The 87,335-nt window shown below is 66.4% G+C and carries 74 protein-coding genes (1 of these 74 running past the window's edge); 38 read left to right on the forward strand and 36 right to left on the reverse strand.

The genetic code is table 11. The annotated features are described in order from the left end of the window. The 5 genes from U1703_RS10985 to U1703_RS11005 all read left to right on the forward strand — a co-directional run. Positions 1-200 carry the final stretch of a tetratricopeptide repeat protein gene (locus U1703_RS10985; RefSeq protein ID WP_332785708.1) on the forward strand. The gene continues 586 nt to the left of window position 1, outside the view, so the window shows 200 of its 786 coding nt (coding positions 587-786); the start codon falls outside the window, past its left edge; its stop codon occupies positions 198-200. A 76-nt stretch (positions 201-276) separates the two neighbouring features. Continuing rightward, complete coding sequence (locus U1703_RS10990; protein WP_320451649.1) at positions 277-693, forward strand: VOC family protein; 417 nt, start codon at positions 277-279, stop codon at positions 691-693. Positions 694-703: 10 nt separating this feature from the next. Beyond that, positions 704-1,420: a hydroxyacylglutathione hydrolase gene (gloB, locus tag U1703_RS10995; protein WP_332785709.1), complete on the forward strand. Its 717-nt coding sequence runs from the start codon at positions 704-706 to the stop codon at positions 1,418-1,420. Between the two features lie 34 nt (positions 1,421-1,454). Next, a complete protein-coding gene (locus U1703_RS11000; RefSeq protein WP_332785710.1) occupies positions 1,455-1,883 on the forward strand; it encodes a hypothetical protein in 429 nt (142 codons plus the stop codon). Then, the gene (locus U1703_RS11005; RefSeq protein WP_332785711.1) at positions 1,883-2,251 is read left to right on the forward strand and encodes a hypothetical protein; all 369 of its coding nucleotides are present in this window, start codon (positions 1,883-1,885) and stop codon (positions 2,249-2,251) included. The genes U1703_RS11000 and U1703_RS11005 overlap by 1 nt, the downstream gene beginning before the upstream one ends. A 166-nt stretch (positions 2,252-2,417) precedes the next feature. On the opposite strand, the gene hslU is transcribed toward U1703_RS11005, so the two are convergent. From hslU to phaR, 3 genes are all read right to left on the reverse strand, one after another. Beyond that, positions 2,418-3,716, reverse strand: coding sequence for an ATP-dependent protease ATPase subunit HslU (hslU, locus tag U1703_RS11010; RefSeq protein WP_332785712.1), 1,299 nt, complete (start codon positions 3,714-3,716; stop codon positions 2,418-2,420). Between the two features lie 12 nt (positions 3,717-3,728). Continuing rightward, positions 3,729-4,271 (reverse strand): ATP-dependent protease subunit HslV, encoded by a 543-nt coding sequence (hslV, locus tag U1703_RS11015; protein WP_261268874.1) that lies wholly within the window; start codon positions 4,269-4,271, stop codon positions 3,729-3,731. A 405-nt stretch (positions 4,272-4,676) separates the two neighbouring features. Beyond that, positions 4,677-5,240, reverse strand: coding sequence for a polyhydroxyalkanoate synthesis repressor PhaR (gene phaR, locus U1703_RS11020; protein ID WP_320451859.1), 564 nt, complete (start codon positions 5,238-5,240; stop codon positions 4,677-4,679). 40 nt (positions 5,241-5,280) lie between these two features. On the opposite strand from phaR, the gene U1703_RS11025 reads away from it, so the two are divergent. The 3 genes from U1703_RS11025 (at position 5,281) to U1703_RS11035 (ending at position 10,902) form a co-directional block, all read left to right on the forward strand. Then, positions 5,281-6,339: an alpha/beta fold hydrolase gene (locus U1703_RS11025; RefSeq protein ID WP_332785713.1), complete on the forward strand. Its 1,059-nt coding sequence runs from the start codon at positions 5,281-5,283 to the stop codon at positions 6,337-6,339. A gap of 24 nt (positions 6,340-6,363) precedes the next feature. Next, entirely contained in the window at positions 6,364-7,536 is a 1,173-nt protein-coding gene (locus tag U1703_RS11030) for an acetyl-CoA C-acetyltransferase (protein ID WP_332785714.1), read from the forward strand. Between the two features lie 186 nt (positions 7,537-7,722). Next, positions 7,723-10,902 (forward strand): TonB-dependent receptor domain-containing protein, encoded by a 3,180-nt coding sequence (locus tag U1703_RS11035; RefSeq protein WP_332785715.1) that lies wholly within the window; start codon positions 7,723-7,725, stop codon positions 10,900-10,902. Positions 10,903-10,953: 51 nt separating this feature from the next. Here U1703_RS11035 and alr read toward each other — a convergent pair whose 3' ends face one another. The 7 genes from alr to U1703_RS11070 form a co-directional block, all read right to left on the reverse strand. Further along, on the reverse strand, positions 10,954-11,982 hold the full coding sequence (gene alr, locus U1703_RS11040; protein WP_332785766.1) for an alanine racemase: 1,029 nt from the start codon (positions 11,980-11,982) through the stop codon (positions 10,954-10,956). A 189-nt stretch (positions 11,983-12,171) separates the two neighbouring features. Continuing rightward, positions 12,172-13,164, reverse strand: a complete 993-nt coding sequence (mmsB, locus tag U1703_RS11045; RefSeq protein WP_332785716.1) for a 3-hydroxyisobutyrate dehydrogenase — start codon at positions 13,162-13,164, stop codon at positions 12,172-12,174. 32 nt (positions 13,165-13,196) lie between these two features. Beyond that, positions 13,197-13,973 (reverse strand): enoyl-CoA hydratase, encoded by a 777-nt coding sequence (locus U1703_RS11050; protein ID WP_332785717.1) that lies wholly within the window; start codon positions 13,971-13,973, stop codon positions 13,197-13,199. A gap of 13 nt (positions 13,974-13,986) precedes the next feature. Then, the gene (locus tag U1703_RS11055) at positions 13,987-15,036 is read right to left on the reverse strand and encodes an enoyl-CoA hydratase/isomerase family protein (RefSeq protein ID WP_332785718.1); all 1,050 of its coding nucleotides are present in this window, start codon (positions 15,034-15,036) and stop codon (positions 13,987-13,989) included. A gap of 134 nt (positions 15,037-15,170) precedes the next feature. Then, entirely contained in the window at positions 15,171-16,313 is a 1,143-nt protein-coding gene (locus tag U1703_RS11060; RefSeq protein ID WP_320451638.1) for an acyl-CoA dehydrogenase family protein, read from the reverse strand. Positions 16,314-16,444: 131 nt separating this feature from the next. After that, positions 16,445-17,950 (reverse strand): CoA-acylating methylmalonate-semialdehyde dehydrogenase, encoded by a 1,506-nt coding sequence (locus U1703_RS11065; protein WP_332785719.1) that lies wholly within the window; start codon positions 17,948-17,950, stop codon positions 16,445-16,447. A gap of 114 nt (positions 17,951-18,064) precedes the next feature. Continuing rightward, on the reverse strand, positions 18,065-18,703 hold the full coding sequence (locus U1703_RS11070; RefSeq protein WP_332785720.1) for a YoaK family protein: 639 nt from the start codon (positions 18,701-18,703) through the stop codon (positions 18,065-18,067). 142 nt (positions 18,704-18,845) lie between these two features. Between U1703_RS11070 and U1703_RS11075 the strand changes: the two genes are divergently transcribed. Next, positions 18,846-19,022 (forward strand): hypothetical protein, encoded by a 177-nt coding sequence (locus U1703_RS11075; RefSeq protein WP_332785721.1) that lies wholly within the window; start codon positions 18,846-18,848, stop codon positions 19,020-19,022. 25 nt (positions 19,023-19,047) lie between these two features. Here U1703_RS11075 and U1703_RS11080 read toward each other — a convergent pair whose 3' ends face one another. Continuing rightward, on the reverse strand, positions 19,048-19,203 hold the full coding sequence (locus U1703_RS11080) for a hypothetical protein (RefSeq protein WP_332785722.1): 156 nt from the start codon (positions 19,201-19,203) through the stop codon (positions 19,048-19,050). Between the two features lie 232 nt (positions 19,204-19,435). On the opposite strand from U1703_RS11080, the gene U1703_RS11085 reads away from it, so the two are divergent. Genes U1703_RS11085 through U1703_RS11095 form a run of 3 tightly spaced genes read left to right on the forward strand, consistent with a single transcriptional unit; the run spans position 19,436 to position 25,322 of the window. Further along, positions 19,436-20,698, forward strand: a complete 1,263-nt coding sequence (locus U1703_RS11085) for an efflux RND transporter periplasmic adaptor subunit (protein WP_320451633.1) — start codon at positions 19,436-19,438, stop codon at positions 20,696-20,698. Further along, the gene (locus U1703_RS11090) at positions 20,698-23,892 is read left to right on the forward strand and encodes an efflux RND transporter permease subunit (protein ID WP_332785723.1); all 3,195 of its coding nucleotides are present in this window, start codon (positions 20,698-20,700) and stop codon (positions 23,890-23,892) included. Before U1703_RS11085 ends, U1703_RS11090 begins: the two co-directional genes overlap by 1 nt. Further along, the gene (locus tag U1703_RS11095) at positions 23,889-25,322 is read left to right on the forward strand and encodes an efflux transporter outer membrane subunit (RefSeq protein WP_332785724.1); all 1,434 of its coding nucleotides are present in this window, start codon (positions 23,889-23,891) and stop codon (positions 25,320-25,322) included. The genes U1703_RS11090 and U1703_RS11095 overlap by 4 nt, the downstream gene beginning before the upstream one ends. Before the next feature lie 409 nt (positions 25,323-25,731). On the opposite strand, the gene U1703_RS11100 is transcribed toward U1703_RS11095, so the two are convergent. The 3 genes from U1703_RS11100 to U1703_RS11110 form a co-directional block, all read right to left on the reverse strand. Continuing rightward, positions 25,732-26,745: an inorganic phosphate transporter gene (locus U1703_RS11100; protein WP_320451630.1), complete on the reverse strand. Its 1,014-nt coding sequence runs from the start codon at positions 26,743-26,745 to the stop codon at positions 25,732-25,734. A 10-nt stretch (positions 26,746-26,755) separates the two neighbouring features. Then, positions 26,756-27,400: a DUF47 domain-containing protein gene (locus U1703_RS11105; protein ID WP_320451629.1), complete on the reverse strand. Its 645-nt coding sequence runs from the start codon at positions 27,398-27,400 to the stop codon at positions 26,756-26,758. 195 nt (positions 27,401-27,595) lie between these two features. Next, the gene (locus U1703_RS11110; RefSeq protein WP_332785725.1) at positions 27,596-29,029 is read right to left on the reverse strand and encodes a short-chain fatty acid transporter; all 1,434 of its coding nucleotides are present in this window, start codon (positions 29,027-29,029) and stop codon (positions 27,596-27,598) included. 222 nt (positions 29,030-29,251) lie between these two features. Here U1703_RS11110 and U1703_RS11115 point away from each other — a divergent pair, with 222 nt between their 5' ends. Beyond that, the gene (locus tag U1703_RS11115; RefSeq protein ID WP_332785726.1) at positions 29,252-31,576 is read left to right on the forward strand and encodes a TonB-dependent receptor; all 2,325 of its coding nucleotides are present in this window, start codon (positions 29,252-29,254) and stop codon (positions 31,574-31,576) included. A 108-nt stretch (positions 31,577-31,684) separates the two neighbouring features. Here U1703_RS11115 and U1703_RS11120 read toward each other — a convergent pair whose 3' ends face one another. From U1703_RS11120 to U1703_RS11130, 3 genes are all read right to left on the reverse strand, one after another. Further along, the gene (locus tag U1703_RS11120) at positions 31,685-32,365 is read right to left on the reverse strand and encodes an HPP family protein (protein WP_332785727.1); all 681 of its coding nucleotides are present in this window, start codon (positions 32,363-32,365) and stop codon (positions 31,685-31,687) included. Between the two features lie 164 nt (positions 32,366-32,529). Then, on the reverse strand, positions 32,530-33,618 hold the full coding sequence (locus tag U1703_RS11125) for a lactonase family protein (protein WP_332785728.1): 1,089 nt from the start codon (positions 33,616-33,618) through the stop codon (positions 32,530-32,532). Positions 33,619-33,710: 92 nt separating this feature from the next. Next, positions 33,711-36,191: a PhoX family protein gene (locus U1703_RS11130; RefSeq protein WP_332785729.1), complete on the reverse strand. Its 2,481-nt coding sequence runs from the start codon at positions 36,189-36,191 to the stop codon at positions 33,711-33,713. A 440-nt stretch (positions 36,192-36,631) separates the two neighbouring features. On the opposite strand from U1703_RS11130, the gene rplJ reads away from it, so the two are divergent. From rplJ to U1703_RS11145, 3 genes are all read left to right on the forward strand, one after another. Then, positions 36,632-37,153, forward strand: coding sequence for a 50S ribosomal protein L10 (gene rplJ, locus U1703_RS11135; RefSeq protein ID WP_175313710.1), 522 nt, complete (start codon positions 36,632-36,634; stop codon positions 37,151-37,153). A gap of 69 nt (positions 37,154-37,222) precedes the next feature. Then, on the forward strand, positions 37,223-37,597 hold the full coding sequence (rplL, locus tag U1703_RS11140; protein ID WP_007403895.1) for a 50S ribosomal protein L7/L12: 375 nt from the start codon (positions 37,223-37,225) through the stop codon (positions 37,595-37,597). Between the two features lie 194 nt (positions 37,598-37,791). Then, the gene (locus U1703_RS11145) at positions 37,792-38,868 is read left to right on the forward strand and encodes a DUF5694 domain-containing protein (protein WP_332785730.1); all 1,077 of its coding nucleotides are present in this window, start codon (positions 37,792-37,794) and stop codon (positions 38,866-38,868) included. Here U1703_RS11145 and U1703_RS11150 read toward each other — a convergent pair whose 3' ends face one another. The 4 genes from U1703_RS11150 to rpoB form a co-directional block, all read right to left on the reverse strand. Further along, positions 38,869-40,605: a hypothetical protein gene (locus U1703_RS11150; protein ID WP_332785731.1), complete on the reverse strand. Its 1,737-nt coding sequence runs from the start codon at positions 40,603-40,605 to the stop codon at positions 38,869-38,871. It lies immediately after the preceding gene. A 599-nt stretch (positions 40,606-41,204) separates the two neighbouring features. Then, complete coding sequence (locus U1703_RS11155; protein ID WP_320451622.1) at positions 41,205-41,384, reverse strand: hypothetical protein; 180 nt, start codon at positions 41,382-41,384, stop codon at positions 41,205-41,207. Positions 41,385-41,656: 272 nt separating this feature from the next. Further along, positions 41,657-45,943 (reverse strand): DNA-directed RNA polymerase subunit beta', encoded by a 4,287-nt coding sequence (gene rpoC / locus U1703_RS11160; RefSeq protein WP_320451621.1) that lies wholly within the window; start codon positions 45,941-45,943, stop codon positions 41,657-41,659. Positions 45,944-46,027: 84 nt separating this feature from the next. Continuing rightward, entirely contained in the window at positions 46,028-50,206 is a 4,179-nt protein-coding gene (gene rpoB, locus U1703_RS11165) for a DNA-directed RNA polymerase subunit beta (RefSeq protein ID WP_332785732.1), read from the reverse strand. A 397-nt stretch (positions 50,207-50,603) separates the two neighbouring features. On the opposite strand from rpoB, the gene U1703_RS11170 reads away from it, so the two are divergent. Then, complete coding sequence (locus U1703_RS11170; RefSeq protein ID WP_332785733.1) at positions 50,604-51,851, forward strand: hypothetical protein; 1,248 nt, start codon at positions 50,604-50,606, stop codon at positions 51,849-51,851. A gap of 197 nt (positions 51,852-52,048) precedes the next feature. Here U1703_RS11170 and U1703_RS11175 read toward each other — a convergent pair whose 3' ends face one another. Further along, positions 52,049-52,822: a metallophosphoesterase family protein gene (locus tag U1703_RS11175; protein ID WP_332785734.1), complete on the reverse strand. Its 774-nt coding sequence runs from the start codon at positions 52,820-52,822 to the stop codon at positions 52,049-52,051. A gap of 28 nt (positions 52,823-52,850) precedes the next feature. Then, positions 52,851-53,939, reverse strand: a complete 1,089-nt coding sequence (locus U1703_RS11180; RefSeq protein WP_332785735.1) for a catalase family protein — start codon at positions 53,937-53,939, stop codon at positions 52,851-52,853. 269 nt (positions 53,940-54,208) lie between these two features. Between U1703_RS11180 and U1703_RS11185 the strand changes: the two genes are divergently transcribed. The 8 genes from U1703_RS11185 to U1703_RS11220 all read left to right on the forward strand — a co-directional run bounded on the left by U1703_RS11185 (position 54,209) and on the right by U1703_RS11220 (position 61,344). Continuing rightward, on the forward strand, positions 54,209-55,237 hold the full coding sequence (locus tag U1703_RS11185) for a quinone-dependent dihydroorotate dehydrogenase (protein ID WP_332785736.1): 1,029 nt from the start codon (positions 54,209-54,211) through the stop codon (positions 55,235-55,237). 46 nt (positions 55,238-55,283) lie between these two features. After that, complete coding sequence (gene ggt / locus U1703_RS11190) at positions 55,284-57,038, forward strand: gamma-glutamyltransferase (protein ID WP_332785737.1); 1,755 nt, start codon at positions 55,284-55,286, stop codon at positions 57,036-57,038. 63 nt (positions 57,039-57,101) lie between these two features. Then, positions 57,102-58,889 (forward strand): AMP-dependent synthetase/ligase, encoded by a 1,788-nt coding sequence (locus tag U1703_RS11195; RefSeq protein ID WP_332785738.1) that lies wholly within the window; start codon positions 57,102-57,104, stop codon positions 58,887-58,889. Between the two features lie 173 nt (positions 58,890-59,062). Continuing rightward, positions 59,063-59,299, forward strand: a complete 237-nt coding sequence (locus U1703_RS11200; RefSeq protein WP_312488450.1) for a helix-turn-helix transcriptional regulator — start codon at positions 59,063-59,065, stop codon at positions 59,297-59,299. Then, positions 59,299-59,811, forward strand: coding sequence for a hypothetical protein (locus U1703_RS11205; RefSeq protein ID WP_332785739.1), 513 nt, complete (start codon positions 59,299-59,301; stop codon positions 59,809-59,811). Before U1703_RS11200 ends, U1703_RS11205 begins: the two co-directional genes overlap by 1 nt. Positions 59,812-59,844: 33 nt before the next feature. Continuing rightward, positions 59,845-60,234: a hypothetical protein gene (locus tag U1703_RS11210; RefSeq protein WP_332785740.1), complete on the forward strand. Its 390-nt coding sequence runs from the start codon at positions 59,845-59,847 to the stop codon at positions 60,232-60,234. 91 nt (positions 60,235-60,325) lie between these two features. After that, a complete protein-coding gene (locus U1703_RS11215) occupies positions 60,326-60,838 on the forward strand; it encodes a hypothetical protein (RefSeq protein WP_332785741.1) in 513 nt (170 codons plus the stop codon). Continuing rightward, on the forward strand, positions 60,835-61,344 hold the full coding sequence (locus U1703_RS11220) for a DUF2178 domain-containing protein (protein WP_332785742.1): 510 nt from the start codon (positions 60,835-60,837) through the stop codon (positions 61,342-61,344). Before U1703_RS11215 ends, U1703_RS11220 begins: the two co-directional genes overlap by 4 nt. A 98-nt stretch (positions 61,345-61,442) precedes the next feature. Here U1703_RS11220 and U1703_RS11225 read toward each other — a convergent pair whose 3' ends face one another. Further along, entirely contained in the window at positions 61,443-62,966 is a 1,524-nt protein-coding gene (locus U1703_RS11225) for a fumarate hydratase (RefSeq protein WP_332785743.1), read from the reverse strand. Between the two features lie 146 nt (positions 62,967-63,112). Here U1703_RS11225 and U1703_RS11230 point away from each other — a divergent pair, with 146 nt between their 5' ends. The 4 genes from U1703_RS11230 (at position 63,113) to U1703_RS11245 (ending at position 69,097) form a co-directional block, all read left to right on the forward strand. Then, positions 63,113-65,767 carry a putative bifunctional diguanylate cyclase/phosphodiesterase gene (locus tag U1703_RS11230; protein ID WP_332785744.1) on the forward strand — a complete coding sequence of 885 codons (2,655 nt, stop codon included), beginning with the start codon at positions 63,113-63,115 and terminating at the stop codon, positions 65,765-65,767. Positions 65,768-65,851: 84 nt separating this feature from the next. Further along, the gene (locus tag U1703_RS11235; RefSeq protein WP_332785745.1) at positions 65,852-66,322 is read left to right on the forward strand and encodes a DUF3429 family protein; all 471 of its coding nucleotides are present in this window, start codon (positions 65,852-65,854) and stop codon (positions 66,320-66,322) included. 337 nt (positions 66,323-66,659) lie between these two features. Next, positions 66,660-68,594: a ribonucleoside-diphosphate reductase subunit alpha gene (locus U1703_RS11240; RefSeq protein WP_332785767.1), complete on the forward strand. Its 1,935-nt coding sequence runs from the start codon at positions 66,660-66,662 to the stop codon at positions 68,592-68,594. Between the two features lie 110 nt (positions 68,595-68,704). Then, positions 68,705-69,097, forward strand: a complete 393-nt coding sequence (locus U1703_RS11245; RefSeq protein ID WP_320451610.1) for an endonuclease domain-containing protein — start codon at positions 68,705-68,707, stop codon at positions 69,095-69,097. Positions 69,098-69,174: 77 nt separating this feature from the next. Here U1703_RS11245 and U1703_RS11250 read toward each other — a convergent pair whose 3' ends face one another. Next, positions 69,175-69,426: a DUF2171 domain-containing protein gene (locus tag U1703_RS11250; RefSeq protein ID WP_320451609.1), complete on the reverse strand. Its 252-nt coding sequence runs from the start codon at positions 69,424-69,426 to the stop codon at positions 69,175-69,177. Positions 69,427-69,482: 56 nt separating this feature from the next. Here U1703_RS11250 and U1703_RS11255 point away from each other — a divergent pair, with 56 nt between their 5' ends. Both U1703_RS11255 and U1703_RS11260 read left to right on the forward strand, forming a co-directional pair. Continuing rightward, a complete protein-coding gene (locus tag U1703_RS11255) occupies positions 69,483-69,680 on the forward strand; it encodes a hypothetical protein (protein ID WP_332785746.1) in 198 nt (65 codons plus the stop codon). A 50-nt stretch (positions 69,681-69,730) separates the two neighbouring features. After that, positions 69,731-70,786 carry a ribonucleotide-diphosphate reductase subunit beta gene (locus U1703_RS11260; protein WP_320451607.1) on the forward strand — a complete coding sequence of 352 codons (1,056 nt, stop codon included), beginning with the start codon at positions 69,731-69,733 and terminating at the stop codon, positions 70,784-70,786. 419 nt (positions 70,787-71,205) lie between these two features. Here the strand turns inward: U1703_RS11260 and U1703_RS11265 are convergent, their stop codons facing one another. From U1703_RS11265 to U1703_RS11285, 5 genes are all read right to left on the reverse strand, one after another. After that, the gene (locus U1703_RS11265) at positions 71,206-71,505 is read right to left on the reverse strand and encodes an HNH endonuclease (protein WP_332785768.1); all 300 of its coding nucleotides are present in this window, start codon (positions 71,503-71,505) and stop codon (positions 71,206-71,208) included. Between the two features lie 127 nt (positions 71,506-71,632). Further along, positions 71,633-72,259, reverse strand: a complete 627-nt coding sequence (locus U1703_RS11270; protein ID WP_332785747.1) for an outer membrane protein — start codon at positions 72,257-72,259, stop codon at positions 71,633-71,635. A gap of 214 nt (positions 72,260-72,473) precedes the next feature. Then, a complete protein-coding gene (locus U1703_RS11275; RefSeq protein WP_332785748.1) occupies positions 72,474-72,821 on the reverse strand; it encodes an MliC family protein in 348 nt (115 codons plus the stop codon). Next, a complete protein-coding gene (locus U1703_RS11280) occupies positions 72,818-73,159 on the reverse strand; it encodes a DNA primase (protein WP_332785749.1) in 342 nt (113 codons plus the stop codon). Before U1703_RS11280 ends, U1703_RS11275 begins: the two co-directional genes overlap by 4 nt. A gap of 78 nt (positions 73,160-73,237) precedes the next feature. Beyond that, the gene (locus U1703_RS11285; protein WP_332785750.1) at positions 73,238-74,485 is read right to left on the reverse strand and encodes a multidrug effflux MFS transporter; all 1,248 of its coding nucleotides are present in this window, start codon (positions 74,483-74,485) and stop codon (positions 73,238-73,240) included. A gap of 166 nt (positions 74,486-74,651) precedes the next feature. Here U1703_RS11285 and U1703_RS11290 point away from each other — a divergent pair, with 166 nt between their 5' ends. Beyond that, entirely contained in the window at positions 74,652-75,149 is a 498-nt protein-coding gene (locus tag U1703_RS11290; RefSeq protein ID WP_332785751.1) for a hypothetical protein, read from the forward strand. Positions 75,150-75,219: 70 nt separating this feature from the next. Further along, positions 75,220-76,176 (forward strand): isopenicillin N synthase family dioxygenase, encoded by a 957-nt coding sequence (locus U1703_RS11295; protein WP_332785752.1) that lies wholly within the window; start codon positions 75,220-75,222, stop codon positions 76,174-76,176. A gap of 102 nt (positions 76,177-76,278) precedes the next feature. On the opposite strand, the gene U1703_RS11300 is transcribed toward U1703_RS11295, so the two are convergent. Continuing rightward, entirely contained in the window at positions 76,279-77,568 is a 1,290-nt protein-coding gene (locus tag U1703_RS11300) for a homoserine dehydrogenase (RefSeq protein WP_332785753.1), read from the reverse strand. 123 nt (positions 77,569-77,691) lie between these two features. Here U1703_RS11300 and U1703_RS11305 point away from each other — a divergent pair, with 123 nt between their 5' ends. Continuing rightward, the gene (locus U1703_RS11305; protein WP_332785754.1) at positions 77,692-78,264 is read left to right on the forward strand and encodes a 3'-5' exonuclease; all 573 of its coding nucleotides are present in this window, start codon (positions 77,692-77,694) and stop codon (positions 78,262-78,264) included. Positions 78,265-78,492: 228 nt separating this feature from the next. On the opposite strand, the gene U1703_RS11310 is transcribed toward U1703_RS11305, so the two are convergent. The 5 genes from U1703_RS11310 to U1703_RS11330 form a co-directional block, all read right to left on the reverse strand. Then, positions 78,493-78,936, reverse strand: coding sequence for a hypothetical protein (locus U1703_RS11310; protein ID WP_332785755.1), 444 nt, complete (start codon positions 78,934-78,936; stop codon positions 78,493-78,495). 16 nt (positions 78,937-78,952) lie between these two features. Next, a complete protein-coding gene (locus U1703_RS11315; RefSeq protein ID WP_332785756.1) occupies positions 78,953-79,480 on the reverse strand; it encodes a hypothetical protein in 528 nt (175 codons plus the stop codon). A gap of 100 nt (positions 79,481-79,580) precedes the next feature. Then, positions 79,581-79,847 (reverse strand): hypothetical protein, encoded by a 267-nt coding sequence (locus U1703_RS11320; protein ID WP_332785757.1) that lies wholly within the window; start codon positions 79,845-79,847, stop codon positions 79,581-79,583. A gap of 41 nt (positions 79,848-79,888) precedes the next feature. Further along, the gene (locus tag U1703_RS11325; protein WP_332785758.1) at positions 79,889-80,323 is read right to left on the reverse strand and encodes a CoA-binding protein; all 435 of its coding nucleotides are present in this window, start codon (positions 80,321-80,323) and stop codon (positions 79,889-79,891) included. A 90-nt stretch (positions 80,324-80,413) separates the two neighbouring features. Continuing rightward, positions 80,414-81,367, reverse strand: a complete 954-nt coding sequence (locus U1703_RS11330; RefSeq protein WP_332785759.1) for an Mrp/NBP35 family ATP-binding protein — start codon at positions 81,365-81,367, stop codon at positions 80,414-80,416. A 71-nt stretch (positions 81,368-81,438) separates the two neighbouring features. On the opposite strand from U1703_RS11330, the gene hflK reads away from it, so the two are divergent. The 4 genes from hflK (at position 81,439) to U1703_RS11350 (ending at position 86,818) form a co-directional block, all read left to right on the forward strand. Next, entirely contained in the window at positions 81,439-82,581 is a 1,143-nt protein-coding gene (hflK, locus tag U1703_RS11335) for a protease modulator HflK (protein WP_332785769.1), read from the forward strand. Continuing rightward, positions 82,578-83,444, forward strand: coding sequence for a protease modulator HflC (gene hflC, locus U1703_RS11340; RefSeq protein ID WP_320451592.1), 867 nt, complete (start codon positions 82,578-82,580; stop codon positions 83,442-83,444). The genes hflK and hflC overlap by 4 nt, the downstream gene beginning before the upstream one ends. Before the next feature lie 106 nt (positions 83,445-83,550). Next, positions 83,551-85,077, forward strand: a complete 1,527-nt coding sequence (locus U1703_RS11345; RefSeq protein WP_332785760.1) for a Do family serine endopeptidase — start codon at positions 83,551-83,553, stop codon at positions 85,075-85,077. A gap of 121 nt (positions 85,078-85,198) precedes the next feature. After that, positions 85,199-86,818 carry a helicase HerA-like domain-containing protein gene (locus tag U1703_RS11350; protein ID WP_332785761.1) on the forward strand — a complete coding sequence of 540 codons (1,620 nt, stop codon included), beginning with the start codon at positions 85,199-85,201 and terminating at the stop codon, positions 86,816-86,818. Positions 86,819-87,335 lie beyond the last annotated feature (517 nt).

The raw sequence follows: 87,335 nt of genomic DNA on the forward strand, positions 1-87,335 counted from the left end.
CGCAGAAGGACATCGCCCAGGCCCTGGCCCGCTCCGCCGACGATGCCAATGTCCAGCTTGAGGCCGGCAACATCGCCGCCGTGGCGGGCGACGAGGCGGCGGCGCGCAAGGCCTGGAGCGAGGCCGCGCGCCTCGCCCCGCCCGACAGTCCGATCCGCGCCGAAACCGCCAAGGCGCTGGCACAATTTCCCTCGCGCTGAGGCTTATCGTACGTAAAGGTCGCGCCACGCGATCGGGGGTACATCACCGGCCCTCATGGCAAAGTCAGGATACAGGATGCGTTATCTCCACACCATGATCCGCGTCAGCGACCTCGACGCCAGCATCCGCTTCTTCGCATTGCTGGGACTGGAGGAGGTGCGCCGCATCGACAATGAGCGCGGCCGTTTCTCGCTGATCTTCCTGGCGGCGCCCGGCGACGAGGGGCGGGCCGAGGTGGAACTGACCCATAATTGGGACCCCGAAATCTATACCGGCGGCCGCAATTTCGGCCATCTCGCCTACCGCGTCGACGATATCTACGAGACGTGCCAGCGGCTGATGGACGCCGGGATCACGATCAACCGGCCGCCGCGCGACGGGCACATGGCCTTCGTCAAGACGCCCGACGGCATCTCGATCGAGCTGCTGCAGGACGGGGCACTCCCCCCGGCCGAGCCCTGGGCCTCGATGCCCAATATCGGCACCTGGTAAGGGCGGGTCGATGGAAATCGTTCGGGTCCCCGTTCTTTCGGACAATTATGCCTGGCTGATCCATGACTCAGGGAAGACGGTCGCCCTCGATCCCGGTGAGGCGGCGCCCGTCGCCGCCGCCGCTGCGGCGCGCGGCTGGACGATCGACCAGGTCTGGCTGACCCATTGGCATCCCGATCATGTCGGCGGGGCCGCCGCACTGAAGGCGGACGGGGCGTCGGTGGCAGGCCCGGCGGCGGAGGCCGACCGGATCGACGGGCTCGACACGCTGCTGGCCGAAGGCGACACAATCGCGGTCGGCGATGCGGCCGCGACCATCTGGGCGGTGCCGGGCCATACGGCGGGGCACATCGCCTTCCACCTGGCCGACCGGGCGACCATCTTCACCGGCGATACGCTGTTCGCGATGGGATGCGGCCGGCTGTTCGAGGGGACGGCGGCGCAGATGCACGCCAATATGCGTCGCCTGGCCGCGCTGCCCGGCGATACCCGCGTCTATTGCGGGCATGAATACACCCTCTCCAACGCGCGCTATGCCGCCGTCGCCGAGCCCGACAATGTCGCGATCGCCGAGCGGCTGGCCGATGTCACTGCGATGCGCGAACAGGGGGAGCCGACCATCCCGACGACGATCGCACTGGAACGCGCAACCAACCCCTTCCTGCGCTCGGTCGATGCCGACGAACTGGCGGAGCGACGTGCAGCCAAGGACGCGTTCAAGGGTTAAGCAACTGCTACAGGGGCCTTCTGACGGAGACGAAATGATGCGTATCATAACGTTGGCTTCTGGTCTGATCCCCCTGGCCCTGCTGGGCGCGTGCACCCTGACCCCGGCGGAAAAGGCCAGGGTCGAACAGCGCGCCCGGACCGAGCAGGCCGATCTGGCCAAGGCGTTGAGCGGGCTGACCCCGCAGGCCCCGACCCAGTGCATCAGCCAGTATCGGACTCAGCAGGTCCGCTCCTATGGCCCCGCCATCGTCTATACCGTGTCGCCGCGCCTGAAATATGTCAGCCGGACCGCGGGCGGGTGCGACAATGTCGGCGGTTCGGGCAACAACATCTTCGTGACGCGGACCACCACCGGCCAGCTCTGTTCGGGCGACATCGCCCAGACGGTCGACCGCGCATCGGGCTTCTTCACCGGCAGTTGCAGCTTCGGCGAATTCGTCCCCTATCGGCGGGACCGGTGATGCGTCGCATCGTGACCATCGCCGCCGTCGCGGCGCTCACCCTGACGCTGTCGGCCGCCAAGTCGGACCCCTTTGCCGGGCGCGTCGAGGGGCCGCCAGTGCAGTGCGTCGATACCAGCACCACCATGTCGGGGCCGGTCATTGCCGACAAGGACGTGATCATCATCAATGCCGGCCGCCGCCTGTGGCGGGCCAAGGTGCGGGGGCAGTGTTTCGGCATTCAGCCGTTCAACACGCTGCTGATCGACCGCTGGGGCTCGCAGGTCTGTCGCAACGACCGGTTCCGGGTGTTGCAACAGGGGCTGTCGATCCCGTCGCAATGGTGTTTCTTCGACGGGTTCGTGCCGTATGATCGGGTGAAAAAATAGACGCTTTGGCCTGTGGCCTACCCTCCCCCACCCCCTCCCGCCTGCGGGAGGGGCGTGCCAAGAGCCTGGCTTACGAATGAGTCGAAACGTCTGATCTTGTCGCTCCCCTCCCGCAAGCGGGAGGGGATGGGGGAGGGCCCGGTGTCTCACCGAGCCCCCGCCCCCGTTACAAGACGAACCGGCTCAGATCCGTATTCCGCGCCACCGCCGACAGTTGCTTGTCGACATAGGCCCCATCCACGGTCAGCGTCGTTCCCTGACGGTCCTCCGCCTCGAAGCTGATATCCTCCAGCAGCTTCTCCATCACCGTCTGAAGCCGCCGCGCGCCGATATTCTCGACCTGGCCGTTCACCTCGGCGGCGATCCGCGCGATCGCGGCGATGCCGTCCTCGGTGAAGGAAATCTCGACGCCCTCGGTGCCGATCAATGCCTTGTACTGAAGCGGCAACGAGGCTTTGGTATCCGACAGGATCGCGACGAAATCGCTCTCGGTCAGCGCCTTCAACTCGACGCGGATCGGCAAGCGGCCCTGAAGCTCCGGCAGCAGGTCGGACGGCTTGGCGACATGGAATGCGCCGGACGCGATGAACAGGATATGGTCCGTCTTCATCGGGCCGTACTTTGTCGCGACCGTCGTCCCCTCGATCAGCGGCAACAGGTCGCGCTGCACGCCCTCGCGGCTGACCGAACCGCCGCGCACGTCGGACACCGCGATCTTGTCGATCTCGTCGAGGAAGACGATCCCGTTCGCCTCGGCATCGGCCAGCGCGGCGCGGCTGACCTCGTCCTGGTCGAGCCGCTTGTCCGCCTCTTCCTCGACCAGCTTGGTCCAGGCCGCGCCGACCGTCAGCTTGCGGCGCTTGAGCGGCTGGCCGCCACCGAACGCCTTGCCCATCATCTCGGACAGGTTGATCATCTGCGGCGCGGCGCCGGGAATCTCGAACGGCGTGGCCTGGGCCTGTTCCAGTTCGATCTCGATCTCGGTCTGGTCGAGATGGCCGTCGCGGAAGCGCTGGCGGAACGCCTCGCGCGTCGCCTGGCTCGAATCCTTGCCGACCAGCGCGTCGAGCAGGCGGTTCATCGCCGCCTCTTCCGCCTTGTCCTTCACCGCGACGCGGCGGCGTTCCTTCTCCAGCCGGATCGCCTCCTCGACTAGGTCGCGCGCGATCTGCTCGACATCGCGGCCGACATAGCCGACCTCGGTGAACTTGGTCGCCTCGACCTTGACGAAGGGCGCGTCGGCCAGCTTGGCCAGACGGCGGCTGATCTCGGTCTTGCCGCAGCCGGTGGGGCCGATCATCAGGATGTTCTTGGGCGTCACCTCGTCGCGCAGATCCGCGCCCAACCGCTGGCGACGCCAGCGGTTGCGCATGGCGACGGCGACGGCGCGCTTGGCGTCGGCCTGGCCGATAATGTGCGCGTCTAGTGCGGCGACGATCGCCTTGGGGGTCAGCTGGTCGTTCATGGTGGCCCTAGATTACTGCGCGCCGTCGATGGCTTCGAGCGTGACGCGGTCATTGGTGTAGACGCAGACTTCGGCGGCGATCGCCATCGCCTTGCGCGCGATCGTCTCGGCATCCTGTTCATAGTCGACGAGCGCACGCGCCGCCGCGAGCGCGTAATTGCCACCCGAGCCGATCGCGCAGATGCCGTTCTCAGGCTCCAGCACGTCGCCATTGCCGGTCAGGATCAGCGTCACGTCCTTGTCGGCGACGATCATCATCGCCTCCAGGTTGCGCAGGAACTTGTCGGTCCGCCAGTCCTTGGCGAGCTCGACCGCAGCGCGCAGCAGCTGGCCGTTGTGCCGTTCCAGCTTGGCCTCCAGCCGCTCGAACAGGGTGAAAGCATCCGCCGTCGCGCCCGCAAAGCCGCCAATGACCGATCCGTCGCCCAGCCGCCGGACTTTGCGCGCATTGGGCTTCATGACCGTCTGGCCCATCGAAACCTGACCGTCCCCGGCCACCACCACCCGGCCGCCACGGCGCACCGAGCAAATCGTCGTGCCATGCCAGGTGGGCATGGCGTGTTCGTTACCGCTCATGCGCGGCGATATGGAGTCGGGGGGCGGCGGGTTCAATGATCGAGATGACGGTCCATCAGTCACCTCCGTTCCGCCTGAGCGCAGTCGAAGGTCACGCCAGAACGGAGCGGCGAGTCGACTCCCATTCCTCCCCTTGCAGGGGAGGTGGCAGGCCGCAGGCCTGACGGAGGGGTGTCACGGGTTGAGGGGAAGGACTGTCCTTACAGGCGGTGACACCCCTCCACCAGCTTCGCTGGTCCCCCTCCCCTTGCAGGGGAGGAATAGAGAAGGCCCCGCGTTTACGGTTACAGCGTGGCCTTCGACTTCGGCGCGATGCGCCGAAGTTTATCCTGAGCGACAGGCTTGCCAGCCAGTCGAAGGGCTCAGGCGGAACGGAAGACGAGATTACTCCCCCAGTTTCTCGATCTTGTCCTTCAACGCCGCCAGTTCCGCCTTGAGTGCGGCCATCTCGGCATCCTTGCTTGCGGCGGGGGCGGCAGGCGCCGGGGGGGCGGCAGGCGTCACCGCGCCGGGGGCGAACCCCTGCGCCGCCGCCTCGAACATCGCCAGGTTCCGCTTGGCCATGTCGGCGAACGGCGTATTGGCGAACGCGCCCTCGACGGCCGATTTGAACTGCTCCTGGTTGCGGCGGAAGCTGTCCATCGACGCCTCCAGATAGCCGGGCACCACCGCCTGCATCGAGTCGCCGTACATCGAGATCAGCTGGCGCAGGAAATTGACCGGCAGCATCGTTTCGCCCCGGCTTTCCTCTTCCATGATGATCTGGGTCAGGACATTATGGGTGATGTCTTCGTCGGTCTTGGCGTCGACCACCTTGAAGTCGCGGCCCGCCCGGATCATCGCCGCCAGATGATCCAGCGTGATGTAGGAGGAGGTTTCAGTATTGTAGAGCCGCCGGTTCGCGTATTTCTTGACGATCACAATGCCGTCCGCCGCCTGCTTCTTCATCGAACCCCCGCCTTTCATGATTTTGGTACAGCCTAACGCCATGGATTTCGCATCGCAACACGGTCCGCGCCCTTTGCCGCTGTTCCTGGCGATGTTGCGCAGCGAGGCTGCGGAAAACCCCGACCTGGTGCAGCGCGCCATGACGGGCCTGAAGCGATTTCAGACGGCAAGCCGCGAACGTCCCATGCGAAGCCTGCCCGTCCGGCGGCGGCGCGGCCGGGTGACATTGCGCGATGCGGGAGGGGGAGCGACGGCCTCCGGGCGTCCCGTGCTGTTCGTCCCCTCGCTGATCAACCCGCCCTCGATCCTCGATCTCTCCCGCGACCGCTCACTGATCCGCTGGCTGCGGACACGGGGATGCCATCCCTGGCTGATCGACTGGGGCACGCCCGGCACGAGGGACCGCGACATCGACGTGGCGGGCCATGTCGAGCGCTTCCTGCTGCCCCTGATCGCGACCTTTCCGACCCCGCCGGTCCTCGTCGGCTATTGCCTGGGCGGGACTCTGGCGCTTGCGGCGGCCGCGCGCAGCAGGGTCGCCGGGCTCGCCGCGATCGCCGCGCCCTGGCATTTTTCGGGCTATGACGACGAAGCCCGCGCCGCGATGGCCGCGCAATGGGCCGCGATCAAGCCGACCTCCGAAGCACTGGGCCTCGTCCCCATGGAGGCGTTGCAGGCGGGCTTCTGGCGGCTCGACCCGGCGCGGACCATCGCCAAATATGCCGCCTTCGCCGATCTCGATCCGCGCAGCGAGGCGGCGCGTCGTTTCATCCGTCTGGAGGACTGGGCGAACCAGGGCGCCCCCCTGCCCCACGCCTTTGGCCGCGAGTTGTTCGAGAAGCTGATCGCCCAGGATCGTCCCGGCCAGGGACAATGGCGCGTTGCCGGGGCGACCGTCACACCCGCGCAATGCGACGCCCCTAGCGTCGAGTTCGTCGCCACCGCCGACCGGATCGTCCCCGCCGCCACCGCCATCGGCCTGTCCGACCGGCGCGCGGGGGGCACGGGCCATGTCGGCATGGTCGTCGGCGGCCGCGCGGAGCAACAGCTCTGGCAGCCGCTCGCCGACTGGATCACCGCCCTCCCAACACCTAGATAGACCGTACAGAAGAGAGGAACCTTCATGACCGAGATCGTCATCACCGCCGCCAAGCGTACCCCCGTGGGCAGCTTCCTGGGCGCCTTTGCCGCCACGCCCGCGCACGAACTCGGCCGGGTGGCGATCACCGCCGCGCTGGAACAGGCGGGCATCAAGGGCGACGACGTGTCCGAGGTGATCCTCGGCCAGGTGCTGACCGCCGCGCAAGGGCAGAATCCGGCCCGCCAGGCATCGATGGCTGCGGGCATTCCGAAGGAAGTGCCGGCCTACGGCGTCAACCAGGTCTGCGGCTCGGGCCTGCGCGCGGTGGCGCTGGGGCTCCAGGCGATCGCCAATGGCGATGCGACTATCGTCGTGGCGGGGGGCCAGGAGTCGATGTCGCTGTCGCCCCACGCCCAGACGATGCGCGGCGGCACCAAGATGGGCCCGCTGACCATGGTCGACACCATGGTGCATGACGGCCTGACCGACGCCTTTGCCGGTTATCACATGGGCATCACCGCCGAGAACCTTGCCGAGCAGTATCAGGTGACCCGCGACGAGCAGGACCGGTTCGCCGTCCGCTCGCAGAACCTGGCCGAAAAGGCGCGCGGCGAGGGCCGCTTCAAGGACGAGATCGCCCCCGTCACCATCAAGGGCCGCAAGGGCGACACCGTGGTCGCCGATGACGAATATATCCGCGCCGGTGCCACGATTGAAAGCGTATCGGGCGTCCGCCCTGCCTTCAAGAAGGACGGCACCGTCACCGCCGCCAACGCCTCCGGCCTGAACGACGGCGCCGCCGCCATCGTCCTGATGAGCCGCGAGGAGGCCGAGAAGCGCGGCGCGCCCGTTCTCGCCACGATCAAGAGCTGGGCATCGGCGGGCGTCGATCCGTCGGTGATGGGCATCGGCCCCGTCCCGGCCACCAAGCGCGCGCTGGAAAAGGCGGGCTGGACCGTCGGCGACCTCGACCTGATCGAGGCGAACGAGGCGTTCGCGGCACAGGCGCTGTCGGTCGGCAAGGAACTGGGCTTCGACCCCGACAAGGTCAACGTCAACGGCGGCGCGATCGCACTCGGCCACCCGATCGGCGCCAGCGGCGCGCGCGTCCTCACGACTCTGATCTACGAAATGCAGAAGCGCGACGCAAAGAAGGGCCTCGCCACGCTGTGCATCGGCGGCGGCATGGGCATCGCCATGTGTGTTGAGCGATAAACACGCCACTTTTCGAAAATTTCGCAATTAACAGTTGGATTGCAGGGATGTGTCAGTCGTGTCACATCCCTGCAACAACGATGACAATAAATTCGTATCTCGTTGCACTGACGCTTGTTTTCCAACCCGAAATTCCTTTCCCTGCGATGAACGGACATGAACGATCCGTCATAACGGGGGTAAAGAATGAACATGCGTACCCTGCTGGGGGCCTCAGCGCTCGCTAGCACCCTGGTCCTGATGCCGGTCGCGGCGCTTGCGCAGACCGCCACTTCGGGAACCACCGCGACGCAACCGCAAGAGGATGCCGCTACCGATCCCAACGTCGCCGAACGCAGCGAACAGGCCGCAGGCGACGTCATCGTCACCGGCTCGCGTCTGGCTCGTCCGAATCTTGACTCGCCGACCCCGGTTACCTCGGTCACAGCCGAGTTGCTGACCTCTACCGGCAACCTGAACCTGGGCGATTCGCTGAACCAGCTGCCAGCCCTGCGTACTACTTATAGCCAGGCGAACTCGACGCGCTTCATCGGCACTTCGGGCCTGAACCTGCTCGACCTTCGTGGTCTGGGCACGCAGCGCACCCTGGTCGTCGTCAACGGCCGCCGCCACGTGACTGCGCAGCCCGGTGGCTTCGTAATCGACACGAACACCATCCCGACCGATCTTTTGGAACGGGTCGACGTCGTGACCGGCGGCAGCTCGGCCGTGTACGGCTCGGACGCCATGGCGGGCGTCGTCAACTTCGTCCTGAAGCGCGACTTTGAAGGTGTCCGAGCGACGGGCCAGAGCGGCATCTCCAGCCACGGCACGCGCGGTTCCTATTTCGGCGCGCTGACGGCCGGTAAGAATTTCGCCGAGGGCCGCGGCAACATCGCAGCGTCGGCAGAATACTCCTTCTCAGACGTGGTGTATTTCACGGATCGTGACGACATCACCGGTGCTTTTTCGGGCCGTCGCCAGTTCAACGCCGTACAGAATACCGGCCCGCAGTTGAACCCGAATGGTGGCGTGATCCGCACCGGCGGTGAGCCTTCAACCGGTGACGGCATCCCCGATACCAACTTTCTGTCCAACATTCGGAACGGCACGATCTCGGAAGGCGGCGTGTTCGCGTCTTCCTGCCCGACAGTCGCGGCCACAGGTGAGTCGGCGGCAGCCTTCGCGGCCCGCCGCGCCTTTACCTGCACAGGTATCGCCAATGTCGGCAGCTCAAATCCGCTAGCGCAATATGGCCGTAACTTCCTGTTCAATCCGAACGGCACGCTGACGGCGAACAATTGCATCACCGATCTTCGTCCCGCCTCGACGAACTGCGTCGGCGGTGGTGGCTCCACGCTGCGCCTGCTCGGCATGTTGCAGCCTCGCATGGAGCGCGTTTCGGGCAACCTCTTGGCACACTTCGACATCTCGGACGCCTTCAAGCCGTTCATCGAAGCCAAGTATGTTCGGATCAAGTCGTTGCAGGAAGGTCAGCCGACCTTCGCTACAAACTCGTTCAGCATCAACAATCCGTACCTGACCGACCAGGCCCGCTCGACGCTGCGTCAGGCACTGGCGCCCGGCGCAACGACCTTCGTGGCGCAGCGCTTCAACGTCGACTTCGGCGGTCGCGGTGAGGATCATACCCGTGAAACCTTCCGTATCGTCGGCGGCATCGAAGGCGATTTCGCCAAGGGTTGGCATTATGAAGTGTCGGCCAATTATGGTCGCCTCGACACCTTCTACCGGACGGCGGGCAACTACGTCACGCAAAAGTACAACAACTCGATCAACGCCGTGCGCAACGCCGCCGGGCAGATCGTCTGTGGTATCAATGCCGACGCCTCGACCGCGAATGACGACGCGGCCTGTGTGCCCGTCAACCTGTTCGGCCAGGGCCAGGTCAGCCAGGCAGCACTGAACTATTTCTCGGTCAACTCGACGCGCAAGCAGAAGGCCGAGCAATTCGACCTGCTGGGCTTCGTCAACGGCAAGCTGTTCCGCCTGCCCGGCGGCGACGTCACCTTCTCGCTGGGCGGCGAATATCGTCGCGAAACGGCCTATTCGAAGTATGACGATCTGACCGCCAGCGGGGCAACGTTCCTGAACGCCATCCCGACTTTCGCCCCGCCCGCCTATGATATCAAGGAAGCGTTCGGCGAACTCAGCGTACCGCTGCTGGCCGATCGTCCGTTCTTCCACGAACTGACCCTGACCGGTGCGGCGCGTGTGTCGCACTATAATGTGGGCAATGCCGGGACGCCGTGGACCTACAATCTGAACGCAATCTGGTCGCCGATCCGCGATATCACGATCCGTGGCGGCTATGCTCGTTCGGTCCGTGCGCCGTCGCTGAGCGAACTGTTCACGGCCAACAACCAGACTTTCGCCCAGCCTTCGGATCCGTGCAGCCAGAACAACATCAACAACAACCCGAACCGCGCTCGCAACTGCGCTGCGGCGGGCGTGCCCACGACCCAGACGTTCAACGGCACCACCGAACCGTTCACCAACGGTACGGCGGCCAGCATAGCGGGCGTCAATCGCGGCAACCCGAACCTTAACGCCGAAAAGAGCAACAGCTTCACGATCGGCGCGGTGTTCCAGCCGCAGGCAATCCGTGGCCTGTCGCTCACCGTCGACTATTATAATATTACGATCAAGGACGCGATCGTCTCGCTGGCGGCCCAGACGCTGATCAACCAGTGCTATGACAATCCCAGCGGCATCAACAATCAGTATTGCGCTGCGGTCATCCGCAACCCGAACGGCACTTTCGCCGGTCAGTCGAGCGTGATCCATGCCGGTACTACTATCCCGCTGACCCCAACGGGTCCGTCGTTCTTCTCGCAGGGTTTCAATTTCGCCAAGCTGGAAACTTCGGGCATCGACTTCGACCTGTCCTATCGCACCAAGATCAGCGACACGGGCACCCTGAGCCTTCGTGTTCTGGCCAGCTATGTGGCGCAGAACAACGGCTATACCGATGTGGGCGATCCGACCTTCCGTGACCGCTACAAGAGCGAGCTTGGCTATTCCGCATGGCGCGGCCAGTTCGTCGGCAACCTGAACTTCGAAACCTTCGACCTTCAGTACCGCCTGCGTTACGAAGGCAAGTCGACCATCGGCGAGTGGGAAACGCAGAACAGCTATGACGGCCGTCCGGCACGCAATCCCGATGCCTTCCCGGTGGTGTATTATCCCGAAGCGTTCTACCACTCGATCCAGGTCGGCTTTAACGCAACCGAGCGCTTCCGCTTCTATGTCGGCGTGGACAACCTGACCGACGTGAAGCCGCCTTACGATCTGATCGGTACGGCGTCGGGCGATCCGTATGACAATATCGGCCGGTTCCTGTACGCCGGGTTCAAGGCCAACTTCTGATCCAACCGGATCGACTTGATCGGGGCTCTTCCTTCTGGAAGGGCCCCTTTTTTATCCCCGCGCGAAGCGCTGGGCGAGGCCGGTCAGCAGTTCGTATTGCGAGACGCCAGACATCTCGGATGCCTGTGCCAGGTCATACTCCATGGCCAGCCAGTCGCCCTCGGCCAGGTCGGGTTGCTTCGAGACGTCGATCGCGGTCAGGTCCATCGACACGCGCCCCAGCACCGGCAGCCGTCGCTCCCCGACGACCGCCGCGCCAAGACCCGACAGGGCGCGACGATAGCCGTCGGCATAGCCCAGATTGATGATCGCGACCTGCGTGTCGGCGGGTGCGGTCCAGGTGGCGTTGTAGCCGACCGTCTCTCCGGCGCGGACCGTGCGGCGTTGCAGGATCTGGGCCTCGGGATGCGCGACCTGGCGCAGATGGGTCGCCATGTCAGCGCGCGGGATGCCACCATAGAGCGCCAGCCCCGGCCGGGTCAGGTCGAAATGATAGGCTCCCCCCAGCCCTATCCCCGCCGAATTGGCCAGGCTCATGCGACGAGCGGCCGTTTGGCCGGCCAGTGCGGCAAAGGCGGCCTGTTGCCGCGCATTCATCGCGACATCCTCATCGGCGCAGGCCAGGTGGCTGAGCAGCGTGTCAATCTCCAGGCCGTCAAGCAGCCCCTCCGCCACCGCCACCACCGACACGCCCAGCCGGTTCATCCCCGTATCCACCATGACGTCGCAGAGACCGCCGCCCGCCTCCTTCCAGCGGACGATCTGCTCGGGCGTGCTGAGCGCGGGGCGGGCGATCCCGGCCTTTGCGGCGGCCATGTCCTCGGCGCGCAGGCCGTGCAGCACCGAGACGGACAGGCCCAGCGGTGCCAGCGCCAGCGCCTCGGCCCAGTTGGCGACGAAGAAGTCGCGGCATCCCGCCTGGGCCAGCGTTTCGGCGACCAGCGTTGCGCCCAAGCCATAGCCATTGGCCTTCACCGCCGCGCCGCACGCCGCCTGTCCGCTCAACCGGTCGAGCGCCTGCCAGTTGGAGACAAGTGCATCGCGATCGACGCGCAGGCGGAGGGGGGCGGCAATATCCATCACCCTCCAGGCTTTAGGCCGCAATGACGGGTGGGAAAAGGCGGCTTGGGTTTTTCCGGGGCCATCTCGCCCCCCCGCCCCGTTCGGCCCGAGCGCAGTCGAAAGCCAAGGGCATCCCCCCGCCAAGCCTATGTCGAGAGGGCAGAACGCGGCCTTCCACGTCGCTCAGGCCGAACGGGGGGTAAGGGATTATCGCAGCGTGCGGATGATCCCGGAGAAGTCCACCGGTGGCTGCCCCTCGCCGACGAACACCGTGTACAGCTCCGCCGCCTTCTCGCCCATCGGCGTGGTCGCGCCTGCGTCGCGCGCGGCCTCCATGGCCAGCTTCAGGTCCTTCAGCATCAGCGCCGCCGCGAAACCGCCCTGATAGTCGTGATCGGCGGGCGTCTCCGGCCCGACGCCGGGAACCGGGCAATATTTGGTCATCGACCAGCTTTGCCCCGACGATACCGAGGCGATGTCGTAGAAGGTCTGCGCGTCCAGCCCCAGTTTCTCGGCCAGCACGAACGCCTCGCAGGTTGCGATCATCGTCGCGCCGAGCAGCATGTTGTTGCAGATCTTGGCCGCCTGGCCCGCACCGGGACCACCGGCATGGATTACCGCCTGGCCCATCACGGACAGGAAGGGCTCGGCGCGTTCGAACGCCTGGTCGGGCCCGCCGACCATGAAGGTCAGCGTCCCCGCCCTGGCCGCGGCGATCCCGCCCGAGACGGGGGCGTCGACCGCCATCATGCCCTTGGCCTGCGCCGCGTCGGCCACCCGACGCGCGGTGGCGACGTCGATGGTCGAACAGTCGATCAGGATGGCGGAGGGCGGCGCGGCGGCAAAGACCGCATCGGCATAGACACGCTCGACATGGGTTCCGGCGGGCAGCATCGTCACGACCGCCTCGACGCCGTCCATCGCGGCAACCGCGCTGTCGACGGGCAGGCACCCCGCCGCCTTTGCCGCGGCCAGCGCATCCACCGACAGGTCGAAGGCGCGGACGTCATGCCCCGCCTTTGCCAGATTGGCGGCCATGCCGCCGCCCATATTGCCCAGGCCGATAAAGGCGATCCGCGCCATATTGCTGTCTCCTAAAGTCTTCTTTTTTCTTCTTGAGCCCCTCCCGTAAACGGGAGGGGTTTGGGGAGGGTAGCGCCACGAGCGATGGTCTCGGTGAGACTCTGTGCCCTCCCCCATCCCCTCCCGCCTGCGGGAGGGGATGGGTCACATCAGCTGTTGGTCCAGACCGGCGGGCGCTTTTCGACGAACGCGGCCATGCCTTCCTTCTGGTCGGCCGAGCCGAACAGGCCGTGGAACAGCCGCCGCTCGAACTGCACGCCCTGTGCCAGCCCCATGTCGAAGGCGGCGTTGACCATTTCCTTGTTCGCGCGGGCTGCGATCGGCGCCATGCCCGCGATCGTCGCGGCGGTCTTCATCGCCTCCTCGACCAGGTCGGCGGCGGGGATGATGCGGGCGACCAGCCCGGCGCGCTCGGCTTCCTCGGCATCCATCATCCGGCCGGTCAGGCACATCTCCATCGCCTTGGCCTTGCCTACCGCATGGGCGAGCCGTTGCGAGCCGCCCATGCCCGGCGTCACGCCGAGCTTGATCTCGGGCTGGCCGAACCTGGCCGTGTCGGCTGCCAGGATGAAGTCGCACATCATCGCCAGCTCGCACCCGCCGCCCAGCGCATAGCCCGCGACCGCCGCGATGATGGGTTTCCGGGTGCGGGTAAAGTCGTCCCAGCCGGTGAAATGGTTGCGGCCGTACATGGCGGCAAAGTCCATCTCCTGCATTTCCTTGATATCCGCGCCCGCCGCGAACGCCTTGGGGCTGCCGGTGATCACGGCGCAGCGCTGTTCCGGATCAGCATCATAGGCGCGCATCACGTCGAGCAGTTCGGCCAGCAGTTCGGCATTCAGCGCGTTCAGCGCCTGCGGCCGGTTGAGCGTGACCAGGGTCACCGCCTCGCGGCGCTCGACGATCAGGGTGTTATAGTCGGTCATGCGGGCGTCCTCTTCAGCGGTCGTCGGGTGTCCAGGCCTGTCCCTCGGGAAGGGCAGCAAAGATATGGTCGATCATCGTATCGGTCACGCCCTCCGGCGTGGCGGGGTCCCAGCGGGGGGCATTGTCCTTGTCGACGATCAGCGCGCGGACGCCTTCGACGAAGTCGGGCCGCTGTACGACATGGGCAGCGACGCCGTATTCACGGCGCATCTCGTCGGCAAATTCGATGGTCCGCCTGCCCTCGCGCAGCAGGCGGAGCGATACCTTGCAGGCCTGGGGTGATTTGGTGCGCAATATGGCCAGTTGCCGGGCGGCCCATTCGCCGCCATCCGCCTCCAGCGTGGCGATGATATCCTCCAGCGTGTCGGCGGCGAACAGCCGGTCGATCTCGGCGGCATGCGCCATGATCCTGGCCTCGGGCGCGGGCGTCGCGAGCCGGTCGAGCGTCGCGGCGATTTCCTGCGGCGCGGCGATGATCGCGGCCTTGGCCTCCTCCAGCGCGGCGCCAGGCAGGTAATGCGTCGCCAGTCCCAGCGCATGCGCCTCCGCCCCGTCGAGCCGGTGGCCGGTCAGCGCGAGGAACTCACCCATGCGGCCGGGCAGGCGCGAGAGATACCAGCCGCCGCCCACATCAGGGAACAGGCCGATCCCCGTCTCGGGCATGGCGAAGCGGGTATTCTCGGTCGCGACGCGGAAGCGGGCGGGGGCCGAAATGCCGACGCCGCCGCCCATGGTGATGCCGTCCATGAAGGCGACGATCGGCTTGGCATAGGTGAACAGCCGGTGGTTCATCCGGTACTCGGCATGGAAGAAACCGCGCGCCGCCTCGCCATCGCCCGCACCGCTTTCCGCCAGCAGGCGGATGTCGCCGCCCGCGCAAAAGCCGCGCCCCTCGGCATGGTCGATGATGACCGCCTCGACATCCAGGTCACCGCGCCAATCCTCCAGCGCGGCCAGAACGCCCTCGCACATCTCGCGGGTCAGCGCGTGGATCGCCTTTGGTCGGTTGAGCCGCAGCCGCCCGACCGGGCCTTCGCGGGTGACGATCAGGTCTTGGGTCATCGCCTCTACCTCTATTGTTCTACGACCCCGGCGAAGGCCGGGGCCCAGGTGCCGCGCATGACGTGGCGCGCCATTGGCCCGATGGCAACTGGACCCCGGCCTTCGCCGGGGTGGTTGCGGTGGCGGGAAACAGCTTAGTCCTTCAGCAAATCCCGCCCGACGATCATCCGCATCACCTGGTTCGTCCCCTCCAAGATCGAATGCACGCGCAGGTCGCGCCAGAAACGCTCGATCGGATAGTCCATCAGATAGCCATATCCGCCATGCAGCTGCAGCGCGCGGTCGACCACCGACGATCCGGTGTCGGTCGCCAGCCTCTTCGCCATGGCGGCGAAGCGGGTCTTGTCGGGGGCATTGTCGGTCACCTTGGCGGCCGCGAGATAAAGCAGCGCGCGCGCCGCCTCCAGCTCGGTCGCCATGTCGGCCAGGGTGAACTGGGTATTCTGGAACTCGGCAATCGCCTTGCCGAACTGGCGGCGGTCCTTCACGTAGGCGACGGATTCGTCCAGGCAGCGCTGCGCCCCGCCCAGCGAGCAGGCGCCGATATTCAGCCGCCCGCCGTCCAGCCCCATCATGGCGATGCGAAAGCCCTCACCCTCCGCGCCCAGCCTGTTGGCCACGGGCACGCGGACATTGTCGAACATCACCTGCCGCGTCGGCTGCGAATGCCAGCCCAGCTTGCGCTCGTTCGCGCCGAAGGAAACGCCCGGCATGTCCTTGTCGATCACCAGGCAGGAAATGCCCTTGGGGCCATCCTCCCCGGTGCGGACCATGGTGACATAGACCTCGTTCTCGCCGCCGCCCGAGATGAACTGCTTCGAGCCCGAGACGACATAATGGTCCCCGTCGCGCACCGCGCGGGTCTTGAGCGCCGCGGCATCGGAGCCCGAACCCGGCTCGGTCAGGCAATAGCTTGCCAAGCGGTCCATGGTCACGAGGTCGGGGAGATAGCGCCCCTTCACATCCGCATCGCCGAAGCGGTCGATCATCCATGACGCCATGTTGTGGATTGAGATGAAGGCGCTGGTCGAGGGACAGCCATAGGCCATCGCCTCCATGATCAGCGCCGCCTCCAGCCGCCCGAGCGCGATGCCGCCCGATTCCTCGGACACATAGATGGCGGCGAAACCGAGGTCGGCCGCGGCCTTGATCGTGTCGCGGGGGAAGATGTGCTTCTCGTCCCATTCGCCTGCGAAGGGGGTGATGCGGTCGGCGGTGAACCGGCGCGCCAGTTCCTGGATTTCGCGCTGTTCGTCGGTGAGGTCGAATTGGGTCATCTTGCCTCCATCTCTTAAGCCCCTCCCGCAGGCGGGAGGGGTCTGGGGAGGGAAAGGAGTCTCACCGAGACCATCGCTCGCGGCCTGCCCTCCCCCATCCCCTCCCGCCTGCGGGAGGGGCGTGCCTAGCTTCAGGCCATCGTCGGGATCACGAAGGCGTTGCCGCCATCGGGCGAGCCGTCCGGCCAGCGCTGCGTCACCGTCTTCACCTTGGTCCAGAAGCGGACGCCCTCCATGCCGTGCTGGTTCACGTCGCCAAAGGCCGACCGTTTCCAGCCGCCGAAGCTGTGATACGCCACCGGCACCGGGATCGGCACGTTGATGCCGACCATGCCGACCTCGACCCGTGCCGCGAATTCCCGCGCGGCGTGACCGTTGCGGGTAAAGATGGCGACGCCGTTGCCGTACTGATGCTCGCTGGGCAGGCGCACCGCCGTCTCGAAATCGGGGGCGCGGACGATCTGGAGCACGGGGCCGAAGATTTCCTCCTTGTAGCTCTGCATGGCGGGCGTCACGCGGTCGAACAGCGACGGCCCGATGAAGAAACCTTCCTCATAGCCCTGCAACTGGAAGCCGCGACCGTCGACGACCAGTTCCGCGCCCTCGTCGACGCCCGTCTGGATCCAGTCCTCCACGCGGCGTTTATGCGCGGCGTTCACCACCGGCCCGTAATGCGCCTGCGCATCGGTCGAGACGCCGACACGCAGCGCGTCCATCGCGGGGATCAGCTTTTCCCGCAGCGCATCGGCCGTCTTGTCGCCGACCGGCACGACGACCGGCAGCGCCATGCAGCGCTCGCCCGCCGAGCCGAAGGCCGCGCCCGACAGGTCGGCGACGACCTGGTCCAGATCGGCGTCGGGCATGACGATGCCGTGGTTCTTGGCCCCGCCCATCGCCTGGACGCGCTTGCCCGCCTCAACCCCGCGCCGATAGACGTAATGGGCGATGTCGGACGAACCGACGAAGCTGACCGCGCTGATCGCCGGATGGTCCAGGATGGCATCGACCATCGCCTTGTCGCCATGCACGACCTGCAGGATGCCCTCGGGCGCGCCCGCCTCGCGCATCAGCTCGGCCAGGCGGACGGGGACCGACGGATCACGCTCGGACGGTTTCAGGATGAAGGCGTTGCCGCAGGCGATGGCGACGCCGAACATCCACATCGGGATCATCGCGGGAAAGTTGAACGGCGTGATCCCCGCCCCGATGCCCAGCGGCATGCGCATCGAATAGACGTCGATGCCGGGCCCGGCTCCTTGCGTATACTCGCCCTTCAATACGTGCGGGATGCCGCAGGCGAACTCGATCACCTCCAGCCCGCGCTGGATGTCGCCACGCGAGTCGGCGATCACCTTGCCATGTTCGGAGGACAGCAGATGCGCCAGCGCATCCATGTTCTGCTCGACCAGTTCCTTGAAGCGGAACATCACGCGCGCCCGGCGCTGTGGATTGGTCGCGGCCCAGCCGGGCTGAGCGGCTTGCGCGGCGGCGACGGCGCGTTCCAGGAGCGCGGCATCGCCCAGCATCACGCGGGCCTGCACCTGGCCGCTATTGGGGTCGAAGACGTCACCCTTACGGGTTCCGGCGGCGTCGGTTGCGGTCTGTCCGCCGGCAACCAGATGGTCGATCACGCGCATATGCTCTCCTGTCCCGGGTCTGATGCCCGACTCTTGCGCTTGTAATTATATTGCTCGTGAGTGAAATCCAAGTCGGGCCGCTTAAAAAGCGCGGGGGCCCGCCCGGTTGGTAGGTCAGACCGTCGGACGGCGGTGCCAGGTGATGCCCGCCGCGACCAACGCCGCCACCGCCGCCGCAAGCAGAGCGTCCGTTCCCCATCGCGGGAAGACCAGCGCACCCAGCGCCGCGCCGACCAGAAAGCCGGTCCAGAGCAACAGATACGGCACCCAGTCCCAGCGCCGTCGCCCCGCGATCATGTGCGCCAGATGCTGCCCCAGCTTGACCAGCGTACCGGTCATGTAGGTGACGCCGATGCTGACCTCGCCATTGCGTTCGAACGTCGCGTTGATCGCTCCCATCGCCACGACCATGGCGGGCGCGGTCCAGTTGCCCCACACCGCAACGCCGCCCAGCAGGAACGCGACGAACAGCAACACCGCCGCCTGACCGACGCGCGCCAGGAACAGCCGGATCAGCGTGCCGAGCAGGACACCCAGCACGAACAGTGCCAGCAATCCGGCCAGGATGCCGACGCCTCCCCACCCCGTCCTACCGTGCGACGATGCCAGCCGGACCGCCAGCATCGTGCCGTTGCCGCTCATGAACGACACAAAATACCCGCCGAGATGCTGGAAGCCGATCGCGTCGACATAGCCCGCCAACAGGGCCAGGCCCGTCGCCAGCGTCCAGGTGCGTCGGTCGGAGCGGATCATCGCCCATCCTTATCAGCCGCACAGGCGTGCTGACCACCCGATCCTGTGGGCCGATGCCGTGTCAGTCTGGTGAGAATAAAGATCGCGCGAAAGGATCACATGGCGGACCGGAGCGTTGGGTCGGCGCGAAATGGGGGAACGGATGGCAGGCGCTCTGGTGGAAATCTGGCTGACCATATCCGCGCTGTCATCGCTGGTCATCATCATGATCGCGCTGGGTAACAGCGACCTGCGGCGCGACAAGCGGTTCCGCATCGGCCGTCGCCGTACAGCGACGTCGCGCACCATGATGCCACGGATACGACGCGCGCGTTCATAAACGCACGCGCCAAAAAGCGTCTATTTCAAAACAGGTTGATCAACCGTTCGACCAAACCGGGGCGGCGCGTGCGCATCGCGATGTAGCGTGCCCGGTCCTCGGCAGCGCGACGATACAGCGCGTCCAGCCGCTGCTCGCGCGGCATGTCCGAAATCCGTGGCGGCGGCATGTGAGTGGCCATGGAACATTCCCCCCGTGATCTGTTGAACCGTGAGGATTCAACGACGAATGGTGGGTTTCGTTCCGGGCATGTGACAGGCCGGTCATCCACTCGTCGCATCGGCAAATGGGCCGTCGCCCTCGCTTCGGGGCGGATCAACATGAACGTCTCGTAAGATTTCCGTAAGCGGTGCGTCAGGGCATACCTCCTATCGCCCGGCGCAATTCCCAGTCCTTCGCGCCGAAAGAAGCCGATGCACGCCAACCCCGCCGACGAAACGCTACCCGAAACCCGTCGTCTGTCATCGGCACAGCAATGGCGCTGGGTCGGGATCGCCGCCGCCGTCCTGATCGGCGTGCTGGTCCTGATCTCCGTCATCGGCAAGCTGACCCACAAGGAAGACGTGCCACCGCCGCCGCCACCGGCGGGCACGCTGCGCCTGTCGAAGGACCAGCTGGCGGCGATGCCCACGGTGCGCGTCGGGTTGGGCGCATCGGGTGACCAGACGATGGCGACCGGCGCGATCACCGCCGACGGATCGCGCTCGACCCCGGTGCTGATGCCCTATGCGGGCCAGGTCGTGCGCGTGCTCGCCGATGCGGGCCAAGTCGTGCGCCAGGGCCAGCCGCTGCTGCTGATCAAGACGACCGACTTCGTCGATGCGCGCTCCGGCCTGTTCGCCGCGCGTGCCGCGTACCAGAATGCGCAGGCACAGCTGGTCGCGGCGCAGCGCAATGCCGATCGCCAGCAGCAGATCTACCAGACCGCGGGCGGCGCGCTGAAGGACTATCAGCAGGCCCGTGCCGATCTGGCCGCCGCGCAGGCGACCGCCCGCACCGCCGCCGCCTCGCTGGGCGCGGCGCGCGACAAGCTGGCGATCCTCGGCAAGTCGCAGGGTGAGATCAACCGGCTGGAGAATGTCGGCGAGGTCGCCGGCATCCACGACATCACCACGCTGCACGCGCCGATCAGCGGCGTCGTCGCCTCGCGCGACGTCGCGCCCGGCCAATATGTCTCGCAGGGCGGCGACAAGCCGGTCATGACCATCACCGACCCCTCGCGCGTCTGGCTGGTCGCGCAGGTGGCCGAGAGCGATGCCGAGAATGTCCGCGTCGGCGACCCCGTCGAGGTGACGACGCCCGCGCTGCCCGGCCGTATCTTCCACGCCACCATCGACCTGGTCGGCGCGGCGCTCGACCCGCAGACCCACCGCCTGCCGGTCCGCGCCTCGATCCCCAACCCCGACAAGGCGCTGAAGCCGCAGATGTTCGCCAGCTTCGCGATCCAGCACCGCAATGCGGGCGAGGCGATCCGCGTCCCCGCCGCCGCCGTCATCCATGAAGGCGACACCGCGCGCGTCTGGATCATGCGCCCCGACGGCCTGCTGGTCGCGCGCGACGTGCAGACCGGCGATTCCGCGAACGGCCTGGTCACCATCACCCAGGGCCTGAAGCCGGGCGAGAAGATCGTCACCTCGGGCGCGCTGTTCGTCAACGAAGCGGGGATCGGCGAATAATGAACCGCATCGTCGACTTTGCGCTGCGTCAGCGACTGCTGATCGTCGGCCTGTTCTTTTCGATGATCGTCGCTGGCGTCATCGGCTTTATCAACCTCAACATCGAAGCCTATCCCGACCCCGTCCCGCCGATGGTCGAGGTCATCACCCAGACCCAAGGCCTGTCGGCCGAGGAGATGGAGCGCAACGTCACCATCCCGATCGAGGTCCAGATGGCGGGCATCCCGCACCTGACCGCGATCCGCGCGATCAGCCTGTTCGGCCTGTCGGACATCAAGATCCAGTTCACCTACGACTATACCAACGAACAGGCGCGCCAGCAGGTCATCAACCGCCTGTCGCAGCTGCCGCCGCTGGCCGGTGGCGCGCAGCCGACGCTGTCGCCGACCTCGCCGGTGGGCGAGATCTATCGCTACCGCATCGTCGCGCCCAAGGGCTATTCGGTGATGGACCTGAAGACGCTGCAGGACTGGGTGCTCCAGCGCCGGTTCAAGCGGATTCCGGGCGTCATCGACGTGACCGGCTGGGGCGGCAAGCTGCGCGCCTATGACGTGGTGATCGACCAGAACCGGCTGAACGCGCATGGCATGACCGTGGCGCAGGTGCTGGCGGCACTGTCGAAGAGCGACGGCAATGTCGGCGGCCAGACGATCAACTTCGGCGAACAGGCCGCGATCGTGCGCGGCATCGGCCTGATCCAGTCGCCCGACGCGATCCAGAACGTGCTGGTCGGCGAGGCGGGCGGCGCGCCCGTGCTGATCAAGGACGTGGCGACCGTGAAGGTCGGCAACGCGCCGCGCATGGGCATCGCCGGTTACAATAACGACGACGACATCGTGCAGGGCATCGTCCTGATGCAGCGCGGCGCCCAGTCGATGCCGACGATCAAGGCCGTCCAGGCCGAGGTCGCCAACATCAACGACAGCGGCGTGCTGCCCCCGGGCGTGCATCTGGAGCGGATCTACGACCGCTCCGACCTGATCAACCTGACCATCCACACCGTCATGGAAAACATGGTGGTCGGCATCCTCCTGATCTTCGCGTTGCAGTGGCTGTTCCTCGGCAATCTTCGCTCGGCGATCATCGTGGCGGCGACCATCCCGTTCGCGCTGGCCTTCGCGATCCTGATCCTGGTATTGCAGGGGGAGAGTGCGAACCTGTTGTCGGTCGGTGCGCTGGACTTCGGCCTGGTGGTCGATGCCTGCGTCATCATGGTGGAGAATATCTTCCGCCACATGGTCGAACGCTCCGCCGCCGTCGAAAGCGGCAAGGGCAACTACACCATGGCCAGCCGCTTCGGCGCGGTGCTGGGCGCCTCGTCCGAGGTCAGCCGCGGCATCTTCTTCGCCGCCGCGATCATCATCGCCAGCTTCCTGCCGCTGTTCACCCTGACCGGGGTGGAAGGCCATATCTTCGGCCCGATGGCCAAGACCTATGCCTATGCGATCAGCGGCGGCCTGCTGGCGACCTTCACCGTCGCGCCGGTGCTCTCGACGCTGCTGCTGCCCGACAAGCTGGCCGAGACCGAGACGTTCATCGTCGGCCGCCTGCGCCGTCTCTACGAGCCCGCCGCATCCTTTGCGCTGCGCAACAAGATCGTGACGATCGGCGGCGCGGTGCTGATGATGGGTCTGGCGGTGGTCGGCGTGCGCTCGCTCGGCATCGAGTTCCTGCCGCACCTCGAAGAAGGAAACATGTACATCCGCGCCACCCTCCCCTCCTCAATCAGCCTGGAGGCGGGCGAGAAGGTGACCAACGAGGTGCGCAAGATCATCGCGTCCTATCCGGAAACCACGGCGGTCCTGTCCGCCCATGGCCGCCCGGACGACGGCACCGATGCGACCGGCTTCTTCAACGTCGAGTTCTTCGTGCCGCTGAAGCCCTTCGACACCTGGCCATCGGGCATGACCAAGGAGAAGCTGATCGACGAGTTGTCGACCCGGCTCCAGAAGAAATATCCCGGCGTCGACTTCTCCTTCTCGCAGATCATCGAGGATAACGTCGAGGAAGCCGCCTCGGGCGTGAAGGGTGCCAATTCGATCAAGCTGTTCGGCCCCGATCTCGTCACGCTGGAAAAGCTGGCCAACCAGATCAAGGCGCAGATGGCCAAGGTGAAGGGCATCGAGGATCTCGGCGTGTTCGAGATTCTGGGCCAGCCGACCGTGCGCATCGACGTCGACCGTGCCAAGGCCGCCCGCTACGGCCTGACGCCCGACGACATCAACCAGACGGTGGCCGCCGCCATCGGTGGCCAGTCGACCGCCGACCTCTACGAGCCCGGCACCGACCGCCACTTCCCGATCATCGTGCGGTTGAAGCCCGCCCAGCGCGACTCGCTGGAATCGGTGCGTAACATCACGATCGGCGCGCCCTCGCCCGACGGCAACGGCACGATCCAGGTGCCGCTGTCCGAGGTGGCGAACGTCAAGCTGACCAGCGGTGCCTCGTTCATCTATCGCGAGCATCAGGAGCGCTACGTCCCGATCAAATTCTCGGTGCGTGGCCGCGACCTGGGCGGCGCGGTCGAGGAGGCGCGGGCGCGGATCAACCAGAATGTCCACCTGCCGCCGGGCTATCACCTGGAATGGGCGGGCGAGCTCGACAATCTGAAGAACGCGATCGCCCGGCTGGAGATCGTGGTGCCGATCAGCCTCGTGCTCATCCTGCTGCTGCTCTACGCCAATTTCGGCTCGATGCGTGACAGCCTGCTCGCCTTCTCCGCGATCCCGATGGCGATCGTGGGCGGCGTGCTGGCCCTTGCCCTGACCGGCACGGCGTTCAGCATCTCGGCGGCGATCGGCTTCGTGGCGCTGTTCGGCATCGCGGTGATGGACGGCATCCTCGTCGTCACCACCTTCAACAACGCCATCGACGAGGGTGCGCCGCGCGAGAATGCGCTGGCCACCACCGTCAAGAACAGCCTGCGCCCCGTGGTCATGACCTGCCTCGTCGCCGCCATCGGCCTGCTGCCCGCCGCCCTGTCGCACGGGATCGGCAGCCAGGTGCAGAAGCCGCTCGCCCTTGTGGTGGTCGGCGGCATGACGCTGGCCCCGGTGCTGATCCTCTTGGTCCTGCCGGTGCTGATCAGCCGCTATTCGACGCGCCTGCCGCTGTCGCAGCGCAAGAAGAAGCATGATCCGATGGTCGACGACCAGGACGATACCACCACTCCTGAATCCGGGGTTCCGGCATGAAGCGTTTCCTGACCCTGCCGCTGCTCGCGTGTGTTTCGGCCAGTATCTCGGGTTGCGCGGTCGGCCCGCATGACCTGGATGCACATGCCAGCCTGCCGCCCATGGCTCCTGCGCCGGTGATCGCCCCGGCGAGCGGCCCGGCCCAGACGGTGTCCGCCACCATCGCACCCGAATGGTGGCACGCGTTCGGCAATGCCCAGCTCGACGCGCTGGTCGCCGAGGCGCTGGCGCACAACAATGACGTGGGCGTGGCCGAGGCCTCGCTTCGGCAGGCGCGGGAACAGGCGCGCGCGACGCGCGGCACGCTGCTGTTCCCGCAAGGCGGGCTGAACTATCAGGCGCAGCGGACCCGCGTGTCCAACGCCCTGTCCCCGGCGGTCGCAGACCAGAACCAACAGCTCTACACGCTGCACACCGCGCAGGTCAGCGTGTCCTATGACGTCGATGCCTTCGGCGGGAACCGGGCGCAGGTCCACTCCGCCGTCGCGCGTGCCAAGGTCGAGCGGCATCAGCTGGACGCGGCACGGATGACGGTGGCGGCGAACCTCGTCACCGCGCTGATCGAGCGGGCGAGCCTCGCCGAACAGGTCGCCGCCGCGCAGACGGCCGTGAGCGTCAATCGCGACATCCTGGCCGCGTTGCAACAGCGGCAGCGGCTGGGTGCGGTCGGCGCGTCCGACGTGGCGCAACAACAGGCGGCGCTCGCCACCGCCGAGGGCGCGCTGCCCCCGCTGATCCGCGCCGAAGCCGCCCAGCGCACCATCATCGCGACGCTGATCGGGCGTCCGGCGGGGTCGGCACTGCCGCCGCTGCCCGAACTGGCGCAGTTGAGCCTGCCGACCGAACTGCCCGCGATCGTGCCGTCCGAGCTGGTCCATCGCCGCCCCGACGTGCTGGCCGCCGAAGCGCAGTTGCAGGGTGCCGGTGCCGATGTCGGTACCGCCATCGCCGCGCGCCTGCCCAGTATCCAGCTATCGGCCAATGCCGGTGGCTCGGCACAGAATTTCGGCGACATGTTCAAGAGCGGCAATCCCTTCTGGGCGCTGTTGGGTGGCATCACCCAGCCGCTGTTCCACGCCAACGCGCTGCGTCACCAGCAAAAGGCGGCGGAAGCGGCGCTGGACGGGGCCAAGGCGCAATATCGCCAGGCGGTGCTTCAGGCGTTCGGCAATGTCGCGGACTCGCTGACCGGGCTGTCGACCGACGCGCAGGCGCTGGATGCCGCACAGCGGGCTAGCAACGCGGCGGGCCAGGCCCTGACCTTTGCCCGGCGACAACTGGCGCTGGGGGATGTCGGGACGCTGCAACTGCTGAATGCGACCGCCACCGACGCGCAGGCGCGGTCGCAGCTGATCCAGGCCAAGGCGGCACGGATGACCGACACGGTCGCCCTGTTCCAGGCGGCCGGAGGGCCGGTTACGGGGTCGTGAGGGTGTGGGGGATGGGCTGACACCGCTCACCCCCTCCCCGTTCCGCCTGCGCGAAGGTTAGGGGTTCGCGCGGAGGCGCAGAGAACGCGGAGATGCCGTTCTTCGCAGCGACGCCTCCTCCAGATATTGCACTCTTCCCCGGCGAAGGCCAGGGCCCAGGTGCCAGGCACCTGAAGGCGCGCCGCGCCGGTGCAAGGGAGGCCAGGGCAACCCGCTATCGACGGCGCACCGCAACTGGGCCCCGGCCTTCGCCGGGGTGCCGAAAATATTGATATCGGGCTACGCCACCTCTGCGTCCTCCGCGCCTCTGCGCGAACCGAATCCCTTGGCCTTCGACTACGCTCAGGCTGAACGGAGAACAGGATTTGCCCCCCAACGAAAAAGGGGAGGCCCTCGCCTCCCCCCTTTTTCAGAACAGCTTGGTCAGCAGGTAGAAGCCTGCCCCCATCGCCGCGGAGGCCGGGATGGTGATGATCCAGGCGATCACCACATTGCCCGCCACGCCCCATCGCACCGCCGAGGCCCGCCGCGCCACGCCCGCGCCGATGATCGAGCCGGTGATGGTGTGCGTGGTCGACACCGGAATCCCCAGCGCCGAGGCGCAGAAGATCACGATCGAACCCGCGGTCGAGGCGCTGAACCCCTGATGCTGCGACAGCTTGGTGATGCGGCTGCCCATCGTCTCGATGATCTTCCAGCCGCCGGTCATCGTGCCCAGCGCCATGGCGACATAGCAGGAGATGGCGACCCAGTGCGGCACCTCGAACGGCCCCGTAAGGCGGCCGGTCGAATAGAGGAGGACCGTGATGATCCCCATCGTCTTCTGCGCATCGTTCAGCCCGTGACTGAGCGAATAGGCTGCCGAGGAGACGAGGTGCAGCGCGCGGAAGCTGCGCTCCGCCTGCCCCGCCGTCGAGCGGCGCAGCGCCCAGCTGCTCAGCAGCATGACCAGCATCGCCAGCATCATGCCCAGCAGCGGCGACAGGACGATGGCGAGCAGCGTCTTGTTGAGGCCCGCCCACTGCACCGCACCCATGCCCGCATGGGCGACACCGGCGCCGATCAGGCCGCCGACCAGCGCATGGCTGGACGAGGACGGAATGCCACGTAGCCAGGTGATGACGTTCCACGCCATCGCCCCGCCCAGTGCGCCGAAGATGACGGCGGGCGTCACCACGTCCTGGGCGATCAGGCCCTTGCCGACCGTCTCCGCCACCTTGTGCAGGCTGGGGAAGGCGACGGTCAGGAAATAGGCCGCGAAGTTGAAGAAGGCGGCAAAACCCACGGCGGCGACCGGCGACAACAGCCGGGTCGCGACCACCGTGGCGATCGAGTTGGCCGCGTCATGCAGGCCGTTGAGATAATCGAACGCCAGCGCGACCAGGATCAGGCCGGCCAGCAACGGAAAGGCGAGTTCGTGCATGTCCCTCGCCTCAGGCGTGGTCGATGACGATGCCGTCGATCTCGTCGGCGACATCCTCGAACGCGTCGAGGATGCGCTCCAGATGCTTGTACACTTCCTTTTCGATGACGAAGCGCAGCGTGTCGCGCTCGCCGCATTCGTCCAGCGTGCGCTTCAGGCCCGCCGCGTGCATCTCGTCGGCGCGGCCCTCCAGGCGGACCAGTTCCTCGGTCAGCGCGTGGAGGCGGTCGCCGTTGCGCGCGACGTCGCGCATCAGCGGCATCGCCTCGACGGTCAGCCGGGCCGCCTCGACCGCGACGGCCGCCATCTCGCGCATTTCGGGCGCGAAGCTGGTCAGGCGGTACAGGCCGATCGCGGTGGCGGCGGCGTGCATCTCGTCGATGGTGTCGTCCATCGAACCGATCAGCGAGGTGATCGAGGCGCGGTCGAACGGCGTCAGAAAGGTCGAACGCACCGAGGTCAGCACTTGGCGCGTGATCTCGTCGGCGTCATGCTCGCGCGCGGCGACGACCGCGATCTCGTCGGCGGTGTGGCCCTTGGCGTCGAAAAGACGGACGGTGGCTTCCGCCCCCGCCAGGATGGTGGCGGCTTGCGCCTCGAACAGCTCGAAGAAATTCCCCGTCTTCGGCAGGAGGCGTTGGAACCAGGCGAACATCAGTCGGTAACCCCGATAGTGATCCGAAACCGTGCGTGGTCTTTACCCATGGCCGATCGGGCCACGGCGAAACGCCGGACCGCGAAATGGTCATGGACCCAGGTTGGCACGAACGTCGCCCCCCTGACCAGTCGCGGCCCCTCCGTCAAGCAAAACGCTGTTACACCAATGTGACACTCGGGTCATCAGCCGCGGTCACGGCAGGACCGGCGGCTGATAAGGCAATGTGAAGGACAGCGCCCAGAGCAGGAACAGCACGACCGGCAGATGGACCAGCAGCTGAAGAAAGCTGAACCCCACGATATCGCGCGCCTTCAGTCCCAATATGCCGAGCAAAGGCAACATCCAGAAGGGGTTGATGAGATTGGGCAGCGCCTCCGCCGCGTTATAGATCTGCACCGCCCAGCCGAGATGGACGTGCAGCTCGTTGGCCGCCTGCATCACATAGGGTGCCTCGAGCAGCCACTTGCCGCCGCCCGACGGCACGAAAAAGCCCAGGATCGCCGAATAGGCACCCATGGTCAGCGGAAAGGTGGCCGCCGTGTTGAGCGCGACGAAGGCGTGGGCGATCTGGTCCGCGACCCCGATACCCGCCCCGTTCTTCGCGCCCGTCAGCATCGCGGCGATGGCGGCGTAGAAGGGATATTGGATCAGGATACCCGCCGTCGCCGGGACCGCACGGGACAGCGCGATCAGGAAGCGCTTGGGCCGCCAATGCAGCACCAGTCCCGCCATCAGGAACAGGAAGTTGTAGGTGTTCAGGTTGGAGATGGCGACCATCCAGTCCGCCCCCGCGAACTCCTGCACCAGCCAGCCCGCCGCCAGCAGGCCGATCAGGACGGTGACGAGCGGCGCATGTTCCAGCCATTCGCCCGGCTGGGTGCGCGGTGGCAGGGCGTCGTCCTCGCGCGCCGGGTCGATGCCCATGTCCTGCGCCGTGACGGCGGCCTCGCGACCGGGGGCGGAGGCCATGGCGATGACGGTCGACAGGACGACCAGCACGCCCGCGATCAGCATCGACTGCCACAGGAAGATCGTCTGGCTGAACGGGATGACGCCGGTGATGGGCAGCAGCGCAGGTGGCAGGCTGGCCGGGTTCGCCTGCAACTGCGCCGCCGACGAGGAGAGCCCCATCGCCCAGGTCGCGCCCAGCCCCAGATACGCCGCCGCCCCCGCCGCGCGGTAATCCATGCGCAGGTCAAGGCGGCGAGCACAGGCACGCGCCAGCAGCCCGCCGAAGATCAGGCTCAATCCCCAGCTGAGCAGCGAGGACAGCATCGTCGCCAGCGCGATCATCCCGATCGCCCCCCGTGCGCTGCGCGGCCGCTTTGCCAGCCAGTCGATCAGCCGCTGCACCGGCGCGGAGGTGGCGACGACGTATCCGCCGATCGTCACGAACGCCATCTGCATGGTGAAGGGAATGAGCGTCCAGAAACCGTCGCCGAAGCTCTTGGCCACCGCCGGGGCGGAGGCTCCGTTCGCCAGCGCCGCGACCGCGACCACGACGACCGCGATGGCGACGAAGATGAAGGCATCGGGGAACCACCGCTCGGCCCAGCCGGTGAAGCGCAGGGCGATCCGCGCCAGCACACCCTCGCCCGCCGCCCCTTGCGTTCGTCCGTCCGCCATGCCGCTCCCCTTTCTGTTGCACCGTCGAAACGGCCGCAGCGCCAGAATGCGGCAAAGGATCGAACGTTGCACGGCCCCGCGCATACGCTTTCGCCCTATACTGTGACATGCCCGCATCACCTCTGTCACGCGAGCGCCATAATGCACCCCTAACCGCCCGGCCTACCGGGAGAATAGCAATTAGTCGGGCGCCATGAACGCCCGCCGGAGCGTGGGGAATATATGAAGTCCGTTATCAAGACCGCGGCGCTGTTGGGCGCCGCGTGGGGTACGCTGGCCGCCGTGCCGGCCATGGCGCAGACCGCCGATCAGGGCGCGACCACCGCCGCCGCCGCAGAGGCGCAGGGCGAGCAGCAGGGCCTGGGCGACGTCGTCGTCACCGCCGAGCGCCGTTCGGAAAGCCTGAACCGCGTGCCGGTGTCGGTCGGCGTGGTCAGCGGATCGAACCTGCGCACCTTCCAGCAGGGCGGCGAGGATATCCTGGCGCTGTCGGGTCGCGTCCCCGGCCTGTATGCCGAGACGACGACCGGACGTATCTTCCCGCGTTTCTACATTCGCGGCCTGGGCAATATCGACTTCTATCTCGGCGCGTCGCAGCCGGTGTCGATCATCCAGGACGATGTGGTCCTGGAGCATGTCGTGCTGAAGTCGAACCCGGTGTTTGACGTCGACCAGGTCGAAGTGCTGCGCGGTCCGCAGGGCTCGCTGTTCGGTCGCAACACGACCGCGGGCATCATCAAGTTCGACACGATCAAGCCGACGCAGACCTTCCAGAGCCGCGCGACCGCCTCGATCGGCAGCTATAACACGATCAGCATGGATGCCGGTGTCGGCGGCCCGCTGATCCGCGACGTGCTGGCCTTCCGCCTGTCGGCCTTGGTGCAGCACCGCGACAACTGGGTCGACAACACCTATTCGGGGCCCAGCGCCGACGGCACGCTGACGCCGAATAAGGACGCGATGGGCGGCTTCACCGAGCGCGACGTGCGCCTCCAGCTGCTCCTCACCCCGACCGACACGCTGTCGTTCAACCTGTCGGGCCATGCCCGGTGGTATGACGGCACCTCGACGCTGTTCCACCGCGGTGCCCTGACGAAGGGTTCGCGCGACGTGTCGGCCGAGCCACGCGACCGCGTCGCCTATGACGAGGGTCGCGGCAACCCGCAGTCCTATGACACGCAGGGTGCCTCGTTGCGTGCCGCCTGGAATTTGGGCGCGGCCGAGCTGACCTCGATCACCGCCTATGAAACGACGGCGGGCTTCAGCAAGGGCGACACCGATGGCGGCGCGGCGGCCAACTTCCCCTTCAACGGCGCGGCCAATGGCTATGGCCTCAGCCAGGGCCAGATCCGTGGCCTCGACCAGTGGACGCAGGAAGTCCGCCTGGCCTCGACCGGCACCGGCGCCTTCAAGTGGCAGGTCGGCGGCATCTATTTCGACAGCCGCGACATCACCGACTTCTATCAGCGCGCCTTCCTGATCGGCGCGAACCCCAACAACTGGGTTCGCCTGCACGACGTGAACACCTCGTGGGGCGTGTTCGGCCAGGTCAGCTATCAGGCGACCGATCGCCTGACCCTGACCGCCGGTGGCCGCATCAGCGAGGACACCAAGCGGACCCAGCTGCTGCGCACCGCCGACAGCGCCGCCGGTGTCTCGACCTATCGCGGTCGTCGCGACGTGCGCCTGTCGGACACCCAGCCGAGCTGGGATCTGTCAGCCCTTTATGAGGTCAATCCGAACCTGAACGTCTATGTCCGCGCCGCGCGCGGCTTCCGTGGGCCGACCATCCAGGGTCGCTCGGCGGTGTTCAACTCGGACTTCACCACGGCGAACTCGGAAACCAACCTGTCGTTCGAGACCGGCTTCAAGTCGAAGCTGTTCGACAACACGCTGCGCCTGAACGCCGCCGCCTTCGCGTACCGCGTGAAGGGCATCCAGCTGAACGGCAACGACTCGGACGGCAATGGCGTGCTGTTCAATGCCGACAAGGCGATCGCCTATGGTCTGGAAGCTGATGCGCAGTGGCTGCCGGTGCGCAATCTGGCGCTGTCGGCGGGTGTCAGCCTGCTGCACTCGGAAATTCGCGACAACCGCGTCTTTGCCCAGACCTGCGGCTTGAACGGGGTGCAGGTGTGCACCGTGCTCGATCCGTTCGTCACCCGTCGGGTTTTCGGCGCCAACGCCTATTTCGCGCAGATCAACGGCAACCCGCTGCCCAACGCGCCGGAATACAACGTCAACCTGGCGGCCAAGTATGACGTGCCGCTGGCCGATGGCGGCAAGGCGTTCATCTCGACCGACTGGAACCTGCAGGGCTATACGAACTTCGTCCTGTACCGGACCAAGGAGTTCACCTCGAATGGCAATTTCGAGGGTGGCCTGAGCGTCGGCTATTCGGCGCCGGGCGACGCCTGGAGCCTGTCGGTCTTCGCGCGCAACATCACGAACGAGAAGAACCTGAAGGGCGTGATCGAAAACTACATGGCGGCCGTGTTCAACGAGCCGCGCATTATCGGTATCTCGTTCAGCGGCAAGTATCGCTGATCGACCTGACCGGTTGATGGAGAAGGCCCGTCCCTCGGATCGAGGGGCGGGCCTTTTTGTTGGTGTGCGACCGCCGTTCCGCCCAAGCGCGGTCGAAGGCCACGCCCCTCACCCGCCGCGAGCGCCCCCGACCCTCGCCCGCGCATGTCGCTCGGCATGGGCGAGCAGCGTGTCCAGGTCCTCGCGCGCGATGTCGAAACTGTCGTGCATGTCCTCCAGCGCGGCATCGACATCCTCCGCCCGGATGCGCGCGGCATCGCCGACCGGCGGGGCGAGCGCGGGTTCGTGCGGATAGCTGCGCCTGGTCGCACGGTGGAAGAACATGCCCAGCGCCACCAGCGCGATCGAATTGATCGCCACCGGCGCGAAGGCAAAGGCGAAGCCCGCCGCGTGGATCCCCTGGCTGCCGATCACGGCGGTCAGCGCCGCCGCCCCGCCCGGCGGATGCAGGCAGCGCGCGAGCGACATGACCAGGATCGCACCCCCGACCGCACAGCCTGCCGCCAGCGGTAGCGATGGGATCGCCTGGAACATCGCCACCCCGACCAGCGTCGACAGGACATTGCCGCCGACCACCGACCAGGGCTGGGCCAGCGGACTGGCAGGCACGGCAAAGACCAGCACCGCCGAGGCGCCCAGCGGCGCGACGATGATCGGCAGGTCCGGGCCCAGCGAGGGCAGGCCGCCGCAGACGATGATGGTCAGTGCGATGCCGATGACCGCGCCGGTACAGGCGATCAGGCGGTCGGACCGCGTGGCTCCGGCGAGCAGGGGTTGGAAGAAGCGCATGACCGCCTTCGAGGTTGGGAACCTGACAAGCCCCTCCTCCCGGCAGGGGGGAGGGGTTGGGGTGGGGCTGAGCCGCAGGCGATGGCCTCGGTGAGACTACGCCCCTCCCCCATCCCCTCCCGTTTACGGAAGGGGCGCGGATAATGGCGATATCCGAGCCTGCCTCAAGCCTCGGCCAAGAACACGACGCCGGGGATCGCTATGCTGCGCCCGGTATCGGTCAGCAGGCCATGTCGACCGATCCGGAAGACATTCACCCTTCCCGAACGCTCATTGGCGACAAGCATCTCACCTCGCTCCTCCCGCAGCAGGAAGAAGCGCGGCCAGTTGCCGCCGCTGGGCAGGGTCTCCAGCCCCCGGACGCCGCCCTTGGCGTCGACGGAAAAGGATGTGATGCTGTTCGCCCCGCGATTGGAGACATAGAGCGTCCGCCCTGCGCGGTCGATCGCAATATGCGCACCATAAGAGGCAGGGCCGCCTTCGGGAACCAGCGCGCGCTCGTCAGCCGTCCGAAAGCTGCCATCGGGCAGCGCATCGAGCACGAACAATCGGGTCTGCAACTCGCAGACCACATAAGCACGCGGCAGGGTCGGGTGGCGGACCATATGGCGCGGCCCGACGCCCGCCGGGGCCTGCCACGCGATCCGCTGGTCTGAGAGCGTCCGCGCGACCGGATCGAAGCGATAGGCGAAGATCGCATCCGCCCCCAGGTCGACCGAATGCAGCCAGCGCCGGTCGGGGCTGAACCCCACCCAATGCGCGTGCGGCCCGGCCTGACGCTCGGCATTGGGGCCCTTGCCCTGATGCTGAAAGACCCTGGCCTCACCCGGTACGCCGGTCTTGCGATCGAGTTGATAAAAAGCGACCGATCCGCTGGAATAATTGGCGACCGCAAGGCAGGCGGAGCTACGGTCCAGCGCGACATGGCACGGGTCCGCGCCGCCGGTCGACGCGCCACCCCGGACCTTCCAGCCGGGGCCATAGCCCGTCACCTGCCCCTCGGTCTGTTCGCGCAGCAGGTAGAAGGCGCCGCCGGGCCCGTTGCCGACCCCGTAGGAGGCGTTGACGATCCCCGTCACCGGCGCCCCCACCTGACCCTCGACGATCGGGTACAACCCCTTGCCGCCTTCATTGGTGTAGGTGCCCGCGATCAGCCGATCACCGCCCGGCAGCCGCGCCATCGCCGGGGAAACCACCGAGCCCAGCCCGATCGCCGCCGCGCCCGCCATCACCTCACGCCGTGTCGTCGTCATGCACCTGCCCTTTCGCATCCGCCTTGAACGCGAAAGGGGGCGGGAAGGCAATCACCTTCCCGCCCCCTCCGGCTCACGATACGCTCAGCCGATCAGATCGCGACCACGCCGCCGTCATTCTTGGTGATGACGATGGTGGCCGAACGCGGGCGGATGGTCGCCGCCGCGCTGCCTCCCTGGCTGTCGGGCCAGTTGCTGGTCGGGGCCGCCGGGCTGCTGGCATCCTCGCCCGGATGCTGGATGTTGACGAAGACCGAGGTGCCGTCCGGCGTCGAGTGGATGCCGGTGATCTCGCACTGCTTCGGGCCGACCAGGAAACGCTTCAGCGTGACGCCGGGCGCCTTGCCGATGCGGGTGGTGACCGTCGCGGACGACCCGCCGGCGCTGCTGGTCACAGACCGCGTGCCGCCATCGCCAACCCGGCCGGGAATCGCGGCCAGCATCATGCAGTTGGTGACGTCGGTGAAGGCACCGTCGTCGGTCTGGATCCACATCACCGGCGTCTGCTGGCCCGCGACGTTGCTCGGCAGGCTGAACCACAGGCCGTCGGGCGACGAGAAGTCGTTGGTCGCGTCCAGCCCCGACAGGTTGATGTTGGTCGGGTCCAAGTCCGCCCCCGCGCCAAAGGCGTACACGTCCCAGGTGAAGCTGGTCGCCTCGGTCGTGTCGTTCGCTTCGCGGATGCGGATGATGTGGCCGTTGCGGTTGCCGACCGAGGTCGAGGGCGGATCGACATAGGCGCGCGGGTTGGCCGCATCGACGGCGGTCAGATTGCCCAAGGCGACCGGACGGCGCGAGGCGTTGTTGGTCAGCGTGCAGTACATCTCGCCGGTCGCCGGGTTCACGGCGGTCCATTCCGGCCGGTCCATCTTGGTCGCGCCCAGCACGTCGGCGGCGAGCCGCGTGTTGATCAGGACGTCGGCCTGGTCGGCGAAGGGATAGACGCTGTTCGAGCTGGTCAGCCCGTTCTGGCCGAACACCAGCGGCATCCACATGCCGGTGCCGTCCGCGTTGAACCTGGCGACATAGAGCGTGCCATTGTCGAGATATTTGTCGCCCACCGCCAGACGGTCGGCCGCGCTGGCGTCCGCGGCGCTCCACGGCGTCGCCGAGACGAACTTGTAGATATATTCGTTCTGCGCATCGTCGCCCATGTAGAAGGCGGGGCGGACGCCCGCGATCATCCGGCCGTTCTGGCAGCCTTCGTGATTCATGCGGCCCAGTGCGGTCCGCTTGCGCGGGGTCGAAGTCGGGTTGAACGGATCGATCTCGACCACCCAGCCGAACTGGAACGGCTCGTGGCGGAAGTCGGCGGTGCCGTCGGCGGCGAGGGCCGCGTTGGCGGTCGCGTTCCAGCGGCGGAAGACCGTGCTCGACGCGTCCGACGGCGTCACCGTCGTCCAGCCATAATTGCCCGAGCGCCCCTCGGTGATGCCATAGCGGGCCAGCGAGACATTCTGCTTCGCGCTGGTCGCGGTGCGCACCGCCGCGTCACCGGCGGTACGGCGAAAATAGCCTGCCCAATTCTCTTCGTTGGTCAGATAGGTGTTCCACGCCATCGTCCCATTGGCGCAGTTGTTGATCGTGCCGCGCCCCATGCTGCCATCGGTCGAATAGACGGTCTTCAGCCAGGCCGCGCCCTTGACCGGGCCGCTGAACGCCATCGGCGTGTTGGGCGTGATGCGACGGTTCAGCGCCGAGCCCTGGACATAGGCCCAGGTGCCGTTCGCTCGCGTGACCTCGACCACCGAGACGCCGTGGCACTCGATCTCCTTGATCGCTTCCGATTCGGGACGGGGGCTGGGCGTCGGACCATTGGCGTGCAGATAGAGCTGGGTGATGTTCTCGTGGTTGAGGACCAGCAGGCCGCGCGTGCTGCTGTTCGGATCGGGATTGGTGCCCGTGGACGCCAGGCCGAAATAGCTCATGCCGTCATGATGGTCGCCCGCGCGCTGGGCATAGTTGGTGTCGGTGCCGTTATTGGCGAAGGCGGGCACGCTGCCGCTGATCGGATCGCCCAGGCGATAGAGCACGGTCACGCTATAGCCCGACGGCACGGTGACGATGTCGGCCAGGCTGTGCGGCACGGCGGTGAAGTCGAGCGTGATCGGGGTCACCGTGACGGTGACGGTGTTGTTGGTGACGACGCCGTCGCGGCTGGTGATCTCCAGCTTGAAGGCGAGCTGTGTCGCGGTCGCGACCGCAGGCGCGCGGAACGAGGCGACCAGCTGGTTGGCGTTGGTCAGCGTGACCGACGGGCCCGCCGTCTGGCTCCAGTTGACGTTGGCGACCTGGCCGGTGCCGACGGTGCCGGTCAGCGTGACCGGGCGGCCCGCCGCCACGCTGGCCGTGCTGCCCGCCGCGGTCGCGGTGACGCCCTGCGGGTTCTCGTCGTCGCAACCCGCCAGCAGCGCGCCGCCGAACAGCGCGGTGGTCATCGCCGACACGCCGTGGCGCAGCGTCTGGCGACGCGACAGGCGCGTGGCGATCAGATCGCTCATATGCGTGTTGGTCGAGCGGTTGGTATCGATGTCGCCATCGTCATAGGCGACCAGGTTGTTGATATCCGACATGGAAAATCCCCCGGTACCGCGCGAGGAGTGCTGCGGTCAGTGTGGCGGGCTTTGCCGCGCAACCAAGTCACGCAAGCTTCATTTCGGCGTCATCTGGATGACCCTGGCATGACTCGATGATGACATGCGCTTCATCATGCGGCAGCGCTTGACTCGCCGCCCGGGCTGGCCTAACGGCAGCCCCGCATCCGGCGGGCTTGCCCGTTCGGATTCCGTCCAAGACAGCAGGTGCCGGGGAATATGCCCTGGCTTAATCTCCTGCCGAGACGGGGAAAAGGATTTTGCCGGTCGTGCCACTTGCTGGTCCCGCCCGGTCTGCCCCGCGTTTCTCACGCGTCGGTTGCCCATTCCCCATCGCTGGACACCCCGAGGGGTGGTCACACCCCCCGGTCAAGCAACCGGGATGGTCGTTCGCGGCCGTTCCAACCATGGAGAATGGCATGGATCGCGATCAAAAGACCCAGGCCGTCGCCGAACTGAACCGTAACTTCAACGAGGTCGGCGTGGTGGTCATCACCCGCAACCTCGGCATGACCGTCGCCCAGTCGACGGCCCTGCGCACGAAGATGCGGGAAGCCGGCGCGTCCTACAAGGTCTCGAAGAACCGGCTTGCCAAGATCGCAGCCCAGGGCACCGACTATGCCGGTGTCGCTGACATGCTGACGGGTCCCGTCGGCATCGCCAGCTCGATCGATCCCGTGGCCGCCGCCAAGGTGGCCGTGGATTTCGCCAAGACGACCGACAAGTTCGAGATCGTCGGCGGATCGATGGGTGCGAACGTCCTTGATGTCGCAGGCGTGCAGGCGCTGGCGACTCTGCCCTCGCTGGACGAGCTCCGGGCGAAGATTGTCGGCCTCATCGTGGCACCTGCCACGAAGCTGGCAACCATCACCCAGGCTCCCGCGGCGCAGATCGCCCGCGTCCTCGCGGCCTATGCCGACAAGGACAAGGAAGCCGCCTGATCTTCGGGCGTACACGATTGAACTGACACACTCGGGCCAATTCATGCGGCCCGTATTGGAGATAAGAACATGGCAGACCTGAACGCGCTGGTTGACCAGCTGAGCGAGCTGACCGTCCTCGAAGCCGCCGAGCTGTCGAAGATGCTCGAAGAGAAGTGGGGCGTCTCGGCCGCCGCTGCTGTTGCAGCTGCGCCTGCCGCTGGCGGCGCTGCCGCTCCGGCCGCTGAAGAGAAGACCGAATTCGACGTGATCCTCACCGGCGACGGTGGCAAGAAGATCAACGTCATCAAGGAAGTCCGCGCGATCACCGGCCTGGGCCTGACCGAAGCCAAGGCGCTGGTCGAAGGCGCTCCGAAGCCCGTCAAGGAAGGCATTGCCAAGGACGAGGCCGAGAAGATCAAGAAGCAGCTCGAAGAAGCCGGCGCGACCGTCGAGCTCAAGTAATCGGACTGCGGGGGGCAACCCCCGCACCCGTTCGCTTGTGCGAGCTGAAAGAAAGGGCGGCCCCTTTGCGGGGTCGCCCTTTTCTTTTGGGCCAAACCCCGTCGTGTCGAGATTGACCGGCCCACCGCTATATCTTACCAACACACCGGGCCGGGGACATGGTGGCGGTTGGCCCGATCATCGGGGGATATGATATGCGGTGGATCGGACTTGCCTGTCTGGCAGCGACCTTCTGTGCGACCATGGTCGAGGCCCAGCGCTACAGACCCGTATTTCGACCGAACACGCTGACCGATCGTCCCGCCGGACGCCCAAACGAGGTCCTCGTACTGGGCTCGCCGCATCTGTCGAGCCTTCCCGCGAGCTTCCGGCCCGAAATGGTCGAACCGCTGCTCGAGCGTCTGATCCGCTGGAAGCCTACTGCGGTGGCCAGCGAGAGTATTGCCGGGCTGCAATGCGATGCCATGCGCCACCAACGCGAACGTCAGGCCGAGGCGGTCGAGGCCTATTGCTTCGACCCGAACGCCGCCGGGCAGGCGGCGGGCCTCGACGTCGTTGCCGCCAATGCCGAGGCGGACAAGCTGCTCGCCGCCTGGCCCGCCGCGCCGACGCCCGCCCAGCGCCGTCGCCTCGCGCTCGTCTTCCTCGCCGCTGGCGAACCTGCATCGGCGATGGTCCAGTGGTTTCGCCTGCCCGCCGGCGAGCGTCGTGCCGCAGACGGATTGCCCCCGGCGCTGGTGAAGGATCTGCAGGCCCGACTGACGAGGAAAAGCGAAACCGAACTGGTCGCCGCACAGTTGGCCGCGCGGTCGGGACTCGAGCGGGTCTGGAGCGTCGACGACCAGTCGTTCGTCGGCGCGAAGATCGACGACAAGGCGTATGGCGAAGCGATCGCCCGTGCCTGGAACAACCCCGCGACCAATGCCCGCATGGCCGAGGGCAAGCGCCTTGACGCTGGGCTCGCCCAACCCGACGGGCTGCTGAACTTCTATCGCGCCCTGAACGCGCCGACGGCCGCCGACCTGGCCTATCGCTCCGACTGGGGCGCCGCGCTCACCGAGCCGTCGCAGCAGGCCTATGGGCGGCGTTACGTCGCTTATTGGGAAACCCGCAACCTGCGCATGGTGGCGAACATCCGCGAGGTGCTGGGCCGCGCGCCGGGCACCCGGCTGATCGCGATTGTCGGGGCGTCGCACAAACCCTATTACGAGGCCTATCTGAACCAGATGCGCGACGTGATGCTCGACGAGCTGGCGCCCGTCCTGCGATAGTTACAACCGTCTCCAGTGGACCGCCTGTCGCATGTCGAGGCGACAGACCTGACGCAGTCCATGGCGCGCCAGATAGCGCGCCACCCGCGCGTCGTAATCGCCCCGCAGCGGGTCGGCGAAATTCCAGTCCGGCGGGTTGAAGGTCGAAAAGCCGTTGATCGTCGGCACCCGCCACTGCTCGGCGAGGAACATCGCATCGACATTGTGCGGGTACAGCGCGTTCAACTCGGCATTGATATAGGTCCGCTCACCCACCCGCGACGCGACGACATAGAAACTCGCGCAACCTGACGGCGGCGGGGGGATCGCGTCGAGCGCGGCACGCTGTTCGCGGCGACTGAGCTGAGCGGCGGTTTCCGCACTCAGATTCTCGGCCATCAGCAGCGCGACGATCGCCACGCCCCACCAAGGCCGGGTACGCAACAGCGCCGCCATCCGCGCGCGCAAGGCAAAGACCATGATCAGCAGGAACGGCAGCGTCAGCCACAGCTGATAACGCGATACGACCCGAAGCCCCTTGGCGCCGGGCACCAGGAAAAAGACGAGGTTCCACGGCGATGCGACCCAGAATTGCAGCGTCAATGCCCAGGCAACAACCATCGCCAGCGTAAAGGCGCGCCATGTCACCGAGGGGATCGCCCCCTCACCCACCGGATGACGGCGAAGGATGCGCCACGCGGCGATGACGAACAGGATGCAGAAGACGGGCGGGAACCCAACCTCATGCTCGCCGCGCAACACCCGGCCGGGCAGTGCGGGATCGTCGGGTAGCAGCTGGTGCACCAAGGCCAGCAATGGGCGGAACAGCCACCCCCACAGGTAATTGTCGGGTCCGACATTGACCATGTCGATCACCGGCGTGACGAGATAACCGAGCATCTCATAATAGCCCTCGCCCCCCGTCTCGCGCAGCTTGGGCAGATAGACGGCGAGGAACGGCAGGATCAGCACCGCAAAGCTGCCCAGCCCCCAGGCGATGGTGCCCGCATGGCCGCGGACCAGCCCCAGCATCGCCGACGGCCGAGCATGATCGCTCAGGATCAACCAGCACAGGACGAACAGGCACGCGGAGAAGATCGTGAACCAGGCCATGTAATAAGAGGTCATCAGCCAGGCCGCCATCAACACGGCGAGTGCGACGGCCATCTCGCGCGCACGGCGGCGGCGACCGCCGGTCTCGGCGCGGACGCAGGCGATCGCCAGCAGCATCGCGACCGGCAACAGCGCGACGCTTTGCAACTGGGCATGGACCGCCTGGAGCGAAATGTTGCTCGCGATCGTAAAGCCCGCCGCGACGAACAGCCCTGCGCCGCGCCCCCACCCCAGCCCGCGCCGGACCAGCGCATAGGCGCCCACAAAACCGATCGCCTTGAAGGTCAGGATGTTCAGCGTGTCGGCGTGAAACGGATCCGCCAGCATCCGCCAGACCGAGTAGGACAGGCCATAGAGGAAATAGCCGTCATTATACCCCAGCGTGTCGCCATAGGGATGGAAGTAGAAACCGCGGTCCCATGGCGACACCTCCGCCCAGACATTGCGCCAATGCTCGAGGATGGTCATCTCGATCAGCGCATCGCCACGCTCGCCGAAACCCAGGTCGAAGCCGCTGGCGATCGGGACGCGGAAGACGACGAACAGGGCGAGCGCGAAAGTCGCCAACCACAGGGCGGCAAAGGCGAATGATCGGGTCGAACGGGATGACCAGAGCGGCAAGAGGGTCGAACGGATGGTCGTCATGCCGGTCGCCTAGGCACCGTCCCAGTGGCTGTCGAGCGCCGCTTTTCGGGTGTCGTGGGACAGGGAAGATTTGCCGTGGAGTTCCAGCGACATGGCTTTTTGGAGGCTGAGCGATCGTCAATATCGGCGCGGCGCCACGCGATCAAGACGAACGCGCCGCCGTCAGGTCTGCGATCGGGATGATATGGAATGACGTTTGGAAGCCAGCGGCATCAGGCAGGATAAGATTGCCGCGTTCGCCCCATGGCTTCAGCCGCTCGTCAGCTATTCTGTCCCTGCAAAGAGCGGGGGTTATCCGTGAGGATGGTGGAGAGGGGTCCCCGTACTCTCGTAAAGTCGCCCTCTCCGGCTTGATGTTCCTCCGGCGATTCTATGCGCCGACACCTCCACTTGAAGGTTTGAACGGTCCCATACCGGTCGAATGATCACGCAAGACAGCGACAGATAGGGAGGAAAGCTCGGACCGCTTTGAACATCTGGATGCACCGAGCCGACGAGACCGGGCGATCCCGTTTTTGGCCGATCGGGGCCGAATTGCACAGGTTCCGACACAAGGGGTCGGACTGCCCCACCCCAATTTTTGGAGGGGGCAGTTCGACTTACTCTGCCGCTTCGATCACTGCGCCCGATTGGGGCTGGCTATAGACGCGGTCCAGATAGTGGTTCGCGATGATGTAATGCGCTCGAACCGCGGCAGGATGGGTCGCCTTCTGGGCCAGTTCGAGTTCGGTTTCGGCACGTTGGTAGAAATAGTCTTCGTCAATCTCAAGCGACGTCATTTCAGGTCTCCGGGGCCCCATCGGCACGCCAATAACCCGCGCGCGTCCGGGATCTTCTCCAATATTCGTATATGGTTGGGAGGGCATTTCGGTTCCCGCGCTACGGCCCTGCGCGCCCTCCATTCGGCGCAAAACCGCTGATTTGCACGTTACAAATCATGACCCGCAACCGGGGCCGTGTTCCACCTCAAAAAGCAATCGGATCCGCGTCAAAAAAAGCCGCCGCCCGGTTGCCCGGACGGCGGCCCTTGTCTTCCGATCCGTCCGTCGGATCAGTCGTTCAGATACTCACCGGCATCGGCGTCCGTGCCCTGGCCCGAGGGTGCAACCTCGGCCAGCGGATCGTTGCCGGTGCCGCCCGCGTCGCGCACCGAACGCGCCTGTTCGGCGGCGCGCTCTTCGGCGGCGGTGACCGGGGCGATGATCGCCTCGGCCAGCTTGCGCTGCTGCGCCCGCAGTGCCGCGTCGCGGCTGGATGCCGCCACGCGCAGGCGGTTCATGCCCGCACCGGTACCCGCCGGGATCAGGCGGCCGACGATGACATTCTCCTTCAGGCCCATCAGCGTGTCCTGCTTGCCCTGGACCGCCGCCTCGGTGAGGACGCGGGTGGTTTCCTGGAACGACGCGGCCGAGATGAAGCTGCGGGTCTGCAGGCTCGCCTTGGTGATGCCGAGCAGGACGGGCTTGCCCTGCGCACGCACTTCATTGGCGCCGAGCTTTTCGTTAATCGCGTCCATTTCCTCGCGATCGACCTGCTCGCCCTTCAGCAGCGTGGTGTCGCCGCCATCGGTGATCTCGACCTTCTGCAGCATCTGACGAACGATCGTCTCGATGTGCTTGTCGTTGATCTTCACGCCCTGGAGTCGATAGACTTCCTGGATTTCGCTGACCAGATATTCGGCCAGCGGCTCCACGCCCATCGTTTCCAGAATATCGTGCGGATCGGGCGAGCCGCCGATCAGGTTGTCGCCACGCTTGACGTAGTCGCCTTCCTGAACGTCGATCACCTTCGACTTGGGCACCAGATACTCGACGACCTCGCCGCCATCCTCGGGCTGGATGCCGATCTTGCGCTTCGCCTTGTAATCCTTGCCGAACACGACGCGGCCGGAGACCTTGGCGATGATCGCCGAGTCCTTCGGAATACGCGCTTCGAACAGCTCGGCGACGCGCGGCAGACCACCGGTGATGTCGCGGGTCTTGGCCGACTCGCGCGCGACACGTGCCAGAACGTCACCGCCCTGAACATGTGCGCCGTCCTCGACCGAGAGCGTCGCGCCCGGCGCCAGCATGTAGCGACCGGCTTCGCCCGAATTGTCGTCGAGCAGGGTCATGCGCGGACGCAGATCCTCCTTCGACTTGGTCGAGGCGCGATATTCGGTGACGACGCGCTGGGCGATACCCGTGGCTTCGTCGACCTGCTCGGTCAGGGTCTTGCCCTCGATCAGGTCCTGGAACTTCACCGTACCGGGGTTTTCGGTGATCACCGGCATGGTGAACGGATCCCACTCGGCCATGCGATCGCCCTTCGACACGATGTGGCCATCGTCGAACAGGACATACGCACCGTAGGGGATACGGTCGACCGACAGTTCGCGGCCGTCCATGTCGACGATCGCGATCTCGCCCGAACGGCTCAGCACCACGCGGCGACCACGCTGGTCGGCGATCAGGCGAAGATCGCGGAACTGGACGACACCGTCCACCGCCGCTTCCAGGTTCGACTGCTCGTTCAACTGCGCCGCACCACCGATGTGGAAGGTACGCATCGTCAGCTGCGTACCCGGCTCACCGATCGACTGCGCCGCGATGACGCCGACCGCTTCGCCGATGTTCACCGGCGTACCGCGAGCGAGGTCACGGCCATAGCACTTGCCGCAGACACCGATCTTCGACTCGCAGACCAGCGGGCTGCGGATCTTGACCGACTGGGTGTTCGCCGCCTCGATCCGCGCGACCATCGGCTCGTCGAGCAGGACGCCCGATGCGATGATGACTTCGCCGGTCTTGGCGTTGACGATGTCCTCGGCCGTGGTGCGGCCCAGGATACGCTCGCCAAGCGACGCGATGGTCGAGCCGCCCTGCACGATCGCCTTCATCTCGAGGGCGCGGGTCGTGCCGCAATCCTCTTCGATGATGACGCAGTCCTGCGACACGTCCACCAGACGGCGGGTCAGGTAACCCGAGTTCGCCGTCTTCAGCGCCGTATCGGCCAGGCCCTTACGCGCGCCGTGGGTCGAGTTGAAGTATTCAAGAACGGTCAGACCTTCCTTGAAGTTCGAGATGATCGGCGTTTCGATGATCTCGCCCGACGGCTTGGCCATCAGGCCGCGCATACCCGCCAGCTGCTTGATCTGCGCGGGGCTACCACGTGCACCCGAGTGGGCCATCATGTAGATCGAGTTGATCGGCTTTTCGCGGCCGACCATCGGGCCGTCCTCGTAATGCCGGACCGCCTTGATCTCGTTCATCATCGAGTTCGCGACCTGGTCGCCGCAACGGCTCCAGGCGTCGATCACCTTGTTGTACTTCTCCTGCTGCGTGATCAGGCCGTCCTGATACTGCTGCTCGAAGTCCTTCACCTGATCGCGCGTCTCGTCGACCAGACGATCCTTGTCCGGTGCGATGATCATGTCGTCCTTGCCGAACGAGATGCCGGCGCGGAACGCGTGACGGAAGCCCAGCGACATGATCGCGTCGGCGAACAGCACGGTCTCCTTCTGGCCGGTGTGACGATACACCTCGTCGATCACCTCACCGACGTCCTTCTTGGTCAGGACGCGGTTGACGATGTCGAAGGGCACCTTGTGGCTCTTCGGCAGCGTCTCGCCCAGCAGCATGCGGCCCGGCGTCGTCTCGAAGCGCTTGAGATACTGGTTGCCCTGCTCATCGGTCTGCGGAACGCGGCTGATGATCTTGGTGTGCAGCGTGACGGCACCGGCGAAGAGGGCCTGATGGACCTCCTCCATGTCCGCCAGCATCATGCCCTCGCCCGGTTCCTTCTGCTTTTCGAGCGAGAGGTAGTACAGGCCCAGCACCATGTCCTGCGACGGCACGATGATCGGCTTGCCGTTGGCGGGCGACAGGATGTTGTTGGTCGACATCATCAGGACGCGCGCTTCCAGCTGCGCTTCCAGCGACAGCGGAACGTGCACGGCCATCTGGTCGCCGTCGAAGTCGGCGTTGAACGCCGAGCAGACCAGCGGGTGGAGCTGGATCGCCTTGCCCTCGATCAGCACCGGCTCGAACGCCTGGATGCCCAGACGGTGGAGCGTCGGCGCGCGGTTCAGCATCACCGGGTGCTCGCGGATCACCTCGTCCAGGATGTCCCAGACTTCCTTGCGCTCCTTCTCGACCCACTTCTTGGCCTGCTTCAGGGTCATCGACAGACCCTTGGCGTCCAGACGGGCGTAGATGAACGGCTTGAACAGCTCGAGCGCCATCTTCTTGGGCAGGCCGCACTGGTGCAGCTTCAGCTCCGGGCCGGTCACGATGACCGAACGCCCCGAATAGTCGACGCGCTTGCCGAGCAGGTTCTGGCGGAAGCGGCCCTGCTTGCCCTTGAGCATGTCGGACAGCGACTTCAGCGGACGCTTGTTGGCGCCCGTGATCGTGCGGCCGCGACGGCCATTGTCGAACAGCGCGTCAACCGCTTCCTGCAACATGCGCTTTTCGTTGCGGACGATGATGTCCGGCGCACGCAGCTCCATGAGGCGCTTCAGGCGGTTGTTGCGGTTGATGACGCGGCGGTACAGGTCGTTCAGGTCCGACGTCGCGAAGCGACCGCCGTCCAGCGGCACCAGCGGGCGGAGTTCCGGCGGGATGACCGGAATGACTTCCAGAATCATCCATTCGGGACGGTTGCCCGATTCCAGGAAGCTCTCGACGACCTTCAGCCGCTTGATGATCTTCTTGGGCTTCAGCTCCGACTTGGTCGTCGCCAGCTCTTCGAGCAGCGTGACCTTCTCGCCTTCCAGGTCGAGATTCTCGAGCATGATGCGGACCGCCTCGGCGCCGATCCCGGCCGAGAAGGCGTCCTCGCCATATTCATCCTGCGCGTCGAGCAGTTCGTCCTCGGTGAGAAGCTGATACTTCTCCAGCGGGGTCAGGCCCGGCTCGATGACGATATAGGCCTCGAAGTACAGCACGCGCTCGAGCTGCTTCAACTGCATGTCGAGCAGCAGGCCGATGCGGCTCGGCAGCGACTTCAGGAACCAGATATGCGCGACGGGGGCGGCCAGTTCGATATGGCCCATCCGCTCACGACGGACCTTCGACACCGTAACCTCGACACCGCACTTTTCGCAGACGATGCCCTTGTACTTCATGCGCTTGTACTTGCCGCACAAGCATTCGTAATCCTTGATCGGACCGAAAATGCGCGCGCAGAACAGGCCGTCACGTTCCGGCTTGAACGTGCGATAGTTGATCGTCTCGGGCTTCTTGATCTCGCCGAACGACCAGGAGCGGATCTTGTCGGGCGACGCGATGCCGATCTGAATCTGGTCGAAGGTTTCCGGCTTGGCCACCGGATTGGCGAAGTTGGTCAGTTCGTTCATTTTGCTTTCCTCACAGGGAGGGAAAATTCATCGGGCGAGCGAGAAAGGCGCCGGCGGGGCGGGTGGCCCCACCGGCTCCGTATCTTACTCCGCCGCCTCGGCCAGACCGTCGTCCTGGGTTTCTTCGACCGTCTTGAGGTCGACGTTGAGACCCAGCGAGCGCATTTCCTTGACCAGCACGTTGAAGCTCTCCGGAATGCCCGCCTCGAAGGTGTCGTCGCCCTTGACGATCGCTTCGTAGACCTTGGTGCGGCCGACCACGTCGTCCGACTTCACCGTCAGCATTTCCTGGAGCGTGTACGCCGCGCCATAAGCCTGCAGCGCCCACACTTCCATCTCACCGAAGCGCTGGCCACCGAACTGCGCCTTACCGCCCAGCGGCTGCTGGGTGACGAGGCTGTACGGGCCGATCGAACGCGCGTGGATCTTGTCGTCGACCAGGTGGTGCAGCTTGAGCATGTAGATGATGCCCACGGTCACCTTGCGGTCGAACTGATCGCCCGTGCGTCCGTCGAACAGGTCAGACTGGCCCGAGGTGTGCAGACCGGCCAGCTCCAGCATCTCCGACACGTCGCTCTCGCGCGCGCCATCGAACACCGGGGTCCCCATCGGCACGCCGGTGCGGATGTTCTGGACCAGTTCGGCCACTTCCTCGTCATCGCGCTTCTGGATGTCCGCGGCATAGTGATCGCCATAGATTTCCACGAGGCGCAACTTCACCGCTTCCGGCACTGCGCCCGGCTTGGCGTCGGGATTGGCTTCGCGCCAATCCTCCAGCTGCGCCGCGACCTGCATACCCAGGTTGCGCGCCGCCCAGCCAAGGTGCGTCTCGAAGATCTGACCGACGTTCATGCGCGACGGCACGCCCAGCGGGTTCAGCACGAGATCGACCGGCGTACCGTCCGCGAGGAAGGGCATGTCCTCCTGCGGCAGGATGCGGCTGATGACGCCCTTGTTGCCGTGACGGCCGGCCATCTTGTCGCCCGGCTGCAGCTTGCGCTTCACCGCCACGAAGACCTTGACCATCTTGAGCACGCCCGGCGGCAGTTCGTCACCACGCTCCAGCTTGTCGCGGCGGTCATGGAACTTGTCCGTGATCCGCTTGGCGGCTTCGTCATACTGCGCCTTGACCGCTTCCAGATCGCTCTGGCGCGCATCGTCGGCGACGGCGAACTTCCACCATTCGTGACGATCGACCGATTCCAGCACCTCGGCATCGATAACGATGCCCTTCTTCACGCCCTTGGGCGCTGCGGTGGCGGTCTGGTCGAGCAGCATTTCGCGCAGGCGGCTCCAGGTCGCCCGGTTGAGGATCGTACGCTCGTCGTCGGCATCCTTCTTCAAGCGCTCGATCTCCTCGCGCTCGATCGCCATCGCGCGCTCGTCCTTGTCGATGCCGTGACGATTGAAGACGCGCACGTCGACGATCGTACCGGCGACGCCCGGCGGCAGGCGGAGCGAGGTGTCGCGCACGTCGCTGGCCTTTTCACCGAAGATCGCGCGGAGGAGCTTTTCCTCCGGCGTCATCGGCGATTCGCCCTTCGGCGTGATCTTGCCGACCAGGATGTCGCCCGGCTCCACCTCGGCGCCGACGTACACGATACCCGCCTCGTCGAGGTTGCGCAGCGCTTCCTCGCCGACGTTCGGGATGTCGCGGGTGATGTCTTCCGGCCCGAGCTTGGTGTCGCGCGCCATGACTTCGAACTCGTCGATATGGATCGACGTGAACACGTCGTCCTTCACGATCCGCTCGGAGATGAGGATCGAGTCCTCATAATTGTAGCCGTTCCAGGGCATGAACGCGACGAGCGCGTTGCGGCCCAGCGCCAGCTCGCCGAACTCGGTCGAGGGACCATCGGCGATCACGTCACCGGCGTTGACCACGTCACCCACCTTCACCAGCGGACGCTGGTTGATGCAGGTCGACTGGTTCGAACGCTGGAACTTCATCAGCGTGTAGATGTCGACGCCCGACTTGCCCGCATCGACCTCACCGGTCGCACGAACCACGATACGCGCCGCATCGACCTGGTCGACGATACCGGCACGCTTGGCCGCGATCGCCGCACCCGAGTCGCGGGCCACGGTCTCTTCCATGCCGGTACCGACGAAGGGCGCTTCCGCCTTCACCAGCGGCACGGCCTGACGCTGCATGTTCGAGCCCATGAGCGCGCGGTTGGCGTCGTCGTTTTCCAGGAACGGAATGAGCGAGGCGGCGACCGAGACGAGCTGCTTGGGGCTGACGTCCATCAGGGTGATCTGATCGGGCAGCGCCATCAGGAACTCGCCCGCCTGACGCGCCGAGACCAGATCCTCGACGAAGCGGCCTTCCTCATCCGTCGCGGCCGAAGCCTGGGCGACGGTGTGCTTCTGCTCTTCCATCGCCGACAGGTACACGACCTCGTCGCTGACCTTGCCGTCCAGCACCTTGCGGTACGGCGTCTCGATGAAGCCGTACTTGTTGACGCGGGCGAAGGTCGACAGCGAGTTGATCAGACCGATGTTCGGGCCTTCCGGCGTTTCGATCGGGCAGATGCGGCCATAATGGGTCGGGTGAACGTCGCGGACTTCGAAGCCTGCACGCTCACGCGTCAGACCGCCCGGCCCGAGCGCCGAAACACGACGCTTGTGCGTCACTTCGGAGAGCGGGTTGGTCTGGTCCATGAACTGCGACAGCTGCGACGAACCGAAGAACTCGCGCACCGCGGCGACCGCGGGCTTGGCGTTGATCAGGTCGTTCGGCATCACCGTCGACACGTCGACCGACGACATGCGCTCCTTGACCGCACGCTCCATGCGCAGCAGGCCGACGCGATACTGGTTCTCCAGCAGCTCGCCCACCGAACGCACGCGGCGGTTGCCGAGATTGTCGATATCGTCGATCTCGCCCTTGCCGTCCTTCAGGTCGACCAGCGTCTTGACGACCGCGAGGATGTCCTCGGTGCGCAGCGTCGTCACCGTGTCCGGGCAGTCGAGGTCGAGGCGCATGTTCAGCTTGACGCGACCCACGGCCGACAGGTCGTAGCGATCGGGATCGAAGAACAGGCCGGCGAACAGCGACTCCGCCGTCTCCAGCGTCGGCGGCTCGCCGGGGCGCATCACGCGGTAGATGTCGGACAGCGCCTGCTCACGCTCTTCGGCCTTGTCGGCCTTCAGCGTGTTGCGGATCCACGGACCGGTCGCGACATGGTCGATGTCGAGCAGTTCGATCGTGTCGACGCCCGCCTTGTCCAGCGCTTCCAGATTCTCGGCGCTGATCTCGTCACCGGCTTCGACATAGATCTCGCCGGTCTGCTCGTTGATCAGGTCGTACGCGCTGTAGCGGCCGAAGATCTCTTCCGTGGGGATCAGCAGCTGCGACAGGCCGTCCTTGGCCGCCTTGTTGGCGGCACGCGGGCTGATCTTCTGACCGGCCGGGAACACGACCTCGCCCGAGCTGGCGTCGACGATGTCGAACATCGGCTTGGCGCCGCGCCAGTTCTCGGCCTGGAACGGGATCTTCCAGCCGCCGTCGCCGCGAACGAAGGTCAGGCGGTTGTAGAAATAGTTGAGGATCTCTTCCGAGTTCATGCCCAGCGCATAGAGCAGCGCCGTCACCGGCAGCTTGCGCTTGCGGTCGATACGGACGTTGACGATGTCTTTGGCGTCGAACTCGAAGTCCAGCCACGAACCGCGATACGGGATCACGCGCGCGGCGAAGAGGTACTTGCCCGAGGCATGGGTCTTGCCGCGGTCATGGTCGAACAGCACGCCCGGCGAACGGTGCATCTGGCTGACGATGACGCGCTCGGTGCCGTTGATGAAGAAGGTGCCGTTCTCCGTCATCAGGGGCATGTCGCCCATGTAGACGTCCTGCTCCTTGATATCGATGACCGACTTGGCCTCGGTATCGGGATCGACCTCGAACGCGGTCAGGCGCAGGGTGACGCGCATCGGCGCGGCATAGGTGATGCCCCGCTGGCGGCATTCCTCGACGTCGAACTTCGGGTCCTCGAGGACATAGTCGTCGAAGTCGAGATAGGCGGTGCCGGCGAAATCCTGGATCGGGAAGACGCTGCGCAGCGTCTTTTCCAGCCCCGAGACATGGCCCGTGGACTTGTCCGAGCGCAGGAACTGCTCGTAGCTTTCGCGCTGAACCTCGATCAGGTTCGGCATCTGCACCACTTCGTGGATGTTGCCGAACACCTTGCGGATACGCCGCTTAGCGGTGCCGCCATCGCCCTTGCGCGGGGCGGAGCCGCTGTCGATCGCCTTGGTTGCCATGGGTCTGTCTGCCTCGTCAGCCGTAAATCACTGCCCGGATGCCTCCGGACCAGACGCAACGACAGACGCCGAAAGGCCGCTCGCAAGTATCTGCGGCGGCATCCGGCGTCTGCTGAACCAGCAATCTTCCATTCGACCGACACGCTGCGCGAAGGCGCATCATTTCCCGAAGATTGTGGTGGATGATCCCGATATAGGGGCTGGGACCCCGCGTGTCAAACGGGGACACGCGCGCCCACGGGGAAAGTTCCGCCGCGCGCCGTCTCTGCCATATATTGGCCGCATATCGCGCTACACAAGGGGGTTGCATCCGTCGGGCCTACCGGGCACGGCTTGGGTGTTCGGGCCGGTGGTCCGGTCGGCCGGAAGAATATAGTTACCGCGAGGAATGATTTTCATGACATCGTCCGGGCCGCGCCGCGCCGCGCGCCTCCTTGCCCTGACGCTGGCCCCGGTGTTTTCCACCCTGGTGCTTGCCTCCCCGGCGCTGGCCGCCCCCAATCCGGCCGCGCCGCTGCAGACCGGCGGGCAGGACAATGACGCCGCCCGTCCCGCCACGGGAGGGCTCGACGGGTTCAGCCTGAGCCCGCGCGGCACCACGCCGCAGGGCACGCAGACGCCGGTGCCGACGCCGCCCGCGCCGCGTATCGTGCTGCCCGGCCAGAGCGCGCCCGCCGCGACGCCGACCCCCGCCCCCACCCCGCGCGCCACGCCCAGCCCGCGTGCCACCCCGCGCCCCACGCCCTCGCCGACGCCAAGCCCGGTCGCCACGCCGACGCCCATCGCCTCGCCCGAGCCGCCCGCGACCCGCCTGCCCGATCGCGAGTCCCCGGCGGTCACGCCGTCCGAACCCGACATGACGCTGGCCAATGGACAGGAGCCGACGCCCGCCATCGCCGCGCCCGGCACCACCGCTCCCGAGCAGCAGGCCGAGGCGGATCGCGGCCTGCCCTTCTGGGCGCTGCTGATCGGGGTCGGCCTGGGCGCGCTGGCGATCGGCATCTGGCTGGGCCGCCGCGGGCGCCCGGTTCCGGCGCTGCCCGCCCCGGCACCCAAGGCGACCGAGGATCGGCCCGAGCCGATGGCGGCAGCCGCCGCCGTCCCCGCCACAGCAGCGACCCCGCCCGCCCCGCGCCAGCCCGCACCGCCGCCGCTTCCGCCCGAACCCAGCTTCCTGGCGATCACCGCAAAGCCGCTGCGGGTCGGGCTCAACATGCTGTCCGCCACGATCGAGGCGGAGGTGACCGTCCACAATAGTGGCGCGACCCCGATCGGTCGCGTCGCGGTCGACCTGCGCCTGCTGAGCGCCCATGCGGGCCTGGATGGGGAACTGGTCGATCTGGCGCGCCAGCCGCAGGGACGCCCGATCGTCCCGGCCTTCGCGCTTGCCCCCGGCGAAACCCGCACGGTGCGCGGCGTCACCGCCCTGCCGCGTGAGGCGATCCATGTGATCGACGCGGCGGGACGGCCGATGTTCGTGCCCATTCTGGCGGCGGCGGCGCACACCGACTGGGGCGTGGCCCGCTGCGCCTATGCGGTGGGACTGGAGCGCGTGGATTCGGCCAAGCTGTCGCCGATCTGGCTCGATCAGCCCGGCCGGATGTTCGACCAGGTCGCGGCGCGCCCGCATGTGATGCGGGGCTGAGACGAAGCCACCGCCTACTCCTGCCGGGAAGCGGCGACTGGGCAGTAGCCTTCGACTTCGCTCAGGCCGAACGCAGGTTGGCGATCACGCCCGTGTTTCCGGAACCCGCAACTGGGGTTTGATCCAGCCAAGCTGAAGCATCACCCCGGCGGAGGCCGGGGTGGTAGGGCAATATTTCAGGTCAGGTGGATCAAACGCTAACCCGCGCGCATATCCTCGGTAATCACATGCGGCGCGGTTTCGCCGAAGGTGCGGACCAGCGTTTCGAAACCCCGGCCCTCGACCCGGATCTCGTTGAACGCCGGTGGCGTCTTGCGGGTGCGCTTGGATAGGGTGCCCGCACCGATCATGCGGATGATCCGGCCGTCGCGGTCGATCGGCACGTCGAACGGGTCGTGGACATGACCGCTCAGCACCGCATGTGCGCCCGCCGCCGCCAGCTGGGTCAGCGCGGCGTCGCCATTGCGCGTCTTGGCGGTGCCCTTGGTCGGCCCCTCGATCAGCGGATGATGCGCGGCGACCAGGATCAGGTGATCCTTGGGCGCGGCCGCGATCAGGGCCAGCGCGCGGCGCAGCGAACCGCCGCTCACCCGCCCCTTCGACCAGTTCCACCGCCACTGCGCGCGCGCGGTGGTCTTCAGCGGCACCACCGTCACGCCCGGCAGGTCGAGCGGCCGTTCGATCATCCGTTCGATCGCGGCATAACGCTGATAGGGCGCGAACAACCGGCGGAACGGGTCCCAGTAATAGGGGATGTCGTGATTGCCGACCTCGACCGTCACCGGCACGCCCAGCGATTTCAGCCAGGCACCGCCGTCCTGAAACTCGCGCTTGGTCGCGCGCATGGTCAGGTCGCCGGTCATGATGACCGCATGGGGCTTCTCCGCCGCGACCCGCTCGGCGAACCAAGCGAGCGCGGCGGGGTCTTCGGCACCGAAATGCACGTCGCTGACATGAAACAGACGGATCATGCCGTCCGCCCTAGCCCGCGCCGCCGCATCACGGCAACTCGGCCATGGCGCGCGGCTCGTGCATCGGACAGCCATTCACGCGGCCGCGATATTCGGCCGAGAAGCGATAGGTGTCCTTGCGCGCCCGGTTGATGTTGCCCAGCGGCTGGTGCGCGGCGAGGCCATGCCAGATGTTGTAGGACAGGGCATCGTCGATCGCATTGGTCTGGCCGTCCTGCCAGCTGATCTGCGGTTCGGCGGCAAAGGTCGCGACGGTGACATAGGGACTGTCCTCCTCGCTCCATTCGGCGGTCGCGTCCTCGATCGGCATGGCATCGAGATCGCGGTTGAGCTGGACGCGCAGCTCCCACTGCCCGCCCTGCTCGATCATCACCTCGCGCACGACTTCGCGAAGCGCGTCGGGCCGGTCATGCGTGTTAACCGTGTCGCCGGTCAGCTGGGTCAATGCCGGGCTGACCGGGAACAGCGCGAATTTGGCAATATAGTCGCCATAGCGGAACGGCGTCTGGCTGTAATAGGTCTCGCCGAGCGGATGGACCTGCTTCGATCCGCCCAGCGTCTTCAGTGTCGCACTCTCGACCCCGACCGTCTCCAGCGTCGCCTCGATCCCGCGCAGGATGCCGGACAGCAGCTTCTTGCCGCCCTCGAACTTGTCGGTCGTCGAGGCGAGCATCTTGAGGTTCTTGGCAAAGGCGTCCGCCGTGGGCGCGGTGAAGACCGGCGCGTTGGCCATGACGAAATCCTGCGTCGCATCGCCCTGCGACCCCGACAGTCGCTCGCCCTCGACACCGATCACCTTCAGCGCCAGCCCGCGCGGCAGAGCGATCGCGTCGTCGAGGATATCGCCCGGATTGGTCGAGATGCGCGCCACCGCATCATATGTGCCACCTTGCGCGAACAACCCTTGCGCCAGCTCCGGCGGCAGGGCGTCATGGACCGTCAGCTTGCCCCGGATGATGCCGTGCGCCTTGGCATGGACCGCGCGGACGCCGTGCCCATAGTCCTTGGACGTGGTGTCGAGGATATGTTCGAAGGACTGCTTCATCTGGTCGACGGTTTCGCCTTCCTCAGGCTTCACGTCTTCGATCTGGGGGGTGAAGGGAATGGGGGTCTTCATCGGGGCTCTCCCTGTTGCCCCCCACCAACCCATGTTGGGTGATAGCGTTCCTTTGCATGATGCACTGAGCGATAGCGCACACCCTCTCGTCTTGCCGCTCCCCTCCCGTAAACGGGAGGGGATGGGGGAGGGAAAGGCCACGGGCAACAGTCTCCGTGAGACACGCTGCCCTCCCCCAACCCCTCCCGTAAACGGGAGGGGAGCAAGAAGAACATGCCGCTCCAAGCCCCGCCTTCCCCCTCCCACTGCAATCCGCTAACCGGGCCGACATGGCCTTTTATCACCCGCTCCTCTTCGCCCTCGATGCCGAACGCGCCCATGGTCTGACGGTCGCGATGCTGTCGCGATGGGGATCGCTGGGCGCGCCGTTGGGGGCCGATCCGGCACGTTATCCGCGCCTGGCCACCACGGTGGCGGGAATCGACTTCGCCAACCCGTTGGGGCTGGCGGCCGGGGTCGACAAGAATGGCGAGGCGATCGACGGCTTTTTCGGCCTGGGCTTCGGCATGGTCGAGATCGGGACGCTGACCCCCAGGCCCCAGCCCGGCAATCCGAAACCCCGCCTGTTCCGGCTGGTCGAGGACAAGGGCGTGGTCAACCGCTATGGCTTCAACAATGGCGGCCTCGACGCCGGGCTGGCGCGGGCGAAGGCGGCGAAGCGCCAGGGTGTGCTCGGCATCAATGTCGGTGCGAACAAGGATGCGGCCGATCGCATCGCCGACTATCGCCACGGTGTGACCCAGGCCGCGCCGATCGCGGACTATGTCACGATCAACATCTCCAGCCCCAACACGCCCGGCCTGCGCGACCTGCAACATGGCGCGGCGCTCGCCGAACTGCTGGCGGCGTCGCGCGAGGGGGCGGGCGCGGTGCCGCTGTTCCTGAAGGTCGCCCCCGACCTCTACCCCGCCCAGATCGACGAGATCGCGCGCGCCGCGATCGACAACCGGCTGGATGCGATCATCATCGGCAACACCACCATCACCCGCCCCGATGTGAAAAGCGCCAACGCGACCGAGACCGGCGGCCTGTCGGGTCGTCCCCTCGCCCCGCTCGCCCGCGCGCGGCTGGTCGATTTCCGCAAGGCCACCGGCGCTGCGATGACGCTGATCGCGGCGGGTGGGATCGACAGCGGGGCGGAAGCCTATGCCCGTATCCGCAGCGGGGCCAGCCTGGTCCAGCTTTACTCGGCGCTGGTCTATGAAGGGCCGGGGCTGGCCGCCCGCATCCTGGCCGATCTCGACGCGCTGCTGGCCCGCGACGGCTTTGCCAGCGTGACCGACGCGGTGGGTGCCTGACGTTACGGCTTGGCGCAGGGGCCCGCCTGCCGCTAGGGTCGGGCGGATGAAGCACTCGCTCCTGTCCGTGGCGGCGCTCGCGCTCGCCCCCGCCATGATCCTCGCCGCCCCAGCCGCGGCGCGGCAGCCCGCCAAATCTCCGGCCGAGGGCATGGTCAGTGCCGCCGACCCCCGCGCCGCCGCCGCCGGGGTCGAGATATTGCGCGCCGGGGGCAGCGCGACCGACGCCGCCATCGCCACCATGCTGGCGCTGAACGTGGTCGAACCGCAAAGCTCCGGCATCGGCGGCGGCAGCTATTGGGTGCGCCACGACGCGCGCGGCACGAACACGATCGACGCGCGCGAAACCGCGCCGATGGCCGCCACCCCCGACTGGTTCTACGGCCCCGATGGCCGCCCGCTCAGCCACGCCGATGCCGTCCCCGGCGGGCGCAGCGTCGGCGTGCCCGGCGCGCTGCGCGGCATGGCGCTCGCCCATGCGCAAGGCGGCAAGCTGCCCTGGGCACGGCTGTTCCAGCCCGCGATCCGGCTGGCGCGCGACGGGTTCCGGCTGACCCCGCGCCTGCAGACCGCGCTGACCCGTTATGGCGGTCATGTCGACGCCGCCACCCGTGCGCGGCTGACCGGGCCCGATGGTCAGGTGCTCCCGCTCGGCAGCACGATCCGCAACCCCGAACAGGCCGCCCTGCTGGAGCGGATCGCCAAGCTGGGCCCCGACAGCTTCTATGTCGGACCGCAGGCGCAGAAGCTGGTGACGACGGTCAACACCGCCACCCGCAATCCGTCGAAGATGACGACCGGCGACCTCGCCGCCTACGCCGCCAGGCCGCGCCCGCCGCTCTGCGCGACCTATCGCGGGTACAAGGTGTGCAGCATGGGTCCGTCCTCGGGCGGCGGCACGACGATGCTGTCGATCCTGAAGCTGCTCGAACGCTTCGACATGGCCAGGCTGGGCAAGGACTCGCCACAGGCCTGGCATCTGTTCGCCGAAGCCTCTCGCCTCGCCTATGCGGACCGCGATATGTATCTGGGCGATCCCGATTATGTCCGGGTGCCGCTGGAGGGGTTGTTCGACCCGGCCTATATCGCCGACCGCTCGGCGCTGATCTCTCCCGACCGGACGATGGCGTCGGTTGCGCCCGGCACGCCTCCGGGCGCTCCGCCACGAGTGCGCGCACCGGTCAGCGAGGTGCCCGGCACCACCGATCTCGTCACCGTCGACGCGGCCGGCAACGTCGCCGAGGTGACGACCACCGTCGAGGGTTCGTTCGGATCGGGGCTGTCGGTCGACGGCACGATGCTGAACAACGAGCTGACCGATTTCGATATCGTGCCGGTCAGGGACGGCGATCTGGTCGCCAACCGGGTCGAGGGCGGCAAGCGCCCGCGCAGCTCGATGGCGCCGACCATCGTCTATGGCCCCAACGGCAAGGTTCGCCTCGCGGTCGGTGCGGCGGGCGGCTCGACCATCATCGCGCAGGTCGCCAAGGCGATCATCGGCGTCATCGACTGGAAGCTGAGCGCGCAGGACGCGATCGCCCAAGGCCTGTTGTTCGCCCCCTACAAGGTCGCGACGGTCGAACAGGGCACCGCGCTGGAGGCGCTCGTTCCCGGCCTGCAGGCGCTGGGCGAGACGGTGGTGGTCGCGCCGCTGGGGCTGAAGGCCAATGCGATCGAGCGTGTCGGGGGCCGCTGGGTCGGGGCCGCCGATCCGCGCAGCGAGGGGGCCGCGATCGACGTGACCGGCCGCTCGGCCGCGATCCGGAGAGTGGGTGACAAGCCGGGACGCCCGGCGGAATAAGAAAACAAAGAGCCCGGTCGCGCGTTGACATGCACGACACGGGCCGATGGGAGAGGCACGGACATGCGCACGCTCGAATATTTCCCCAACCTCGTCACCATGTTCTTCACCCGCGCCGCCGAAAAGGGCGACGCCCCCTTCCTCTGGCGCAAGGAAGCCGGGGCCTGGCAATCGATCAGCTGGGCCGAGGCAGCGCGCCGGGTCGCCAGCCTGTCGGCCGGATTGAAGGCGACTGGCCTTCAGCGCGGCGACCGGGTGATGCTGGTGTCGGACAACCGCCCCGAATGGTGCATCGCCGACCTGGCGATCATGGCGGCGGGCGGCGTCACCGTGCCGACCTACACCACCAATACCGAACGCGACCACGCGCACATCATCGAGAATTCGGGGGCGCGCGCGATCATCGTGTCGACCCAGAAGCTGGCGACGACGCTGATGCCCGCCGCGCTTCGCTCCAACCATGTCCAGACGGTGATCGGCATCGAGTCGCTGAAACTGGGGCCGAGCCAGATCGAATGCCGCCAGTATGACGCGATGATCGCCGAGCATCCCGCCGACCCCGTCGTGGTCGCCGCGCAGGCCGATTTCACCCGCGAGGACCTGGCCTGCATCATCTACACCTCGGGCACCGGCGGCGCGCCGCGCGGGGTGATGCAGCATCACGGCGCGATCCTGCACAACTGCGCCGGGTGCAGCGCGGTGATCGCCGAGGATTTCGGCTGGGACGACGAGGTGTTCCTGTCCTTCCTGCCCCTATCCCACGCCTATGAGCATACCGGAGGGCAGCATTTTCCCGTCTCGCTGGGCGGGCAGATCTATTATGCCGAGGGCCTCGACAAGCTGGCGGCGAATATCGAGGAGGTCCGCCCGACGATCATGTTCGTCGTGCCCCGCCTGTTCGAGGTGCTGCACACCCGCATCGCCAAGGCGATCGAAAAGAAGGGCGGGCTTGGCGCGCGCCTGCTCGACCAGGCGCTGGCGCTGGGCGCGCGCAGCTATAACGGCCAGCTCCGGTTGATCGACCGGCCCGCGCAACTGGCGGTCGCGACGCTGTTCAAGCCCAAGATCGCCAAGAAATTCGGCGGGCGGTTGAAGGCGATGGTGTCGGGCGGCGCGCCGCTGAATCCCGAGATCGGGCTGTTCTTCCACTCGATCGGCCTCACCTTGCTGCAAGGCTATGGCCAGACCGAGGCCGCGCCGGTCATCGCCTGCAACCGGCCCAAGGCGGGCGTGCGCATGGACACGGTCGGCCCGCCGCTCGACAATACCGAGGTGCGGATCGCCGAGGATGGCGAGATCCTGGTGCGCGGCGAGCTGGTCATGCACGGCTATTGGCGCAACCCGACCGAGACCGAGCGGGTGCTGAAGGACGGCTGGCTGCACACCGGCGATATCGGCGAGATCGACGCGGCCGGCCGCCTGCGCATCACCGACCGCAAGAAGGACCTGATCATCAACGACAAGGGCGAGAATGTCGCCCCCCAGAAGGTCGAGGGAATGCTGACCCTGCAACCCGAGATCGGCCAGGCAATGATCGCGGGCGACAGGCGACCCTATATGGTCGCGCTGATCGTGCCCGACGCGGAATGGACCGCCGAATGGTGCGCAAAGTCCGGCACCGGCTGCAACCGCGCCGCGCTGGAGGATGATCTCGATTTCCGGGGCGCCATCTCGGCGGCGATCGACCGGGTGAATCGCGACCTGTCGGTGACCGAGCGCATCCGCCGCTTCATCATCGCCGACGAACCCTTCGCGATCGAGAACCAGCAGCTGACCCCCTCGCTAAAGATCCGCCGCCATGTGTTGCGCGAGGTGTATGGCGAGCGTCTGGACGCGCTTTACAAGAATTGAACATGCCCATTCCTCCCCTGCAAGGGGAGGTGGCAGGGCGAAGCACTGACGGAGGGGTGGCCCGCTCTCGATAGGGTGACACCCCTCCGTCAGCGTCGCTGCCCCCTTGCAGGGGCAGATTAGCAGACAAACGAATCGTTGTGTAAACACAACAAGACGTATAGCTTTCCTACATGCACAACCGCATTGCCCTGTTCCGCAACGACCGCAACGTGTCGCGGCGCGAACTGGCCGAGGCGGTCGGCGTCAATCCGCAGACGATCGGCTATCTCGAGCGCGGCGACTATAAACCTAGCCTGGAACTGGGCCTGAAGATCGCCGCCTATTTCGACGCGCCGGTCGAACTGGTCTTCTCCCTATCCCCCTTCCCCTCGCTCACCGACGCGCTGCGCCGGGATGGAGACGCCTGATGGGTTTCGACAGTCGCCGCTGGACCGGTCGCTATGCCCCGGGGGAGATGCCGCCGGAGTCCGCGGGTGCCCGTCCCTATCGCAGCCACCATTTGCGCTGGTGGCTGCTCATCGCCGTCATCCTCAGCATCGGTCTTGCCGTTGGGCAACTCTGGATGCCCGATGGGCATAATGGCGGCCTGCCCTTTTTTTGGTTCATCATCACGGGGGCGATGAACGTGCCCGCGGGACGATCACCCTTTGCCAAGGGCAACTGGCTACTCGGCAGTTATGATGAATTCGAGCGTATGGCACTGATGCGCGCCACATTACACGCTTATCGGGTCGTTGCTGCGTTAAGCGTTGGTGCACTCGCTTGGTGTGCGATCGCCTCCGCGTGTAATTGGCAAATGCCGCATCGCTGGCAGGACTGGGCGATCTGGGCACTCACACTCGTCGCCACCGCAACGAACCTGCCCGCCTTGTTCGCAGAATTCGCCATCCCCTTTCTCGACCGGGAGGATCCCGCATGATCCGCCACCCCCTCGCCATCCGGGAGACAACCGATGCGCTATGACGCCCGCTTCGAGCCGATCGAGCCACCGGCCCGCCCGATCCGGCGGCGCAAATGGGTCCGCTGGGCACTGGGTTTTGCGATCGTTTGGCCGGTGGCGACCGCGCTGGCCGTCACGGTCGCGGGGGCGCAACCCGACGCACTATTGTTGGCGCTGACCGCCCTCAACATCACCAACGCTTTCGGCCTGTCGCCCTTTGCCCGCACGCCATTATTCCTGCCGGAACGCGGGCAGTATGACGAGTTCGAAGCGGCGGCGCTGGGTGTCGCCACGGCGCGCGCCCATGCCGTGATCGGCGCGGTGTTGATCGTCCTGACGCTCGCGGCGGCCTGGGGGGGGCGGCCGGTTCGCCGGTGGTTCTTACGCCCAGGACCTGGCTGATTTGGTCCATGGCGCTGGCGGCGCTGTTCACGACGCTCCCGGCGCTGTTCGCCGAAATCTCCATACCCCTGCCGGATCAGGAGCGTGACGCATGAGCAACTACCGAAACGACGGATATGACGTCAACAAATGGGCCGCCAACGAGATGAAGCACCGGCCGCGTCGCTACTGGGTGCGGTGGGGGCTGGTCGTGGGCTTGGCGTTCGTCGCCGCCATTCCCGTTTTCGAGATGCTGACGCCGGGCGACGCGGATGGCGTGTTTCCCAATGTCATGCCGATGAGCATTTTGCTGGTTGTCATCAGTTTTTCCTCGCCTTTCGCGCGCCAATCCTGGCTGACGAAGCGCGGCTTCGAAACTTATGACGAATATGAACGCGACGCCCTGCTGGCCGCCGCCCGGCGGGCGTATCTAGTCAATCTGATCGTCATCGGCCTGCTTTTCCTCTGGCTGACCTTCGCCGCACGGGCGGGCTGGCCGATGCCGCACACATATCGTCAATGGGGCGCCCTTGGATATGCGACGGTCATGACGATGCTAAGCCTGCCCATCATATTTGCCGAATTCGTGGTTCCCTTGCCCGACGCAGAGGACGAGACGCTGTGACCAACGATACATTTCTCCAACGGCTCGACGCCATAGTCCGCTGGACCGGCGTGCCCGCGCTGACCGAGCAACCGCCGCGCCGCCGCCCGATGCGCTGGCCGTCCGCGGTCGCGCTGGCGCTGGCCCTTGGCGGCTATGGCGTTTCGGTCGCCCAAAACCTGAGCGGATCGGGCACCTATCTTGGCTACGGCATCGGGATGATCGGCTTCGCGGTCGGTACGTTCGTGCGAATCCTGGGACCGATCAAACCATCCGGCAGCTTTGTGGAGAAGATCGACGAATGGGACCGTGCGATCCAGGCGCGGGCCTATCTGATGGCGTTCAAGGTCTTTGCGGTCACGACGATGGTCGCGCTGTGTCTGCTGATGGGAGGGCTCGCCTTCGACGTTCCGAAGGACGCGGTCATGCAGGGCGGCATCCAGACCATGTTCCTGCTCTTCACGATCATCAATGCAGTGCCTGCCGCCTATGCCAGCTGGGCGGTGCGCTGGGAGAATGTGGAATAGGTCAGTGCGGTGGTGGCTTTATCGCGGGCGTTGTCGGCCACTCCACCACCGCTGCGCGGCGGTCCCCCTCCCCATCAAAGATGGGGAGGATTTAAGCATTACGCCGGGGTCAGCAGGCCTTCCTTGGCGATCTTCTCGCGCCACACCAGCGGGGCGAGCGTGTGGACGTTCTGGCCTTCGGCGTCGACCGCGACGGTGACGGGGAAGTTCTCCACGTCGAATTCGTAGATCGCCTCCATGCCCAGGTCCTCGAAGCCGACGACCTTCGATCCCTTGATCGCACGCGCGACCAGATAGGCCGCGCCGCCGACCGCCATCAGATAGGCCGACTGGTATTCGCGGATCGCGTCGGTGGCCGCGGGCCCGCGCTCGGCCTTGCCGACCATCGCCAGCAGGCCCTGGTCGAGCATCATGCGGGTGAACTTGTCCATGCGGGTCGCGGTGGTGGGACCGGCCGGGCCGACCACTTCCTCGCCGACCGGATCGACCGGGCCGACATAATAGATCACGCGGCCCTTGAATTCGACCGGCAGCTCCTCGCCGCGATCGAGCATGTCCTTGATCCGCTTGTGCGCGGCGTCGCGGCCGGTCAGCATCTTGCCGTTGAGCAGCAGCCGGTCGCCATGCTTCCAGCTCTTCACCTCTTCGGCGGTCAGCGTGTTGAGGTCGACGTGGCGAGCGGCCTGGAGGTCCGGCTTCCAGTCGACCTTGGGCCATTCGTCGAGCTTGGGCGCTTCGAGATAGACCGGGCCCGAGCCGTCCAGCGTGAAGTGCGCGTGGCGGGTGGCGGCGCAGTTGGGGATCATCGCGACCGGCTTGGACGCCGCATGAGTCGGCCAGTCCATGATCTTGACGTCGAGGATGGTGGACAGGCCACCCAGCCCCTGCGCACCGATGCCAAGCGCATTGACCTTGTCGAACAGCTCGATACGCAGCGCCTCGACATCGTTCTTCGGCCCGCGCGCCTTCAGCTGGCCCATGTCGATCGCGCCCATCAGCGATTCCTTGGCCAGCAGCATCGCCTTTTCGGCAGTGCCGCCGATGCCGATGCCCAGCATACCGGGCGGGCACCAGCCCGCACCCATTTGCGGCAGCATCTCCAGCACCCAGTCGACGATCGAATCGGACGGGTTCATCATCTTGAACTTGGACTTGTTCTCCGACCCGCCGCCCTTGGCCGCGACGTCGATGGAGACCGTGTTGCCCGGCACCATCTCGACATGCAGGACCGAGGGCGTGTTGTCCTTGGTGTTGCGGCGGGTGAAGGCGGGGTCGGCGAGGATCGAGGCGCGCAGGCGGTTCTCGGGGTGGAGATAGGCGCGGCGCACGCCCTCATCGACGACTTCCTGAAGGCTGCGGTCGCCCGACAGGCGGCAGTCCTGGCCCCATTTCACGAAGACCGTGACGATACCGGTGTCCTGGCAGATCGGGCGATGCCCCTCCGCGCACATGCGGCTGTTGGTCAGGATCTGCGCGATGGCGTCCTTGGCCGCCGGGCTCTTCTCGGCCTCATAGGCCTTACCCAGGGCGCGGATATAATCCATCGGGTGGTAATAGCTGATGAACTGGAGCGCGTCGGCCACGCTCTCGATCAGGTCGGTGTCGCGGATCAGGGTCGTCATGCGCCGCCTTGTGCGACAGCACGGCGCCGCACGCAACGCCCGCCGCGCGTGTCATGCGTGATTCGTCCGCCGCAGGGATGACTTCAATCTATCTTAACCCCGATTCGGCAGGGTCGGGCGAACCCCCAGTGGAAACACGAAACCCCATGCCGTCCGCCGCCGCCGACCGATTACCCTTCCTGGCCCTGCTGGGCCTTGTCGAGGACAATGACGAGTTGCTGGCGTCCTTGCATCTCGCACGGTTGAAGACGCTGTGCCGCATCTGGCCGCTGGCGATCCTGCAGAATCTGGTCGCGGTCGCGGTGATCGCGGGGATCAGCGTGATGACCGACCCCCAGGCGGTGCAAATCGACAAGGGCGTGGCGGGCGCCGCCATGCTGCTCGCGACATTCGCCTTCGGCCTGGTGCTGTGGCAGGGCCAGGCGCGGCAATGGCCCTTCTACCGATTGAAGCAGTGGCTGGGCGTGATGGCACTGGTCATGGCGCTGGCCACCGCGCCGCTGCTCCTGATCCTGGCCCATGCGCATCATGGCAGCGCCGGCTGGGCCTCGGCGCTGAGCCTGATGGCCGCGATGTGGGCGACCGCGGCCATGCTGCACCCGATACGCGGCGCGATGCTCGGCTATTCCTTCGGCTTTGCGTTCCTGGCGCCGATCGCGGCACTGGCCTGGGGCGTGGCGATCCTGCCGGTGCTGGCTGCCGTCGTGCCGCCGCTGCTGCTGCTGGTCCTGAAGGCCTATCACACCGGCCGGATGGATTACGACGCGGCACGGGCGCATGCGGTCGAGTTCGGCCAGGGGCAACAGGCGGTCAAGATGATCGCCGAGTTCGAGGAGCATGGCACCGGCTGGTTCTGGGAAACCGATCGCCAAGGCCGCCTGACCTATTTGTCGAAGAAGGTCGCCAACGACCTGGTCGGCATCGACAGCCGATATCGCGGCCGCCTGTTGACCGAGATGTTCCAGATGGACCCCTCCGCCCCGGGCAGCGAGCGGACCCTGTCCTTCCACATGGCGTCGCGTACCAGCTTTTCGGACTATACCGTCTGCGCGGTCGCGCGTGGTCCGGCCGCCGCCGAGCGTTGGTGGTCGATTTCGGGGCGGCCGATCATCGACGGCATCGGCCGGTTTCGCGGCTTTATCGGCTCGGGCTCCGACTTGACCGAAAAGCGCCGGTCGGAGGCCGAGATCACCCGGCTGGCGCTGTTCGACAGCCTGACCGGCCTGGCCAATCGCCAGCGCATGAAGCTGTCGCTCGACAAGACGCTGAGCCAATCGATCACCCCCTATCGCCCGACCGCGCTGTTCCTGATGGATCTCGACCGGTTCAAGGCGGTCAACGACACGCTCGGCCATCCGGCGGGCGACCTGCTGCTGCAAATGGTCGCGCGGCGGCTGGAACAGGTGGTGGGCGATGTCGGGCTGGTCGGACGGCTGGGCGGAGACGAGTTCCAGATCCTGTTGCCCGGCATCGACGCGCGCGATCGACTGGCGTCACTGGCGGGCGAGATCATCTCTACCCTGTCGCGCCCCTATGACATTCACGGCAACGAGGTGACGATCGGCTGTTCGATCGGCATCGCCATCGCGCCGGAGGACGGCGCGGATTCGCAGACGCTGATCCGCAACGCCGATCTGGGCCTCTATGCGGCCAAGGGGGCCGGGCGCGGCGTCCATCGTTTCTATGCCGAGGCGATGCTGGAGGGTGCGCGCAGCCGCAAGCGGATGGAGGAGGATCTGCGCGTCGCCATCGCGCAGGGCCAGTTCCACCTCGCCTATCAACCCGTCGTGTCGACCAGCGACGCCACGATCGTCGGCTTCGAGGCGCTGCTGCGCTGGCGCCATCCGACCCAAGGCGACATCTCCCCGGCGCAGTTCGTGCCCGTCGCAGAGGAATGCGGGCTGATCGAGCCGATCGGCGAATGGGTGATGCGCACCGCTTGCCTGGAGGCGGCGAGCTGGCCCCGCCCGGCACGGGTGGCGGTCAACGTCTCGTCCATCCAGTTCGCCAAGCCGCATTTGCCCGCCCTGGTGGCGCAGGCGCTGGCGCAATCGGGGCTGGCCCCCGAGCGGCTCGAGCTGGAGATCACCGAAAGCGTCTTCCTGAGCGACGACCAGGAATCGCAGCGGCGCTTCGCAGCCCTGAAGGCGCTGGGCATCCGCCTGGCGCTGGACGATTTCGGCACCGGCTATTCCTCGCTCGGCTATCTGCGCCATGCGCCCTTCGACAAGATCAAGATCGACCAGTCCTTCGTGCGCGGCGCGGTGCGCAGCGGCAGCCGCAACGCCGCGATCATCCGCGCGATCGTGACCCTGGCCGACACGCTGGGCATGGAGACGACCGCCGAGGGGGTGGAGATCCAGGACGAGATCGAACTGATCCGCGACCTGGGGTGCAGCCACATCCAGGGCTTCGTCTATGGCAAGCCGACGGACTCGGTCGAGGTGCACCGGATGCTGCACGACCGTGACGGACGCGCCGAGCCGGTCGGCCTGAAGTCCCATCGCCGCCCGCGCATGAAAATCCTGCGCACCGCCCAGGTCCTGTCGGGCAGCGCGGTGGTCGATGTGCGGATCCGCGACCTGTCGACGACCGGCATGATGATCGAGGGACTGCCCCCCGCCTATATCGTGTGCGGTGCCGCGATCGGCATCCGCCTGGGCGCGGACCGCCCCTTGCGCGGCTATATCCGGTGGGAGCGCGAAGGCCGGGTCGGCATCGCCTTTGCCGCGCCGCTCGATGAGGATCACCCCTGGCTGGAGCATGACGAGGAACAGGAGCCGCACCGCCAATCGGCATAAGGCCTTGTCATTCCTCGCCCGCGCCGGCGTGGGACATCGCCATCACGGGGGAGCGGAAATCCATCCCCGCACGTTCGCGCCATCATGACCGCCACCTCCCCCAATCCCGCCCCGACGCCCGAGGCCGCCTCGCCGCGCATCCCCGCGCTCAGCCTCGTCTTCGGTTATGGGCCGGTGCTCGTCCTGCCGCTGGCCGCGCTCGCCGCCTGGTCGGGTGCGCCGCTGGCGCTGCTGATCGGGCAGATCTGGGGCGCCGCGATCCTCGTCTTCCTGGCGGGGGTGGCGCGCGGGCTCAGCTTCTTCACCCCCGGCGGCACCCATGTCTCGCAGATGCTGACCATGGTCTTGCGTTTCTTGCTGGGCCTGCTGGCGCTGATGGCGGGGCCGCTGACCGGGTTCGGCCTGTTGATTGTCGGCTATGCCTCGATCGCGCTGACCGATCCCTGGCTGGCTCGCTGGGGCGGCGCGCCACAGCATTTCGCGCGGCTGCGCCCACCCCAGATGCTGGTCGCGATCATCGGCCTGATCGCGCTGTTCCTGCTGTCGCTCGGCTGATCGGGCAGCGCTCAAAAAATATTTTTGGGGGTTGCGCTTCGTGAACCCCGCAGACATCCGTGCGTCGCGGCTTTCGAGCCCGCAGGACAACGCGCCGTTCGTCGCAACCAACCCCCTTTCCATGCTTTAGCCCCTTGCAGTGCCGCTCGGGATTTTACACTAAGGATAGTGGAAGAGGTCGGGGGTGGCCCCAAGCACTGGTAGGACAGGGATAGGGACGGCGCAGCGGAAACGATGCTTCGTCCCCTCTCTCGACGGATCGCGACGTGCACGGCGCGAGGTGCTAGATAGCCGATGACCGACTCGAACGAAACAAGAACAAAGGAGCGGCATCATGATGGATTTCAGGGATAGCCGGGATAGCGACATGACGACTGATATGCTCGAACAGATGGCAGCGGACACGGCCCAGAACCTGGCTGAGAAGACCGCGCCCGCGCCCACCCCGGCGGACACCAAGTCGGTGCGCCCGCAACCCTATCCGGTCGAAGTCGACCATGCGCGCGACGCGCTGCTGACCGACTTCGGCAAGGAAACGCTGAACGACCGTTATCTCCTGCCCGGCGAAAGCTATCAGGACCTGTTCGTGCGCGTCGCCTCGGCCTATGCCGACAATGCCGAACATGCTCAGCGCTTGTACGACTATATCTCGAAGCTGTGGTTCATGCCCGCCACGCCGGTCCTGTCGAACGGCGGCACGGGTCGCGGCCTGCCGATCAGCTGCTATCTGAACTCGGTGCCCGACAGCCTGGACGGCATCGTGACCACCTGGAACGAGAATGTCTGGCTGGCGTCGCGCGGCGGCGGCATCGGCACCTATTGGGGCAATGTGCGCGGCATCGGCGAGCCGGTCGGCCTGAACGGCAAGACCAGCGGCATCATCCCGTTCGTCCGCGTGATGGACTCGCTGACGCTGGCGATCAGCCAGGGTTCGCTGCGGCGCGGTTCGGCCGCCTGCTATCTCGACATCTCGCATCCCGAGATCGAGGAGTTCCTGGAAATCCGGAAACCCTCGGGCGACTTCAACCGCAAGGCGCTGAACCTGCACCACGGCGTGCTGATCCCCGACGCCTTCATGGAGGCGGTGCGCGACGGTGCCGAATGGCATCTCAAGAGCCCGAAGACCGGCGAGGTCCGCGCCACTGTCGACGCGCGCGCACTGTTCCAGAAGCTGGTCGAGACCCGCCTGGCGACCGGCGAGCCGTACATCGTCTTCGCCGACCATGTGAACAAGAACATGCCCAAGCACCACCGTGAGCTGGGGCTGAAGGTGTCGACCTCGAACCTGTGTTCGGAAATCACCCTGCCGACCGGCATGGACCACAAGGGCAAGGACCGCACCGCCGTCTGCTGCCTGTCCTCGCTCAACCTGGAAACCTGGGACGAGTGGAAGGATAACAAGGGCTTTATCGAGGACGTGATGCGATTCCTCGACAATGTCCTGCAGGATTATATCGACCGCCACGAGCCGGGCATGGAGCGTGCCGCCTATTCGGCGGGTCGCGAGCGTTCGGTCGGCCTGGGCGTGATGGGCTTCCACAGCTTCCTCCAGGCGCGCAACATTCCCTTCGAGGGCGCGATGGCCAAGTCGTGGAACCTGCGCATGTTCAAGCATGTCAACGCGCAGGTGAACCAGGCGTCGATGACGCTGGCGGTCGAGCGCGGGCCCTGCCCCGACGCGGCCGATGTCGGCGTGATGGAGCGTTTCAGCTGCAAGATGGCGATCGCGCCGACCGCGTCGATCAGCATCATCTGCGGCGGCACCAGCGCCTGTATCGAACCGATCCCGGCGAACATCTATACCCACAAGACGCTGTCGGGTTCGTTCTCGGTCAAGAACCCCTATCTCGAAAAGCTGTTGATCGCGAAGTCGAAGAATTCGGACGCGGTCTGGAACTCGATCCTCGAGCATGGCGGTTCGGTCCAGCATCTCGACTTCCTGAGCCAGGAAGAAAAGGACACGTTCAAGACCTCGTTCGAGATCGACCAGCGCTGGCTGCTCGAACTGGCGGGCGACCGGACGCCCTATATCGACCAGGCGCAGTCGCTGAACCTGTTCATCCCGGCCGATGTGGAAAAGTGGGACCTGCTGATGCTCCACTTCCGCGCATGGGAGCTGGGCATCAAGTCGCTCTATTATCTCCGGTCGAAGTCGGTGCAGCGCGCCGGTTTCGCGGGCTCGGGCGGCGTCGAGGCGGACAACACGATCAGCGCACCGAAGTTCGAGATCGGTGAGACGACCGATTACGACGAATGCCTGGCGTGCCAGTGAGGTAATGCCTGCCCGACGGGAAGGTCGAAGCCATGCCCCCTCATTTCTCCGAACCTCCCTCTCCCCTTGTGGGAGAGGGAAGGGGCCCGCGGCCGCAGGCCGTGGGAAGGGTGAGGGGCAACGCTCAAGGCCTGACCAGGCGCCAGCTGCTTGCCCCGACTACGGTCAACCGATCGCGTGAGCTGCGCCAGAACGCCGGGGAGCCCGAACGCCAGTTGTGGCGCGCCTTGCGCGAACTGTTGCCGAGCATGAAGTTTCGCCGCCAAGTTCCGATGGGTCCGTACCATGCCGATTTCTGCTCACATTCGGCGCGGTTGATCGTCGAACTCGATGGCGACGACCATGCAGCCAAGCCGGAGCGCGACGCTGCGCGGACCTGCTTCCTCGAACACGAAGGCTATGACGTGATCCGCTTCGCCAATGCCGATGTGATGACCAACCTCGACGGCGTCGTGGCTGCGATCGGCGCGCGGATCGCACACAAGCAAAAGGGCCGCCCGTAATGGACGGCCCCCTCACCCTCCCACGGCCTATGGCCGCGGGCCCCTCCCTCTCCCACAAGGGGAGAGGGAGTAGAAACTCACTCGGCCTCTTCGAACTGGTCGACGGCGTTCTGGGCGGTAGCCGACAGGCGAACCGTGTCGCCTTCGACCTCGGCGACCAGGCCGAGCGGCAGGTAATGATGCTTGGCGCCCTGCCCGTCCTGGGTCTGGGGGCTGTCGTTCTTGGTCAGCTTGATGCGGTCGCCATCGACATGGTCGACGGTGCCGACATGGACGCCGTCCGCTCCGATGACTTCCGCATGTTCCTTGATCTGGCTGACATCGACCATCGTTCGTCTCCTGTGTTGGGTTCGGTTTGGGAACGCGCCACACCGGAAATGGTCGCATGACATCGGCGTTCATCATGTACGCGGTGGCGGCGGTGCTGGCCGTGATCGGTGCGACCCTGCTGCTGCAACTCCGTGGCGTTCGGTCGGACCAGGGCCGTTATGCCCGGCTGATCGCGGGCACCATGTTCGCCACGGGCGGGATCATCCTCGCCGGTTTCGCGACCGCGCTTCGCTCCTGGGCGAGCAGCGGCTGAACCGGCCTTCACCCTATTCTCTTATCTGATTTGTATCCGGAGTAACCGCAATGTCCCTCCTTCACGCCTCCAAGCAGTACAAGCCCTTCGAATACCCCTGGGCGTTCGAGTTCTGGAAGCGCCAGCAACAGCTCCACTGGCTGCCCGAAGAGGTGCCGCTGGGTGAGGATTGCCGCGACTGGGCGCAGAAGCTGACCGATCACGAGCGTAACCTGCTGACCCAGATCTTCCGCTTCTTCACCCAGGCCGACGTCGAGGTGCAGGACTGTTATCACGAGAAATACGGCCGGGTGTTCAAGCCGACCGAGATCAAGATGATGCTGACCGCCTTCTCCAACATGGAGACGGTGCATATCGCCGCGTACAGCCACCTGCTCGACACGATCGGCATGCCCGAGAGCGAATATGGCGCCTTCCTCGATTATGCCGAGATGAAGGACAAGCATGATTACATGCAGAATTTCGGCGTCGACAGCGACGAGGATATCGCGCGCACGCTGGCCATGTTCGGCGGCTTCACCGAAGGCGTGCAGTTGTTCGCGTCGTTCGCGATGCTGATGAACTTCCCGCGCTTCAACAAGATGAAGGGCATGGGCCAGATCGTCAGCTGGTCGGTGCGCGACGAGAGCCTGCACTGCGAGGGCATCATCCGCATGTTCCACGCCTTCTGCCAGGAGCGCCAGTGCCTGACCAAGGCGGTCAAGGACGACATCGCCGATGTGTGCCAGACGACGATCCGCCTGGAGGATAATTTCATCGACCTCGCCTTCGAAATGGGCCCGGTCGAGGGGATGAAGCCCAAGGAGATCAAGAAGTATATCCGCTATATCGCCGACTGGCGCCTCAGCCAGCTGGGCCTGAAGCCGATCTACATGATCGACGAACATCCTCTGCCCTGGCTGACCCCGCTGCTGAACGGCGTGGAGCATGCCAACTTCTTCGAAACGCGTGCGACCGAATATTCCAAGGCGGCGACGCGCGGCCAGTGGAACGACGTCTGGGACGCCTTCGACACCCGCCAGAAGGCCAAGGGGACCAAGGCCGCCAACGAGGAACCGGGCGAAACCGGTGACATGTTCTCGGCCGCGGGCGTCGCGGCGGAGTGATTTCCGGGAGGGCGGGCTTCGGTCCGCCCTTTTTTGTTCACGCGATGACGCGAAGAGGTTTGGTTCGCGCAGAGGCGCGGAGGACACAGAGAAGAAGATTATAGCGGGGTGAAATCCCCCCGCTCCGTTCCGCCTGAGCATAGTCGAAGGCCACGGAATGACCTTCGCCACGCGAACCGCCCCCTGCGCGAGCACGTCCAGGAAACAGGTTGGGCCTTCAGCCCGAAACGGCTTTGTGTGGCAAAGGGATTCCCGTGGCCTTCGACTGCGCTCAGGAGGGGCGGGGATGGCGGGAGAGAAGTTAGCAGCACTTCTTCTCTGTGTCCTCCGCGCCTCTGCGCGAACAAAAATCTCCGCGTCTCCGCGTCTCCGCGTGAACCAACCTTCTTCGCGTCATCACCGCTTCGCGCAAACTAAAATCACCGCCCCACCCGCGTCGGCGCGTGAAAGTCCGCTGGCTTGCCCGCAATCCAGCGCAGGAACCGCGCTATCTCCGGGTGCCCACGCAGCAGCGCGACGTCGGCATAGTCCCGCGCCAGTTCGGCATTGGAAAAGGTCGCATGGATGGTCCGGTGACAGATCGGATGCACCGGAACCGTCTCGCGTCCGCCTTCGCTCTTGGGGACCGGGTGGTGCCATTCCACCTTTACGCCCAGCGGACGCTCGCACAGCGCGCAAGACGGCGGTGCGATCCGCTCGACCCGTTCGGCCGCCGCCATCAACCCCGCCTTGCGCTTCACCCGTCCGACCATAAGCGGGATATGGGAATGCGACGTGGACAAGAAAACGGGGCCCGGCATTGCTGCCGAACCCCGTTCCTTTACGCCAACTGGATCCCGGAGGGGATCAGAAGTGTGCGACCACACCCGCCATCGGGCGGAACGAGTGCGCGTCGTCGAAGGTCGAAACTTCCAGACGCAGACGCAGACCCGAATTGCCGGTCAGGCCACCCAGACCAATGTCCTTCGGGCCGACTTCGGCGCCGACGCCGTACACGGTCGCGTGATAGTCACGCTTCAGGTCGCCAGCGACGCCCGGAGCGAAGTTGTTGAAGTTGTTCCAGCGATAGCCGACCTTGCCATAGAATAGGCCGCTGTCACCGGCGCGGAAGCCCGCGCGGCCATAGGCACCATACTGCCAGTCGATGTCACCCGACACGCCCTTGGCGACCGCGCCCTCGGCACCGACGAACACGGGGCCCAGCGGAACGTTGAAACCGACGATGCCCTCGACCAGCGCGCCGTCCAGATTGTAGCCCTTGGGCTGCGTGGGGATGCCGGCGACCGACTGGCGATCGAACTGCTCCCAGCCACCCATGACGGCGACGTACGGCTCGATGCCGAAAGCGCGCGTGCCATCGGGCGCGGTCGCGGCAGGAGCCGGAGCGGCGTCGGTGGTGGTCGTGTCCTGGGCCATGGCGGGCACGGCGACGAACGCGGCCGCTGCGGCGGCGAGGACGGAAAGCTTACGCATACGAGATACCCTTCTTTTTTTCTATGTGGGGCGGCGGATCGAACCGCTCAGCCCAGGCCCGCTTAACCGGTAAATTGGCCATGGGTTGCACGATAGAAGAGCTTTTTGGTCAGCTTCTGATCAGCTGTGTCCCGAAAGACACAATTCCTGTCATGAACATGAACCAAATGCGGGCGGAATACGGCAGCCGCGGTTTTCCGCCACTTTTCAGCCGCTATTGTGCCTCTGATCCCGAAGGCATGGCGGTGCAGCGCAGGGAATCACCGGTTGGGCGTGTCAAAACAACCTCACCCCCCTGACCACGAAGGTCGTGGCCAAAGCCCGTATAGTGGATGCCGGAGCCGACCGGCTGTCCGGCCATGCGCAGTTCCAGATCGTCGTCGAGCCGCACCAGCGCACTGTCGTTGCGGTTGTCGAACCGCACCCAGAAGCGGCTGCCATTGTCGCAGCGAAAGGTCTTGGACATCATCGGCGGCATTGCGGCGGCGCGCGGATCGGGCAGCGTCGAACAGCCCATCAGCACGAGGCCGCCCGCCGCCAGGGCGACGGGCAGGCGCGTCATGGCCGAAGCGCGGCGTCGTCGGCGTCGTCGATCTCGCCGTCCGCTACCGTATCGTCTTCGAAATCTTCCTGAAGATTGTCTTCGTCGACATCCTCGGCATCCATGTCGACCGTGGCGTCGCTTTCGCCGACCTCTTCCGAGTCCATCGACAGTTCGCCGATCGGCTCGTCCTCGACGGTGTCGTCGCCCAGATCGGGGGCGAGATCGGTCACGAGCACGCCGTCGCTGGGGCCATCGCGCGTCACCTCCAGGATTTCGGCACGCTGGCTCTCGTCATAGCCTTCTTCGTCCCAGCCATCGTCGCCGGATCCGTGGCTCGGGACCTGATGTCCGCCCATGTCTGCCTCCTTTTATACTGTGGAGGGTGGAACGGTGCGGCGGGCCGGGCGGTTCCCCTGCCCCGGCTTCTGCGTATTTCAAGCCGGGCGGAACATCCGTCCGCGCTCGGTCACGAAGACGAAGGCGAAGGCGGTCAGCCCGGCGACCAGGAACCCCAGGGTCAGCGGCCGGGTCGTACCGTCGAACGCCTGGCCGATGCCTGCGCCGATCAGTGAGCCGATGGTGACGCTGGCAAAGCCCTGCACGCTCGAGGCGGTGCCCGCGATCCGCCCCATATTCTCCATCGCCATCGCCGAGAAGTTGGAGGTCGCCAGGCCGAAACACGCCATGGTGATCGCCTGGAGCACGGCGAACACGATCAGCGAATCGCCCATGACCTGCGCGATCGTCAGGTGCAGCGCGGACACCGCGATCAGGATGGCGACCGCGCCGTGGCTGATCAGCCGCGTGCCCAGCCGCATGACGATCCGCGAATTGAGCAGGTTCGCCGCCGCCATCGTCACCGAGGTGGTGGCAAAGATCAGTGCGAGCAGCTTCTCACGCCCGAACGTCACCGCCATGATCGGCTGGACCGAGTTCAGATACCCGTACAGCGCCGCCATCAGCGCGGTCGCGGCCAGCGTATAGCCGAGCGACAGCCGGTCGCTCAGCGTCTCGCGCCAGCCGCCGACGATGCGGGACAGCGAGATGGGCAACTGCGCCTCGGGGGCCAGCGTCTCGGGCATCCGCCACGCGAACCAGGCGAGCACCAGCGTCGCGAGCCCGGCGATCGTCCAGAAGATCAGCCGCCAGTTGCCGAACAACAGCACCAGTTCGCCAAAGGCAGGCGCCAGGATCGGTACGATCATGAAGACCATGAAGGCGATCGACATGACCTGCGCCATCGCGCGGCCATGATAGCAGTCGCGGACCAGCGCCACCGTCGCCACCCGCGTCGCCGCGATCGCCGCCCCGGCACAGACCCGCGCGACCAGCAGCAGCGGGAAACTGCCCGCCACCGCCGACGCGCCATTGGCGATGATGTAGATGACCAGCGCGACGATCAGCACGCGTCGCCGCCCATAGCGATCCGCCAGGGGTCCGTGGATGAGCTGCGCCACCCCGAACCCGATCAGGAACGCGGTGACGACGAACGGCCGCGCGGCAGGCGAAGCGTCCAGCGTCTCCCCGATCGCCGGAAGCGCGGGCAGCATCGAGTCGATGCCAAGCGCGGTCAACGCCATCAGCGCCGCGATCAGGAGGACGAACTCGACAAAGCCGATCGGCGCGCCGGGGGGTTCGACGGTGACGGGGGTCACCGGATCAGCGGAACGGACGTTGGACATGATGGCTGCCCCATAAGGGGGAACGCAGATCAGGGGAACCGGGAAAGCGCGCCATGGGCAACGTAACGCCCGGACCTCCGCGCGTTCAGTGCCAGGACAGCTTGCACCGGGCACGCTCTGCCCCCAACTGTATTGGTACAACAGGACGCGTAAGGAGTTTGCCGCGATGACCATGGTGTCTCGAACCGCACTTGTCCTGCCGCTGGTCGCGGCGCTGGGCCTGTCGGCATGCGATCGCCCGAGCCAGGGTACATCGATCACGGTCAACGGCGCCGATGGCGACACGCTGGCCTCGGTCGATGGCAAGTCGGGGGAGGTCAAGCTGGCGCTGCCCGGCTTCCAGGGCGCGTTCAAGCTGCCCAAGGTGTCGATGGATGCGGACAATTTCGAACTGAATGGCGTGCATCTCTTCCCCGGCTCGACGATCCGCAACGTCGATGTCGGCAATGGCCGCGACAAGGCGTTCACCATGACCTTCGACAGCCCGGCCGACCCGGCAACCGTGCGCGACTGGTTCCGCGACAAGATGGGCGATGCGGGCTTTACGCTGAACGAACAGGGCGGCACGCTGGTCGGCAAGACGGCGGAGGAGAAGCCCTTCCGCCTGGACCTGCGCCAGACGGGTGGCGACCGATCGACGGGAACGATTACGCTGGGTGGATAAGTCGCGCTGTTCGCGGATGACGGCGACGCTATAGTGGCGTCAGCTTGTTAAATTTTCTGGACATATTGCCATGACCGACACCCGCTCCGCCGAGGTTCCGACCCTCAGCCTCGCCGACCAGGACCGCGATCCCGAAGGCTTTGCCGCCGCGCTCGGGCAATCGTTCGAGCGGTTCGGCTTCGCGATCGTCGCCGATCATGGCGTGCCCGCCGATCTGATCGACCGGGCTTGGGCGCAGACCAAGGCGCTGTTCGACCTGCCCGAGGAGGAGAAGCGCGGCTATCACGTCCCCGGCGGCGGCGGCGCGCGCGGCTATACCCCGTTCAAGACCGAGATCGCCAAGGATGCCAAGGTCGTCGACCTCAAGGAGTTCTGGCATGTCGGCCGCGAACTGCCCGAGGGCCACGCTTACGCCGACCGGATGCCCGCCAATATCTGGCCCGACCGTCCGCAAGGGTTCCGCGAGGATTTCATCGCGCTGTTCTCCGCCTTCGACCAGGCTGGCGACCGGCTGCTCTCGGCGATCGCGCGGCACCTGAAGCTGGACCCGCACTGGTTCGATCCGGCGGTGAAGGACGGCAACTCGGTCCTTCGCCTGCTCCATTATCCGCCGATCCCCGCCGATGCCGAGGGCGTCCGGGCTGGCGCGCATGAGGACATCAACCTCATCACCCTGTTGCTGGGTGCCGAGGAAGCGGGTCTGGAACTGCTCGACCGCGATTCAGGCGAGTGGCTGGCGATCCGTCCGCCCGAAGGCGCGATGGTGGTCAATGTCGGCGACATGCTGCAGCGGCTGACCAACCATGTCCTGCCCTCGACCACGCACCGGGTGGTCAACCCGCCGGTCGAGCGGCGCGGCTTCTCACGCTATTCGATGCCGTTCTTCCTGCATCCGGCGCCGGATTTCCTGATCAAGACGCTGCCCGCCACGATCAGCGAGGGGCATCCGGACCGTTATCCGGAGCCGATCACCGCGCATGACTATCTGTTCGAGCGGCTGGTCGAGATCGGGTTGATCAAGAAGTAAGGTGGTGGGGGCAGTCTCGATGAGACACCGCCCTCCCCCAGCCCCTCCCGCCTGCGGGAGGGGCTGGGGGAGGGAAAGGGCTCTCACCGAGCCCCCCCTCGATCACCCCAGAATGTGCATCAACAGCGGCTGGCCGACCAGGCTCTGGCTCCCGCGCAGCCGCTCCAGCGCCTGGGCGACCGCCCGCTCCGGCCCTTCATGCGTGACGATCGCGATCATCACCCCGCCGTCCGCCGCTTCGCCGCGCTGGATCAGGCTTTCGATCGACACGCCCGCGTCGCGCATCGCCGCGGCGATCTCGGCCAGCACGCCGACCTTGTCCTGCACGGTGAAGCGCAGATAAGCCCGGCCGCGCCGTTCGCCGCTATCCGCCTTCACCGCCTCGGTGAGTTCGTGCGCAGGCATGGCGAACGAGGCGCCATATTCGCCGCGCGCAATGTCGATCAGGTCGGCGACCACCGCGCTGGCGGTCGGACCATCGCCCGCGCCCGCGCCTTGGAACAGCAGGCGGCCGACATAATTGCCCTCCGCCACCACCGCATTGGTCGAGCCGGTGACATGCGCCAGCGGATGGTCGAGCGGCACGAGATGCGGATGCACCCGCTGGAACAGGCCATGCGGCCCCTCCTCCGCCACGCCGACCAGACGCACGCGGTAGCCGAGCGATGCCGCCTGCGCGATATCGGCGGCCAGCACATGGCGCACGCCGCCGATCGCCACATCGCCGAAGGCCGGCTGCGTGCCGAAGGCGATGGCCGCCAGGATCGACAGCTTGTGCGCCGCATCGACACCGTCGATGTCGAAGCTGGGGTCCGCCTCGGCATAACCCAGCGCCTGCGCCTCGGCGAGCACCTCGGCAAAGTCGCGGCCTTCGGCCTCCATCTTCGACAGGATGAAATTGCAGGTGCCGTTCAGGATGCCGTAGACCCGCGCGATGGCATTGGCCGCCGCGCCTTCGCGCAGGCCCTTGATGACCGGGATGCCGCCCGCGACCGCCGCCTCGAACTTCAGCGCGGCGTTCGACTCTTCGGCCTTTTGCGCCAGTTCCAGCCCGTGATGCGCCAGCATCGCCTTGTTGGCGGTGACGAAGCCCCGCCCCGCGCCCAGCGCCGTGCGCGCCAGCGTCAGCGCCGGGCCGTCCGATCCGCCGATCAGCTCGACCACCACATCGGCATCGGGGTGCGAGGCGAGCGCGGCGGTGTCGTCCACCCATTCGAAGCGCGACAGGTCGACGCCGCGATCCTTGGCCCGATCGCGCGCGGACACCGCAACGATCTCAATGGGGCGACCGGCCCGCCGGGTAATCAGGTCACGGTTCGCGTCGAGCAGGCGAATGACGCCGCCTCCCACCGTACCCAGTCCCGCCAAAGCCACCCGCAAAGCATCGCCCATCGTCCAAGTCCCGTATCAGAGCGTTTGTTGAGCCGCGGGGGGTAGCGGATAGAAACGGTCGCTGTCGAGCCGACACGCGACCTTTTATTGCTCGAAAGCAACAAAGTCGTTATGGGTCGGTGCATGATCTCCCCCGATTTCGTGGTCATCGACGTCGAAACCGCCTGTTCGCGTACCAGCAGCATCTGCCAGATCGGCATAGTCGGCTATGCCGACGGGGTCGAAGTCCTGGCCTATGAGACGCTGGTCGATCCGTGCGACGATTTCAGCGGCTTCAACATCGGCATTCACGGCATCACGCCCGAGCATGTCCTGGGCAAGCCGACCTTCGCCATGCTGCACCCCGAGCTGGCCGGACATCTGGCCGGGCGGGTGACGGTGGCGCATTCGGGTTTCGACAAGGGCGCGCTGGGCCGTGCGTGCGAGCGTGACGAACTGCCCCTGATCGCCGCCCGCTGGCTGGACAGCGTGACGATCGCCAGGCGGGCCTGGCCCGAACTGCCCAACCACAAGCTGGGCACGCTGGCGACGTTCCTCGACCTCGAGCATCAGCATCATGACGCGCTCAGCGATGCGCGCGCCGCCGGACAGGTGGTGCTGCGCGCGATGGCCTTGACCGGGTTGGGCCTGGAAGACTGGTTCGCGCCACCACCCTCGGCGCGCGCCCGCGCCAAGGCACGGCGTCATTCCGCTTAATCCCGGCTTACCTCTCCCCGGACGAGGAAAGGCCGAGCCAGGGCCAGCGACATTCCATTTATTCCGCCCCTGTAAGGGGAGGTGGCAGGCCGAAGAACTGACGGAGGGGTGTCCCAGCGCGCGTAATTGACCGAACCTTGCGACTACCCCCCCTCCACCACGCTGCGCATGACCCCCTCCCCTTGCAGGGAAGGAATTCACGGGGAGTGGCCTGCGTGGCGAATGTCCTTAGGGTTCCAAGTGACCGCTGGGCCCCGGTGCGTCGAGCGCGATGGGGATGCGCTTGCTCTTGTCCCGGCGCTTGTCGACCAGCTTGCTGATCGCGATCCGTGCCTCGTTCGCCAGGAGCAGGGCGGGCGTGACGACATCGAACCCGACCTGACAGCCGCCTTGCAGCGCGGGGCATGGGATCGCCGACGCATGGAGCGCGCCGATCCCGCTCATGTCGGGGTTGGACGGCATCGGTCCGTCCGGCACTTCGTCACCCATCGGGGTGATGCGATCATCGGCCTGGCGACGGCCACAGACGACGACGTCCTGCCGGTTGCCGGCGGATGCCGGACAGGGATCGCGCGCCAGGATCGAGAATCGCTGCGTTCCCGGACCGGATGGCGGCAACGGCACGGCGGGCGGCGACCCCGCCTGCAACGCGATCAAGAGCAGCGCGATCATCGGCAATCTCCGTGATTCAGGGGGCGGGCTTGCGCAATGTCGGTCCTCCGCCACCGCGCGGGTTCGTATCCATCGTCACACCTGCCAAGCCGCCACCGACCAGGAAGGGCGACATGTCCTTCACAGGATTGCTTCGCGCGAGTAGCCGCGTGCGTTCCTGCATGACGCCTTCGTGGCGCGGGTCGCCGGGTTCGGGCGGCACCTCGAAGGGGATACGGAAACGGTCGGCATTGCGACGGCCGCAGACGGTGACGTCGGTGGAATTGGGGTCATAGACGCAACGTGTCTCGACACTGGTCAGCCGGCGCGTCCGGGTCAGGATCGTATCCACCGAAGGTGACGCCTCCGCCTCGCCCGGCTGGTGTCCCTGCCCCATGCCTTGACCGGTCCCCATGCCCTGACCCGTCATCGCCGCCATCGTCAAGACCAGCATCGTCACACCCATGACGCCCTCCCGCCACCCGGCGCGCCGGAGGGGTCCGGCCTTGGCTGGCAGCCGATCATGCCAGCCACCAAGGTCCGCCGCCAGCGTCATTGCGGCCATGACGGTGCCGATTCGGTATCATCGGGCGGCATCCGGGACAGCATGGATCGACGTCCCCCCCCTCTTCCGCCTGCCAGCGAAATGATGACCGGTGGCCAGCCTAGTCGATGGCGGTCCGAAACACCGTGCGCGGCTTGCTGGTGCAATATTTGTCGCCGACCACGGCGCAATAGCTGCCATTGTTGGCGAAGGCGCGCGACTTGGAGTCGATGGGTGCGCTCGACCCCGCGTTCAGGCGATAAGGCGAAGGCCGCTTGCCGCCATGGCAACTCGACAAGGTGCAGGACGGTGTCAGCCGGGGCAGCGTCAGGCCATGTTCCCCTTGCGCCCCGGCGGGGGCGGCCAACAACAGCAACAGCGGCACCATCTTCATTCTCCCCTTCGTTCGCCCGTTCATCCCTGCCGTCGTCAGTCCCGGCCCACCGGCGTCACGCCCAGCCGGGGAATCTCGATCGCGGGACAGCGGTCCATCACGACCTTCAACCCGGCCGCCTCGGCGCGGGCCGCCGCCTCTTCGTTCACGACGCCCAGCTGCATCCAGATCGCCTTGGCACCGATCGCGATCGCCTCGTCCACGATCGGGCCGACCGCATCGGAACGGCGGAAGATGTCGACGATGTCGATGGGGTCGCCAAGCTGGCCCAGCTCGCGAAAGACGAACTCGCCGTGCACATGTTCGCCAGTGATCTGCGGATTGACCGGGATCACGCGGTAGCCATGATCCTGCATCCGCTTCATCACGCCGTAGGAGGGGCGATCCGGCCGATCGGAGGCACCGACCAACGCGATCGTGCGCGCGGTCGTCAGGAGTTCGCGAATATCCTCGTCGGCGGTCAACGGCATCGGTGGTCCCCTTCAACCCCGCCGATGCCGTATCGCTGCGACATGAAATGGCGGGTTACACCGACCTAACGCCCCGCCGCTGCACCGGTTTCACGCCTGCGCATCGAGCCATGTCGCGACCTGCACGGCCAGGGGTGTGAACACCGCGTCGTCCTCGCCGGCCGCCGGGGGACGCCCGGCATCCGACGCGGTGCGAATCGCGATGGTCAGCGGTACCCGGCCCAGGAACGGGATACCCAGCTCGGCCGCCGCCGCCTCGGCCCCGCCCGAGCCGAACGGGTCGGAGATACCGCCGCAATGCGGGCAGCAATACCCCGCCATATTCTCGACCAGGCCGATGATCGGCACCCCCGCCTTCACGAACAGGTCGATGGCGCGGCGCGCGTCGATCAGCGCCAGGTCCTGCGGCGTCGAGACGATGACCACCCCCGCCGGGCGATGCTTCTGCACCATGGTCAACTGCACGTCGCCGGTGCCGGGCGGCAGGTCGAGGACCAGCAGTTCGGTCGCGCCCCAGTCGCCGTCGACCAGCTGGCTGAGCGCACCCGCCGCCATCGGTCCGCGCCATGCGATCGCCTTGTCGGGTTCGACCAGCTGGCCCATCGACAGCAGCGACACGCCGTAAGGGGTCGGCACCGGTTGCAGCTTGCCGTCCTGCGCGACCGGCTTCACCCCCTCGGCGGCCATCAGGCGCGGCTGCGACGGGCCATAGATGTCGGCATCGACCAGACCCGTCTTGCGACCCGCGCGAGCCAGCGCGATGGCCAGGTTCGCCGACAGGGTCGACTTGCCCACCCCGCCCTTGCCGCTGGCCACAGCGACGATGCGACGTTCGCGCTTCTCGGCGGTCAGGACCACGCGGACATCCTCGGCCCCCGACTGGATCGCGGCGGCCTTCACCTCTTCCTCCAGCGCGTGGCGACCGGCCCCGTCCAGGCCGGTGGTGTCGAGCACGACCCCGGCCCGCGCACCCTCCATCCGCACATTCGCGCGCCTGCCCGCCACCGCGGCCACCGCCGCCTTTACCGTCTCGATCATGCTCATGGGGCGCAGATAGGATGCGAAGCGCGGCTTGGCACTGTTTTTGTCGGCGAACCGTTCCTATAACAATGACCATGAGAAAGCTGACGGGCTGGTTCCGACGTCCCCCCATCCTTGCCGCCGAAACGCCTAAAGGCCCCTGGGGCGGGTCCGGCAATGATTCCGAAGGGGGGCCGCGCAACCCCTGGGCGGTGCCGCCCGGCGGGCGCAAGACCTCGCCCAAGCCCACCGCGCTAGATGAATTCATCCGCAAGGCGCGCGGATCGGGCGGCGGCGGCCCCGGCGAGGGACCGGGCGGCAGCGGCGGCTTTGGCGGCATTCCCGGCGCGCCGGGCGGCCGGACGCTATGGGCCATCGGTGCCGCGATCATCGTCGGCATCTGGGTGCTCTATACCTCGATCCATCCCATCGGCCCGCAGCAGCGCGGCGTCGTGACCTATTTCGGGCGCTATACCGGCATCCTGGAGCCCGGTATCCAGATCACCGCCCCCTCGCCGATTGCCGCCGTCCGCGTGCTGGACGTGCAGAAGATCCGGACCGAGAATTTCCCCGAGGGCTCGGGCGAGAATCTGGTCCTGACCGGTGACCAGAACATCATCGACCTCAGCTATTCGGTGCGCTGGGACATCGCCAACCCGCGCGACTTCGCCTTCCGTCTCGCCCAGCCGCAGGAAACGGTGCGCGCCGCCGCCGAAAGCGCGATGCGCGCGGTCATCGCCGACACCGCGCTGGACCAGGCGCTGGGTTCGGGGCGCACCGGCATCGAGCAGCGCGTCCAGGAACTGACCCAGTCGATCCTGAACGAATATCGCTCGGGCGTGCGGATCCAGGGCGTCGCCATCAAGCAGGCCGCGCCGCCGCAGCAGATCGTCGACGACTTCAACAAGGTGACCGTGGCGCAGCAGCGCGCGGTGGCCGATGTGAACCAGGCCCGCTCCTATGCGCAGCAGGTCGTCGCCAAGGCGCAGGGTGAAGCCGCGCAGTTCGACAAGGTTTACGAACAGTATCGCCTGGCCCCCGAAGTGACCCGCCGCCGCATGTATTACGAGACCATGGAGGCGGTGCTGGCCAAGTCGGACAAGACCATCGTCGAGGCGCCGGGCGTCGTCCCCTATCTGCCGCTGTCGAAGGCCGCGCCCCGACCGCTGCCGCCCGAAATCACGGCGACCGCCCCGGCCACGCCCAATCCCACCCCGAATCAGGGAGGTGGCCAGTGAACGGCCTGACCTTGCGCAACCCCATCGTGCTGGCCGTCGCGCTGCTGGTCGCGGTGATCCTCGCGGCGGCGACCTTCTCGGTTGTGCGCGAAACGCAGCAGGCGGTGATCTATCGATTCGGCCAGCCGCTAGCGGTCATCAACGGCTATCGGCCGGGCGAGGATATCGGCCATAGCGGCGCGGGCCTGATCGCACGCATCCCGTTCGTCGATCGCATCGTCTGGGTCGACAAGCGTGTGCTCGACCTCGACCTGGAAAAGACCCAGGTCCTGTCGACCGACCAGCTGCGCATGAATGTCGATGCCTTTGCCCGGTTCCGCGTGATCGACCCACGCCGGATGCTGGCGACCGCGGGCAGCGAGGACGGCGTCATCAACCAGCTGCGCCCGATCTTCGGCTCGGCACTGCGCAACGAGCTGGGCAAGCGGCGTTCGTCCGAACTGCTCAGCCCGGAACGTGGCCAGGTGATGGACGCGATCCAGATGCGGCTCGATCGTATCGCGCGCCAATATGGCGTGCAGATCGTCGACGTGCGCATCAAGGAAGCCGAACTGCCCGAAGGCACGCCGCTCGACAGCGCGCTGGCCCGGATGCGGACCGCCCGCCAGCAGGAGGCGATCACCATCTCGGCCCAGGGTCAGAAGCAGGCGCAGATCGTCCGCGCCGATGCCGATGCCCAGGCCGCGCAGATCTATGCGCAGGCATTCGGCAAGGATGCGGACTTCTACGACTTCTACCGCGCCATGCAGTCCTATCGCCATACCTTCGTGTCGGACGGCACCAATCAGGAACGCGGCAGCACCCAGATCATTCTGTCGCCGAACAACAGCTATCTGAAGGAATTCACCGCGCCGGGCCGATAGGTGGAATTTCCACCTTTCGGCCTGTTCATATTCAAGCGTCGTTCAGCCAAACCGTGACAAATAGGGCACGGTCAAACTGAATTTTCTTTGAGAGGACCCCAGCCCAGTGCGTTACGCCTACGCCATTACCAGTGCGCTCCTCCTCGGTGGCGCGACCGCGACCCTGGCTCTCCAGCCGGGCACCGCGCAGGTCGCGCAGAACGAACCCGGCGCGATCCAGGCCGTCGCTCCCCGCGCCGGCGCGCCGATGAGCTTTGCCGACATGGTCGCCAAGCTCCAGCCCGCCGTCGTGAATATCTCGACCAAGCAGTCGATCACCACCAAGCCGCAGGCAAACCCGTTCGCGGGCACGCCGTTCGAGGGCTTTTTCGGCGCCCCCGGCGGCGGCGGTGCACAGCCGCAGAAGCGCGAAGGTGCCTCGCTGGGGTCGGGCTTCCTGATCTCGCCCGACGGCTATATCGTGACCAACAACCATGTGATCGCCCCCGGCGCGGCGGGCGCTTCGGTCGATTCGATCACCGTCACGCTCAACGACCGCAAGGAATATACCGCCAAGGTGGTCGGCCGGGACGAAACCTCGGACCTCGCCGTCCTCAAGATCGAAGGTCAGAACCTGCCCTTCGTTCGCTTCGGCGACTCGGCCCGCGCGCGGCCGGGCGACTGGGTGCTGGCGATCGGCCAGCCCTTCGGCCTGTCGAGCACGGTGACCGCGGGCATCATCTCGGCGATCCACCGCGTCACCGGCCAGGGCGGCGCGAATGACCGCTTCATCCAGACCGACGCGGCGATCAACCAGGGCAATTCCGGCGGCCCGATGTTCGACATGAACGGCAACGTCATCGGCATCAACAGCCAGATCTATTCGCAATCGGGTGGCAATATTGGCATCGGCTTCGCCATTCCGGCCGAAGACGCCAAGCCGATCGTCGCCCGCCTGATGAAGGGCCAGAAGATCGAGCGCGGCTATCTGGGCGTGCAGATCGGTGGCCCGGTCAACGACGACGTCGCGGCCTCGCTGGGCGTGCCCAAGGGCCAGGGCGAGATCATCGCCAAGGTCGAACCCAACGGCCCCGCGGCCAAGGCCGGGCTGAAGGCATTCGACGTGGTCACCAAGGTCAACGGCCAGTCGGTGACCCCGGAGCAGACCCTGTCCTATCTGATCGCCAATGTCCCACCGGGCGGCCGCGTCCAGTTGGAAGTGCTGCGCAGTGGCAAGCCGGTGTCGCTGACCGCGACGGCGGCGACGCGCCCGACGAACGAGGAACTGCGCGCGACGATGGGTGACGGCGCCGACGCCTTCCCCGACGATGACGACGATGCGCAGACCGCACCGACCGCCGGTGGCGGCCTGGGCCTGTCGGTCCAGCCGCTGACCCCGGCGATCGCACGCGCGATCAACGTCGATCCCTCGACGCAAGGCGTGGTGATCGCGGCGGTCGATCCGTCGAGCGACGCCGCCGCCAAGCTGAAGCGTGGTGACGTCATCACCGCGGTGAACGGCACCCCCGTGCGCAGCGCCGCCGATCTTCAGCAGGTCGTCGCCGCCGCCAAGGCCGCCGGGCGTCCGCAGGTGCTGGCGCAGATCACCCGCGCGCGCATCGCGGGTGCGCTGATCCCGCTGCGGATCAAGTAACGTACCCCCCCTCGCCCTTCCCGTCGGAAGGGTGAGGCTATGTTCGGAATCGATAAAGGGCCGTCGCATCCATCGGGTGCGGCGGCCTTTTGCTATTCCCGTCCCCGTCCGGCGCAGTACAATGCGCGTTATGGACGGCATCTTCATCGGCATGGGTGGCGGCAAGCCACAGGCGATCGACCTCAAGCGCGCGAACCGGCACGGGCTGATCGCGGGCGCGACCGGCACCGGCAAGACGGTGACGCTGCAAACCATGGTCGAGGGGTTCTCGCGCGCGGGCGTGCCCAGCTTCGTCGCCGATGTGAAGGGCGACCTGTCGGGCCTCGGCATGGCCGGATCGGCGATGGGCAAGACCCATGCAGCCTTCACCGCGCGCGCCGCCGAGCTGGGCATCACCGACTGGGCCTATGAGCCTGCGCCGGTGCAATTCTGGGACCTGTTCGGCACGCAGGGGCACCCCGTCCGCGCCACCGTATCGGAGATGGGACCGCTGCTGCTCGCGCGGATGATGGGGTTGAACGAAACGCAGGAGGGCGTGCTGACCATCGCCTTCCATGTCGCGGACAAGGAAGGGTTGCTGCTCCTCGACCTGGACGACCTGCAGGCGATGCTGGCCGAATGCGCCGCGCGCGCCGACGAATTGACCACCACCTATGGCAATGTCTCGAAACAGTCGGTCGGCGCGATCCAGCGCGCGCTGCTCCAGTTGCGCACGCAAGGGGCGGAGCATTTCTTCGGCGAGCCCGCACTCGAACTCGCCGACCTGATCCGCACCGATGATTCGGGTCGCGGCGTCGTCAACATCCTGGCCGCCGACCAGCTGATGGCGAGCCCCAAGCTCTACGCCACCTTCCTGTTATGGCTGTTGTCCGAACTGTTCGAGCAGCTTCCCGAGATCGGCGACCCCGACAAGCCCAGGCTCGTCTTCTTCTTCGACGAGGCGCATCTGCTGTTCGACGAGGCCGCGCCCGCGCTGGTCGACACGATCGAGCGGGTAGTGCGGCTGATCCGCTCCAAGGGCGTCGGCGTCTATTTCATCACCCAGAACCCGATCGACGTGCCCGACAAGATTGCCGGGCAGCTCGGCAACCGGGTGCAGCACGCGTTGCGCGCCTTCACCCCGCGCGACCGGGCGGCGGTGCGGTCGGCCGCCGAGACGTTCCGCGCCAATCCCGGCGTCGATGTCGCCACCGCCATTACCGAGCTGAAGGTCGGCGAGGCGCTGGTTTCCCTGCTGCAAGCCGATGGCTCGCCCTCGCCGGTCGAACGCACGCTGATCGCCCCGCCGCGCAGCCGGGTCGGCCCGGTGACGCCGGAGGAGCGCAAGGTGCTGGTCGAAACCGACGCGGTGGCCACGAAATACGACCAGGCGATCGACCGCGAATCCGCCGAGGAACTGCTCGCGGCGAAAACGCAGGAAGCGGCGGCGGCCGCTGCCGAGGCCAAGGCGCAGACCGAAGCCGAGAAACAGGCGGCGCAAACCGCAAAGGCCGACGCCAAGGCGGCCAAGGATGCCGAATGCGCGCGCATCGCCGAACAGCGCGCCGCCGCCAACTCGCCCTGGGCCAGGATGGCGAGCAGCGCGGCCCGCTCGGCCAGTTCCTCGATCGGGCGACAGGTCGCCAACGAGATCGGCAAGCAGGTGTTCGGCGGCGGCTCGCGGCGGCGGTCGAACAGCGCGGGTGGCGGGATCGTCGGCGCAGTCGTGCGCGGCGTGCTGGGGAATCTGTTCCGGGGGTGATGCTGGGGCGGGGCGACATTCGTTTCATTCCTCCCCTGTAAGAGGAGGTGGCAAACCAAAGGCCTGACGGAGGGGTGTCCTCGCCTTGAGAGGTTGGTCCAACTTCGCGACCGGCGACACCCGCCACCATACTGCGCATGCCCCCTCGGCCCGGCCCGGCGAAGGCCGGGATGATTGAAGACGCGAAGCCGCGCGCCACGGATTTGGTGGGCACTAGATTTAGATCCACCAGACCAGACCTGTTGCGTTACCACCCCGGCGGAGGCCGGGGTCCAGTTGCGAAGGCTTCATTGATGAAGCAAGCCGGACCACCACAACGGCACCCCCGACTGGACCCCGGCCTCCGCCGTGGCGGCGCTTCGGATTGGATGGATCAAATTCTAGCCCCCCCACGGCCGCCGGAACTGTTTACACGGGCCGCATTTTGGATTCTTGTTTGTCCCCGAGAGTTGAGACGGGGAGGATGGGATGCGTTGTCCAGCGTGCGAGGGTACGGATCTGATCAAGCGGGGCCGGA

Origin of the sequence: Sphingomonas flavida (genome assembly GCF_036663655.1) — a bacterium.
Classification (GTDB): domain Bacteria; phylum Pseudomonadota; class Alphaproteobacteria; order Sphingomonadales; family Sphingomonadaceae; genus Sphingomonas.

What these genes read in the sequence shown, in the direction of transcription:
- U1703_RS10990 (WP_320451649.1), top strand. Translation starts at nt 277, where the DNA reads ATGCGTTATCTCCACACCATGATCCGCGTCAGCGACCTCGACGCCAGC.
- gloB (WP_332785709.1), top strand. Translation starts at nt 704, where the DNA reads ATGGAAATCGTTCGGGTCCCCGTTCTTTCGGACAATTATGCCTGGCTG.
- U1703_RS11000 (WP_332785710.1), top strand. Translation starts at nt 1,455, where the DNA reads ATGATGCGTATCATAACGTTGGCTTCTGGTCTGATCCCCCTGGCCCTG.
- U1703_RS11005 (WP_332785711.1), top strand. Translation starts at nt 1,883, where the DNA reads ATGCGTCGCATCGTGACCATCGCCGCCGTCGCGGCGCTCACCCTGACG.
- hslU (WP_332785712.1), bottom strand. Translation starts at nt 3,716, where the DNA reads ATGAACGACCAGCTGACCCCCAAGGCGATCGTCGCCGCACTAGACGCG.
- hslV (WP_261268874.1), bottom strand. Translation starts at nt 4,271, where the DNA reads ATGCCCACCTGGCATGGCACGACGATTTGCTCGGTGCGCCGTGGCGGC.
- phaR (WP_320451859.1), bottom strand. Translation starts at nt 5,240, where the DNA reads ATGAAGAAGCAGGCGGCGGACGGCATTGTGATCGTCAAGAAATACGCG.
- U1703_RS11025 (WP_332785713.1), top strand. Translation starts at nt 5,281, where the DNA reads ATGGATTTCGCATCGCAACACGGTCCGCGCCCTTTGCCGCTGTTCCTG.
- U1703_RS11030 (WP_332785714.1), top strand. Translation starts at nt 6,364, where the DNA reads ATGACCGAGATCGTCATCACCGCCGCCAAGCGTACCCCCGTGGGCAGC.
- U1703_RS11035 (WP_332785715.1), top strand. Translation starts at nt 7,723, where the DNA reads ATGAACATGCGTACCCTGCTGGGGGCCTCAGCGCTCGCTAGCACCCTG.
- alr (WP_332785766.1), bottom strand. Translation starts at nt 11,982, where the DNA reads ATGGATATTGCCGCCCCCCTCCGCCTGCGCGTCGATCGCGATGCACTT.
- mmsB (WP_332785716.1), bottom strand. Translation starts at nt 13,164, where the DNA reads ATGGGGGAGGGCACAGAGTCTCACCGAGACCATCGCTCGTGGCGCTAC.
- U1703_RS11050 (WP_332785717.1), bottom strand. Translation starts at nt 13,973, where the DNA reads ATGACCGACTATAACACCCTGATCGTCGAGCGCCGCGAGGCGGTGACC.
- U1703_RS11055 (WP_332785718.1), bottom strand. Translation starts at nt 15,036, where the DNA reads ATGACCCAAGACCTGATCGTCACCCGCGAAGGCCCGGTCGGGCGGCTG.
- U1703_RS11060 (WP_320451638.1), bottom strand. Translation starts at nt 16,313, where the DNA reads ATGACCCAATTCGACCTCACCGACGAACAGCGCGAAATCCAGGAACTG.
- U1703_RS11065 (WP_332785719.1), bottom strand. Translation starts at nt 17,950, where the DNA reads ATGCGCGTGATCGACCATCTGGTTGCCGGCGGACAGACCGCAACCGAC.
- U1703_RS11070 (WP_332785720.1), bottom strand. Translation starts at nt 18,703, where the DNA reads ATGATCCGCTCCGACCGACGCACCTGGACGCTGGCGACGGGCCTGGCC.
- U1703_RS11075 (WP_332785721.1), top strand. Translation starts at nt 18,846, where the DNA reads ATGGCAGGCGCTCTGGTGGAAATCTGGCTGACCATATCCGCGCTGTCA.
- U1703_RS11080 (WP_332785722.1), bottom strand. Translation starts at nt 19,203, where the DNA reads ATGGCCACTCACATGCCGCCGCCACGGATTTCGGACATGCCGCGCGAG.
- U1703_RS11085 (WP_320451633.1), top strand. Translation starts at nt 19,436, where the DNA reads ATGCACGCCAACCCCGCCGACGAAACGCTACCCGAAACCCGTCGTCTG.
- U1703_RS11090 (WP_332785723.1), top strand. Translation starts at nt 20,698, where the DNA reads ATGAACCGCATCGTCGACTTTGCGCTGCGTCAGCGACTGCTGATCGTC.
- U1703_RS11095 (WP_332785724.1), top strand. Translation starts at nt 23,889, where the DNA reads ATGAAGCGTTTCCTGACCCTGCCGCTGCTCGCGTGTGTTTCGGCCAGT.
- U1703_RS11100 (WP_320451630.1), bottom strand. Translation starts at nt 26,745, where the DNA reads ATGCACGAACTCGCCTTTCCGTTGCTGGCCGGCCTGATCCTGGTCGCG.
- U1703_RS11105 (WP_320451629.1), bottom strand. Translation starts at nt 27,400, where the DNA reads ATGTTCGCCTGGTTCCAACGCCTCCTGCCGAAGACGGGGAATTTCTTC.
- U1703_RS11110 (WP_332785725.1), bottom strand. Translation starts at nt 29,029, where the DNA reads ATGGCGGACGGACGAACGCAAGGGGCGGCGGGCGAGGGTGTGCTGGCG.
- U1703_RS11115 (WP_332785726.1), top strand. Translation starts at nt 29,252, where the DNA reads ATGAAGTCCGTTATCAAGACCGCGGCGCTGTTGGGCGCCGCGTGGGGT.
- U1703_RS11120 (WP_332785727.1), bottom strand. Translation starts at nt 32,365, where the DNA reads ATGCGCTTCTTCCAACCCCTGCTCGCCGGAGCCACGCGGTCCGACCGC.
- U1703_RS11125 (WP_332785728.1), bottom strand. Translation starts at nt 33,618, where the DNA reads ATGACGACGACACGGCGTGAGGTGATGGCGGGCGCGGCGGCGATCGGG.
- U1703_RS11130 (WP_332785729.1), bottom strand. Translation starts at nt 36,191, where the DNA reads ATGTCGGATATCAACAACCTGGTCGCCTATGACGATGGCGACATCGAT.
- rplJ (WP_175313710.1), top strand. Translation starts at nt 36,632, where the DNA reads ATGGATCGCGATCAAAAGACCCAGGCCGTCGCCGAACTGAACCGTAAC.
- rplL (WP_007403895.1), top strand. Translation starts at nt 37,223, where the DNA reads ATGGCAGACCTGAACGCGCTGGTTGACCAGCTGAGCGAGCTGACCGTC.
- U1703_RS11145 (WP_332785730.1), top strand. Translation starts at nt 37,792, where the DNA reads ATGCGGTGGATCGGACTTGCCTGTCTGGCAGCGACCTTCTGTGCGACC.
- U1703_RS11150 (WP_332785731.1), bottom strand. Translation starts at nt 40,605, where the DNA reads ATGACGACCATCCGTTCGACCCTCTTGCCGCTCTGGTCATCCCGTTCG.
- U1703_RS11155 (WP_320451622.1), bottom strand. Translation starts at nt 41,384, where the DNA reads ATGACGTCGCTTGAGATTGACGAAGACTATTTCTACCAACGTGCCGAA.
- rpoC (WP_320451621.1), bottom strand. Translation starts at nt 45,943, where the DNA reads ATGAACGAACTGACCAACTTCGCCAATCCGGTGGCCAAGCCGGAAACC.
- rpoB (WP_332785732.1), bottom strand. Translation starts at nt 50,206, where the DNA reads ATGGCAACCAAGGCGATCGACAGCGGCTCCGCCCCGCGCAAGGGCGAT.
- U1703_RS11170 (WP_332785733.1), top strand. Translation starts at nt 50,604, where the DNA reads ATGACATCGTCCGGGCCGCGCCGCGCCGCGCGCCTCCTTGCCCTGACG.
- U1703_RS11175 (WP_332785734.1), bottom strand. Translation starts at nt 52,822, where the DNA reads ATGATCCGTCTGTTTCATGTCAGCGACGTGCATTTCGGTGCCGAAGAC.
- U1703_RS11180 (WP_332785735.1), bottom strand. Translation starts at nt 53,939, where the DNA reads ATGAAGACCCCCATTCCCTTCACCCCCCAGATCGAAGACGTGAAGCCT.
- U1703_RS11185 (WP_332785736.1), top strand. Translation starts at nt 54,209, where the DNA reads ATGGCCTTTTATCACCCGCTCCTCTTCGCCCTCGATGCCGAACGCGCC.
- ggt (WP_332785737.1), top strand. Translation starts at nt 55,284, where the DNA reads ATGAAGCACTCGCTCCTGTCCGTGGCGGCGCTCGCGCTCGCCCCCGCC.
- U1703_RS11195 (WP_332785738.1), top strand. Translation starts at nt 57,102, where the DNA reads ATGCGCACGCTCGAATATTTCCCCAACCTCGTCACCATGTTCTTCACC.
- U1703_RS11200 (WP_312488450.1), top strand. Translation starts at nt 59,063, where the DNA reads ATGCACAACCGCATTGCCCTGTTCCGCAACGACCGCAACGTGTCGCGG.
- U1703_RS11205 (WP_332785739.1), top strand. Translation starts at nt 59,299, where the DNA reads ATGGGTTTCGACAGTCGCCGCTGGACCGGTCGCTATGCCCCGGGGGAG.
- U1703_RS11210 (WP_332785740.1), top strand. Translation starts at nt 59,845, where the DNA reads ATGCGCTATGACGCCCGCTTCGAGCCGATCGAGCCACCGGCCCGCCCG.
- U1703_RS11215 (WP_332785741.1), top strand. Translation starts at nt 60,326, where the DNA reads ATGAGCAACTACCGAAACGACGGATATGACGTCAACAAATGGGCCGCC.
- U1703_RS11225 (WP_332785743.1), bottom strand. Translation starts at nt 62,966, where the DNA reads ATGACGACCCTGATCCGCGACACCGACCTGATCGAGAGCGTGGCCGAC.
- U1703_RS11230 (WP_332785744.1), top strand. Translation starts at nt 63,113, where the DNA reads ATGCCGTCCGCCGCCGCCGACCGATTACCCTTCCTGGCCCTGCTGGGC.
- U1703_RS11235 (WP_332785745.1), top strand. Translation starts at nt 65,852, where the DNA reads ATGACCGCCACCTCCCCCAATCCCGCCCCGACGCCCGAGGCCGCCTCG.
- U1703_RS11240 (WP_332785767.1), top strand. Translation starts at nt 66,660, where the DNA reads ATGGATTTCAGGGATAGCCGGGATAGCGACATGACGACTGATATGCTC.
- U1703_RS11250 (WP_320451609.1), bottom strand. Translation starts at nt 69,426, where the DNA reads ATGGTCGATGTCAGCCAGATCAAGGAACATGCGGAAGTCATCGGAGCG.
- U1703_RS11255 (WP_332785746.1), top strand. Translation starts at nt 69,483, where the DNA reads ATGACATCGGCGTTCATCATGTACGCGGTGGCGGCGGTGCTGGCCGTG.
- U1703_RS11260 (WP_320451607.1), top strand. Translation starts at nt 69,731, where the DNA reads ATGTCCCTCCTTCACGCCTCCAAGCAGTACAAGCCCTTCGAATACCCC.
- U1703_RS11265 (WP_332785768.1), bottom strand. Translation starts at nt 71,505, where the DNA reads ATGGCGGCGGCCGAACGGGTCGAGCGGATCGCACCGCCGTCTTGCGCG.
- U1703_RS11270 (WP_332785747.1), bottom strand. Translation starts at nt 72,259, where the DNA reads ATGCGTAAGCTTTCCGTCCTCGCCGCCGCAGCGGCCGCGTTCGTCGCC.
- U1703_RS11275 (WP_332785748.1), bottom strand. Translation starts at nt 72,821, where the DNA reads ATGACGCGCCTGCCCGTCGCCCTGGCGGCGGGCGGCCTCGTGCTGATG.
- U1703_RS11280 (WP_332785749.1), bottom strand. Translation starts at nt 73,159, where the DNA reads ATGGGCGGACATCAGGTCCCGAGCCACGGATCCGGCGACGATGGCTGG.
- U1703_RS11285 (WP_332785750.1), bottom strand. Translation starts at nt 74,485, where the DNA reads ATGTCCAACGTCCGTTCCGCTGATCCGGTGACCCCCGTCACCGTCGAA.
- U1703_RS11290 (WP_332785751.1), top strand. Translation starts at nt 74,652, where the DNA reads ATGACCATGGTGTCTCGAACCGCACTTGTCCTGCCGCTGGTCGCGGCG.
- U1703_RS11295 (WP_332785752.1), top strand. Translation starts at nt 75,220, where the DNA reads ATGACCGACACCCGCTCCGCCGAGGTTCCGACCCTCAGCCTCGCCGAC.
- U1703_RS11300 (WP_332785753.1), bottom strand. Translation starts at nt 77,568, where the DNA reads ATGGGCGATGCTTTGCGGGTGGCTTTGGCGGGACTGGGTACGGTGGGA.
- U1703_RS11305 (WP_332785754.1), top strand. Translation starts at nt 77,692, where the DNA reads ATGATCTCCCCCGATTTCGTGGTCATCGACGTCGAAACCGCCTGTTCG.
- U1703_RS11310 (WP_332785755.1), bottom strand. Translation starts at nt 78,936, where the DNA reads ATGATCGCGCTGCTCTTGATCGCGTTGCAGGCGGGGTCGCCGCCCGCC.
- U1703_RS11315 (WP_332785756.1), bottom strand. Translation starts at nt 79,480, where the DNA reads ATGGCCGCAATGACGCTGGCGGCGGACCTTGGTGGCTGGCATGATCGG.
- U1703_RS11320 (WP_332785757.1), bottom strand. Translation starts at nt 79,847, where the DNA reads ATGGTGCCGCTGTTGCTGTTGTTGGCCGCCCCCGCCGGGGCGCAAGGG.
- U1703_RS11325 (WP_332785758.1), bottom strand. Translation starts at nt 80,323, where the DNA reads ATGCCGTTGACCGCCGACGAGGATATTCGCGAACTCCTGACGACCGCG.
- U1703_RS11330 (WP_332785759.1), bottom strand. Translation starts at nt 81,367, where the DNA reads ATGAGCATGATCGAGACGGTAAAGGCGGCGGTGGCCGCGGTGGCGGGC.
- hflK (WP_332785769.1), top strand. Translation starts at nt 81,439, where the DNA reads ATGAGAAAGCTGACGGGCTGGTTCCGACGTCCCCCCATCCTTGCCGCC.
- U1703_RS11350 (WP_332785761.1), top strand. Translation starts at nt 85,199, where the DNA reads ATGCGCGTTATGGACGGCATCTTCATCGGCATGGGTGGCGGCAAGCCA.